We start from the raw sequence: 115,343 nt of genomic DNA, 5'->3' as shown, positions 1-115,343 counted from the left end.
ATATTGTCACTTGAATTATGTTATTCACTAATATATAATCAACTCAACAGAAAAGTTATGGTGCTTACTTATATATAAAATTTGAGGAGGAATTACCATGAATAACAAATTATCAGGAAAAGTTGCGTTAGTGACAGGAGCTTCGCGGGGTATAGGACGGAGTATAGCCGAAGATTTGGCTCGTCACGGGGCAAAGGTTATCGTGAACTATTCAAGTAATCCGGCCTCCGCCGAAGAGGTAGTAAATGGTATTAAGCAAAATGGAGGAGACGCGCTGGCGATTCAAGCAGATATAAGCAAAGTGGTAGAGATTGAGCACTTGTTCCAAAAGACATTAGAAGCCTACGGACAACTTGATATTCTTGTTAACAATGCCGGTATCATGATTACTAAGCCCATTGCAAATATGACGGAAGAGGATTTCGACAAACAGTTTGCAATTAATGTAAAAGGTACATTCTTTAGCTGTCAGCAAGCTGCGAAGCATATGAATGTGAATGGTCGCATCATAAATTTTTCAACTTCTGTTATCGGTCAAATGTTCCCTACCTACAGCGTCTATGCGGGGACAAAGGGAGCTGTGGAGCAAATTACCCGTCAACTGGCTAAAGAACTAGGGCCCAAAGGCATTACCATTAATGCAGTGGCTCCAGGGCCTGTTAATACCGAACTCTTCACCGTTGGAAAGACGGCCGAACAAATTACCAACATCGGGAATATGAATTCGTTTGGACGATTGGGTCAACCTGAAGACATATCCAGTGTGGTATTATTCTTAGCTAGCCAGGAATCGCAGTGGGTAACAGGTCAGACGTTGCGTGTTAATGGAGGATTTGTATAAGAACATAACTATACTATCTAGAAACTCATGTTAAAATAGTGCTGTTGATACAGAACATGAGGAGGAGTGTTTATGCAGAGGAATCAGGATTTGGATAAAGATAAATTCCAGCGTAGAGCGCTTCAGGTCAAAGAGGCACAGGCTAGAGTAACCAAATACGCTAAGTTACTCGATGCTGAGTTTGTGCCGCTGAGTCAAAGCTGTGGGCGTTACTTGGTAGAGACAGTTATAGCCCCGCATCCCTTTCCTGCGTTTAACCGCTCAGGAATGGATGGATATGCATTAATTGCAGCCGACATTGAAGGATGCAGCAGCGATAATATAATCTGGCTTCAGGTAGTAGACAATATTCCCTGCGGTGCTGTTCCGTCAGTAGAGATCCGCACTGGAACATCGGCAAGAATTATGACGGGAGCTCAAGTTCCCGGCGGAGCAGATACGGTTGTTATGCTGGAAGTAACAGAGACGCGGGAGACAGACGGGATCACTTATGTGGGCATTCGCAAGGCGCAGGCTGCAGGTCGTAACATTACACCGCTCGGTTTTGAACTCGGTCCGGACGAGCCTGTTCTGGCGGCGGGTACCTTAATTTCGGCTGGAGACATCGCAGTTCTGGCGGCCTTTGGAGTTCATACCGTGAAGGTACATCGCCGGCCTAAAATCGGTATCTTTGCTACCGGAACTGAATTGCTGGAGGTGCATGAGCCGTTGCAGCCTGGTAAGATCCGCAACAGCAATTCACCCATGCTGGAGGCACTGGTTAGAGAAGCAGGGGGAGAGCCTGTTATGTTAGGTGCGATCGTTGATGATCTGGAGCTCGCACGGAGCAAGGTGCAAATGGCTATGGAAACATATGATTTCGTCATTACCACTGGAGGGGTATCCGTAGGTGATTATGATGTAATGGGCGATTTAGTACGGGAGCAGAGTACAGAAATGCTGTTTAATAAAGTAACCATGAGACCGGGGAGCGTAACTACAGCTGCTGTTCGTGGGGGTAAGCTGCTGTTAGCTTTATCCGGTAATCCAGGAGCCTGTTTTGTCGGGTTTCATCTATTTGCCCGCCCGGTCATCGGCCTGATGCAAGGATCTTTATATCCATATTTGCCGGAATGGACCGCTACGCTTGGGGAGGATTATTCAAAAGTTAATAATTACACCCGGTTTGTACGAGCTCGTTTGGAAATTCGTGGGGGAGCCCTCTTTGCTTATCCGGCAAGTATTGACGAATCATCCGTGATGGTGACTATCAAAGACAGTAATTGCCTTATTATAGTCCCCCCAGAGCAGCGGGGATTAACTGCTGGAGCTAAAGTGACTGTGATTAAACTTCCAGGAGAAATCGAGGGTTAAAGGCGGGAGATAGGGTGAGAAAGAGGAATGCAACAAGAGGGCGAGGCATACGCCGAATACATCGGGTGCCTGAAATCCCTCATAAGACTTCCGTCTGGCAGATTGTAGGCTACAAAAACAGCGGTAAAACCACACTGGTATGCGCCCTAATCGAACGGCTGCGTCAGCAAGGTTATACGGTTGCCGTAATTAAACATGATCATCACGGGTTTGAAATAGATCACCCTCACACGGATACGTGGCGTCAAAGAGAATCGGGTGCATCAGCGGTAGCCATTACCAACAGCATGCGGACGGCGAGAATCGAAGAGCAGGGAAGCGGGCTGCGGGAACTGGTTGAATCTTTCCAAAGCTATGACTATATACTGGTCGAGGGTTTTAAGAATGAGCATTATCCCAAACTAGTGCTTATTCATGAAAAAAAAGGGCTGGAACTGCTATCGCTAACAGCTGTTTCTGCATTGGTGGTATGGGAATCCATGTGGAGTACAGTAAATTCACTAAGGCCAACGGAAATTCCGCAATATGACATCAACGACATTCCTGAAATTACCCTACATTTGAGCCAACAACGATATTAATTTCCAGATTTCATCATATGAAAAATTCACAATAGAAAACCCAAAAATCATCGTTCTACCCTATATGCAACGTCTTGTAACCCACTCGTAAAAAGAAGCAGCCCCAACTTAGTCCATGATGGACGAATTGGGGCTGTTGTATGTTCGGGATAGACAAGATTATTAATTATCCAATCGGCGTTCAATCGCATGGGACATCGTTTTATCCGTTAGATGGGCGTATACCTCAGTAGTTTCCGTTGAAGCGTGTCCTAACTGCTCCTTGGTTTTATAAATATCATTTTGCAGATAATAGTCAGTTGCGAAAGAGTGGCGCAGCTTGTGTACGGTAAGATAGGGTTTGCCAAAACGTTTGGCATATTTAATGATCATCTCTTGTATAGCTCGTTTGGTCATACGTTTACCTTCAGATTGTCCATTGGGCAAGGTTATGAATAATGCCTTTTCTTTCTTCGGTGTTTTGTATCGGGTTTGTCGGAGGCTCAGGTATATCGACAGTTCATCTTTGGCTTGCTCCCGGAAATAGACCGGGGTTTTGAATGTTTCATCGTTATGCCCTTTACGAAATACATATAATAGCTTGTTTCCAAAATCCAGATCATCCACATTCAGATTTACGACCTCGGAAACACGCAAGCCGGAGTTCAGTATAAGACTAACAATACAAGCGTCCCGCTCCCGATTTAACTGAAAGGAGTAGTAAGCTTGCTTGTTGTTCATCACGTCGACTCCATAACCCTCCAGAATATAACCCACAAACTCTAGCAGCTCGTCCTCCTCCAGAATCTTACCCTTGAGCTTGGCGGCGGTATCCTTGGGTTTATGTATACGTTTGATTTCAACCTTAGCCATCACATTTCGTTTAAGCATTGGATAAAAGTTCTCATCTTCAGCAATCTGACTTAGATAATGAAATAAAGAACGTAAAGCAGACAGTTTACGGGATACAGTAACTTTGGTGTTAGTTCCTTCCATTCGAGTCATAAGGTGCAGCCGATATCCGACTACGCTATCCATATGGAGGATCTCTAGATCGTGCAAAGTTATCTCAGTATCTTTGGTAGCTTGTGTAAGTCCCTCAGCACGCAGCCAGCCGAAAAAGGACTCATAATCCCGTAGATATTCTAGCAGTGTAGAGGGTGAAAGGTCAGGCAGTTTATAATCAATAAATTGCTGAACAAAATTAGGCATATGCGGCAGCTTTTGTTCCAGCTTAATGCGGTCGCTATTCTTTTGAATACTCATGAGGCTTCACCTTTTTCATTGTAGGAATAAAGATTCTTTCTTTATCTTATCATGTGATTATTAAGGAATCGATTTTTGTGATAAAATACTACCAGTTGCGTATCTCCACGCGAATCAGACAGAGGTGAACTATGGAGCTTAGTTTAGAGCTGGTTTCAAAAGAACGAAAGCAAATGATCAGCAAGCTGATGCAGTTTTACCTGTATGATTTTACCCGTTATCTGGATTTCGATTTGAATGAGGAGGGAGTTTTCCCGTCTTATCCCGGATTGGAATCTTATTGGCATAGCGGAAATAATAAATACCCGTTCTTGATTATTGCAGACGGTAATTTAGCCGGGTTTGCACTGGTAGATCGGTTGCTCCGCAATCCTGAAGGACAGTTCTATATGACCGAGTTCTTTGTAATGCAAAAATACCGCCGTTCGGGAGTGGGTACATGGGCTGCGCACAGCCTTTTCGATATGTTTCCGGGGGACTGGAAGGTATCGCAGATTCGTGCGAATTCAGCTGCCCGTGATTTTTGGCATCGGGTTATCGGCTGCTATGCGAAGAATTCTTTTCAAGAACGGTTCAATCCGCAGCAGGGGAATCCCAGTCAGTATTTCAGTACATTACCAGCCAATCGAATCAAACAATAAGGAGCGCGCGCACTATGGAGCATGATCAATTTTCTTATATCGGACATTCCCGCCATAAATTCAACAATCCAATGTCTGAGGGTAAGCTAGACCAAGTTCTTTCACTGTTACAGCTAGAAGCAGATTCACAAGTCCTTGAAATCGGTTCAGGCCAAGGAGAGCTGGCTAGACGCTTGGTTCATCGGTATAATACCGAGCTGCATGCCGTAGAGAATAATACATATGCAATTGAGGAGGCTAAAAAACGCACCTCGGAGAACCCACCGGAGTCACGTATAGAGTGGATCCAACAAGATGCTGCTACCTACCTTTCGAGCGTAGAGGACGGATTTTATGATGTGGCTATTTGTATTGCCGCTTGTCATGCCCTAGGAAGTATGGAAGGAACACTGCGCCAGCTTTCAAGAGTGGTTCGCCCCGGAGGAATCATTTTGATCGGTGAAGGATATTGGAAAAAGAAACCGGATCCTTCCTATTTAGGAGCCTTGGGTTCAGAAGAGAATGAACTGCTGCGTTATGATTCTACCGTTCTTTTGGGTGAGCGTTATGGACTAACTCCATTATGGGCATCTGTTGCCAGTGAAGATGATTGGGATCGATTTGAATGGAATTACAGTCTGGCGATTGAACAATACTGTCAGGACCATCCGGAGGATCCTAACGTCAAGGAAATGCGGAACAAAATATGTGATTGGCGCCGTACATACCTGACCTGGGGCCGGGATACTCTAGGCTTCGGATTGTTTCTATACCGTAATGTGTAACTTTAGAGCGTACTAATTATAGGGGCTGATGACTTGTACTTACCTTCATTTAAACTTACAGGAAAAACTGCGTTAGTAACCGGAGCTGGAAAAGGAATTGGACGGGCTTTGGCAATAGGTCTGGCAGAGGCTGGCTGTAATGTAGCCTTGGTGTCCAGAACCTTAAGTGATTTGCAAGAAACCTCCGCCTTAATCTCAGAGCATACTTCAGCACAGAGCTATTGTTATCCTGCTGATGTAAGTCAACGGGATCAGATGGAGGAAGTGTTCGCACGCCTTACTGCAGATGCAGGACGATTGGATATACTCGTAAATAATGCCGGGATGAATATTCGTACACCTGCACTTGAGGTTACAGACCTGGAGTGGGAGACCATTGTGGGTACCAATTTAAAGTCTGCGTTAATAGCTTCACAGCTCGCGGGGAGAATGATGAAGGAGCAGGGTGGAGGCAGCATCGTTAATATCTCCTCTGTAGCCGGTCATACTGCGCTGCGTACTGGGGTGGTATATGCATCTACTAAGGCAGCACTCATACAGATGACCAAAAACCTGGCATTAGAATGGGGAGACTATGGTATTCGTGTGAATGCAGTAGGTCCGTGGTATTTCCGTACACCTTTGACAGAAAAGCTACTCGCAGATGAGCAATACTTAAAGCGGATACTGGATCGCACGCCGTTGGGGCGTATCGGTAGCTTGGAGGAGATTGTAGGACCGGTAGTTTTCCTGGCTTCCGATGCTGCTAACTATGTAACAGGACAGACGCTGCTGGTGGATGGCGGCATGAGTATATTTGGTTTCTAAAAAGGATTGGCAAACGCATTTCCGATTATGATCGCTCCGGGCAAGATTACGCAGTGGATAGCAATGAGCACCGCTCGGAGTTTCTTAGTATTACTTGATAAATTACATTCTCCTATTCACAGGACGAGGCATTCATTTCATTCTGCTTTGTGTTATAAGTACTGCCCCAATCCTTCAGAAGTAATATAATCTGCACCAGAGTTTGCCCGAAGTCCGTCAACGAGTATTCGACCTTTGGTGGGACTTGATGGTAAACTTCGCGGTGAACAATACCATCCTCCTCCAGTTCTCTTAACTGTAAAGTCAACATTCGTTGTGAAGCCCTTCCACTTTCCCCCGATCACATCTAAGGTACATTCAACCGGACATCCATCCTTATTTGAAGAGTCTCAATACCGGCAATTTTCAAAGCCGATTCCAGAAGGTAAGGATCTGCTCGTAAAAGTAAAAGCAATTTCAGTCAATCCGGTGGATGTGAAAGTACGGGCGCCAAAAGATAAAACGGAAGACTCACCCAAAATTCTAGGCTGGGTTGTTGCAGGAATTGTGGAGCAAGTAGGATCGGAGTGCACCCATTTTCACCCAGGTGATGAGGTGTATTATGCAGGCAGCATCACGCGTGCGGGCGGGAACAGCGAATATCATCTCGTAGATGAGCGGATTGTCGGAAAAAAACCGGCATTACTGGATTCTGCTCAAGCAGCAGCACTGCCGCTAACAGCGATCACAGCTTGGGAAGCGTTGTTTGATAGGCTAGGGGTATCCCGTAACCCGGAAGTTAACAAAGGGAAGGCGATTTTGATCATAGGTGCTGCTGGCGGTGTAGGTTCCATTGCGATACAACTGGCAAAATACGCAGGATTAACAGTAATCGGTACAGCCTCTCAACCGAAATCTACTGCATGGGTAAAAGAAATGGGAGCGGATCATACGATCAATCATTATGATGCTTTCGTGCCTCAATTAAATAAGGCCGGTTTCCAAAATGTAGAGTATATATTCTGTTTAAATAGCACGGAGCAGCATTGGCAGAACATGGCTGAGGCCATTGCTCCGCAGGGTAAAATTTGCTCCATAGTGGAAACGGATCAACCATTGAATCTAACCTTACTTAAGAATAAAAGTATTACGTTTGTGTGGGAGCTTATGCTTCGTACGACCATAACTGAAAGATTGAAGCCCATTCATGCGGCTAATTTAAGGAAGGCTCACGCCATTATAGAAGAAGGCAGAACGATTGGAAAGATCGTTTTGGAGGAATTTTAAGAGGGTTATACAACAGGGAATAAGAGAAACAATTCAAAGAGTTTACATAACATTCATTATGTAAACTATGATGATTATGATCAAAATAACAAAAAGCGAAAAGGAACGAAAGCATTCCTGTTGGCGTTAAGAAATGCAGTTTGCCAAAAGAAAGAGCGCCTCTGTAAGATAGAATCATGTCACGGCCAGTGACTAACAAAATTCATCTTGGGAGGACACTCACTATGGAGTTTAAACAAAGAAATAAACAAAATCAACAGATCGAAAGGATTACACCTAAACACGTGGTCATCGGTGTAGATATTGCTAAAGAAATTCATGTGGCTCGAGCTGTCAATTATCGTGGAATCGAAATAGGGAAACCTTTGAAGTTTGCTGACTCCAAGGAAGGCTTTATCCGGTTCCAGCAGTGGCTGGAGCACCTTCAATCCACTCATCGTCTAAACAATGTCTTGGTTGGAATGGAGCCTACGGGACACTACTGGTTCCACCTGGCGGATTGGCTTCTTGCGGAGTCCATTGATGTCGTATTGGTCAACCCGGCAACGACCAAGCGTAATAAAGAAAATCGGGATAACTCTCCCTCCAAAAGTGATATGAAAGACGCTTTAGTGATCGCCGATGTGGTCTCCCGAGGGTACTATACCGATTTGCCGCGAACGCCCGAAGTCTTCCAACGTTTACGTGTATCCATGAATTATCGGGAAATTTGTATGAAAGACCTAGTCATCATCAAAAACCGTATTACACGCTGGCTGGATGTGAGTTTTCCGGAGTACACCACCGTGTTTAAAGATTGGACCGTACCCCGTTCGCTAGCTACCCTGCAAGCCTTCCCTCTGCCAAGGGATATCAAGAATCTGGACTCGGAGAAGATGATTGCAGGCTGGAAGCCTTTTATGAAGCGAGTGGGTGGTTCCCGCGCCCTGCAAAAGGCGGCGGAGCTGCTGGCAGCTGCACGTCGCTCTGTAGGGCGTACGACGTGTCAGGAAGAAGAACGGCGCCAACTTGCGAATCTAGTAGCCGATTATCTTCGGCTAGAACAGCGGATAGGAGAGATGCAAAAGGAACTGATCAAACTACTGGAGGAGATTCCTGAATTGACCCAACGGCTCCGTTCGATTCAAGGTCTAGGCACGATTTGTATTGCGGCCTTATTGGCGGGAACGGGAAATCTGAAAACCTATACCCATGGTAACCAAATTCTTTCTCAGGCCGGTCTAAATTTGGCAGAGAAGAGTTCTGGTAAATACCAGGGCCAAGTCAAGATCACTGGACGAGGAAGGCCCCAACTACGTAAACACCTCTACCTGGGTGTCATCTCTCTAGTCTCCCAAAACCCTGCCTTTCGGGCTTGGCATGAGCATAATGTGAAACAAAAGAAGATGAAGCCCATGGCTTCCATTTTCAAGTTAATCGGAAAGCTCTGCCGCATCATTGTAGGTCTAGTCCGACAGGAGCGTTCCTTTGATCCAAAGGTCGCTAACCCCGCCCCACTGGCAGCTTAAGATTTATCGACGTTAATTTTTTCGCAAGGATTGGCTCATTTGCAGGATCGCTAACTAAAAGGAGCGTACCGAAGGCCGGATTAAATTTCCATAAGGGCCCAGACCCGCTACCTAAAGCATAACCGGCCTCCACTCCCTGGACAGGTGTAACGAAGGAATGAAAGGGCATAGACCCGTTGAGTCATGGGAGGGAAAACCTCCAGGGATCGAGTGGATCCAGCTCCTACATATCGTGAAACCAGGGAAATAACCCCTCCCTTGTTCCCGTATGCCCTCTGACAAGGAGGAGAGAAGGCTTTAACCGGCCTCACGCTCTTCCTCATCTGATTAGCAGAAAGATATCCTGCGAATGAGCGAGCATTTGAAAGGAAAATGATTAATACAGAGGGAGGGAAATTTGGAACTGTAGGAGTGATAGCGACCGCCTTTGTATCCGGATTTCAACCGCTAAGAGCGGATTAAATCAAAGAAATCTGGATACAACAGCGGCCGGAAGTCCAAATCTTCACGGTAGTAACGCCTGAGCCTTAAGTTAATATCTTAAGTTCATCTTATTATATATTCATTTTTAATAGGCAAAATAAGGATTGACGCATCGCTTAATTAAAGTGTATATTTAACACTGTTCAATACATTGAACAGTGTTATTTTTTTATTAAATCAGCGATAAGGATGAGCATTATAATGACTAAGGAAGCGAAAAAAGAACGTGAACGGGAAGAGATGCGGAACCTGATTTTGGAGGCTGCCAGTAGTATCATTGCAGCAGAAGGAGCAGATAAGCTATCCATTCGGAAGATTGCCCAAAAAATAGAATATTCTGCCGGGATTATTTACCACTATTTTCAAAACAAAAATGACATCATAGAACATCTTCTTCAAAAAGGGTATCAAGATATGGTCTCAGGTATCCGTTCCGCTCAAAGCGAAGAAATGGGAGGGGAACCAAGTCTCATTCTGAAACAATCTTTACAGCAATTTATTACGATGGCACTCAAGGAAGGTTCGCAGTACCCGAATGTGATGTTAAATGATTCCCCTGCGGTATTGAGTCACACCTCCGTATTGTTTAGAGGAGCTGCACAGGAACGTAAAGCGATAGGCATGTTATGTCATTGTTTAGGCCAATTTCAGCATATGAAAGACAAGGATCAGGAATATATTGAATTAACTGCCCAAGTCATTTGGAGCGCAGCATTTGGGTTGATTATCCGGTTGACGGTGGAGAAGGAACTTCCAGAAGAACAGAGTGAAGCTTTGATCTCTCATCATCTAGATACGATGCTGGTTATTGCGAATCAATCTTAAGTAGTAAATATGCGGTGGGAGTGAGCATTTTGATTAAGCATATGAAGTCAGTAGTTGTTCTAAGTCTAATCATTATTGTTTTATCGGTTGCTGCAGCGAGCTTCGGTTTGTTTTCCAGTAGCGGGACGGGTGAGTATTCATTTACGTCCATTCGGGGTGAGACGGTGCAGATTTATGGGAAAGGACTCTATTCACATGAATCCGTATCTATGGCGGCCCAGGCCAGAGCACAAGATGGTGTCACATTGTTCCTGGGTATACCATTACTGATCCTCTCCTTAATAATGACGCTACAAGGATTGATTAAAGGCCGCTTGATGTTAACCGGGACGCTGGGATTTTTTTTATATACCTATGCATCTTACTCATTCCTGGCTATGTATAACTCCATGTTTCTCGTGTATGTCACTTTGTTCTCAGCAAGCCTCTTCGCCTTTATTTTATCGATAACTTCCTTTGATAAGTCAACTCTGCACAGTTATTTTAATGATAAATTACCTGCGAAATCCATTGGTGCTTTTCTATGGTTCATTGGTTTTGTTATAGCTATGATGTGGCTGGGTAAGATTGTGAATCCTTTAATAGAGGGTTCTACTCCAGATATACTACAACATTACACAACCTTAACTATTCAAGCACTGGATCTTGCAATTATAGTACCGCTAGCTGTTATAACCGGTTATATGGTCATCCGTAGACAATCCTTCGGTTATTTATTGGCATCGGTTGTAATCATTAAAGGGGTTACTTTGTTGACATCGATTAGTGCGATGCTGGGTGCCATGATTTATGCGGGCGTTGATGTGTCACCTGCGGAGGTTATCATTTTTCCGGTTTTTAATGCAGGGATCATAGTATGTTTTATTATTTTACTGAAGAACGTCAGGGAAACAGGTACCACAACAATATAATGGAGAATACGAGAGGAGAAGTTCAAATGAAGACGATTATCGTATACACCTCGAAGTACGGATGCACGGAAAAAGCAGCGGATGTATTGAAATCACGAATGGGAGGAGAGGTGGAGGTTATTAATTTGCGGCTTGCACAAGAGCCATCGCTTCGGGAATATGACACAGTTATTCTGGGTGGATCGATTTATTATGGGAAAATTCAAAAGGAAATGACTGCTTTTGTAAATAAGGTAAAGCCTGAGCTTGCCAGCAAAAGAGTGGGATTCTTTATTTGTGCCGGAAATAAGGAGCAAGCCGCACAGGTACTGCAATCGGCATTCCCGGATGATCTGCTGCAAACAGCGGTAGCTACTGAAGTGTTTGGAGACGAGATATATTACAATAAACTGTCTCTCATGGATAAATTTATTCTGCGGATGGTAAAAGGAAAAGATCATAAGTCCGGATCGGGACTTTCCCTAGAAAATATTGAGAAATTTGCTCAATCAATGGCTCTATATAATTAAATTTCATCATATGAAAAATTCACAATAGAAAATCAAAAAAAATTGTATTAAAAAGGGATTCTATACTACCACAAAACTGAATGCAAGAAAAAGAGTGAATAATACGGGTCATTTAAAGGGCATCTACCTAGTAGGTGCTCTTTATGTCAGAAAAAAATAATGTTTTAGACTAAAAAATAAAGTGTTAGACCTGAAAAATAAAGTTGTAAACTGTGAAAATAAAGTACTAGACTGTCTAGGGCATTAAACTAACGGGCAGTTTAGTTGAACAAGATAAGTGGAGGTTTTATGTCGCATTTGACGCAAACTGTGCATCAAAAGAGAAAAACAGCCTTTAGGCTTTTGATTTAATCAATGCCTATAATTAGCTGTTTCAAAATCAACTGTTATGTATGTTCATTTTGTTTGTAAGCCTTTTTCAATTGCTTTAGCTAATCCTTTTGGGTTCTCCCAAGCCATAGAGTGCCCAGCATTTTTTACAATTTCGATATTAATATTGTGTGTGCTAAGTACCTCCATATCTGAATCTGGTAATGAGTTTTCTCCAAAGATAAAGGTTTTAGGACAATCGAGAGAGTACAGTTTCTCTCTCCATGATGGTTCTTCTCCTTTTACCGCTGATTTAGATATGAGATAGGCTGCTTTTGATGACCAAGAAGATAAGGCTGCTGCCCACATTTGGTTTCCGCTTGTCCGGCTATCTTGTACCAATTTGCTAAATTCATTTTCTAGAAAATCGTGCATATCAAAATCTGCAATATACTTGCTGGTTGAGCCTATGCTGCTTCTGTCTAAATTTGCTTCACTCAAAATTATTCTATCGATATGTTCTCGGCATTTAGTTGCTAAAGACAGTGCTACGGCTCCTCCTAGACTGTGACCGAATAAGACAAAAGATTCCAGTCCTATGGATGTAACAAATTCCGCAAGATATTCTGCATGATCGCTGACTGTGTAATTGAAGTCAGAGTTATCTGGTTTATCACTATAACCAGCACCTAAAAGGTCAACTAAAATACAACGGTGATTTCTTAGTACTTCCTGAGTTGCTACTTGCGGATAATCAAACGAGCTAGCACATCCAAGACCGTGAATAAATAAAATGGGTGTTTGCTCACCAGGGAAATCATTATAACGAAGCATACAATTCGCTGTTTTAACAAAAAACTCTTTCATTAATAAACTTCCTTTCTATATTGAACTGCTTTCAAATTTTACCATGTAAAATAGAATCTTTAAATATTCAATTGGTTATTTATTACGCAGTACGACGATATTGTGTAATAAAAGAAAGCGTGCTTGTTCAACTAACGAGGAACGTTAGTGGAATGAGCATCTGGAATGAACGGTTTTATTACGTTAACGGGCAGTTTACGCTAATTGCTAATTGCGGGAAATGGGTTTCTATAAGACCTGGTAGAGGCAAACATCCAGACTCTGCAAATGGAAATAATTCCTGAAAAATTTAATTGACCGTTAATATGGACAGGTGTAGTATATTCTATATATTGGAAATTGCTATGAAGAGAAAGAGTAGTTAGATTATTTCTTTTACAGAGAACCCCGTTAACTGAAAAGGGGTAAAGAAATGTCTTTCGAACATGGTCTCTGAGCTGCACATCGAACCCTTTATAGGAAGTAGGTTGTGCTGGGTGCACCCATTATTGTGCTAGGGTATAACCATCAATGAATTGATGTCGTACCTGCAAAGTTCAATATCGTGAGGTATTGATAAATTTGGGTGGTAACACGTGAGGATACAACTCTCGTCCCTTTTGGGGCGGGAGTTTTTGTATTGCCTAATTAATCATAAGGAGGTTGATGTTATGCAGATTGAAGATGTATTTGGCAATTTAACGAGTCTTGAAACAGAGCGCTTGATTTTGCGAAAGATTAAAATCGAGGATTTGATTGATATGTATGAGTATACTTCAGACCATATAGTTACGAAACATACATCATGGGATCATCATAAAACCATTGATGAAACAAGAAAATGGATTGAGTATATTATGGATTGCTATGAGAAGAAGAAAGTAACAAATTGGGGATTGGTTCATAAAGATTCACAAAAATTTATTGGTAGTTGTGGCTTTGCTTGGTGGAGTATCGAGCATTCAAAAGCTGAGATTGGATATGTATTGAATCCAAGATATTGGGGTCTTGGACTTATGACAGAAGCAATTAACAAAGTGATTGAATTTGGGTTTACAAGGATGGAACTCAATCGAATTGAAGCAACATGTAAACCTGATAATATTGGTTCTTGGCAAGTAATGGAGAAATCAGGGATGAGATTAGAAGGTGTATTAAGACAGTACATCAAACTAAGAGATGAGTTTATTGATGTTAAATTGTATTCTATTTTGAAGTCGGACTTCACTATAAAGTAAATGACGATTAAGCTATCGGGCAGTTTAGTTGAAACATTTTGGAAGTTAATTCGTAAATTTAGCAATAGTTTTTAAGGAGATGAAAAGTATGAAAATAGAAATTGAGGTTAGAGCATTTGGAGAAGTTGAATTTCAAGGTACTGAAGATGCTTATAAAGGTGTCGAACTAATGCGTGTACATAAACTTTCTAAAGATACAACATTAGGTGAAGTTGAGACTCTATTATCTACGCTATTTGGAGAAGTTGAGAATGGTTATAATAATCCAAAGCAATGCCTCGGTAAAATCACAATTCGAGCAAAAAAAGAAAATGGTGAAATTGTATATTTAGGTTAGAAGGATTGTTGAGAACTAATGGGAAACGTTAGTTCAATAAAAACAGCGATAGCTAAGGACTTTATTTTCTTGTCCTTTGCTATCGCTGTTTCAAATCTTAGGGTCAGTCTAAACTTGTTCTATGGAGTCTAAGGTATGACATTTCGAAAAGCCATGTGGAATAAAGACATTCAGTCTAATACTTTATTTTCTGCTGACACTTTGAACGTGCCCCCATAAATGACCGATTGCATGAGACGAATAAAAAAACCCGGCAGACTTTGCCGGATTCTCGAGTTCAACTATGAAGATAGATTGCTTAAAAAGAAGCATTATGGTATTGTTAAATCAATATTGTTTTTTTGCATAAATGAACAAAGTTATAACATCTTATTTACACCTTAATCTTAACACACTGCATTACGGGTTGTCAAACTTTCTTTTTCTTCAAATTTAAATGAAGGGGTGTATGTAGGAAGATGATAAGCGCGGTGGATTGGCAGCAAGAACAGGAGCGGCTAGAATTGGTTATGGAAAAACTGCGTTCGAGGATTGCTGAATGGGAACCGGAGGTTACCGGGCTGCACGATCAGGTAGCGGACATTCGCAAGCGGTTCTGGGAGGAAGTGTCGGTCAACACGAGCACAGATGAAGATTTCGAAGAGACCTTTTATAGTATAAAGCAGCAAGAAGCGTTGTTATCTGAACGGGAGCGCAGTCACCGACTACGGATGCAACGCTTCAACAGCATGAAACGGCTGCTATCGTCTCCTTACTTCGGGCGCATCAATTTTCAAGAGGATGGCCTGATCTTAAGCGAGCAAATATACATCGGAGTATCGTCCTTTATCGAAACAGATGGTATGAGCTTTCTGGTCTATGACTGGCGAACACCAATTGCAAGTATGTACTACGACTATTCCCCGGGGGCGTCCGCCTATGAAACGCCGGGGGGGCTAATCACGGGTACAATGACGCTGAAGCGGCAATATCAGATCCGCGACGGTCAGCTTCAGAATGTGTTCGACACGAGCTTAACCATCGGCGATGAATTGCTTCAGCAGGTGCTTGGCAAGGGAGCGGATTCACAAATGAAGAGCATCGTGGTGACCATCCAAAAGGAGCAAAACGCTATTATCCGCAACGATAAGAGCCGTATGCTCATTGTGCAGGGTGCGGCAGGCAGCGGAAAGACGTCCGCGGCGCTGCAACGGGCAGCGTACTTATTGTATAAACACCGAGATAGGCTCAAGGCAGACCAGATCGTTCTTTTTTCGCCTAATCCAATGTTTAACAGTTATGTTTCCACGGTTCTTCCCGAGCTCGGTGAGGAGAACATGCAGCAGACGACTTTTCAGGAATATCTTGCGTATTGGCTCGGATCCACGATGCGACTAGAGGATCCGTTCGAGCAGATCGAATATATCCTCACATCCAAAGTATCGCAAGAGTATGAAGCACGGATGATAGGAATGAAATATAAGGCTTCTGAAGATTTCCTGCATGCTCTCCAAAACTATGCGCAGTGGCTAGAAAAGGAAGGCATGTGCTTCCACAGTATCCGTTTCCGGGAACGCGAGTTGATTACCGCGGAGCAAATGAACAGTCAATTTTACAGCTACGACAGTTCTATCCGGCTGGTGAATCGCATCGCTCTGCTGCAGGAATGGCTGCTGCGAGAACTGACATCCCTAGAGCGTAAGGAGCAGGAGGCGAATTGGGTTCAGGATGAACTCGATTACCTTGACAACGAGCAATATGCCGAAGCCTACAATGCGCTGCTCAAGAAGTATCAGCGAGAAGCGGTGGTCTTCGACTTTACCGAACAGTATGTGGAAATGTATGGCGAGCTACGTGGGAAGGAGCAGGGGGAAGAGAATGTCTTCGACTTAACCCTGCAGCAAGAAGAGCTGCTGCGCCGAATGATCGTGAAGGAACACTTCAAACCGCTGAGACGGGAGGTGAAGCGATTTATGTTCATAGATGCAATCGGGCTGTATGATCAGTTGTTCGGGGATGATGCCGCTTACCGTAAGATGACGAATGAGACCGAAGTACCCGATCAGTGGCCCGAAATCTGTAAACAAACGAGGGAAAAGCTTAAATCTTCCGAATTGTTTTATGAGGATGCGACCCCCTTCCTGTATCTAAAAGAACTCGTAGAGGGCAGACGGACGAATACGGAAGTGCGACATCTATTTGTCGACGAAGGACAGGATTATTCGCCGTTCCAATACGTGTTTCTCAAACGATTATTTCCTCGTGCCCGAATGACAGTGCTTGGCGACTTCAACCAAGCGATCTTTCCCCAAGCAACGAATCTGCAAGAGGCTGATTCGCCTTTGATTCGACTTTACGGTGAAGAGGAAACGAGCCTGATCCACCTTGTCCGAAGTTATCGTTCAACTCACGAGATTGTTGAGTTTACGAAGTTGCTTTTATCAAGCGAAGAGATCGTGCCTTTTGAAAGGAGTGGCAAAAAGCCGTACCTCCTGAAGGCTGATAGCAGTGAAAAGCGAGCGTCGCGAATAATGGAGGACCTCGCGGCTCTTAAAGTAGAAGGCTTCGATACCATCGCCGTCATTACGAAAACAGCAGCCGAAAGCCGTGAGGCCTATGAAGCATTGACAATACAGGGTTGTCAGGCTCTACGGCTTATTACGAAGGAGACGCTCACCTATGAGAAGGGAACATTGGTTATTCCCGCATATCTCGCAAAGGGAGTTGAATTCGACGCCGTGTTGATGTACGATGCGTCTTCGCGGACGTATCATCGGGAAAGCGAGCGTAAGCTCTTTTATACAGCGTGCACGCGCGCGATGCATCGGCTGCTGCTCTATTCGATAGGGGAATGGACACCCTATATCCAGGCATTGGATACGTCTTTCTATGAGCTCGGGCAATAAAACACCGTACTTTTCAACTGTCATAATAGAAGTGACTGCCGTCACAGGTGTCCTACGGATATTGGAAATATAATCTGTGATAATGTCTTCGAACAAAACTAGAATATACTTAGATATAAAGGAGAGACATTCCATGATTATTAAATTAAACGACCTGACCACTAAACGATTAGAAGAGAGCCTTGCAGATCAACCGGGTTCTTTAAGATCTTTTATGATACAGAGGGATGTGGCTGCAATGGAGTGATTGTCATCTTAATCGTGAGTGAGCCTCTTCATACGGACATTGAAATTCAACAAGAACCGTTCGTGTTCTTATGTGACCGTCAGCAGGAATCTTTGTTTGATGAGATCATGCGTCTGGAAGCGGACGAGAACTATCCTTCATACAAGTTAACTAGCGATTCCAGTCTATTCAGTAACAATATTAGAATTAAAGACACTCGTCTGTAGAGCTTACCAAAATCCTCTCTTTTTCTAGAGTTCTTTGCACCCGTAAACGATACATTCCAGCAATCAAGGACGTCAAACATCCTACAATTAAGAATACACCTCCGGCTCTAATCCACTCTGCTGCAAAAGCACCCAAAATAGGGGCAATTAACATAGAGCCGGTTTGCAGCGCATTGGAGAGAGCACTTACAGGAACAATCGTTTTATCTGTAGTTTCCTTCTGCAGCAGATATCCAAAGGGAACCAAGGAATAGGCTCCACAGGCGCCCAGAAGAATGCAAATGATCACCCAGAACCCTATTTCATTCGGAAACCAACCTAGGGCTCCGATTCCCACGACACCAACCAAAACCCCGGTAACCATTCCTGACCATGTCATTCTGGATAAAGGATGCTGCTGCCATCCGTTCCATTGTCCAGCTGCAAGTGCACCAAGCACACTGCCGATTCCAACGGACCCGATAATCAGACCGAATTGGCTTTTATCCATTCCAGCCTCCTTTGCAACCATAACGAATAGACCATCATACACAAAGACTAGGAAGAAGAGGAGCGTTGAATATATTATCCCTGCTTTCAATTCAGGGCGTTGGGTAACATGGCGCCAAGCCTCACGCATAACAGATTTAGAGTTGCCCTCCTCCTTCGTTTCACTAGGAACTGACCATTCTCGAAGCCCGAAAAGGACCAGTGCAGATACAGCATAACAGCAGGCTCCAATTAAAAAGGGTGAGCGGTCTCCCCAGAGTGCGAGCAGTCCACCACCGACCATTGGCCCAACAATTTTCATAAGATTAACGGACAGTTGGCTTAAAGAAGAGGATTGTGCCCATTGATCGGGTTCAGTTAGGTTTTTCACAGCAAGTTGTCTAATCGGATCAAAAACTGAACTGACGCTCATTTTGAGGAATACAAATAGAAGAAGGATGGCAAGCGATTCGGACCAAATCAGCCCAAGGAGAAGGAATGCTCTTAGGATGTCACAAAGAATAAGTATTCTGCGTCCCGAAAAGCGACTGCAGCGTGCGCTTAGAAGTGGACCCACTATAACCCAAGGAAGCCCCATGGAGACAGACAACGCTGCTAAGGCAAGAGAACCCTGGCCCCAGCCATATACGATTAAAGTACCTAACGCTACGAAGTCTAACCAATTGGCTAAATCCGATAACAGTTGACCTACAAATAATCTTCGAAATTGCGGGCGCTGCAACGGGGACCAAAAAGCTTGTTTCTTATTTTTTATTACAGATTCCATATAAACCTCCAACATGTTTTTCTTAAGAGTAAAGGTTCCATGTCAGAGGAATATCAGAGGGAATCATAAATGTACTGATAAATAGGAATGTAGAAACTGATCCATTTGATCCTTCGCTTCAGCAATCCCAAAGTGTATCAATAGGCGACCCCATTCTTTGTCGAAGGTTTCGTAAAGTTCCTGCCACTCGAAAGTTTTGGAGAAATACAGGATGGTTTGCAAACCCCTAAGTAAATGGGTGGTGAAATGAGTTTCTTTTATAATTGAAATTCCTTCATTCATTTGCCGGATGGCTTCCTTGTGATCTAATGGGTATAATGCTAAGCCTTTGTAAATAAGGAGTTGTCCTTTTTCTCGCAAATAGGGATACTTGTTCCATTGTTCTTCTGCCCACAGAATATCTTTCTCAAGAGCAGACCAATTCTGTGTATGGAGATCATACTCCAGCTTCATATTGTTCACGTAAGGGATTAATCCGTCCCACCCCTGGCGTTCGACTTCAACGGCGAGGGCATCCAGCTTTATCTTAGCTCCCTTAAAGTCCCCCCAGTCCATAAGTATGGAAGGGTAGATGATAACCTCAATTTCATGATGTAAAAGGGGTGAGAGAACTTTACCTCGAAGAGCCGCTTCCAGATATTTCCGATTTCCACTAGGGTCGATCATCTGGTACAGAACCAGCAAAGTGAAGAGACGTTCCTCTATAGGTAAAGGTCCTTCTTCCAAGAGAACTTCGACACCACCCTGCATTAGATCGACGATGACCTGAAGAGGACTTTCCAGTTCAAACCCAAAAATCTCTTTATTCTGAGCTAAAGCAAAGAGAGCATCCCCGCGGCCATACCTGAGATACATGTCTGATATATCCCGCATGTCTTCTTTATATGTAAGATTGTGAAGCAGTGGATTTTCTTGATGCTGTGATTTCAATAGTTGTAACCGGTACCCTAAGCCCCGCACCGTTTCAATACTGATCATAGGTTGCCAGGCCCGCAGTTTTTTGCGCAAACGATAGATATGATCATCCACGGTACGATCTGTAGGTTCCTCTAATGTCCATACCGCATTTAGCAGCTGTTCCCGAGATAAGGTTTGGCTTTTATTTAGATACAAGTACTCCAATAACGCGAACTCCATGGGCAAAAACAAGAGAGTGCTGTTATTCCATGTTACCGATAAAGTACTAGGGTCCATCTGAAATGGATTCATGCAGGTTTGTTCTCCTTACCGATTTTAGATGATTTTATGATTTGTGGAGAAAGTCTCTGCAAGCTTTCCACAGATATGTCCAAGAGCTTTCATTTTTAGCATTGGGGGCTTCCCTTTCTACTATCGATAAGTCTTTTTTAATACGCCCTGAAAGAATGAAATGAAAATATTATCCAACAAAAAAACATCACCTAAACTGTAATTTAAGTCATGCTTTTTGTTATCAATCAGTTCTCAAAGCTATAATCCCACGTTGAAATAATGGATAGTTTAATTTTAGTATATATAGATATCAATCCGCATGAAAAGATATACTTTTCCACATATAGATATATGAAATCATTTTATGATATAGGAATATAGTCTTTATTTATCGATATAGCATTGCTATAATGAGAACATAAGTTCCTGATATATATCCTTTTTTATATATCAACATCCAAAGTATAGAAAGAAAAAGGAAAATTGAAGAAAATGTCGAATCTCCATAGTACATTAGATTTATTTTTAAGGATGGAAGCCTATGGAGAGAAGTATTATTAGTCATGTGGTTGGCGAACAAAGTAAAGGTGAGCGTCTTCAACGACTAAGAGCGATAAGATTGATATTTGAAGAGCTGGAAAAATCTAATTCTATTTGTGTTCTTGTTGCTTGTGAGCATCTAGAAGATGTTTATATGCATGTTGAAGATACTGAGGGAACACAAAAAGAATACATTGAAAGTGACAAAAGTTATGAATCTAAGCCATTTTCTTTGAATTCTGATGAAGTTAAAAACAGCGTAGTCAGTTTTCTAGACTGTTGGTTAAGGCACGGTAAAGGTATAAGATTCGGTTTTTATACTAATACAACCATAACCAATGAAAGAAGTACTGACTTGTTAAAAAGAGAAAATCTTGAACTTCCTGACATGCCTCTGCTCGAATTATTAATCAGTAAAAGATATGATGAGGTACTTCCTTTTATTAAATGTATAGTTATGGACGATTACGAAAAGCAGTATGCCCGAAATAAACACAAAACTGGATATTTCGATGTGATACAAGTCTTTACAGATGAAATGTGGATTCAATTCTGTAATCAGATTGATTGGAGATTTGAGCAAGAAGATGAAAATGAGTTGGAACTATTTTTATTAGAAAAAGTTAAGACATGCAGCCTCTATACCTCAATAACAGTATCGGGAAGAGAACAATATATTATTGATGCACTAGATAAAGAATTAGAACGAAGACAGGGTAAAACTGACCCTATCCACCGTATGATTAATACCGACACAGTAAGAAATAAGTTCCTTGAAGTAGGGACAAATACAACAAGTAAATCATTAGATCCTTGTTATGAAGAGTGGGAATTAATGGATAAGCCTTTTGATGCCAGAGGTATCATTCAGAAGATATTAGAAGTTTCTCCTGAATATGATCCACAAATGTTTGAAATTTTTGCCCGAAAGATTGGAACTATAAAAAAACAATTATTACGTACTAATCATCAAGAACGTGGAGCATATCTTTACCGTGTATTTGAGGCTTGTGAAGAGAAGCTTATTCGCGTTATTCGTAAGCAAATTCAAAAACACGATGTTGAGCCACCGCAAATTGAAAAACGCATTGTTGAGCCTCTGCGAATCAAAAAGCACAATGCAGAACCACTGAGAATTCAAGAGTATGATACAGAGATAATGCAAATTCAAGAGCAAGATGTTGAATTAAATTATGATGCTAAATTTAAATTACTGAAATCCCAAATGCATGAAGTTGTATCTATGCCACTTGAAATGCAAAAGCATGATGTTGAACCACCACTTATTGATGAATTTATAGAAATATTGGTGCATTCGGCTAAAAGTCATTTAGATGATTGGGGGAAGGATTACGAGTATCCATTTAAAAGCGAAAGTGCATTAAGGGATACTATCTACGAATTATTTGATACTTGCTATTTGGCTTTTGATTAGGAGGACTCTTATGGAAACAAATGATAGTCACATGAATGTTAAAAAGAGAATGATGTTCAGTACAGAAGATGATTATTATTACTTTGTTTATAACTCCATTGTTTTCTTGCATACATTGGGATTTACAAGTGAAAAAAATCGATTGCAGGAATGGACAAAATTGAATTACTTAATTCCCTTTATATCTAATCATGCATTAATTAATATGATTCAAACATACAAATCACTAGGGAAATCAGCCTCTACCTTAGATAAAGAACTTTTAAAAGAAACCTATATCAAGAGCCGTCTTCGTTTAAATTGGACAGGTTCTCTCTTTTTTGCGCTTGAACAAAAAGGGATTTTTTCAATGAAAAAAAATGATAAGAGGAAATCATTTGATGTGTGGCTTTGTCCTGAAAATGTAAGTAATGAATTTAAAAATTGCGAAATGTTTCAGACGGAAAAACAACATAGCTTGCAGATAAAGCAAATGTTCTCTTACATAAAAACAATGAAGACGGATTCTCTTCTTGATGAATTATTTCGAAACAGGGGGGTTAAAATATGGGGCGATTAAAGGTAACACGTGTCCATTATATGGGTGATAAATACACCTATAGCTCCTTACCATTGGAAGATGGCATTAATATTATTGAAGCTGGTAACGGTGGAGGCAAAACCACATTTAGTGGCTTAATTTGTTTTGCTTTGGGAGACTATGTACAAAAGTTTGACTTTACGAAAACAGAAGTCCATTTTGAAGTTAAGAATGATAACAACAATTTTGTTTTATTAGAAATTGAAATTAATGATATCCCTTATAAAATAAAAAGATACTTTGGAAAAAATCAAAATGTTGTACTTATTCAAAATCAAAACGGGCGTGAAGACTCTTTTTTTCTCAATAGACAAGGATTGCCAAAAGGTCAAATCACATATTCAGATTGGCTTCTGGATAAAATCGGAATTGAGGTTGTTGATGTTTGGCAAGGTGCAACCAGTTTTAAGATTAACTTCACGGACTTATTCCGTCTAATCCATTATGATCAAGGGACTGAACCTAAAAAAATATATAAAGAACATCGAAACGAAAATAACTTCATCTCTGATTCGGGACAAATTCGCAAAGTTATTTTTGAATTGTTGGTTGGACATAGATTTTCGGACTTTTATGTAATGCTTGGAAAACTACGCGAATTAGAAAAACAAAGAGATGCTCAGAAGATTTTGGTGACCAATTTTGGGAGTTTAGCTGTTGAAATGGGTTATGATGTTGGTACTATTACTTCAAGTGAAATCCTTAGAAAAGTAACGGAAGATAAATTGGAACTTCAAAGAATTCAATTATTGAGAAATGAAGTTAAGAACCGAAAATTAGAACCTTCTTCTTTTGAATTTTTAGTTAGTCAAATTCGAACTGAGTTAGTTGAATCTGAAAGAGAGCTATCTAGTATTCAAATGAAAATGAATAATGTTAGTTTTGAAAAGAGAGATTTAATTGAACTAAAAGAGGAATTAATAAGAGAAGTGTCGCATATTAACAAAATTCTCTTTTCACACAATATGTTACATTTATTTTCTCCGGATGTTTGTCCTTGTTGTTTCAAAAAAGTCGAACGTGTTTCTGGACATTGTATATGTGGAGCGGAAATAGATGAAGGGCAGTATGAGCGCTATTTCTATAACTCACAAGAATACTTAGAAATTTTAAGGGCAAAACAAAAATCTATCGAAACAATAGAATTAGGGATTCAGTCATGTGGGAAAGAAGTTCTCTTTCTTTCTAGAAGTTTAGAATCATTAGTAGAACATCAGAATGGACTTAGAGAGCAATTGTCGGAAGCAGAAGGGCATACAAATGCGAATGACCAAGAACTTCTCCAACTAAACGAAAGGGTCTATCAGTTGAAGTCAGCTATTCAAGAAAATGAAAATAAAGCGAAGATGATAGAGAAATATGAGGAAGTAGATAAAAAATACAATAAGGCTAAAAGTGATTATTCTACTCAATTAAACAATGTGAGAATTACCCAATTGGAAATTGACAAGTTAATTCAAAGTCAAATCAACACCTTTAATGCGACATATAATCACTTAATGACTACTACTGTTGATGGAGTTACAAAATCTGAGATTAATGAATACTATATGCCTGTATTAAACGAAGGGTATTACAAAGAAGCAAGTTCCAATGTGCCAAAACGCTTCCTCTACTTCTTAACTTTACTGTCAATGTCACTTTCGAAGAACAGTATTCCCTTTCCTAAATTTCTGCTTGTAGATACGCCAGAGAATTTAGGTATTGATAAAGAAAATTTAGATAGCTGTCTTCAAAGAATATTAGAACTTCCGTCTGAAAGTTATCAAATAATCCTAACGACAGGTATTGGAAAGTATCCAGAGGAGTTCTCTGGTTATGTAAAAGAAACTATCCATGAGGGCGAGAAGTTGCTTAAACGAAGATAGGCATATAGTTAAATTAACTGTGCAGAATGAAAGAGCCAACGACTATGGTCGTTGGCTCTTTCATTTGTTCAAAACCCGTGCATCAATATACCCTTCGCCTTTCTCTCTGTCTAAATTTTCGGTCTCCCCATCAATCTGTAGTCTTAATTCAGACAAAGCTAATGCATCTTTATCGATTGCAGATCTGACCGTATACGTTAACCCATTCACAATAAAATCTTGTTTGTTTATTCTCATAATATTTTCCTTTCATGCTCCCCTTAATCGAAGTTAACATAATATTAATTATGTAAACCATCTAAGTTTCTATTTTATCTTATCGAGTTATCACGCACTGTAATCAGCATCCTTTAGGGTCATCTTCTCTCTAGAGGTTAGCCTCCTATGAGCTGTGATCAGGAAAGGCAGGCCCAAAGCTGCTGATAAAGCCAGGGGTAGGAAAAGAGCTGGACCGTTGCGAGCACCAAATTGATCCAATAACAGGCCGCCCAATATAGGTGCCACAACATTCCCGAAATTGTTGAATCCAATCGTTCCGTAATAAGTACCTTTCCATTCCGGCTTGGCAATTCGGTCGATCAGCATATCCATCATGGTAAAGAGCAGCACTTCACCTACAGTAAATAAAACTACACTGAACATTAGGAGAGCAATCCCCCCGGCAAAACCGAATAGTAAAAGACTCACAGCTACGCAGATATTTCCTAGAATTAAAGGAATAAGCGGCGGAAATTTGCTTGCGGAGCGAACAATTGGATATTGCACTACTAACACGGTTACAGCATTAAGAGAAAGCATATAAGAGAATAACTGTTTACCGTTCGAAAAGTGAGGATTCATGGCTAAGTATTGTGCCAAGGTTGAACTGAAGTGACCATAGCCTAGAACACAAAAGGTTGTACCGATCAGTACAGGTAAAAACACACGATCCCGCCCAGCGGTGGAGAGGGCTTCACTTAATTTAGGAGCTTGGGCTGTGGAACGGGCGGGAAGACTGGAACCATGAACCTTAAACTGCAAGAACAGGACAAGACCATAGGCGATATAGACGATTCCAGCAATGAGAAACGGGAAGGTCGACTTCGCTGAACCAAGCTGCAAACCAATGATAGGACCAAAGACAACGCCCAGGTTAACCGCAGCGTATCTTAGATTAAATACCAGCAGTTTTTGATCCTTAGGCGTAATATCTGATAATAATGCTCTTGAAGTGGGTTCAAATACGGCACGGCATAATCCATTCAGTGTATTAACTAAGAAGAAAACCCACAAATGCTGGGCTGCAGAGAAACCGAAAAATACACATGCCCAGCCAAAAACAGAAACCAGCATTACGATTCTGCGGCCAAACACATCGGAGATATAACCTCCATAGAAACTGACCATCACCCCGGCCAGCGAACTTACCGCTACGGTAAATCCGGTTTGAGTAGGTGAGACTCCAAGGACCTGGGTTAAATAGATGGCTAGAAAAGGGATACTCATGGAGGTTACGAGGCGGCCGAACATTGTACCGATAATAATTGTCCATGCTAGGGGATGAATATGTCTAAAATGTTGATTCATTTTTCAGAGTACCTCCTAATCATATAAAGTCCATAACAAATAATATACAGCGTTCAATCCTATGCTGTATAGCATAAAATGTAAATCAGGCAGAGTAATATGGAATATGATGGTAATTACATTTTCCCAGGAGGCTTACTAAGGATGCGGATTCCAGTTAGATACAAAATGTTCATCATCATTAGTGAACAGCAAAGTTTCCTTTTTTTCCTGAGGGGTATAATGTATAAGACACTTCTAAGTGCTAAAGGAGGCAGCTGCTATGGAAAAGCGCAAATACGGTAATACGGACATGGATGTCAGCATCCTCGGATTTGGTGGTGCTGAAATCGGCAGTTCGGATGAACAGACGGTGGATCGTCTCCTAGGAGGGGCTCTGGACGCTGGACTTAATCTAATTGACACGGCTGAATGTTATGGTAACAGCGAGGAACTGATTGGGAAGGCTCTGGCAGGACGCCGCAATGATTATTATCTCTTTACTAAATGCGGGCATTCTGCCGGTTTGGAATATCCTGATTGGGATCTTTTGTTGCTGGAAAAAAGCATTGATCGCAGCCTTAAACGCCTGAATACGGATTACGTTGATATGATTCATTTGCATAGCTGCAGAGAAGAAGTATTGCGTGAGGGTGGAGTTATTGAAGTGCTCCAGCGAGCAAAGCAAGCGGGCAAAACCCGGTATATCGGCTACAGTGGCGATAGAAACGATGCTCTATATGCGGTACAAACTGGCCTTTTTGATAGCTTAGAGATTTCCATAAATATTGCCGATCAGGAAGCAATTGAATTAACGCTGGACGAGGCGATAAAAAGGAACATGGGTGTGACGGCGAAGCGTCCGATAGCTAACGCTGCTTGGACCCATGAGACTATGAATGAAACCGACTATCCCTTCATCTATTGGAATCGCTTGCGTGACTTGAGGTACGGTTTCCTTGCAGATCATCAAAAAGGGGTAGAGACCGCACTGCGGTTCACACTTAGTACTCCCGGGGTACACACAGCGATTGTAGGGACCAATAACCCGGATCGATGGCAGCAGAATGCAGCTCTGCTTGATAAGGGGCTGCTTGATCGTGAACAGTATGAAGAGATTCGTAGAATCTGGCGAGATACAGCCGGTCAGGACTGGGTAGGTCAGACCTAAACAACACTCTAATGTTGAAAGGGATACATCGCTGAAAAGCGAGTGTATCCCTTTTTTGTGCTACGTTCGTTTTTTTAAATAATGGGTGGCCGAGATTAACGTTCAACAATTGGATTGGATCTTTAATCATAGGGTGGTTATGCGGACTCAGATGACTCTAAACAGATCATTTAGCCACAATAAGGGCTGTGGAGTCCGTATGAGGAAAATAATGATTTCATAAAAAAGCGGAGTCTTGGATGAAAAATAAAGTCCAAGACTGCCGCTTTTTTATGTGGCAGGTTATTATTATTTATCCGGTTAATACCGCTTGCTTGCCATGGCATTTCTTGCATACATCAATTTTCTCCCCCGAAATTCCTTTCCCGGTAAACAAGAGCTTGATACGAGTGCTGCCACAAATCGGACAAGTACCTCTGCTGCGAGATGGCATACGCCAGAGCGCTTTGCCACGTTTATTTTTAGACATGAATGGTCCCACCTTTTCTTAGCTTGTTTCTATATATCTATGCAGTTGTTCAGAGATAATTTCATGTAATGTGTACAAAATTTAAAAGTACCATTGTAGGCGAAAAGGTAGAGGAATTCACGAAAATAAACAGCGTATAACATAAATTATACGCTGTTTTTGATACAATCGATTTTATATGGATACAAGCTACACTTTCCTTACTCATTTGAAGGGTGTTTATGGGAAATCCCATGCTATAATGATGAAAAAACAAGTAGGTGGGATTTCATTGACTTACAATAGTTCCAAGCGGAAATGGAGATCGGAGAAGCTGTCACATTTGGGCTCTTCTATTTTCTCTGAAGTTGCAGCATGGAAGGGGGAGGCTCTTAAATCTGGATTGGACGTGATTGATTTAGGAATTGGCAGTCCTGACCAGCCTCCCGCACTTGAGATTCGTCAAACACTAAGCGAGGCAGTTTTGCAAGAGGGGAGCTATTCCTACCCAACTTCCAAGGGCAGTGTTGCATTCCGAGAAAAGGCATCAGCTTGGATGAAGCAACGTTTTGGAGTCTCCGTGGATTCTGAGGATGAATTGGTAGCGCTAATGGGATCGCAGGATGGTCTTGCCCATCTTGCTTTAGCTATTTGTAACCCAGGGGATCTCGCCATCGTGCCGGATCCGGGTTATCCCATCTATTCAGGTTCACTTGCTATAGCAGGTGTAGTGCCTTGGCATCTTCCCTTATTGGAAAAGAACAGCTTTTTGCCGGATCTTGACAGTATTCCGGAGCAGGTATGGCGAGAAGCCGTTTTTATTCTTCTGAATTTTCCCGGGAATCCGGTCTCTGCGGAGGCTGATATTTCTTTTTTTGAGAAATTGATTAAGCTTGCCCGCAAGTGGGATGTACTGGTGGTACACGACCTTGCCTATTCGGAAATGGGCTTTGATGGATATCGTCCGATTAGTATTTTACAAGTGCCTGGTGCGATAGATATTGCGGTCGAATTCCATTCCTTCTCCAAAAGCTTTAATATGGCAGGTTGCCGGATAGGGTTTATGACTGGAAATAGTGAAGCCATAGCCGCTTTGCGGGAATTAAAGGGGAATATAGATTATGGCGTCTTCCAGCCTATCCAGGAAGCAGCGATTATTGCACTGGAACTGGCGATGGCATCTGATAATTATCAAGGAGTAGCCGATCTTTACGAACGACGTCGTGATGTATTTGTGGAAGCATTAGCTGATGAGGGCTGGGTTGTACCCAAGCCGAAAGCAACCATGTTCATTTGGGCGCCGCTACCTTATTCTATTATCGATTCCAGAGTTGCAGGAGCTCGGGAATTTGCCAAAGAACTGCTGCTAAAGACAGGCGTAGCGATAATTCCTGGGGATGCCTTTGGCACACAGGGAGCTGGCTTCGTTAGAATTGCATTGGTTGAGGATGAACAGCGACTGGTAGAAGCTGCAAAGCGAATTGGTAGATACCTCCGCGAGGAACTATAAAAGGTTTTATGATGATTCATATATAAAAGGACAGCCTATGGCTGCCCTTTTTGCTTTAGACATATATTTCAATGTTATTTTCGAAGCCATGCTGTTGCTAACAGAATAGCTCCTTTTTTGGCATTCGTGTCTGCCATCACATTCAGCATTACAAAATCATGAATGATCCCCTCAAAACGGACCGCAGTTACCTCTACACCTGCTTCACGTAATTTGGCGGCATAGGCTTCACCTTCATCACGCAATACATCGGCTTCAGCAGTAATGACCAAGGCTTCTGGTAAATTACGCAGCTCATCGATACTGGCGCGAAGGGGAGAGGCAGTAATCTGAGCCCGTTCTTCCGGGTCAGTCGTATATTGATCCCAAAACCACTTCATACCTTCACGTCCCAAGAAATAACCTTCGGCGAACTGTTTATAGGACCCGGTATCGAAGGAAGCATCCGTAACCGGATAGAACAGAAGCTGTTTGGAAATTTTGGGCCCACTACGTTCTTTAGCCATCAGTGTAATCGCTGCAGCCATATTTCCGCCTACACTGTCGCCTGCTATGGTTAATTGGCTGGAATCAAGCCCATGTTCGGTCCCTTTTTCGGCCGCCCATTGTACTACGGTATATATTTCCTCGATGGCTGTTGGATATTTTGCCTCTGGGGAAAGGCTATACTCAGGAAAAACAATGGCAGCTTCAGCGCCGACAGCCAATTCACGGATCAATCGGTCATGCGTATGTGCATTGCCGAACACCCATCCTGCGCCATGAATATAGACGATTATAGGTAGGTTTGCTGCTGAAGAGTTTATAGGGCGGACGATTCTCACGGAAATATCACCGTTTGGTCCATTGGGCACTTTAAGATCTTGAATTTCTACATCCGGTTTGTATACATCGCTTGATTGTACTTGATCTACTGTTTCTCGCCCTTTTTCAGGACCAAGATCGGGTAAAAAGGGAGGTTTGGAGTTATCATCGGCGAATTTCTGAGCGGCGGGTTCAAGGACAATCTTGTTCACTTCTGTCATTGGAATCGACTCCTTTGGACTATCATAGTCAAATTCTCTCACTTCAATTCATAACCACCAGCCGCCGTCCTGAAACTATTTTCAGGTTATTCTCTGTCCCCTGGCGATGTTGCGATGATATATAAACCCTGCAAATATCAGTGTTATAACAATTGGATATCCAATTGCCCAGCCTGTAAAAGGGAACACGGCTGCTGTTGCCAAAAAGGAAATCCAACTGATCGTCACCCCTAGCGGGTTTCCTTTTAAGAGACGGATACCGGCAGCACATCCTCCTATATAAGTTAGAATAAAGGTGGCATTAGGAAATTGAATTAATGTAGTGATGGATAGAAGTCGGCTTCCATATAGGAAAAGTACAAAGGTGTAACATAACAACAGAAACCCAATCGCTCCCGTAGGTGTATGAAATCGTTTGGATAGCTTACCCATCCACTTTGGTGCGTATTCCTGTCGTGATAAAGCAAAGGCGACGCGGGAGGCAGCACCGGAGTATGCGATGATGGTAGCCGTACAAATGAAAATTCCTGTAAGTCCTGCTATAAATCCGCCCCAAGTCCCCAAAGGCTGGCTAATAATCCAAACGAGCGAGGCCTCTGATCCACCTTTAAGGTAGCTTTGTGTCCCAACAGTGGCTAAAGCAGATAGGAAGTATAATATTCCTACTATAATAGCGGCGATGGTCACACCCTTAACCGCTGCACGTTGCGGATCTTTGAACTCTTCTGAAAGATGGGAGACGGCCTCCCAGCCAATAAAACACCAGAATAGAATGGCTGCGGATTGTCCCACACTCATCCATCCGTGCGGTACGAAAGGGGTGAAGTGAATACTCTCCATCCTAGGAAGGGCTGCGGCAAAGGAGAAGACGAGTACGGCTACAATCGCAATAACAACGGCGATCTGTATTTTGCCGGCCAGCTGCATACCCACCCAATTCGTAACCAGTCCTATAGCCAGCATACCGGCTGCCAAAGCTATTCTGGCATGATCGCCCCATCCCATAGCAGCTGTCATATATCCTGCACCTGTGAGAGCGGCAACAGGTCCGCCAATCGGCACTGACATTAGGAAAAACCAGCCGACTAAGGCGCCAGCCCGCGGCCCGTAAGCGAGCCTGACGAAGTGGGAAACGCCTCCCGCGTTAGGGAATTTAGCAGATAACAGCCCCATCGTTAATGCCATAGGCAATATAAGCAAGGTCATAAACCCCCAAGCAAGCAATGAGGCCGGACCGGCCATTTCGGCTGCCAAACCGGGTACAATCAATACCCCTGAACCGAGTACAGCACCTATGTATAGGGCAATCGCCTGCGGCATGCCGATGTTTCTTTGTAGAGATGTGGATTCCTTCATGAATAGCATCCTGCTTTCCTAAGCTTTTATGATTGTCTTTTAGTATAGAGTATCAGATAATAGATCCATTGGAAAAACGGAATAATTGAATACTATCCATTCGAAAAACCGATGGAAGAGCCGTCAGGAGGAACCTAATGGAGTCACGTCATCTCTTTACCTTTCTAGTAGTGGTCGAGGTAGGAAGTTTTACGCGTGCCGCTCAGAAGTTGGATTATGCCCAATCCAGCATTACAGCCCAAATCCAAGCGTTGGAGGCAGAGTTAGGTCAGCCTTTGTTTGATCGTATTAGTAAAAAAATTATTCTTACGGACGCTGGACGCCGTCTACTGCCCTATGCGCAGGAAATATCCAAAATGCATACCATGGCTCAGGATGCTCTTCGTTCGGAGACGGAACTGACTGGAACTTTGCGGATTGGTGCGCCGGAGTCTCTAGCTGCTTTTCGCCTTCCGGGGATTATTAAAGAATTCCGTGAACAGTACCCGCAGGTGCAAATCATTCTAAAGCCGGGTGCCTGCTGGGAACTCGTTGATTGCATCCGCTCTGGGGAGCTGGATCTAGCTTTTCTGCTTCAACCGGAGACGGAGTACAAGGATATACATATAGAGACTCTCATTCACGAAGAGATGGCCTTAGTAGCACCTCTAGATCATCCCCTTATTCACTTTAGTGAGGTAACTCCTCTTGACCTAAGAACGGAAACCATTCTACATACAGAAACGGGCTGCTCCTATCGCATCTTATTTGAGAGGCATTTGAATAGCCATGGGGTATTTTCGGACCCGAAGCTTGAATTCTGGAGTATTGAAGCGATCAAGCAATGTGTGATGGCAGGGCTGGGGATCTCTTTTTTGCCGTATGTCACAGTTAAGACTGAGCTCTCTGAGGGGAAATTAATGAAGTTAAATTGGAATGATGAGTCACAACGGGTTGCCACTCAGCTGGTGTATCACAACAAAAAGTGGAAATCGCCGGCCTTGTCTCAATTTCTACTTACGGTGCATAAGCATGCAGGGCTGTGGAACGGAGAAACGGTTGAAAACTAAGTATGCAAATGCTCAAAGGAATCGTTTATCCTCATCTATTCTATGGTACAATAAATACTTTCTGAGATTTAAAATAGGGGAGGGCACTTGTCGTGATTAGCTTTACCGAGGACTATGACGATGAACTGGATGCTTTTCTGATCTGGATGAAAGATGCCGGATATACCCCACATACACAAAAATCCTATTTGGCAGATGTACGTGAATTTCTTATGAGTCTTAACGGAAAAAAGTTGGAAAGTGTTAAAAAACTGCATGTTGTTTCCTACCTGACCTCTGTCCGAGAGCGCGGGGTTAGTGATGCTACCCGTAACCGTAAGCATGCCTCGGTAAACTGCTTTTATAAGGCTCTGATGGAGCTCGAGATATACAATTCTAACCCGGCAGCGGGCATTAAGAAGTCTAAAACCGAAAAAAACCGCGAGCCCGTCTATCTAGATGAGAGTGATCTGGAGCGTTTTTTGTCTGCCATAGAAGGTAAATACAAGGGGCGGAATTTAGCTGTGTTTTTACTCATGTCCTATATGGGACTGCGGGTGGGCGAGGTTCATATCCTAAATATCAGTGATTATAATAAGGAACGCCGGTCGCTTCGAGTATTTGGTAAAGGACGGAAATGGCGTAATATACCTGTACCCGAAGGAATCGTTCCTTACCTTAACATAGCCTTGGAAGAACGTTTAGAGCCTTGGCGCCTTAAGGAAGAAGCCTTGTTCATTTCCCAAAAAGGGCGGAGGCTCTCCATACGGGGAATTCAACAAATCGCTGCGGATACCTTTGAACGGTTTCAAAGCGGAGTCCCTGCTGCTCAAAGACGTCCTTATTCCAGCCACAAGCTGCGGCACTCGTTCGCCACAATGCTTCTCCGAAAAGGAGCTGATCTGCGCACCGTTCAGGAGCTGCTCGGCCACTCATCGATTCAGACTACTACTGTATACACACACATTACGAGCCGGGAGAAAGAGGAGGCCATGTCCAGGCTCCGACTCCAACTACCGCAGCTGCGCAATGAGCTAAGTTAACATAATAAATATTATGTTAACTTAACGCACAATTTACGCACAATGTGCTTTTTGAGGATGACAAGAACATTATGTATTGCTAACATGGATAGGGGTCAACGCCATGAAATTCAAAGTACATGATCTGTCCTTCTATTAGTCGATTCCTCGTAGAGCCCGGTTATGAGCTTGACAGCGACTCTAACTTTAACCGGTTAACGCGTTTGCGCGCAATGGATGATAAGGAATCTTTCCAGGAAGTGCGCTCATTATTACCCAAGCATCTGTGCCTTCTCACGGGTATGATCCCTTAGTCTATAATGAAAGCATCCAGTATCCTTATATGCTGAAGAAGGAATGGTGGATGAGTGGGAGAGTGAAGATTCATCAGTCTTCGCATGCGCGGTATTTTGATCAGGTAATCTTTGAATTTAAGCGGGAGATCTCCCGAGGAGGAATAAAGGGAAAACCGCCAGAGTGGATTTTTACATTCACTTCTGGCGGCTGATTTTAGGTAAACAGTTCAAGCTTGGAAATTTCACCCTTGAGTTTTGCTGCTGATTTCTGGAAAAGGGCCTGCTCCTCCTCGCTTAGCGGCAGGTCCAGCACTTCCCGAACCCCTGAACGGTCTACAACGCAAGGTGCTCCTAGGAACACATCGGTTACTCCATTATAGTTGTTCAGCAGAGTGGAGACATTAAGTACGGCTCCTTCATTGTTCAGAATGGAGACGACGATTCGATCTAAGGCCAGAGCGATAGCGTATGAAGTAGAGCCTTTGGCATCGATAATTTCGTAGGCTGCATTCTTGGTGTCCTCAAAGATTTCCTTGCGTTCAGCTTCATCGAACCCGAGCTCGATTCCGGCGACATTGGCCAGACTCCACACTGGAAGTTCCGAATCTCCATGTTCGCCAATGATCTGACCGTGAATACTCCGTGGATCGATTTCTTTGTGCAGACCAATTAGATAGCGGAATCGAGCACTATCGAGAACTGTACCTGAACCTATAACACGTCTACGATCGAATCCGCTGATTTTCAGGGTAGCATAGGCTAAGATATCCACTGGATTCGTAGCGATCAGTAGGATAGCATGCTGGTTGTATTTTGTAATTTTTTGAATGATATCTTTAAAGATCGCAATGTTCTTGCGAAGGAGATCAATTCTTGTTTCTCCAGGCTTCTGGGAGGCGCCGGCGGTTACGATTATGATGTCTGCTTCTCTGCAATCTTCATAGGTACCTGCCCATAACTTCACTCCGCCAACAAAAGGCATACCATGATTCATGTCAAGCGCTTCACCGAGTGCTTTCTGGTGGTTAACGTCAATGAGTACAAGCTCGGGCATGCGGCGGCGTAAAAGTAATGTATATGCCGTTGTCGTACCGACCGCACCTGTGCCAATAACTACAACACGGTTGGGCTTGAATGGGGGGGCCATTGTTCCATCTCCTCCAAATTTGTATTTTTTGTGTCCAATCGTATCCATCATAATCTCTACACATAGTGTTTTCAAGCGAAGTGCTTTTAATTCATTACCCGATTTCAGGCAAAGTAAATAAGGAGTTTCTGAAAGTAGAAGCTATGTTTAGCATTTCCACACTCTTTTTGTTTATGGGGGCGGCTGTTTTGCCCTTTTTGCCCCAATTCGTTAATTATGGTGCGAACATAGGCGCCGGTGTGATCTTTTTATGTCTTGGTATAAAGCTTCTGACTACCTCACCTTAAACATAACTCATGATATTTCAAACATATGACAGGAGAGAATTTAAGCTATGGATTTATTTCGTAAAAAACCGTTAGTCGCACCACAAGGGGCGAATACGGACAACTTGAGTAAAACACTTGGAGCATTAGATTTAACAACACTTGGAGTAGGTGCCATTATCGGTACTGGGATTTTTGTAATGACGGGTGTAGCCGCGGCTGAACATGCTGGTCCTGCACTAGTGCTTTCTTTTATTATCGCCGGATTTGCTTGTGTGTTGTCAGCGCTTTGTTACTCTGAATTTGCCTCATCGATCCCAGTGTCCGGCAGTGCTTATGCCTATAGCTATGTAGCCTTTGGTGAGCTTCTTGCATGGATACTCGGATGGGATCTTGTTCTTGAATACGGAGTTGCGGCGGCGGCTGTCAGCAGTGGGTGGTCCGGGTATTTCCAGGGTCTTCTTGAAGGATTTGGTCTTCATTTGCCGACGGTTCTAACCGGGGCGTACAATGCGGACAAAGGAACTATAGTTAATTTACCGGCGATCGTCATTATTTTGCTGATTTCCTACTTGTTAACCCGCGGGGTTAAAGAGACGGCCCGGTTTAATGCGATCATGGTCGTCATAAAGCTTTCAGTGGTGCTTTTATTTATCTTCACCGGTATTTTTTATGTAAAACCTGAGAATTGGACACCTTTTATGCCCTTTGGTTTTCATGGCGTAGTAAACGGGGCAGCCACTGTGTTTTTCGCCTATATAGGTTTTGATGCCATCTCTACAGCAGCGGAGGAGGTTAAGCGCCCTCAGCGCGATCTCCCTATCGGAATTATCTCTTCGCTTGCGATTTGTACGGTTCTGTATATAGCAGTTTCGCTTATATTAACAGGGATCGTCCCTTACCAAAACCTGAATGTAAGTGACCCGGTTTCCTTTGCACTTCGTTTTGTGGATCAGAATATGATTGCAGGACTTATCTCGGTAGGTGCCATCGCCGGGATGACCACTGTGCTGCTTGTAATGCTTTTTGGTCAAACACGTCTATTGTTCGCGATCTCACGGGATGGACTTTTACCGCGAAGCTTGTCCAAGGTTAATGCAAAGACACATACACCGGTTCGCAGTACATGGATGGTCGGAGGTATTGTAGCCGTTCTAACTGGTTTTGTTCCCCTAGATCGTTTGGTTAATCTTACGAGTATTGGTACGTTATTCGCCTTTTTAATCGTTTCTTTGGGTATAATTTCTTTGCGGGCATCGAATCCGGAATTGAAGCGAGGTTTTAAGGTTCCTTGGGTTCCGTTTATTCCTTTACTAAGTGCGGCAGCTTGTGGGTATTTAATGTATAATTTGGGGAGCGAGACTTGGATTGGTTTTATGATATGGCTTGCAGTGGGTCTGGTAATTTACGCGCTGTATGGATATCGCAATAGTAAACTTAACAACAACAGTAAATAATTAGAATTTAATATACATCCGTTTGTTTCATTCATCCGAGGGGAGAGAGCTATGTCATTTAAAACTGTAGGTTTGAGACCCATAAAACTGCTTATTCTTCTGTTGCTAACTGCCCTTACAGTAGCTGCTTGCTCATCTCCTCCACCGGAGCCAATTCCGTCTCCACAACCAACGGAAGCACCGGAAGAAGGACAGACCATTACAATAATAACCCCTGACGCTGAGAATATAGATACTGCAAATGCACCGAAATACCAGATTCAAACCCGACTTACGGATTTCGAATTGCTTAGCGTTTCAGAAGGAATAGCTTGGGGAGTAACTAAAAATTCACTCCGGATGTACATGACTCTTAATAATGGGGAGACCTGGGCAAATATCTCACCATCTTCTAACATTCAGTTTTCAGCGAACCCGATTTATGGAAAAGATATCTTCTTCACAGACCCGAACAACGGATGGATTATCCGAAGCTCTTATGGAAATACGGAGACGATTGTCCTGCGTACCCATGATGGAGGCCTGAACTGGAAAGTATCCTCATTAGGTGATGACAACCCTATTTCTTCTATTTATTTCATCACACCACAGCGCGGCTGGCTTTTAACTTCATGGGACGCCACATCTTATAAAGAAAGTAAAGCATTATACTCCACTATAAATGGAGGCGCCTCCTGGAACATCGTAATGCAGAATGAGCAGTATAGCCCGATTTCACCAAATCCTTTTATACCTATACCTGGTGTAACAACGGGCATGATATTCATGAATAGAAATGTTGGAATTGCGACTTTACAGACTGCTGCCCTCCCTAAAATCTTCATGACTAGTGACGGGGGGATCCATTGGCGACCGGGACAATCGTTCTTAGTGAATGATCAGTTGGCACAATGCGACAGGGTTATTACCGGGAAGCCCGACTTTTTCGATGAAGGCAACACTAAGGGCTGGATGTCTGTGGGATGCCAGACTGATAAGGACAAAGGTATCACTTACCATGGTTATTTTACAGCAAATGCCGGAAAGAACTGGAAGTTTGCTCCATTTACACTTAACAAATTAAGCGGAATAAATCGGAATGTACCCCCGATATTTATCAGTTCATATATGGGATGGGCGCTGAAAGGCAATCTCCTATACCAAACCAAAGACCAGGGAGCAACTTGGAAGCAACTTCCTGCCAGCAGTGTCCTACAATCTAAGTTGTCAGAGTATCCCGAGGTAGTCAAGCTTCAGTTCTTCACAGAAAATTACGGCTGGCTGTTGATTGAGAAGAAAGAGGATAAAAAGTCAGTTCTTCTTCAATCCGTAAACGGCGGATTCAGCTGGAGGGTCATGTAAATATCAGGTAGAAAGACTGTCCGAGGGCAGTCTTTTTTCATTAATAATTATTGGTGAAAAAGATCTATTAATCTACGAAATAGGCGGAAAGAGAAGAACAAATATAAGGTAAAAACTTAATTAAAATTTTCTTTATCTTTGTGACAAAAATCACATTAACAGAAAAACACGTGTGATATATTTAACACATAGAACAAGTTCATTATTTCACAAACTTTCATTCCGAATAGGAGAGATTATAATGACAACATTTAAAACGGATTATGTAACTAGAAACCTTCTGCAATTATGCTATAACTGTGAAGACGCTCACTTGTGTGAGACTGAAGAAAAATGCAGAGCTTGCTGGGCAGACAACGGAATGATGCCGGAACAAAATGATGAAACCAAACAGCTATTAGATCTTGTACATGCTTAAATTAAATATCCAAACGTATAGATAAGACTACACATTTTCTTTCTTGAACCTAAGAGAATGTGTGGTCTTTTTTGTGCGCTTAACCACTTTATTAATGCTGTATGGACTAGGTCTAGCATATATATGAAGAAACGTCCACGCAACGAAGGGCAGAATAAGGAGTTAAGGGGGAATTAGCTATGGGAATAGGGCCGGAGTCTTCATGGATGTTTGATTTTACCGGAACGGTTATACCCATCTTCTTAGTAGTGATGGTAGGTATTATTGCGGTATCCGCTGGCAGGGGCATACTTCAGTGGAGTCGGAATAACAGCTCACCCCTGTTGACCGTCCCTGCTCGCATTGTCAGTAAACGTAGCGAAATCCGACAGCAACAACAAGATGAGGGGACTTCGAGCCGTACAACAACAACCTACTACTTGACGTTCGAGCTGTCTGGCGGGAATAGAATGGAATTTAGAGTAGACGGCCATGAATTTGGAATGAGTGTTGAAGGTGATACGGGCTCCTTAACATATCAAGGAACGAGGTACCATGGTTTTCAGCGTCAGCATTTGTATTCTACAGTTGAGAGGGGTTAAATGAAGGTTGTTCTACTATATAAGATGAACTTAAGATTTTGCTACATTGGGTTTGGGTCGTAACTACGGTGAATGTTGGACTTCCAGCCGCTGTTGTCTCCGGATTTCTGGATTTTTACCGCTAGTAGCGGATGAAATCCGGAAACAAAGGCGGACGCTACCGCTCTTCCAGTTCCAAAATTCCCCTCCGTTACTTCAATCCTTTTTGTCAGTTTATCAAGTTCAATCTATATAGCCCTTTTATAAAAGAGACTCAAATATCCCCTTGTTTCGTTTACATCGAACAAGGGGATATTTAGGATGTTACTCTAAACACTATAAAATGGAGCGTGAATTTAACGTGATTTTTAAACATAAATCAGTTGTTGTTACAGGTGCCGGACGATGGAGGAGAAATCATTAATATTTCATCCACCCGTTCCTTGATGTCTGAACCCAATAGTGAAGCCTATGCTGCTTCTAAAGGAGCCATATCTGCACTTACACACACCATGGCTGTAACTTTGGGAAACGACGGAATTACCGTAAATAGTATCAGTCCCGGATGGATTGAAACGAATGATTATAGTAAGCTTCGTTCGGTTGATCATAGTCAGCACCCGTCAGGACGAGTGGGTAAACCTGAGGATATCGCCAGAGCATGTCTATATCTAACAGCTCCGGATAATAACTTCGTAACGGGCGCTCAATTGATTAATGATGGAGGAATGACCCGAAAGATGATTTATGCAGATTAATACTCCGCCCAAGTAAAGCAACTGAAAAAACTTAAGAACAGTCACCTCTTAGGCAAACGCACATACAATACATCGTGCAGTCAAGGAACATGATGTTGACTACAAGGAGTTCTTAAGGAGGAGAGAGAGTGGCCGTCATTAAGACGAATTCGGAGGATGTAAAAGTGCTTGCACGGCTAATGAGGGCAGAGGCTGAGGAAGACGGAGAACAAGGAATGCTGATGGTCGGTAACGTCGGAGTGAATCGGATTCTTGGTAATTGTCTGGACTTTGACAATATCCGCAATGTGGATCAGATGGTCTTTCAGAGTCCAGGCGGCTTCGAGGCACCCAGCAAAGGATATTTCTATCAACGTGCCCGTGAGAAAGATATACGTCTAGCTAAACGTGCAATTGCTGGAGAACGAGTACGGCCAGCCTCCAATGCTCTGTGGTTTTTCCGCCCTACTGGAGCCTGTCCAGCCACCTGGTATAATCAGCAAAATACGGGCCGCTATAAAGCCCACTGTTTTTTTACTCCATCGAGTTCAGAGTGTCCGGCAGTATTTTGAGAACCGTGTAATAGAATAGGAGTCCATGCTCCACATAACTTTTAGGAGGTTCAGAAAATGATCGTTCAACCTTACCGTCCAGTGACTTATACGATTGGCAGTGCTTCATCAGGGATGCCCGGAATGGGCAACACAACGCAAACGATGCCCGGAATGGGCAACACAATGCAAGGGATGCCTGGAATGGGCAACACAATGCAAGGGATGCCTGGAATGGGCAACACAATGCAAGGGATGCCGGGAATGGGCAGCACAACGCAAATGATGCCGGGAATGGGCGGGGGAGCAGCTATGGGCGGAGGTGGTGGAGGCGGCATGACCAGCCAACCGCCACAGGTCACCAGTGGTAGTCCGATGACGCCCACGGGAACTGTAGTGTCGACCCCACAGCCTGTATTCGAGCAATCCTATATTGAGAATATTTTACGCCTTAATTTGGGTAAAACAGGTACGTTTTACATGACATTCGAGAATAATTCAGAGTGGAATGCAAAGATATTTAAGGGCGTTATAGAGGCTGCCGGTCGTGACCATATCATTATTAGTGACCGGGCAACGGGTCAGCGGTTTTTATTACTTATGATTAATTTGGATTATGTAACTTTCGACGAGCCTCTTACTTATCAATACCCAGGTGCCGCTGGCAATGGCAGCAGAGCAACTTCGCGTAACTGCTGGTAAATTTAAGCCCTCCTCAACAGGAGGGCTTTTTCATTGTGTTAAAGTTAAAGAATAGGGACAAGTATGATTCCTCTCAGAGCCTCCTAGAGCCCGAATGCTTCTGAATAGTCAAAAAAATGCTTGTATAGCCCAATCTGTCGGCATACGTTGACGTTTGACTGTGTAGATTATAAATATATATAATAAAGTATATATTTATTATTCGTGGTGCAGTCAGGAGCTGAGACACTTGGGAAGTTGATGGAGAAAGGAACGAATGGCGATTTACAGGCTAACACTTTAAAAAAACGAAGGAGGTGTGCCTATCCGTCCTGCGAGGAGAATGGCGGATAGGAGTATAATTTGAGCGACCCTTTGCCCGGTATGTTAAATGTAAGTTTAATTGTTCTGTTGGTGCTGTTGAACGGTTTTTTTGTTTCGGTTGAGTACGCGATGGTAAAAGTCCGTAGCGGCCGTATTGATACTCTCATTGAGGAGGGCAGCAAAAGAGCCTTAGCAGCACGGAATATCGTACACAATCTCAATGCCTATCTATCAGCTTGCCAGCTTGGCATCACGTTAGCTTCGCTAGCCCTCGGTTGGCTTGGAGGACCGGCGATAGCTAAGTTAGGAAGGCCGTTGATAGTCGGCTTAGGATTTGGAGAAACGTCCGTACACGTCATCTCACTCCTAATTGCCTTTTTTCTGATCACAGTTCTGCATATTGTGCTTGGAGAATTAGCCCCCAAAACCATTGCGGTTAACAATGCAGAATCTGTGCTGTTATTGATGGCTGGTCCGATGAATGTCTTTTACAATCTGATGTACCCGTTTATCTGGATCGTCAAAGGTCTGGCTAGCGGGCTGCTGAGTGTATTCCGGCTGGCACCTGCCTCAGAGCTTGGAACAGCTCATACAGAGGAAGAAATTCGTATTTTAATGCAAGAGAGCAATAAAAGCGGACTCATCGATAAGACTGAAATGGATCTCGTAGATAATATTTTTGAATTTGTGGATACAACGGCCAGAGAAATTATGATTCCTAGAACGGAAATGATCTGTTTGAGCAATCATCTTTCTGTGGAAGAAAATCTTGAAATTGCTTATGACGGCATGCGAACGCGTTACCCGGTCTGCGACGGAGATAAGGATCATATTCTGGGCTTTATCCATATCAAGGATTTGATAAGGGAAAGTGCACCTAATTATCTGAGTTTAATTCGTCCAATTCTAACTGTTCCAGAGTCCATACAGATCAGTGCTCTGCTTAAGGTAATGCAGCGTGCCAAGACGCAAATTGCTATTTTGATCGACGAATATGGCGGTACTTCCGGTCTGGTTACTTTGGAGGATATCATGGAAGAGATTGTGGGAGAGATACAGGATGAGTTCGATGAGGAACGTCCTGGTGTCGAGAAGCTGGGTGAAGGTGAACACTCGGTCGATGGATTAATGCTTATTGAAGAAATTAATGATCGATTGGGGCTTCATATGGAAACGGACGATTATGACACGATAGGCGGCTGGCTCTATTCCAAGCTGGAGATCAATCCTCCCCAAAAAGGACAGTCCGTAGAATTCGATAATCACCTGTTTATTGTAGATGAGATGGATAGTAAACGTATTTCCCGTATTAAGGTGACAAAAATCCAGTTAATGATTGAAGAAGCTGGAGCATAACAACAGCAATTATATAGATCTTATGGGCATGGTGCTGAAAAAGCGCTGTGTCTTTTTTTATTGGAAAAAGATTCTAGTTATATATTGCCGGGTAAATGATTAATAAAATAATTGTGTAGTGAGAAGAGAGGAGAGAACGGCAATGTCTCATCCGATGAGTCCTTTTAACGAGATGCATGTCATCCTCTCCGTGCTTATTGCATTTCTGGCTTGCTTTATGTCTATTGATCTTACGGACCGACTCTTTCGTGGAACTAGAAAACACAGTTTAATACTTCTAATCTCATTCCTAATGGGATTGGGGATATGGGCGATGCACTTTATTGGTCTGCTCTCTATAGATTTCAATAATGCTTTAACCTTTCAAATACCGCTGTTAGCTTTCTCTCTGCTAATTCCTGTCGCATCCTCCGGTATATCCTTATGGCTGCTCTGCTCCAATAATCGCAGTACTTTTAAGGGGATTTTGTCCGGTGTTGCATTTAGTGCGGGTCTTCTTCTTATGCATTATAGCGGGATTAGAGCGATGAGGCTGACAGCTTCATTCGAACAAGATACCTTTTCTATAATCCTTTCTTTTGTATCCGCATTTGTATCCACTGTAGTGATTGCTTCATTTAAGTTGAGGTGGTTGAGGAAAGAATACAATTTATTTTCCTTCAGAAAAATAATAATAATACTGCTGTTAACCGCCTCGGTGACTACAATGCACTATACAGCACTGAGAGGCACTGCTTTTTCTGAGCCTTCACTTCATGCCCTCCAATGGCCGCTTTTAGACGATTCTTTGCTCGTTTATATGGTTTGCGGTGCGTTCTTGTTCATTTTATCGTTATTTGTAAGAGTGTTGTACAGGGATCGGAAAAGCGTGCTTACTAAGGCTCGTTATTATGAACAACACTATATGACACTTTTTCAATTTAGCCCAGACATGGTTATTTGTATTGATCCTGTTCAAAAGGCGATCATTAGCGTGAATCCTGCCGTATTTGATACCACCGGTTATTCCAAAGAAGATCTCCTGGTTAATCACGGCGAGGTATTCAGCGAAACTGATAAGTTGATATTGGAAAAGGCTGTAATGAAGGCAGCCGATGGGAATTCCAGCAAGCTTCAGGTCACCATTCGCACGAAAAGTGGTATGAATTTAGTTTGCAGTACCACGGTATTTCCTCTTAAGGCAAATTATCCATATTTTGTGTATATAATGGCCAAGGATATTACTGAGCATGTTCGTTTTCAGCAGGAGCTTATCGTTGCCAAAGAAGCGGCAGAAGGTGCCGCCCGAATGAAGAGTGAATTTTTGGCTACAATGAGCCATGAGATTCGTACCCCGTTGAATGGCATAATAGGCATTAATGGACTTCTTGCAGATGAGTTAAGTAATCTAGATCATTTAGAACTGCTGAAGCTGCAGGCCAAGAGCAGTCAGGCGTTGCTTAAGGTAATAGATGATGTATTGGAGTTGTCCAGTATGGATGCGAATGCGGTTCAATTGCATACAGCACCCTTCCGATTATCTTTGCTGATTCAGGAATGTATGGATCTATTCTTGGTAAATATAAGTGAAAAGAAATTATGTTTGGAATTTCATGTCGCTGAAGGTGTTCCTGATGTGTTAATTGGTGATGAAGTGAGAATTCGGCAAATCTTGGTGAATTTAGTCGGCAATGCAGTGAAGTTCACTTCCTTTGGAACCGTGAGTCTGAGGATTGAACCGTATAGCACCAGAGAACCTTATTATGGCCTACAATTTAAAGTGAGAGATACCGGGATAGGATTGGATCCTACGAAGCTTGAATTCCTATTCGAGCCCTTTACTCAGCTAGACGCTGCTAATAATCGTAAATTTGAAGGGATAGGATTAGGCCTTGCAATCTGCAAAAAGTTTGTTCATCTGATGAAAGGAAAGATCTGGGCGGCATCACCCAAGGAGGGTGGAGCGGAATTCATCTTCCGAATTCCTTTAGAGATTCCGGATTCAGTTATAATATCTCCTAATAATAGGATGGAGGATAGGGAACCCCCTATTAAAGACGAGGAATCTAGTTTGCCAAGGGGAGTCTATTAATTATATAATTTTTATTAATAGCTTAAACATACTACTCCCCGTCCAAATCGGACAGAAAGGAATTCCCCCTTGAGCCCAACTAAAAAAAATACTACCCAGGCCCCAAATCTCAGTAAACAAGAGAAGCGGATAGCAGCACAGGCACGACAGAAACAGAAAAACCGTATCTTTATGATAAGCACTATAGCTCTAGTGGTTATTCTTTTTGCAGGCTTGTTTTATCTGGCTTCCAGAGAGAGTGGTTCCAGTAAAACCGCTGAGTTTGATTACAGCAGCATGCCAAGATTGGGTAAAGAAGATGCTCCAATCAAACTTGTTGAGTTTGGAGATTTTAAATGCCCGGCTTGTGCAGATTTCACACGTTTAATCAAACCTCAAATCGTTGAGGACTATGTAGATCAAGGGAAAGCAGCACTCTATTTCGTGAATATGTCTTTCATAGGCCCTGATTCCACAACGGCTTCACTTGCGGCGTTATCCGTTTATCATCAGAATAATGAGGAATTTTGGAAGTTCTACGATGCAATTTATGCTAATCAAGGTGTTGAAGCTGAAGAATGGGCAACCAAGGATTTTCTGGTGAACCTGGCTAAGCAGGAGAAACTATCTATTGATTATGACCTCCTCAGCAAAGATATAGAAAATAAGACCTATGCTGATGAATTGGAGCAGGACAATGACCTGGCCAATGAAAACAAAGTTTCTAAAACCCCTTCATTATTTGTAAATGGAGAGAAGGTTCTTGACCCTTTCAACTATGAAGCAATTAAACAAGTAATAGAGTCGGCTGACAAAGCAGTTGCTAACCCATGAGCCGATTCAAGTTGTTTTGCCGCCGTCATTGCTTGTATTTGGCCTGGATTGTATCGATTGTCGCCGTTGCTGGAAGCTTATACTTAAGTGAGGTTCTAAAATATGAACCTTGTAAGCTATGCTGGTTCCAGCGTATCTTCATGTATCCGCAGTTATTTCTACTGGGAATCGCCACCTATCGTAATGATAAACGCATTATCCCTTATGTGTTGCCCCTAAGCCTAATCGGCGGATCGATTTCTATATATCATTATGCCGAGCAGAAAATTCCGGCCTTAAGTAAGATTATACCGTGCACGATCGGTGTTCCTTGCAACAAGGATTATCTTAATTTTTTGGGCTTCATTACAATTCCACTGCTTGCACTTATCGCTTTCACATTGATATCCATTTTGTTATGGAATGGACGTAATTATAGTGAAGTTGAGAGCGATGTTGAGGATGAACATGAAAGCATTGAAAATTTGAATTAAAACCCGTTACAAAATGATGACAAAACCCTATAAACACACGGGGTGAAGTGATAATAGAAGAGAATGAAAGAGATCAACCTCTAGGACTGCAAATTTGCGGAAATTGGTTACTTTTTCATTCTTTTTTCTTTTTTTTCAATGCTTTACTGTTACCCCTATGTAGACTAATATTAGACCTTGTGAGAAGTTGAATATGCGCTGAATTTTCCGTAGGAAAAACGGGGGAACCAAACTTGACCTACAGGTCAAAAGGGGTGAATCGGCACCGGGTGAAAGCCCTGGTCCGTAGGGCTACCACAGTCCGAATCCGCCAGCTAACCTCGTAAGCAAAAGTGGGATAATGACTATGCCTAAGCATACGGATCATTTCCGAATGCTTATTTTTGTGCCTGCATTTATGAAATCCACTATTGAAAACGGCGCACGGAATCCGATTCAACCCACCAAAGAGAGGAACTGTTTCTAAAATGGTAAGCAAAGTAAAACGACTTTTAATTGGTCGCCCAATGAAATCGAACGAACTCGATCATGAAAAGTTAACCAAGGTGAAAGCACTCGCAGTTCTGTCATCGGATGCCCTATCATCAGTGGCCTATGGAACGGAACAAATCCTAATTGTGCTGGTAGCTGCAGGATTTACGGCTATCTGGTACTCATTGCCGATTGCAATAGCTGTATTGGGTCTACTGGCAATTCTCATATTATCTTACCGGCAGACAATCTTTGCTTATCCCCAAGGCGGCGGTGCTTATATTGTTGCCAAGAAGAATCTGGGTATTCCAACAGGTTTATTAGCAGGCGGTTCCTTGCTGGTGGATTACATTCTGACTGTTGCTGTAAGTGCCTCGGCGGGTACAGATGCGATAACATCGGCGTTCCCGAGCCTTCATAATCATACGGTTCTAATTGCAGTGGTTGTAATTCTGATCTTGACCATACTTAATTTGCGTGGAGTCACGGAGTCTGCATCTTTCATTGCAATACCCGTATATCTGTTTGTTGTTGCTATCTTCGTGTTAATTATCTCTGGAGTAGTTAAGTATGCTGCGGGCGGTATCCATGCGAATGTTCCGGAAATGGGAGCAGTAGTATCCAATGTAAGTCTGTTTCTATTACTTAAAGCGTTCAGTTCTGGTTGTTCGGCCCTAACCGGTGTGGAAGCTGTATCCAATGCGATTCCTAACTTTAAGGCTCCCGCTGAAAAAAATGCGGCGAAGACCCTAGTTCTTATGGGGGTTATCCTTGGAAGCATGTTCACAGGCATAACACTTTTAGCATATTGGTATGGAATTATGCCAAATGAAAAGATGACCGTCATTTCACAAATCGCAGAGTCAACCTTTGGACGTGGGGGTCTTTACTTCTTTATTCAGGGCATTACAGCAGTCATTTTGTTCTTAGCTGCAAATACAGCATACTCTGCGTTCCCGCTGCTCGCATGTATGTTGGCTAAAGACAAATATATGCCTCATGCCTTCATGGTCCGCGGCGACCGTCTAGGGTTCTCAAATGGTATTATATTTCTTGGTGTAATGTCGGCATTGCTTGTTGCTGCGTTTCACGGAAATACAGAAGGTCTAATTCCACTGTATGCCGTGGGTGTATTCATTCCCTTTACCCTTTCACAGCTAGGAATGATGGTTCGTTGGTATAGACTCAAGCCTAAAGGGTGGAAGAGTAAATTTGCTGTAAATACGGTGGGGATGCTTACCACATTAACGATTACCTTAATATTTATTATTACCAAGTTCTCCAGTGTGTGGATGGCATTCATTTTCCTGCCGCTTGTTATGTTCGTTTTCTTCCGTATTTATACTCACTATATGAATACTGCAGATCAGCTTCGTATCCAAATGGATACAGAGAAACCGATAATCAAGGGAAGTACAGTGATTGTCCCGGTTTCTGGTGTGACTCGTGCCGTTCTTCATTCGATTAGCTATGCCAAATCACTGACCGAAAATGTGGTTGCCGTTTATATTGGTTTTGATGAAGAAGAAATTTGCAAGATGGAGCAGAAATGGGCAGAGTGGAATCCGGGAGTGCGTTTGATCGTGCTTCGTTCACGTTATCGCAGTATCTTAAGACCGCTGGTTAAGTTCATTGAAACTGTAGAATGGAAGACTTCATCCACGGATCATATTACGATTCTGATTCCACAGTTCATTACGAAGCATTGGTGGCAGGCGATTCTCCATAATCAGACCAGCATTTTCATCCGAACTTATCTTATGAATCAGAAGGATATTGTTGTCGCAACAGTCCCTTACCACTTGCACAAATAACACTTTCTATTAACAGCAGCCAGTCCTGAAGTTTGGGAATAGGCTGCTGTTTTATTTATATGTTGACACGGATAATGATAATCAATATCATTTAAAGATAAGTACATTACCGAATCTCATGACTGAAATCACAGCGGATCATATATTCCTTATGAATAGTGACAAAGAAGATTATGCAGGTCGGTGTCTACAGATACTAAGACCTGCCTATTTTTGCCTATGCAGAATGTACATAATAGAACTATTTGCGATAAAGAGAATGATTGTTGTTATCATTTGAGTAGGAGAAATACTAATCTTTGGACTTGCAGCTATTATGGTGGGTTTAGCTTACTCTGTCACTGTGGGGGCAGCATCAAGTCATACAGGAGCTTCGCATCCCTCGTACATTGGCAGGAGCTATGGTCAGTGCCTGCTTCGCGGTGGCAGGTGCAATGATGCAAAGGATGAGCACGTAACCCGCTTGCTGACTTCGGTCTTCTAGGGTTGAATGCGGGGGCGGGAGTGGCACCACTCTGGTTAACTTTTGTGTGAGGTTTTGGGATTTGAATCAGATATTATGACTGACCTATACAACATCCGGGGTGTAAAGGTGGATCAGATCTGAACTGAGAACAGGAGGAGAAGAAATGAAGGATGATCTATTGATTCATGAACTGGCAACCCAATTCGACCTACAGCTTTCGGTTCCGGAGGGTACACTATTTTCGTTTGCAGCGGCCGATCTGGTAAAGGAAGAGAAGATGCAGGAGTTCATTGAATGCTATAAACCCTTGATGAAAGCGCTCGATGATACTGCCGTGGCTGCCTATTTCGCCAGCTGGTTTTCAAGTGCAGCTATGGCGCTGCAGTATTCATTATCTGTTTTTAATACGGTTCCGAACATGAGTCTGTCTAATCTTACAATTCACCTTGTACCCGCGAGTGGTTATTGCCGAGTAGTGTATGTTATGAATCAATGGGACACGATTAAAGGGCCAGAAGATAAGGTCGAACGGGATCATTGGCGTCATTTGGTGCTTGCGGACTTTTATAAAAATACAGCATTCCCCCTTATTCGTTGCATATCTGCTCTTAGCGGTCTAGCCGCAAGTCAAATTTGGGGCCAATTTCCTACTAAATTCAATTATTATCTGGAGATTTTGATTAAAGGTCAAGACAATGCCGACACTATTCATCAACTTCAAATGGACTACGAAAGTCTAAAAAATGATTTGTCTCCTGAAATCTTCGGTTTAGCCAAAAATCCGTTTCAGGTACAAGTTCGAAGAATTGAAGATCTAGCTGATCCGGAAAAAACAGTGCAGATGCGGAACCGCTGTTGCCTGTATTACCTTACTGAAGGTGGGAGTTATTGTTATACATGCCCTCGTCTGAATGAGAACGAAAGAGTCGATCGAAGAGAGAAATTCAGAGACAGGAAGAGTCGAGCTGATTCAAATAAATAATGGCTTTGATGACATAATAGTGCTCCCATCATTGACAAAGAAGCCTGTTCGTTGTTAAAGTTGGGGTTGCAATAATCCCGCTTAAGGAGCATGAAATATGAACATAAGCAAAATACTTGAGGATTTACAAAAGCTCGTTAAGGCTGGAATTCTAAAAAGCCACGAGTCCTTAAAAGATCATGTGTTTACAAAAATGGGCGGTCAGGCTGATATTCTCGCTATTCCCACCACTTATGAGGAAATTCAAAATATTGTTACATATGCGCACCAGAACGGAGTCCCGTTGACTGTTCTTGGGAATGGGTCGAATGTGATCATCAGGGATGGTGGCGTACGTGGAATAGTTCTGCAGACCTCCAGCTTGTCAGGCATGGGGATAAAAGAAGATAACGTTTTATTCGCTCAATGCGGCGCCAAAATTATTGATGTCTCCCGGTTTGCCCTCGAAAAGGAGCTCACTGGGCTCGAATTTGCCTGTGGAATACCCGGGACAGTAGGAGGAGCGCTGTATATGAACGCTGGTGCCTATGGAGGGGAAGTCTCCCATGTGCTTCAGAGTGCATTAGTTCTGCGGAAAGATGGCCAAATCGATACGATGCACGGAGATATGCTCCAGTGGGGATATAGAAAAAGTATATTTGCCAGTGGAGAGTATATTGTATTGGAGGCACTTTTTTCCATGAGGGCTGGAACATTTACTGAAATTAAGTCCGCTATGGATGATTTGACTGAACAACGGGAATCTAAGCAGCCGCTTGAATACCCTTCCTGTGGAAGTGTCTTCAAGCGCCCACCTGGGCGGTATGCGGGACAGTTGATCCAAGAAAGCGGATTACAGGGTACCCGGATCGGCGGGGCGGAAGTTTCAAGAAAACATGCTGGTTTTATTGTAAATGCAGATCACGCTACAGCTACAGATTATATTGGATTAATTCATCATGTACGCAATACGGTAAAAGACAAGTTTGATGTTGAATTGGAGACGGAAGTCGAAATTATCGGTGAAGAGTAGTCAAAAAAAGAGGCTGAGGGAGGTTCCCTTCAGCCTCTTTTTTTGCTTTTATTCCTCTATAGAGAGAATATATTTAGCCCGCTTGGTATTGACTTGAAGTTTCTTCTCGTCAGAGGGGCCCATATTGAGCCCGCTGACAGCAATCTCATAACTATGTTGCGGCAACGGGACTCGCTCACCGTCAGCGTTCGTGGTGTTACCAGTCCCTTTTAGCACCAGTGCATTATCTAAATAATCGTCGACGGTATCCTCACCATTTCGAAACTCAACACTTTCCAGCTTAAAGTGGACGATATCCATGTCCTCAAGCTCGTGTTTTTCAATGACAAGGGTCTGCTCAACATGGGTATTTAACCAGTCAGACAACATACTTACGTTTTGTTCCATGAGGTGATCCCATCCTTTAGGAGATTATAAAAGTTAAGTTACCCATATCCTTGAAAATGAATCCAATATTTTAACTATAGGGTATGCAAATAGTGATTATGGCATTAAATATTAATAATATTAATAATATTAATAAATCAATCTATATAAGCTGAACAAAAGAAAATAACAAAAAGCGAAAAGGAACGGAAGAGAAATCTGGATACAACAGCGGCCGAAAGTCCAAATCTTCACGGTAGCCTGGTTTGCACACAAAGTATAATGCGTGTAATCCGATTCTAGAATATCCATACCTATTGACCGACAAGAAATTGTTGAATGCTGCCATGTGGGGCGCAATATCAGGTTCAGCGGTGATGATTGGGGCGTTGCTCGCTCTGTATTTAAATATCCCGAAGAAGCTCATCGGTTGGATTATGGCCTTTGGTACTGGAGTGTTGATTGGTACATCTCCCGTAAAGGGGGAGCAGGTCGTAAACGTCCGGTTAGAACGGCTGGAAAGGATAGTCAATCGGGAGTCGGAGGAATGGCGATTTTTGCCGGGACGGTGCATGATGCCATACCTGAATCCATGATGCTCGGTTCAAGTCTGATTGGTGGGAAGAGTGTAAGTCTGCTGCTGGTCATCGCCATATTTATCAGCAATATTCCAGAAGGACTCTCAAGTACCGCAGGATTAAAGTCAGATGGTTATACAAAAAAACGTATAGTTCTTTTATGGTCATCTGTGTTATTGATTTCAATAATAGCCACAATCGGGGGCTATGTTTATATGGAACATGTGTCTGACTACACCACTGCTATCATTGCTTCCTTCGCGGGAGGTGGTAATTTCGCCATGATTTGTTCGAGCATGATGCCGGAGGCGTATGAGGAAGGCGGTTCGATAACTGGATTTGTGGCCGCGCTAGGATTGCTGTGTTCGCTGATTTTGGACCACATGTAACACTTGTCTTGTTACTGCTAATCATGGTATAGTACTAGACGCACATTAAGTATAAAGAAGAAATCTGCGGCTATTATAATGCGCAGGAGAGGTTCGAAAACTCCCTCTATAAAAAACTAAGACCGCTATCGAATATAAGGCAGCATCTTCATCAATCATAGGCTGGATGAGTTCAGGTTTACTGAATCTCTAATTTCTTATATGCAGCGTAATAACGGCCACTTTATGGACTTAGGGTGGAATCCGTTTCTTAGTAGAGCCTGTTTACGAAATCTCGTTCTTCTTTCCCATAGGGTGAAAATTACCGAAGGAAAAGAGAGGGGTTTTTTGTCATGTCAGAAGGAAGAATTAAAGAGGATATGCTGGAAGTCACATTGCTTGGAAATCAAGGTACTGCTTATAAGTTCGGGTATGATCCCGACATTCTTGAAGTGTTTGATAACAAGCATCCAGGCCGCGATTATTTTGTTAAATTCAACTGTCCGGAATTCACTAGTTTGTGTCCAGTAACCGGTCAGCCTGATTTTGGCACTATGTATATTTCGTATATCCCGGAGCAAAAAATGGTGGAGTCCAAATCCTTGAAATTATATCTATTCAGCTTCCGCAATCATGGGGATTTCCACGAGGACTGTGTCAACATCATTATGAATGATCTTATCGCTCTTATGGAGCCGCGTTATATTGAAGTATGGGGTAAGTTCACACCGCGCGGAGGAATATCCATAGATCCTTACTGCAACTGGGGTCGTCCGGGAACTAAATATGAGGCAATGGCCGAACATCGCTTGATGAATCATGACTTGTATCCCGAAAAGATTGGCAACCGTTAATAGGTTAGGCTCAAACGAAGGAGATTATTATAATGAACAAAAAAGCACTTGTCGTATTTAGCGGCGGGCAGGACAGTACAACTTGTCTGATCTGGGCTATGCAGCAGTTTGAGGAAGTACAGGTGGTAACCTTTAACTATAATCAACGCCATGCAGCTGAAATTGAGGTTGCAACAGCGATTGCCAACAAATTCAATGTTAAGCAGCATATTTTAGATCTGGGCTTACTGAACCAGCTAGCTCCTAATGCTCTGACACGTAATGATATTGAGATTGCTGCGGGAGAGGGCGAGGAACTTCCAAGTACATTCGTAGATGGTCGAAACCTGCTGTTCTTATCTTTTGCCGCAATTATGGCTAAGCAGTTTGACTATAATCACATCGTAACAGGTGTATGTCAGACAGATTTCAGCGGTTATCCCGATTGCCGGGATGTATTCGTGAAGTCTTTGAATGTGACGTTGAATCTTTCAATGGACTATGAGTTTGTAATTCACACCCCACTGATGTGGCTCGATAAAAAAGAAACTTGGCAAATGGCAGATCAATTAGGTTATTTCGATTATGTCCGTGAGCATACACTAACTTGTTATAACGGCATCATAGGCAGCGGCTGCGGAACCTGTCCGGCTTGCGAGCTGCGCAGCAGAGGGCTTCAGCAATATGAGGCGGAGAGAAAGAAGGTCGACTCTTAATGCTTAACGAGGTTTCAGTATGTAAAATCTTTACCTTTGATTCAGCCCATCAACTGGTTGGGCATAAGGGTAAGTGCAGTAACCTGCATGGACATACCTATAAGCTTGAGGTTGTTCTAAAGGGGCGCCCCCTTACGACTGAAGGGCATTCGGATGAAGGGTTCGTTATAGATTTCAGTGATATGAAAACCCTTGTAAAAGAAGCCGTGGTTGATCGCCTGGATCACTCATTTCTAGCCATGGGCAACGAACCTGTTCTGGAAACGCTTGTGAGTACGGGCTCCAAGGTATCTCATTTATCTTTTCGTACAACCGTTGAGAATATGTCTTGTTATATCGCATATCAGCTGAAGCTGGCTGGCCTTCCACTATATTCGGTTAAGCTGTGGGAGACACCTACTGCATGGGCTGAGGTACTCGCGGAGGATATTCCTGATGAGGGTCCGGCTTACCGCCTGTATGGGGGCTGTGATTGTGAGTAAAATACCCGTTATTGAAATGTTTGGTCCGACCATTCAGGGTGAAGGTGCGGTTATTGGTGTCAAAACCATGTTCGTACGTACTTACGGCTGTGACTATCGTTGCAGCTGGTGTGATTCCGCCTTTACTTGGGACGGCTCTGCTAAAGATAAAGTGCGTATGCTTAGTGCCGATGATATCATTGTGGAACTGACGGAGCTTGCCGGCAATAACTTCAATTGTGTAACCATCTCGGGCGGTAATCCTGCTCTAATCGGTGAGGGCATGATGGATCTTATCGTTAAGCTTCAGGAACGCGGGATAAAGGTAGCTATCGAAACACAGGGGAGCAAATGGCAGGATTGGCTCAGCAGAGTGGATATGCTGACGATCAGCCCTAAACCGCCAAGCTCCGGTATGACTACAGATTGGTCTGTGTTGGATACACTTATGAGCAGAATAAAGACAGGCAATGTGTCTTCCTATAGCTTGAAAGTAGTTGTGTTTGGAGATGAAGATTACGAGTATGCCCGGACTGTTCATGAAAGATATCCTGATGTTCCTTTTTACCTTCAGACGGGGAATGAGGATGTGACTGAAGAAGGGGACATTTCCTGTCGGCTGCTGGGACGTCTGGAATGGCTGTTCAACAAGGTGATTGTGGATCCACGGATGAACAATGCTAGAGTGCTTCCACAGCTGCATGCCCTTATTTGGCATAATAAAAGAGGGAAATAATCCTTCAAATAGAAATAGTATAGACAGTTCCTATCGGTAGGAGCTGTCTTTTTTTCGGCTATACTGATACAAAAAAGCTTCGAACGTCGTCTTACTTATAGCTGCAGCAGATAAGGAGGCTTTACCAAATGGAAATTCCGGAGTCCGAAGGGTTTCGAACGATATTTTATGAACACTATCCGATTGTAAGAAGAAAGCTGGTTGCCTTGGTACGTGATGAGGTTGCTGCCGATGACCTGGCCCAGGATGTATTCTTAAGGTTATACCGTAACCCGCCAAATGATCCGGCCGCGTTAGGTGCTTGGCTACATAGAGTTCTAACTCGGATTGGATACGATTATATGGATAAAAAAGCAAGAGAGCGGAGATTGCAGAGCAAACAGGAGATGTATTTCGATACGGAGGCTTCCCTACCCTCAGGTGAAGACGCTATGCTGCGTAAACTAGATCAGGAGGATATTCGTGAATGGCTGGATGGACTTCCTGACAGAGACCGACAGGCGCTTCTGCTCCGCTATTCCGGGTATAGTTATACGGAGATTGCAGGGGAGCTTGGTGTTAAGCCGCCGGTTGTAGGGACTCTATTGCACCGCGCTACCCAAAGATTAAGGCAAAATGCAGCAAAGTCACTCCCACAGCTCGATTAGACAGTAAGAGAACGATTAGGAGGTAAATATTAATGACTAACAAACCTATAAATGATGATAGTGATAAGCAAAAAATCGAGGAGGCCTGGAGCCTCATGCAAAGTAAGCTTGCAAATGAGCCGGTAAACCCTATTTGGACGGAGTGGGGACAGCACGCAGAACAATCAACGCCAAATGGCAATGAAGAAGTCACTAGTGTTCATACTACGGATGCAAGTACGCCAATGGTGCAATCCGTATCTCCATTAGAGTTGCAAGGCAAACTTGGAGTAAATACACAAGCATCACCACGAACAAAGCAAAGAGGGATGAACCGCCGTCGCAAATGGGCCACCGTTGCTGCAGGTGTAGCTGTCTTTGCCGCAATCCTCGCTACACCGGTTGGCAATACCGCAATGGCGTCCATCTTGAATCAATTTCGTATGCAGGATGTAACGGTTGTTAATGAAAGTGATCTTCGAAATATATTCACTCAGATTACAGAGAATGGTGACATTCAAGAGTCGGCTAATAAGTTCGGTATTTTCTCCAGCTCATCAGGTTCAATTACCGGCGACATGCCTTTGGATAAAATTTCAGATACCCTGGGTTATGCGCCTCTAAGCACTGTCGTAACCGATAGCCAGAAGACCGTTAGTGTTAACCCTTCACAAGCGATTACACTCAATCTTCATGTAGATGAGGTGAATAAAGCAATGAAACGGTTGGGAGCAGAGCAGTTATTGCCCCAATCGATTGATGGGAAGCCAATTACGCTCTCCATCCCAGAAATGGTGAATTACAACCTATCACCTGATAAGGAGCATTGGGCTAGTCTATCGCAAATGAACACTCCAACCATAACTGTTGATCCCTCTATTAAGGTGGAAGAGGCGGTTGAGGCTATAATTAACTTCCCGCTGATGCCGGATTATTTGAAATCTAGCTTGAAGCAAAGCCGGATTCTATCTGGTGAAATTCCAATGCCGTTAATTGCTGTAGAGGGTACTGAGCAATTGACTATTGGCAGCACAATCGTCATTTTGAACCATTATGACAGCAATAAAGAAACTATATATGACGCAACATGGGTTTCAAATGGACAATTGTTTCAGTTCCACGGAGGCGACATTTACGAAGGCAAAGAAAAATTCATAGCTAAGCTTCAGGAGTTGATTCAATTATGAGTGTTGCAGCGATAGAAGCCACAGGATTAACCAAAGAATACACAAATGGGCGTGGCTGCCGTGACGTAACGATTTCGGTAGGGAAAGGGGAAGCCTTTGGCTTCCTCGGCCCTAATGGTGCCGGCAAAAGTACCTTTGTCAAAATGCTGGTAGGCCTCATTAATCCTTCATATGGGAGTGCAACTATATTAGGCCACAAGATCGGATCACTGGAAGCTAAATCATTAATAGGTTATTTGCCGGAATTGTACCGCTATCAGGAGTGGCTAACTGGAGAAGAAGTGATAAGGCTTCATGCACGGTTATGCAAGATGGAACGTTCCACAGCAGATCAACGAATTCCTGAGCTACTTGAGAAAGTTGGAATTGGAAGGCGTGGAAGAGACCGAGTTAAGCATTATTCCAAAGGAATGCAGCAGCGCCTGGGTCTTGCTTGTGCACTGGTTAATGATCCTGCTGTCTTGTTTCTAGATGAACCGTCTTCCGCACTGGATCCGATAGGTAGAATGGAAGTTAGATCAATTCTGGAAAACTTGAAGAAGAAGGGGACAACGATATTCCTTAACTCCCACCTTCTAGAAGATGTTGAACTGTTATGCGACCGGATGGCACTGTTAAATGATGGTGTGATCCTGCGTCACGGTAAAGTATCTGAGGTGCTGAATAAGCGAACAAGCTGGCATTTTAAAGTCGGCGGGTTTTCGCCTTTTTTGCTGTCTTGGTTGAATGAACGCAGCGGTTTGCAAATTAGTCTTTCTACCTCAAATGGTGACTCCACAACTTTGGATTTCCCTACGTCACTGGACAACAGTATAGTTTGGTTAGAAGCTGAACTGGAGAATGAGGAGCAAGCTGGGTGGTTGAATGCTCTGATTGTAGAGCAAGGAATGACTCTATATGAGGTTTCTCATAAGAAAGAACGTCTGGAAGAATGGTTTATGAGTGCCGTATCGGGCCTCAACCATAGAGGAGAACGGGCATGAACATAATTATGAGTATGACATGGAAGGAATTACTGCGGAAAAGGGTTATGCTGCTTACATTGATTATGACTGTTGTATTTCTGATCGGGTTCTGGTTTGTGGCTGGAGCCATAGGGGGAAATGATTCATTCGTGGGCACTGATATAAGTAGTGCTGAGCAGTTGATACAACGTTTTGCGAATGGAGCATTCATTTTAACGTTCGGTTTTTTCTTTGGAGCGTTTGTAATTGCGTTTCTGTCCATCTTTAGCTCTTTCTCAGCTTTATCTGGAGAAGCAGAGCAGGGAGTGCTGCAGGCTTTACTGCCTCGCCCGCTTCCACGTTGGAAATGGTATCTTGGACGTTGGCTGGGATACGTAATATTCGGAGCGGCTTATGCTTTGCTGCTGTTTATAGCTATTTTACTAATAACTCAAGCCCATGCTGCTATTCCTAGAGATTTGTTTGTTTTATTAAAATCTTTTCTACTGTTCGCTTCCGTTGTCCCGGTGATCATTTCAATTTCCATGCTTGGCTCGGGATTTTTATCGGCGATCGGTAATGGCGTCTTTATGACCATGCTCTACGGAGCGGGATGGCTTGGAGGTATGATTGATAAAGTGAGCGGATCGCTTCCTTTGAAGCCTGATGCCCTTCAGTCTCTTCAAAATATGACGGGAATAATGTCACTGCTCATACCTGCAGATGGTTTACAACGTAAAATGATTGCTGAGCTCTTCAGCTTTAGTGAGCTGAGCGGCATGATACCGATTAATGAGAGCTTCTTCGGAGTTGCTGATGCGATACCGTCTAATTCTTTTGTGATCTATGCTGTTTTGTATACGGTAGTTGTACTTTTAATGGGTATGTATCGGTTTGAACGAAAAGATTTATAATAAAAACCCTCTTGAATCGTCAGCCGGCTTCCAGTTCGGTTGTACATCAAGAGGGTTTTTTCATGGGATAGAGGGTACGGATAATATTTCGATATCCTGCTTTGGTGTCGGCTCATTCTTGCCCGTGCGCTGACAGTAGTTGTATAGAATATCTATAAAGCCCTTTTGTTTTCCTGTTAAGGAAGCCAAAAGGGCTTTTAGATAAACCGCAGCATTAATTGTTTACGCCGATCTTAACCCACTCTGTTGACCAATTACCGATTTCTCCAAGAATGGGGGCCAGCGCTGTACCTTTACTTGTAAGCGAATATTCAATCCTCACAGGCATCTCCGGATAAACGGTACGCTCAATGATTCCTTCATTCTCCAATTCCTTAAGTCGATCTGATAAAACTTTGCCGCTGAGATTAGACAGACAATGCTCAATTTCACCAAACCGGCGTGGGCCGGGCATAAGAACGAATACGATGAGCGCTACCCAACGCTTACTCAGCAAATCAACTGCTTTTTCAAAGCGTGGACACATTTCAAATTCATTCATCAGGTTCACCCCTGCATTCATTATATCACAAACTTACAAAAAGTAATTATTAATATTTAAATATATGTTATTACTTGACGAACTTATATTACAATGTTAAACTAACTTACAAATAGTTACTAAGCGAAAATGTTTATTTAAATCACGTATTTCTATATACTTATAATATGACCTACAAGGATGGTGTGTTTCATGATTAAACCAGATATCGTGTCGATCTTGAAGAATAAAATACAAAAAATTACTGTAAATGACTCCGCGAACATACTCGTAGGTCCCATTAATTTGCCTGTGAACCTTGAAGGAGAGACCGTCAATTTCAAATGGTACAGCTGGCTTAATATAACCGATAAAGAGTTGCTTAAGGGGGATAGCGAAGACATGACGGAGGCATTAATCTCCCGGTTGTCCTCTTTTAATCTAGCCGAAGGGCAACAGTCAAGTGTACTGGTATACGGTGATTTTGAGGGGTCGGAGGAAGCGTTAATACGGATGCACAGCATATGCCACACCGGCGATATTTTTGGCAGCAAGCGCTGTGATTGCGGTTTTCAGCTTCACCAATCCATGAAAATGATCGTCGACAATGGATCGGGTGCCCTGTTCTACTTAGCTAACCATGAGGGAAGAGGTATCGGGTTGTTCAGCAAGGCAATGGCTTATATTTTACAGGAAGAAGGATATGATACTGTAGAAGCGAACCTCGAATTAGGTTTTTCGGATGATGTTAGAAGCTACTCCGATGCCATTAGTGTGCTCCAGCATTTGCGCCAAAAACCGGTAACTCTAATTACTAATAACCCTAAGAAGCTTGAAGCCTTGAAAGCAGCAGGGATGAACGCCGTCAAACGGGCTCCGCTCTGGGGTGATGTATCCATTTTTAATGAGAAATATTTGCGCACTAAGGTTGCCCGTTCAGGTCATTTGGAGGTCGTAAAAGATACGAATCTAGTTGAGGGAAGACTGGCTTAAGTAAGAAAAAAAGCGGAATCACTACCATGAAAATCAAAATGGGTGGTGATTTTTTTATATGTACATTATAATGGATAGTTGAACCCTATACTTAGATTAGAGAGGTACACTATGACTGCGATACAAGTGCAGGACTTAAGAAAAACATTCAAAGTCCAGAAAAACCGCGAGGGTCTAAAAGGGGCCTTCGCTGATTTGTTTAAACGGGAATTTCAGGAAGTGACAGCGGTTAAAGACATATCCTTCAATATTCCTGAGGGAGAAATCTGTGGTTACATCGGGGAGAACGGGGCCGGTAAGTCTACGACGATCAAAATGCTTACAGGCATTCTGGTACCTACCTCCGGCAGTCTAACCGTTGGCGGTTATGTACCCTATTTGGAGCGGGAGAAATTTGTCCGTAATATCGGAGTGGTCTTCGGGCAGCGCAGCCAGTTATGGTGGGATATCGGTGTTATTGAGTCTTTCCAGCTGTTACGTAAGGTCTACCGGGTGTCTGAACAGGATTTTAAGAAACGTTTGGATGAACTCGTAGAACGATTGGAACTGCAGGAATTGCTCAATCGTCCCGTCCGTAAGCTAAGCTTGGGACAGCGGATGCGTTGTGAGTTAGTCGCTGCTTTACTGCATAATCCTTCCATTCTGTTTCTTGATGAGCCGACCATTGGTCTCGACATTGTGGTGAAGTCTGAAATCCGCGAGTTTCTCAAGGATATGAACCGCCAGCATGGTACGACAATTTTGCTGACAACGCATGATTTACAGGATATTGAAGCTCTTTGTTCACGGGTTATTATGTTGGATGACGGACGTATTATTTATGACGGGGGTCTGGATGAGCTTAAGCAGCGCTGGGGAACCGGACGTGAAGTCATTTTTCAATTCGGAAAAGCAACGAAGCTCCAGCAGCTTGAACATTGGACAGAGGGTATGCCTGTTTCCTGGTCCGCTGAGAATGATCTTGGCGCGAAGGTCTGGATTCCGCTTGATCTGAATGTATCGGATGTGCTGGGACGTGTTGTAGGACAGGCAGATATAACGGATATCAAAATCATCGAGACCAATACGGATGACATCGTGCGCAGTATTTACAAATCAGGTTCCGCGGAAAAGCCGGAAGACTCTGCAGATGGGAAGGACGAGGAAGAGGTTATCCATGTCTAGTCTCGAAACCAAGAAAAGTGGACGCAAACTTCTCTTAGGAGCTTATATTGATTTTATACGCATCCGATTCCTCACCATGCTGGCTTATAGAGTGAACTATTATACCGGTATTCTAATTTACTCTCTTAATATCGGTGTTAACTATTTTACTTGGAAGGCTATTTATGGGGAGGGCGGTTCGGCAGGTGTTACTCTAGGCGGCTTCACTTTAACACAAATGACATCATACCTAGCCGTATCATGGATGGCCCGTGCATTTTATTTTAATAACTTGGATCGAGAAATATCTACGGATATTCGGGATGGAAGCATCGCTATACAATTCATTCGGCCTTATAACTATGTTCTGGTCAAAATGATGCAGGGGCTCGGAGAAGGGATGTTCCGGTTCATGCTGTTCATGATACCCGGTATGACCATTGCTATGCTGTTATTTCCGGTGCAACTACCGACAGATCCTGCGGCTTGGACGGGTTTTCTGGTCATGTTGTTCTTCAGCTTTCTGATCAATACACAGATTAATGTGATCACAGGACTCTCCGCATTCTTTGTTGAGAATAATGAAGGCATGATGCGTATGAAGCGTGTAATCGTCGACTTGTTCTCCGGATTAATCGTTCCGATCACTTTATTCCCAGGCTGGCTGTCCTCCATTCTGAAGCTGCTTCCTTTCCAAGCTATTACTTATCTCCCAGGGTCTGTTTTTACGGGACAAGTGAAGGGTGTAGGGATTTGGAATGTGCTTGGAATTCAGATCTTTTGGTTTTTGGCACTGCTGATTCCAATGGTCTGGTTATATCATGCAGCGCGGCAGCGGCTGTTCGTGCAGGGAGGATGAGCTAAACTTGTATTACTTGGGGCTAATTATCGAGTATATGAAAAATTATATGAAAACCCGGCTGACCTACCGTGCAGACTTCTGGGTAGAGGTCGTATCTGATTTGTTATTTCAAGCTACCAATTTCATCTTTATTCTGGTGATCTTCATGCATACCAACAGTCTTGCAGGTTGGAGTCAAGGGGAAGTCATTTTTGTATACGGCTTCTTCATGGTTCCCTTCGGACTGTTTGGCTGCTTCGTTAATATGTGGAATTTCAGTGAGCGCTACATCACCAAAGGTGAAATGGACCGAGTACTAACACGGCCCGCACATAACTTATTTCAAATATTTCTCGAGAATATAAATCCGCCTTCTTTATCTGGTTCCATCATCGGACTGATTATTATGGCGATCAGCGGTACACAGTTGGGACTGCCGTTCGAATGGTGGACTATACCAGCACTGATTATTCTGTCACTAAGCGCCGTGGCGATCTATACGGGCATCTATACAGCCTTAACATCGTTGTCATTTTACTCGGATGCGCCGACAGGTATTATACCGCTGATGTATAACATCCAGAACTATGGCCGTTATCCGGTAACGATCTACAATCGGGCAATTCAGGTGCTGTTAACTTGGATTTTGCCGTTTGCTTTTGTAGGCGTGTATCCCGCAGCTATATTTCTACAACGAACAGAGATGATGAAGATTGCACTCTTAACCCCTGTTATGGGAGCCATCTTTGCGGGAATCGGTTTGGTAGCGTGGAACTATGGAGTTAAAAAGTATAAAGGTGCAGGTTCATAAGCTTTGGTTTTCTTTAAAATAATAAGAAACGGTTCGGAACATATTTGTTCTCGGACTGTTTTTTTGTTTGTAAGCTTTTCCTCAAAGTCTGATTTTTGGTTAAAATGAACGAACGCTCAAAAAACGTCTACAAACATCACGGGTCGGGCAATCGGGGCGTATGAGTACCGTGTCGAGCTGGTAAATGAAAACGGTGTAACTGAGAGCAGCAATATGAGGGTTAAGGTATCATATTTACTGTGAGTTCTCCATAATGGAAGATAATGTGTTGAAAGTGAAGGGAGAATAGTATGAAACCTTACTTAGTAGGTGTTGATCTCGGAGGAACCAATATAAAAGCAGGGATATACCATTCAGACCTAAGGGCAGTAAATGAGATCTCGATTCCAACCGAAGCGGCTCTAGGGTCGTCACATGTATTGGGTCGCATACGTGAGGCCGTTCGTGTACTCATAACAGAAACGAGTATACCGTTGGATCAGATCAAAGGCATGGGAATAGGCATACCTGGTCTTTTAGATCCTGTGGAGGGATTGTCTATATTTTCTCCAAACTTTTCGGACTGGGACCATGTACATATAATTAATGAGATGAAGGAATATTATGATTTTCCTGTTTATATAGATAATGATGTGAGGGTTAATTTGTATGGTGAATGGCTGCATGGTGCTGGTAGGGGTTATAACAACCTCATTTTGCTCACGCTTGGGACAGGCCTAGGCTCCGGGATTGTTAATGATGGAAAGGTAGTATACGGTACATCCTACAGTGCTGGAGAAATCGGACATATGAACATGTATAGAAATGGGCGACCTTGTAAATGTGGTAGTTCTGGTTGTTTGGGCAGGTATGTGTCAGCGGTTGGAATGGTAAATACTTTTAAAGAAAAGCTGCGGGATGGGGGAACAAGCCTTATTCAAGAGTGGGTTAATTATGATCCTGAAGCTATTCAAGCGGTGATGATCTCCAAAGCTTACGATCTTGAAGATCCCTTGGCTATTGAGGTGATGCACGAGACAGGTAGCCTACTTGGTTTCGGATTGTCCAATGTTATTAATATGTTTAACCCAGAGCTCATTATTGTGGGTGGTGGTATGGCCGCAGCGGGGGATAGATTGTTGAATACTGTTCGCGAGACCGTAAGCAATCATGCCCTCAAGCTTTCCGGAAGTAATTGCAGGATTGTTCAAGCGGAGTTAGGTAACCGTGCTGGAACCATTGGAGCGGCTTCATATGCTCATAGTAAGATGCTTGGATATTAAATACCCTCATCCGTCTATTTAAGCAAAATAAAATTACAACCTATGTTTCTCTCACAGGGCTCTGAAGTCCTGTTTTTTTTGGAGGATATTTGAATTTAAAGGGAACATGTAGCTTGGTATAATAAAATGGATTATTTCACCATATATTCACATATATATATTATTTCGACAGTGTTCAACATTATCTATCAGTGAATCTCTTTAGGCCAAGTTGTATACTAAAGGCAGTTAAAAATAGGTGATATTCCTTTAATAGTGAAATATTTACTTATTCCCCGCTCTGCAATAAACGAGGGATATTTAATGTTTTGCGGTTTTGTGTTGCCCATTTTTAACAGTCCAACGGTCCAAGTGGGCCCCAAAGGAGAGTTTGTGTGAGCAGCATTATTCATGAACTGAAAACCGTAGTGGATTTGTTAAATGAGAGGAGTCAATCAACCCCCGACCGAATTGCCTTTACTTTTAAGGATGGGGACAACGTGTCCCAATTGACTTACAGAGAGCTTGCAGTTCGTTCAAAGATGATAGCCGCTTCTATTATGATGATAACTAAACCCGGCGATCGGGTGGCCTTGCTTCACGCTTCTGGGCTGGAGTTCATCGTTTCTTTCTTTGCATGCCTCTACAGCCGTACTGTAGTTGTTCCTTTAGAAATACCCAAACCGTCCGAAAGTCTCGCCAGGCCTCAGCATGCGGTCAGAGTTACAGGAGCTCAGGTTATCCTAACCTCCCGAAAAGTACTGGATTATATTACTACTCTATTAGATGAAGAAGATGATCTGTCTTTACTGCACTGGGTCACTGTAGATGAATTGAACGAGATTCCTTATATCAGCCAGGAAGCGGATAAGCATGCAGCAGCCTTTATCCAGTTTACTTCAGGTACAACTTCACAGTCTAAGGGCGTCATTTTAACTCATGATAACCTGCTTCATAATGTGGAGAATGTCAGCCGTAAATTTGCCTTATCGGCACAGGATGAAGCAGTCATTTGGCTTCCCCTCTATCATAATTTAGGACTTATAGGCGGTGTTCTTGCCCCTCTGTATGCGGGTTTCCCTGTTCATCTGGTTAGTCCGCAGGAAATCCTGCGCAGACCAGCCTTATGGCTTGAAATGATTACTGAGAAAAAGGCCACAGTCAGCGGAGCGCCTAACTTTGCCTTTGATCTGTGTCTGGCACATGTTAAACCTGAAGATTGTGCAAAAATAGACTTAAGCAGCTGGGAGATTGCATTTTGCGGTGGAGAGTCTGTACGCAGTCGAACGGTAGAAGGATTTGTGCGTAAGTATGCTCCCTATGGGTTTCAGCGGAGTACTTTCTATCCTTGCTACGGATTGGCAGAATCCACTTTAATCGTATCCGGTGGAGTGCGGGGATGTGATCCTGTTATTCTGCATTGTGATCCAGCCCATCTGGAACAAAATCTAGTAACTGAGGTCATGGAGTCACCGGAATCGCGTACATTAGTCAGCTGCGGAAGTCCTGTCTCCGATCAGGATATCGTGGTAGTCGATACGGGTACACTGACCGAACTCCCGGAGAATGCTATAGGTGAAATTTGGCTGCGCAGCCGATCCATAGCCAAAGGTTATTTAAATGATAAGCTCCGTACGGACGAAACTTTTGAACATACTTTGGCTAATGGAGACGGCGGCTACATGCGTACAGGAGATACCGGATTTTTACGTGACGGGTATTTATATCTTGTAGGTAGAATTAAGAACTTATTGATTATACGCGGTAAAAACTTCTATGCAAACGACCTGGAAGCTTATATTCAAAGTTTTCATTCCGGTTTTCTGGCGGGTGCAGTATTTTCGATGGAGTCCGAGGATGAGGAGCGTGTGATAGTTCTTCAGGAGATGGATGGAGAGCTTACAAGCAGTGAGCGTGAGTCTATGATTCGGAATATTCGCCAAGGCTTGGCCGGTAATTACGGCTTTTCTCCATTTGATGTAGTTTTGGTTGCTTCTAATTCACTGGCCAAGACCGTCAGCGGTAAAGTTAAGCACTATGATTGCAAGTTAGCGTATCTCGCAGGGGAATTGTCCGCCTTGGAGGTTACTGATTCACAAGGAGAAGAGATCGTATGAACTTAGTAGAAATAAGGAATTGGTTGGTCGAGCAAATTGCGGAGGCTACTGATGTATCTAAGGATATCGTCCAAATAGATGAACCTTTCCTACACCTAGGTCTCGATTCAGTGAAAGCAGTAATGGTTACAGGCCAAATCGAGGAGAAGCTGCATGTTGTCTGCTCCCCTACGATGTTTTACGATTATCCGACGATTGAGCAGTTGGCACGTTATTTACATGATGGAGCATCATCATCTGAACGCATACTTCCAGTACAGATTAGCCATTCGGAGGAAGCGGAGGATATTGCTATAGTAGGACTCTCCTGCCGCTTTCCCGGTGCAGAGTCACCGGAGGAATTCTGGAACAATCTACTAGAAGGTAAGCAGTCAATCTCCGAGATTCCATCATCCCGTTGGGATCTTGCAGAATATTACAGTGATAATCTTGAGGACAAAGGGAAGATGTATACCCGTTGGGGCGGTTTTTTGGAGCGGATTCGTCAGTTTGATGCGGGGTGCTTCGGGATTTCACCGCTGGAAGCCGAGGTTATGGACCCGCAGCAGCGAATGCTGATGGAGCAAAGCTGGCTGGCTTTTGAAGATGCGGGAATAAGACCTTCCGAGCTTGAAAATAGTGATGTCGGTGTATTCGTGGGCATCAGCACTAACGATTACTCTAAGCTGCAGCATCAGCCTACGCGGATTACCGCTTATCATGGGACCGGCAATGCTTCGAGCATAGCAGCCAACAGGCTATCTTACTTTTATAACTTTACGGGTCCAAGTATTGCACTGGATACGGCATGTTCCTCATCCCTAGTAGCACTACACCAGGCTTGCCGCAGCTTGAAAGAGGGGGAGAGCAGCATGGCTTTGGTTGGGGGAGTGAATCTTATCCTGCACCCGGGCTTATATGTTAATTTCTCAAAGGCACGGATGATGTCGGAGAGCGGACGATGTCATACCTTTGATAAGCGTGCTGACGGTTATGTGCGGGGAGAAGGCTGTGGCATGGTTGTACTGCGTAAACTCAGTGAGGCCGTGGCGAAGGGTGACCGAATATACGCGCTGATCAAAGGCTCCGCAGTGAACCAAGACGGCCGCAGCAATGGATTAACCGCACCTCGGGGCACCTCCCAGCAGAAGGTTGTTGAACGGGCTATTTCTCAAGCGGGTCTTGGTGTTAACGAGATTGGGTATATCGAGACGCATGGGACAGGAACGAAACTGGGCGACCCTATTGAAGTAAATGCATTAAAGGAAGTATTTGCACACAAAAATATAGGGAACTGCCATCTAGGTGCTGTAAAAACCAACATTGGACATCTTGAGGCTGCAGCCGGAATCGCAGGATTGATTAAGGTCTGCCTGATGTTCCGTCACCAAATCATTGCTCCACATCCGGATTTACAGACGATAAATGAACACATCTCATTAGAAGGAACAGCACTAACAATTCCAACAAAGCCAATCGAATGGAAAGACAAGACGAAGAATGCAGGAATCAGCTCTTTCGGTTTCGGGGGAACAAATGCTCATGTAATCCTACAGTCTTATCGTATGCCCAAAAGGTTAGGGGCGCGGCCTTACAGGTACAATGGACATTTATTAACCATTTCAGCCAAAAGCGAGGCATCGCTTCGTGAAATGCAGGAGTCCTATGCCCAGTTTCTAGAGTCAAATTCCACCAATCTTAATCTTATTAATCTCTGCTATTCCGCACACTGCAAGAGGGACTTGTTCCCCTATAGAGTAACTGTTGCCGGACGGACAAGCGAAGAGCTCCTTACTCAACTAAGAGCAGCAGAAGGTAAGGCCATCAGTAGAATCCCAGGTAAAATAGCTTTTGTCTATGGGGGGCAAGGTTCCCAGTATCCACAAATGGCCCGAGAATTGTTTCAAAGTTCTCCTGTATTCCAGCAAGCTTTATCCAGCGGATTAAGTGCTCTTGATCAAGAAACTTCAGATGAGGTTCTTCAAATTCTATTTGGCGGAGATACAACCCTGAATGAGAAAATCCATCAGACGGAGTATACGCAAATCTCACTGTTTCTAATTCAATACGCACTTACTCGGTTGTGGAACAGCTTTGGGATTTTCCCCGATTATGTAATGGGTCATAGTATCGGTGAATACGCGGCCGCCTGTCAGGCTGGAATGATAGAGCTTGAGGATGCTGTAAAGCTTGTGCGCATTCGCGGTAAGTTAATGGGTTCTACTCCTGTATTGGGGGAGATGGCAACCGTTCAAAGTTCGGAACAAAACATTCGATCATTAATTTCGGAAAAAGGATTTTCGTTATCCGTAGCAGCAGTTAATGCGCCGAATCAGACGGTTATTTCAGGAACAACCGAGGAGATAGATTCATTTGGAGAACTGCTGAAGGCTCAGAGTGTTCCTTTTAAAAAGCTGACCGTATCCAATGCATTTCACTCCAGCCTAATGGACCCTATTCTGGAGGAATTCCAACAAACGGCCAAAGAGGTACAATATCGTTCGGGACATATACCCTTAATTTCTAATCTGAACGGTCAGCCATGTCATGAGATATCCCCTGAATACTTAAGGGATCACCTGCGAGGAACGGTTCGGTTTCATGATTGTATATGCTTCTTCAGAGAAGAGAAGGTCGCAGTTATTGAAATCGGCCCGGGCGGTCTGATTAAGATGGCCCGGCGTCATGTAAAGGGCGACCTTGTTTGGGGATCGAGCTTGGATAGAGAAGGGGACGATTGGGGAGTCATCCATCAGAGCCTTACAATGTTGGCAGATCGGGGATTAGCAATAGATTGGAACGGTTATTATACACCGCTTCAACCTGAATTAGCTAAGCTGCCTTCATATGTCTTCAATCGCCGTGAATATTGGATGGAAGAAGATTCAAATGTTGTTCAATCGGGTGAACCTGTCATACACCCTGATGTATTGGAGATCATGAATCATCATCTTGAAACCATTCATAACCAAAGCACATATAAGTTGAAAAGGGGATAACTTGCCATGGAACAACGTTTGTTGGATCAGCTTTTAGAAATAGTGAGGAAACAATCGAACGCTCTGGAGCTGCAAAGCCAGGTGATGCTTGCTAACGGTCCTCCAGGAACAATAAACATACAGAAATTGACGTCTCAGCATGAATATGAAATAAAGAACGGTTCTCCTTCGATCTCAGCTGTAAAGAATGTTAAGAATGAAGTCATGCAGCTGGTAAGCCGAATTACTGCTTATCCCCTTAGCGAATTGAGGGTTACCGATTCACTTAAGGGTGAGCTCGGATTTGATTCGTTGATGATGATGGAGCTTCAAAGTGAGCTCAGAAAGCGGTATCCCGACCAAGAGGTCATCCTTCCTCTGGAAGTAACTGATCTATCGATTAATGAGCTTATAGATCTGATTGACAGTACTAAAGAGCTAACGCCGATTAAAAAGCTTGAACCTACTGTAAGGCAACCTGAAGAGGAGATTATTTCTCTGTCACTGGTTCAACCACAATTTGATGTACAGCAATTCCCCGAATATGTCGATCTGAAAAAACGAATCGATTCGGCGGGTGCAGTCAATCCTTATTTCAGACTACGGCAAGGAATTAATACGGATACAGTTCTAATGGATGGTAAACCCTATATTAATTACTCGTCCTATAATTATCTTGGTTATGCAGGCGACGTTCAAATGATTACCGCAGTTCAAGAGGCAGTGGCTGAATATGGAACATCTGTATCTGCCAGCCGATTGTTATCCGGTGAGATTCCGCTTCATGGGGAGCTCGAGGCTACTGTATCCCGGTTTGTTGGAACAGAGGATGCTCTGGTCTACACAGCCGGGCATGCGACCAATGTGTCGACGATAGCGAAGCTTGTAGGTAAAGATGATATCGTACTTCATGATGAGCTGTCTCACAACAGCTTGATTCAAGGCTGCCTATTGTCGGGAGCTCAAAGGGTATCTTTTCCTCACAATGATTGGGAGGCACTAGATCGAATTTTAACTCGTACAAGAAGCCATCGCCGCCGTGCCTTAATTGTTATAGAAGGGATCTACAGTATGGATGGGGACATCCCGGATTTGCCTAAATTTATTGAGGTGAAGAAGAAACATCAAGCCATGCTCTATATTGATGAAGCTCATTCGATTGGAACAATAGGGGCTACAGGCAGAGGGATTTGCGAATACCATGGGGTGTCTCCTTCAGAAATAGATATATTGATGGGCACACTCAGTAAATCCTTCTCCAGCTGTGGAGGATATGCCGCCGGTTCAGCTGCCATGATTCAGTTTTTGAAATACTTGTCGGATGGATTTATTTTTAGTGCGGGGATTACACCGGCGAATGCGGCGGCAGCACTTGCAGTGATTCAATCTTTAGAAAAAGATCCTGCTCCGGTACAGAGGCTTCAGCAAAACGCTAAGTTATTTCTGGAGCAATGCAAGCTGCTTGGATTACAAACGGGATTAAGCTGCGACACACCGATTATCCCGATTATTGTTGGCGGCTCTGACCGCACTCTCCAACTTACTGAGTATTTGTATCAGGAAGGAATTAACGTATATCCGATACTTTACCCTGCCGTTCCTGAAGAAGCAGCCTGTGTCCGCTTTTTCATTACTGCCAATCATTCACGGGAGCAGATCGAGTGGACGGTCAAGCTGGTAGCTAAAGGAATACAATCTCTGGAAAAGGAGCCTGTAATGATATGAACCTTGTTATTGGGGGGAATGGTGGACTAGGATTGGCGATTACGGAAGAGCTTTTGTCCAAAGGAAAGGCCGTGACAGCTACCTATCATCATTCAAAAGAGGCTTTAACCAGCCTTAAGGCATCTCACCTTACGATGAGACCCTTTGATATTAAGGTGGATCAAACGCTGGAACCACTATTAAGTGGTGTTAAGACGGTGTACTTTTGTTTAAACGTGCCTTATCAGGATTGGTATTCGGTTATGCCGCAGGCACTCAAGCGTATTACCCAAAGCCTTAAGCCCAATCAACACCTTGTATTTCCGGGGAACGTCTACGGTTACGGTAAATTTCAATATGTACCTGCTGATGAGGATCATCCCAAAGCGGCACTAACTCGTAAGGGTAAACTCCGCAATCAGCTGGAGGAATTATTGAAAGAGCAAGCAGGCAGTCAAGGTTTCCGTTATGTGATCCCTCGCTACCCCGATTATTACGGTCCAAACGTGACCAATAGAGTATTTGGTCCCATATTTACGGGCGCGTTAAAGGCCAAAACCATCTCCTGGCCGGGAAATCTGCATGTACCGCATGATCTAATCTATATCCGGGATGCCGCTAAGGCGGCTGTGCTGCTAGCTGATAGCGGCGAAAGCGGAGAATGGCATGTGTCGGGTGGAGGGGCAATGGAGGGACAGCAATTTCTCAATATTGTTCAAGATGCGGCGGGCAGTTCTAGGAAAAGCAGAACCTTGCCTAGCTGGGCTGTTGGATTGGCCGGAATCTTCGACAAGGAAGCCAAAGAATTTCATGAGCTTCTGTATGAATTTCAGTATCCCTTAATGTTAAATGAGGCTAAATTCACGAAGCGATTTCCGTCGTATGCAGCTACACCACACCCAGAAGCTGTCAAAGAAACATTAAGTTGGTTTCGGTCCATCCCGAAGTGAAGCAGAATAAGAAGGAGGCGTTAGAGTCCATGCAGGTCATAGCAGTGTCACTTGGATCAGGATCTGCCTTTTCAATATCGGAGCTTCTGCCTTACCTATCATCAGAGCACAGGCTCGTGAGCAGACGGCTGAAACGTGAGGATGATTTGCGGAGATCTATAATCGGAGATATTATGGTTCGATTGATCGCCATGGATATCGAGGGACTGCGTAACGATGAAATTCGTATTGAAAAAGGAGTGTTTGGAAAGCCGCGGCTTCAACATATGCGTGAACCATGGGAATTTAACCTCTCACACTCCGGGAACTGGGTTGTTGGGATTGTGGGTCGAAAAGGCCATCGTGTCGGTATTGATATTCAGAAGATGGGTGTTGTAAATCCTTCCCTTCCTAGATATACAATGTCACCTTCAGAAATGCAGAAGTACCTTTCCTTGAATCCCAATGAACAGAAGCAGTATTTCTATGAGTTGTGGACGCGGAAAGAGAGCTATCTAAAGATGGAGGGAATTGGTATAACGGTTCCGTTGGGATCTGTTTTTTCAAATGAGAGTTCAATGAATTCTGAATTAGCTTCTCCTAAGAACGGAAACCCGGTTTACTTCAAGCAGTATTCACTTGACTCCAGTTATAAGCTTACTGCTTGCTCAACAGATTCCCGTTTTCCTGGTGAATGTTTGGTTGTAAGATCCTCGGACTTGGCTGAGGTATTCCTCCGCCGCTGCCGAGAACAATCGGCACAGACCTGCTCGGGAGTGAATGATAAGCTTACGGAGTTCGTCCCTATAGAGGCTGAAGTTGAAGAGAGAGGATTACAGCTTCAGTAATATCAATATGAAAAGCAATGACGATTGGATTTGGCTTTCGTTATTGCTTTTTTTACGAAGAATTGTACGCACCCATATGTCGCATGATATGCTGTATATATATTACAATCAGGAGGATTACGATGAAACGAGACACTCAGCAAGTCCCTTTTGGTTACGAGTCGCTGGTAGAACAACGTAAAGGAACACTAGTATTTTACGACTCATTTGAACATATAACTGACCAAGAGCTGCAAGTCGCGGCAAAGGCAGCCGTAGATCTCCAGTTTACCAAGCTTGTCCTATATCCACTGCATGAGGAAACTGTAAGACGGATGTCAAAAGAGCCTGTGCTCTCTTTTCATAAGAGAGAGGACCGTCTGCATGAGTGGAAACGGGAGCAGGGGCGTTCCTACATTACAGTGGAGGGATTGGAAGGAAAGCGCAAGAAATATACACCTATTGATTCTGCGCTCCGTCATATCTCCGACGTCTATCCGTCTCCTTATTTTCTCTATCTAACCCCCGAGATGGCTAATCAGTTCGCCTCCTTTTCTTCTTTCGAAGAGTGGATCGTGAAGCTGCGCCTGCTGCTCTCTGCTGCACCTACCCGTGTTCATCCCCGTTTGGAGAAATACCGGCATCGCTGGAATGTAGTTGGAGATGTAGATTCAGGTTCATGAGTTGAAGGTATAAAAAATAGTTGATAAGGTGGTGTTGGGATGTCTGTTATACATAGCTTCAATCTTAGTCTCTCTCCGGTAGAAGCCCTGTCTTTAGTCAAGGCTGGGCTGGGGGAGAATACAGAGTTAATTCATGAGGAACTAAATAATATGGGGCCAGATCTATCTATAGGCACATTGATTTATGAACGTTATTTTCACAGATCTGGTAATCAGGCAGGACTTGTGATCATTATTGATAATTTGCAGGGAGTCACTAATGTTCGGTTAATTTCGGTAGGGAGCTCAGGCAGTAAGTATTTTAAAATAGATTGGGGTGCTGGCAAGAGCTTTGCCTCGTCCGTGGAGAAGATATTATTCATGTATATAATCGATTGAGGCGAGCCTAACGGCTCGTTTTTTAGTTAGGGTATTGGAAAAGAGTTATCATACGTTTCAAGCCCTCGTATTTTAAAATTTAATTAAAATTTGATTGACGAATTGTAACAAGGTATGGTTTTATATTATGTAGACCAATCGTTATAACTGTAAAGGAAGTGTCAGGCATGTCCAACAAGCCTAACTCACGTGAGGCGATTCTCGATACGGCTTCAAGATTGTTCTTCACACAAGGCTATCACGCAACAGGTCTGAATCAGATTATTAAGGATAGTGATTCCCCTAAGGGTTCCTTATATCATTATTTCCCAAAAGGGAAGGAGGAACTGGCTTTAACCTGTATTAACCGTACTAGTGAAGTTGTTGCTCAGAAGCTAAGGAACCATATCGAAATCAGTGGGAGCACAACAGAAGCGATGGTGGAATTTATTCAAGGAATGGCGATGGATGCGGTGCAAACGTCGTTTAAGGGAATAGTTCCCTTCAGTTTCTGGTTAGCGGTGGAGACATCCTGTATTAGTGAGGAACTGAGATCCGCATGTCAATCCGTTTTTAAAGACTGGCAGGATGTCGTTATGCTTCGACTCATGGAAGAAGGTGTTGAGGAACGGTCTGCTGCGGATAAGGCCTCCGTTGTCATCTCTTTATTTGAGGGAGCGCTGCTTCAGACACTTACTTACCGGGATGAAGGCCCGTTGCTTGCAGCGGCTAAGATGATTCCTGTATTGCTTGGCTAAAGAGAAAAAACACATATCAGGAGGATACAAGAGTGGAAGCTGGATTAAAAGGAACACAACCTATTGAAGAAAGAAAGTTTCGTACCATTCCCATCTTAATTTCACTGCTGCTCAGTGGATTTATTGGAATGTTTAGTGAAACGGCATTAAATGTCGCACTCAGCGACTTGATGAAGGTCCTGGATATTACACCTTCTACAGCCCAATGGCTAACAACAGCATATCTGCTTACCTTAGGAATACTAGTCCCTATTTCCGGGCTGCTGTTACAGTGGTTTACTACGAGACAGCTGTTTGTTGCCGCATTATGTTTGTCCATTCTGGGAACTTTTTTGGCGGCCATATCTCCAACCTTTGGTTTCTTACTTACCGCTAGAGTAGTTCAGGCGATGGGGACAGCACTCCTTCTGCCGCTCATGTTCAATACTATACTTGTCATTATAGCTCCTGAAAAAAGGGGCGCGGCCATGGGGATGATCGGTCTTGTCATTATGGTTGCTCCGGCTATCGGCCCTACGATTGCAGGGTTGCTGATTGAAAACCTAAGCTGGCATTGGATATTCTGGTTGTCCTTGCCGTTCCTTATTATTGCTCTGTTCTTCGGTATTATCTATATGCAGAATGTAACGAAGGTGACGAAGCCAAGTATTGATATAATGTCTATTGTACTGTCCTCCATAGGTTTCGGTGGGATTGTGTATGGTTTTAGCAGTGCCGGTGAAGCAGAAGGATGGTCAAATCCTAAAGTTATAATTTCATTGGTAGCAGGCGTTATCGCTCTTGGTTTGTTTGTTTTCCGTCAGCTATCCATGAAGCAGCCGATGATCAACCTGCGCGCTTTTAAATATCCAATGTTTGTAGTCGGTTTGTTGATGGTCTTAATCTGTATGATGGTTATTCTGTCCGCTATGCTGATTCTACCGATGTATTTACAGCAAGGACAGAACTACTCGGCCTTCAAGGCTGGATTACTACTGCTCCCCGGCGGGCTAATTAACGGATTGATGTCACCGCTCATGGGCCGCTTATTTGATAAATACGGTCCTAAATGGCTGGTCATTCCGGGATTGGTGATAATAGCGGTATCCTTGTGGTTCTTCTCCAGTATCACTGCCACTTCAACGGTAATATTCGTAATCGTACTGCATAGTGCGCTGATGATCGGCGTATCCATGGTATTCATGCCGGCACAAACGAATGGTATTAATCAATTACCGATGGAACTGTATCCGGACGGTACGGCTATTATGAATACTCTGCAACAGGTAGCCGGTGCCATTGGTACTGCGCTCGCGGTTAGTATTATGACAGCCGGTTCTAAAAGCTACTTATCCGGAGTAGAAGATCCCCAAAATCCAGTTCACTTATTAGCAGCCTTCACACAGGGTGTACAAAACGCCTTTATATTTGGCATGATCATTGCGTTTGCGGGTCTGATCCTCTCATTCTTTATCAAGCGAGTTATCATTCAGCACAAGAGTCAGACGTCGATGCATTAAGTGAAATCGAAGCAACTAAAAAGTTCTCTTTCTAATTCTAGGCTCAATGAATAGGAGACCCTTCCTCGAAAAGATCGAGGAAGGGTTTCCTATTTTGCTGAGTTGAACCCAAAATTATATAGATTGAACATAATACAGATTTCTATCAATTATACCGATCTTCGCGGTAGAAGCGTGGATATCTAATCAAAATATGAATGCGTGAGCTTAACAGACCTAGCGGACGCTATTTGCTTTATTTAACTGAATTCCTTATCTATGCGGACTGTGACCGTATAACTTACTTGAAAAGCAATTTATAGATAATAAGGGATCTGTAGTCCGCATAGAATTCTTGTCCCGATCTACCTTAAGATAAATTTACTTTAGCTGCTGCTATTTGGCTCAAGCTTAATTGTAGTGTGTAGATTCGGTTTATTTCTAATAGGGTTATAAAAATCAGAAACATTTAACAAGGGTAAAGCGTCAATAGGTTATGGAGAGATGCAGCCGTGAACGTAGGAAAACTCCGAAATACTAATCATAAGGAGGTAATTTCATGAAATCAAAGGATTCAACCTCAACGAAATGGAGAACCAGAGCACTGTTGGGATTGACCATAGTACTTGGGACGGGAACAGGAGCTTATACATTTAGTCCGTTGCCTGCACAGGCGGCGTCTGTGAGTGCACAGCAATCAGCAACCGTATACAATCAGTTTGAGAAATATCTGAAGAATCCAGCGAGCTTGGCTCATGCACGGAACTATCTAATCAATCATATCGATGAAGCAGGAATTTGGCGGGGTACCGTTATGACGCTGCATCTGGAGAATGCGCAAAGGGCTCAATTGAATTCGATATCTGAAAAGATTTACCCGGATAAGATACAAAAGGCGATTGACAGTGCTTTTAAATTAAAGAATTATAACAGAAGCGAACTTACTTATACCTATCTTTTAAGCGTCGTTAAAGAGTCCAATATTCGTTCTGTCCTAATAGAATTAAGGGATAAAGGATATAAAATAGAGACAAGTGAAGGAATGTATTATCCGGTGATGCATTATGAAGGCTTTAAAGTCTTCAAACCGTATATTCAAAAGGATATTGCCGCTTACATTGACATCATGGCTAAGGAGTCCAATAAACCGAGCCTTTTTGATGCTGCCATTGTGATTAGTTGGGAGGAGTTGATCGCACGTTCGCTTGAGAAAGAGGTTTTTATTAAAAAGTATCCAAAATCCAACCGTATGGCGAGTATCCAGATTAATCTGTCTGTCAGCTATTTGTTCTATGGCTCCAGCAACACACCAGCTTACGGTTATGATAAACCGACCCGCATCGATCCTGATCTGAGAAAAGCTTATGATTCTGCCTTGAGCAAGGGAACCAAAGACAGCGACATTTTAAAGATGATTGACGGTCTTGTGAAGCTGCTAGACAAAACAAACAATGTACTTACAGCGGACGTTGAGCAATATATTCAAGATCAGTTGAAGCCTTACAATAACTGAAAGATGCCTGTAGAAATAGGAATGGGTATAATGACATAATCCCATCGGCTCATTATGATATTCGTTATTATGGGGAGAACAATTTTGTAGGAGCACGGATCGACGGATATAAGGCTCCATTAGCAATTCTGACCCGCATAGCCGCTGTAGCATTAAAGGCTGTAAGTGACGATCTCGAATCTAAAGGATATAGCTTGAAGATTCAGGATGCGTACCGTCCTCAACAAGCAGTAAATCATTTTGTTAGGTGGTCGCAGGATACAAAGGATGTGAAGATGAAGACGCAATACTATCCGAAGCTGGATAAACGCAACTTGTTCAAGCTTGGATTTATTGCGAAGAAATCAGGACACTCCAGAGGCAGCACTATTGATCTAACGCTTGTGAACCTAAAAACAGGTGCCGAGGTGGATATGGGCAGTCCGTATGATTTCTTCGGTGACATTTCTTTTTACGATACGAATCTAATTACCAAGCAACAGAAGGCGAACCGCAAGCTGCTTAAGGACGCTATGGTGAAACAAGGGTTTAAACCGTACACCAAGGAATGGTGGCATTTTACACTGATTAATGAGCCCTATCCCAATCGATATTATAACTTTAATGTAGAGTGAAAAACGTTACTGAGGCTGTCTTTGAAGGTCTAATCAGACCATTATGGGCAGTCTTTTTGCTGTTTTATATTTACAAATAAATTGGAATTTGTTACTATATCATCAATGGATATATATCTATTATGGATATATCCGAGATGGATATATTATCGGAACCTATTTTCGGAGGAAGGAGGGCTGAGATTGTCTAGAAATAATTCAATGGTCACTGAGCAATTGACGGACTCAGCTTATTACATCTTACTATCGCTGCTAGTTCCACGTCATGGATACGCGATTATGAAATACGTTGAAGAGCTAACAGAAGGTGAAGTAACCATAGGGCCAGCAACTTTATACACCTTAATTAAGAAAATGGTTGCTGCAGATTATATTACGGCTGGAGATATAGAGGATGATCGGCGTAAGCCTTATTGTGTAACCGAGAAAGGGAAGCAGATTATTGACAATGATATGGAGCGGCGTTCAAGGATGGCTAGACATGGTATAAATGCTATTCAACAAGCCAAGGAGGTTAGTGATCATGAGAAGAAATAAAGAAACTCGTTATATCGGATCTTGGGGGTTAGCGTTTGCCGAAGAAAAGGAAATGAAAAAGTTGAGCAATTGGGCAAGTAAGGGGTGGTTGTTTGAATCCTTTGGATTCTTGGGTTTTAAGCTCCGTAAAGGAGAGGCACAGAATCTCGTATACTCAATTGATTATAATACTCTTCAGGCAAACGAGCTCCAAGATTATTATGATACTTTTCGGGCTGCCGGCTGGGAAGCGGTATGTTCATTATCCAATATTCATGTTTTCTCCGCTAAACCCGGAACAGTACCGATTTATACAGACCGTGCAACCTCTTATGATAAATATAACCGTGCCATTGTCAATTTTAAATGGAGTAGTCTCCTATTTGGATTACTAACGCTGATTGGATTTGCAGCTTACTATTATTCAGATAACTACGGTTTAGGCATAGCTCTAACACAAGTGCTTTTAATTTTCGCTACGCTCTGCCTTATGATAGCACTCCCTTCAGCTATGGTTTATTGTGCTTATAGATTCAGGAAAATGCGTCTGAAATAGAATGTATCTATATGAACAAAAATAGTACTACAATGATGATTTATAGGAATAAAATGGAGTCTTTGCGGACTCCTTTTATTCCTTATTTAATGCCTTTAGAATCTTTTCTTTTGTTAGGCTTAATCGTTGTTCAGCACCATCCGGGTGCGAGGGTTCACCCCAGGTAAATCCATCACCTTCGTATCTGGGAATGAGGTGCATATGGTAATGGGTCAGGTCATTAAATTTCCCGCCATCTTGACAAATTCTTATACCGTCAGGTTTAAACAAGCCCTTTAGGACTGCTGAAAGTCTTTTCGAAGCATCCATAATAGCATAAGCAGTCTCGGAATCCATTTCTTCGACATCCCAATAATGCTTCTTAGGAAGGATTAGGGAATGCCCTTCATTAAACGGGGCAATATCGAGCACACAAGTTATAAGTTCGTTCTCATAAATAATGTTTAAGTTTGGTTCAATTCCGTTAGCGATTCTACATCCCAAGCAATCCATTTACAAAATCACTCCATCCTAATAGTAGAGAGCAAGTCTCTAAGTTCATATTCGTTGCTGCCGAGATAACGAAACCGGCCGCTACAGTGAGGACTAATACTTGTGTACTTTAACATAGCTTATAATTAAATAACACTTTATTTCACTTGACACTTTGCGGCTATCGGAGTAAATTTAAAAAATAATTAAACGTTGTTTAAATCACTTCAATTTTTATCTATCAGGGAAGGAGATAAGGAAGGTCATGTCCACAGGTAACAACATTGATGCCTCTTCGAATAAGGATACGAAGCAGTGTATATTAAATGCCACCGTTGAGTTAATTCGGGAACAAGGATTCTCATGTACATCTCTTCGGAAAATAGCTGCTAAAGCCGACATTAACCTTGCATTGGTTAATTATCATTACGGTTCCAAGGAGAATTTACTTGCCGATGCCGTTCGTGAACTGATCTCCACCTTCGATGAAGCCTTTAGTGCTCTCGATGAAGATTCCTTACCTCCTAAGGTACGGTTGAAGACTTTTTTTATGCGTTACATCGGGAAGCTTAAAGAGCACCCCGGATTGGCGCGGCAGATGTTAGATCAAGTCCCCAATATCATGGCTTCTCAGGATGAGTATATGCGTTATTGCAAAATGATGAAAATGCAGAAAATCACCAGTGCTTTGCAGGAAATTACAAATGAGCAGGACGAGGATATGCTTATGACCATGCTGATGCAATTATATGGCGCTATCGCATTTCCGGTTCTTGTGGCTTCCTCAATTCATGAGGGGCAGAAATACTGTGTACCTATGCTTAATCTTCCATCTATTGATGTGCAGATCGATGGATTGTTTGAGCATTATTTTCATAAATACAGTTAAATTAGAGAAAAGAGTGGAGAACAAAATGTCAAACACAATTACCGGGAAAAGCGCGGCTAATGAGCAGCCGTTCTCTTTGAAAGCCATCATCCCCCCTCTTATGGCAATCATCGTAGGAATGATCATGGTCATTCTGGATAGTACGGTTGTAAATGTAGCTGTACCAGAGTTGGTTAACTACTTTTCATCTGATTTAAAAACCATTCAATGGGCAATCACAGGTTATACCTTGGCATTATCGGCGGTTATTCCATTAGCGGGTTGGATGACTGACAAGTTTGGTTCTAAGCAGGTTTTTCTGACAACCATTATTATGTTTGTCCTTGGTTCCATGCTTTGTTCCCTATCCCAGACTTCATCACAGCTTATTATTTTCCGTGTGATTCAAGGCTTAGGCGGAGGGATGGTAGCTCCAATCGGGATGGCCATGGTATTCCGCTTAGCACCACCGGAACGTAGAGGCACTATCATGGGTATGCTCGGAATTCCGATGTTATTAGCACCTGCATTAGGACCTGTATTATCAGGTTGGCTGGTGGAGTATGTCAGCTGGCACTGGATCTTCTTGATCAACCTGCCGATTGGTATTGTCGGTGTTATTCTTGGAGTTAAATATTTGCCGAAGACAGACAAGAATAAGGCTCCTCATCTAGATCTCATTGGGATGATCTTGGCACCCATTGCTTTTGCCAGTTTAGCCTATGGTGTGAATCAGGGCGGTGGCACAAGCTGGTCCTCTGCGGGAGCAATTTGGGGTCTAACTATTGGAGGAACTGCGCTTGTTCTGTTTATTATTGTTGAACTGCGTCACAAGCATCCATTGCTGGAGCTTCGTGTATTCCGTTCTTCAGACTTCACACGCGGGATCATTCTATCCTGGGTAACTCAAGCAGCGCTCTTTGGTTCCATGTTATTTGTACCCTTGTACCTTCAACAAATTCGGGGGTATACGCCGCTTGAGACTGGATTGATTCTTTTACCACAGGCACTATCAACCGGTATAGGTATGCCGCTAGGTGGACGTTTGTTTGATAAAATTGGAGCTCGGCCTCTAGCCTTTGTAGGTTTGAGCATCATCTCAACGGCACTTTATCTGTTGTCTGGAATTACAGTGGACACTGGCCTACCTGTCATTATGATGTGTCTGGCTCTGATGGGATTAGGCATGGGCTTGACTATGATGCCAGTGAACACACATGTGTTGAACTCTGCACCTCGTGAATGGGTAGGTCGTGTCACTCCTCTGACAACGGCTGCGCAGCAAGTGGTTGTATCCTTCGCAGTAGCGGGAATGACTGGCTATTTAACCAGCCAAATTGACTTTCATAAGAGTGGATTAAAAGAAGGTAGCAACCCGATTATCGCCGCCGTTCAGGGCTTCAATGATGTATTCTTATTAGCTTCGTTCATTGCGATGACGGGTGTTGTGCTCAGTCTGATTCTTCGCAAACCGAAGATGCAAAGCATGAATATTTCACAGGAAACGAAAAAGGCTGATCCAGCTATGATGATCGGTCACTAAAAATTAATTCAGCCTTACTCCAAAAACATTATCTTCTCCTCACAACGTATGTAAGCCGTGAGGAGAAGGAGTGTTTTTTTTGTGTCAAGGAACTCAGTATTCAGCTTGAACCTCCGTAAAATCCATACTTGCTGAAGCGACAACATTCTTCGAATACCAGTGAGTGCAAGTGTATTCGTCTTTAATATAGCCTTTATTTTAAGAGAGAATCTTTATTAAGGGTATTGACTACAACCATGCTCCGTGAGAAAATGTACGCGTGTACATTAATAGGAGGATGATTGCTATCGCCAGCCGTAAAGAGGTTGCTGAGCTAGCCGGAGTATCGGAAGCTACAGTCTCCCGTGTGTTAAATAACGTTGGCCCTCTTAAGGAGGAGACGAAACAAAAGGTTCTTGCGGCAGCCAAAGAGTTGGGATATGTTCCAAGCTCCCTAGCACGCAGCTTTGCACGTAAACGAAGTGGAAACCTCGGCGTAGTCATGCCGTATTTGCCCAAAGCAAGGCTTTTCTCAGCGTATTATTTCTCAGAGATCTTAAGTGGAATCGGCAGTAAGGCAAGAGAAGAAGGCTATGATTTGCTCATGCTTTTCCGTGACCCCGATGGAACATTGGATTATTCGGGAATGTTCGGGATGCGAAAGATAGACGGCTGTATTATCTTAGGAGCTAAGGATGAACCTGAGGAATTGCATGCTCTTCGTCATATAAGAGATGAGGGCCAACCCTTTTGTGTAATCAATCAGCATTTTGAGGGTGAGGGCTTCTTCGAGGTAGATGCAGACCACGAAGTGGGCAGTTGGCAGGCAGTCAAGCATTTGATCCAGCAGGGTCATCGTAAGATTGCATTCCTTAATGGGCCGCCGGAATACTCTAATAGCCGTGACCGTCACAACGGTTATGTTCGGGCTCTGAAGGAAGAAGGGCTGGAATGGGACTCAACCTTACAATTCAAGGGTAACTTTAGTAGACGAAGCGGAATTCAGGCAGCAGCAGGAATGGTTGCGGTACTGGACAGAATTGATGCGATCTTTGCAGCCAATGACCGAATGGCTATTGGTTTGCAGCAGGGCTTCAGAGAACAGGGGATTCCCGACCAACGTATCCCGGCCATCGTCGGATATGATGATTCGGACGCAGCAGAGCTTACCAACCCTGCTTTAAGCAGTGTGCGTGTTCCTTTCTATCAGTTGGGTGAAATTGCAGCATCCCGCGTCCTTCAGATGATGGAGGATGGAACTTCTAGTGAACTCTTGCGGGAACCTAAACAAATCAAACTGCCCACCGAACTTGTCGTTCGTGCATCATCTAGTCCATAGGTATATGAGTGAGGAGGAATAACGATGAAGAAGCAACGTATCGGAATGATCGGTTATAAATTTATGGGTAAGGCACATAGCAATGCTTATCGAAGCTTGCCTATGTTTTTTCCAAAGGCACCCAAACTGGACATGGCGGTGATCTGTGGGCGCAATGAGGAAGCTGTAGGACAAGCAGCAGAGCAGCTGGGCTGGGCTGAAAGTATGACCGATTGGAGAGAATTACTCGCCAGAGAGGATATCGATGTAATTGATATTAATGCCCCTAGTGATGCGCATAAGGAAATTACGCTGGCAGCCGTTAAGGCTGGGAAACATATTTTTTGTGAAAAGCCGTTAGCGCTTACATTGGCAGATTCTCGTGAGATGCTGCAGGCTGCAGAAGAAGCGGGTATCGCGCACATGGTGGGCTTCAACTATCGTTTCTCTCCAGCGGTGAGACTGGCGAAGAAGCTGGTGGAGAGTGGCCGACTCGGCAAAATCTATCACTTTAGAGCTTGTTTTCTGCAGGACTGGATTATCGACCCGGACTTTCCGCTTGTCTGGAGATTGCAAAAGGAGATTGCAGGTTCAGGCTCACACGGTGATCTTGGAGCTCATCTAATTGATCTTGCGCATTTTCTCGTGGGTGATGTGAAAGAGGTTATCGGGATGAGTGAGACCTTCATTAAGGAACGTCCGATAGCGGCTGAGATGACCGGCTTAAGTGCTAAAGGAAGCAAAGATGGTCCGCGAGGGGAAGTCACAGTAGACGATGCTACACTTTTTCTCGCCCGTTTTGATAATGGAGCTATGGGTAACTTTGAAGCTACCCGGTTTGCCGCAGGGCATAGATCAACCAATGCCTTTGAAATTAACGGCAGCCTGGGCAGTGTGAAATTTGATTTCGAACGTATGAATGAGCTTGAGGTATACTTCACTTCGGATGAAGAAGATGTACAAGGCTTCCGCCGTGTGCTTGTAACGGATCCGGCACATGCCTACGCCGAGGCTTGGTGGCCGCCAGGACATACCATTGGCTTCGAGCACACGTTTATTCACGAAATGCTGGAGTTCTCCACGGCTATTGAAGAAGGTCGTTTGCCTGAGCCGAATTTTCGAGATGGGGTAAAATGTCAGGCTGTTCTTGAAGCCGTAGAGCGTTCAATTGATGAAAGACGTTGGGTGCAGCTGTCTGAAATGTAATTAATCATATTTATAATTAACTATATTAAGGAGTTATCGAGATGAAAAAATCGTTGATTGTATGGGGTGGCTGGGATGGGCATGATCCAGAACAGGTAGCGGATATCTTTGCCGGCATTCTGCGTCAAGATGGCTTTGAAGTTGAGGTTTCGAATACCTTAGAGGCTTTCGATGATGCGGAAAAGCTGCTTGGACTTGACCTTATTGTTCCAGTCTGGACGATGGGTGAGATTGATCAAGTGCGGGTAGATAACGTATCGGCAGCAGTTCAAAACGGAACAGGACTTGCGGGTTGTCACGGCGGGATGTGTGACTCCTTCCGTACGAATGTAGACTGGCAGTTTATGACCGGAGGTCAGTGGGTAGCCCACCCTGGGAATGATGGAGTGAAATATACCGTAGAGATTAAAGGAAGCTCTAGCTCGCTGGTTGAGGGAATCGAAGACTTTTCTCTCGCAACCGAGCAATACTATCTTCATGTAGACCCTGCTGTGGAAGTTCTAGCAACCACTCGTTTTCCCGTGGCAGAAGGTCCGCATGCACTGAACAAAGCTGTGGATATGCCGGTGATTTGGACGAAACGTTGGGGCGTAGGCCGTGTATATTACAACTCTCTTGGACACCAAGCTGATATAGTTGAAATCCCTCAGGTTAAGGAGTTGATGCGCAGAGGTTTGCTTTGGGCTGCTGAGGGCAAAGAAAATGCTCTGCGAGGCGAGAAGGACGGCGCGGCTTTAGGTCATGTATACACGGGTATGGCTGACAATCAATAGAATCTTAATGGAGGGTCTACTTACATGGAAAAGGTGAAAGTCGGTATCATTGGGTGCGGTAAAATTAGCAGTATATATATGGAGAACTGTCAGAAGTTCGAAATACTCGATCTTGTAGCGTGTGCCGACATGGATCTTGCCAGAGCACAGGAGCAAGCGAATCAATACAATATCCCCAAAGTTCTTACAACTGAAGAGTTGCTGAGCGACCCGGAAATCAAGATTGTGATCAATTTGACGATACCTGCAGCCCATGCAGAGGTTACCTTAAAAGCTCTCCATGCCGGGAAACATGTTTATGTGGAAAAGCCGCTTGCTGTTACTAAGGAGGAAGGTCAAAGCGTATTGGAATTGGCCAAGGAGAAGGGTTTATTAGTAGGGAGTGCGCCGGAAACCTTCTTAGGAGCTGGAATTCAGACTGCACTAAAGCTTATTAATGAGGGGGGAATCGGGCTTCCTATAGCAGCCACTGCATTCATGATGGGGCGAGGACATGAGCATTGGCACCCGGATCCGGAGTTTTATTATGCGACAGGCGGGGGACCGATGTTCGATATGGGACCTTATTACTTAACCGCTCTAGTCCAACTGCTCGGTCCGATTCAGACCATTGCCGGGATGACCGGTAAGGCTCTTACGGAACGAACGATTACTAGCGAGAAGAAATTCGGCCAAAAGATACCCGTAAATATTCCTACTCACATTGCAGGAACCCTGCAATTCGAGAATGGAGCGATCGGCACACTAATTACAAGCTTTGATGTCTTCGGTGGCAGCGACTTACCCTTTATCGAAATCTATGGTACGGAAGGCTCGATACAGGTGCCAGATCCGAATACCTTCGGTGGACCTGTGAAGGTTCGCCGTATGGGTGATGCTGAATGGTCCGAACAACCTTTACTTCCGGGGTATGACCAGAATACCCGTGGAATTGGTCCAGCGGATATGGCCTATGCTATTCAGAAGGGACGTCCGCATCGTGCAAGTGCCGAGCTTGCTTACCATGTACTTGAGGCCATGTGGGCTTTTCATGAATCATCTGATTCCCGTACTTATTATGAGATGAAGAGCACATGTACCCGGCCAGCAGCGTTGCCAATAGAACTTGCACCGTATACTTTGGACTAATATTTAACCTATCGCAACATATTACACCTCAGGGTCAGATCAGAACTTTTTTATCCAATAAAGGGTTCTCAAATGGTGATATATATTTACAGGATGAAAAGGTTCATGTGAATATCGTTGGCCTGAATGAAGATATCCAAGATGTCTTCGCAGAGCGTTATATTGCCGACACTTATGTATTGCATAATGTAGAGTACACGATTCATGAACTTGAAACGGCTCAGAAGCTTTTGGAGGAGCATAATCTTTACCTTAAGCAAAATGTATACGGTTCTTCAATCGATGTCATCGGAAACAGATTGGCTATTACAATGCCTGATAGTAGTGAAACTACGGCCAAACCGGAAATCGAGAAGCTGATAGATCCAAATATGGTGAGCTATACTATCGAAAAGTTAGGTCAGCCGCATGTAGTTGGGGAGATTGTAGAAGTCGAAAGTATAGATAACCACCTGCGAATACTCATCCTAGAACCGGGCAAAGAAATGCCTACTTACTGGTTTTCTTTCAATGACCGATCAGAATTGTACAATGAAGCAGAAAAAGAGATTCATTTCTCCGATTTAGAAAAGGGTCAGCAGGTTAAGCTGTGGAGTACAGGGACCATTCTAGAATCATTGCCAGCTCAGGCGACGGTCAGAAGGCTGGAAGTAGATTTGTCAGACCTATAAGAAACAAGGACCGCCTTAAGTAGAATTTTCTACGAAAGGTGGTCCTTTTGTTAAATGAGTAATGTTAATTCTTATTTTCTGGCTTGCGAGGGAGTCAGCCCTTTGTATTGCTTATATAGTTTGGTAAAATAATTCGGATTGTCACAGCCCACCGTGCCGGCGATTTCGGTTACACTAAGGTGTGTTTCCAGCAGCAGCCGTTCAGCCTCATCCATACGGCATACATTTACATAATCCACAAACGTACGTCCAGTCAGCTTTTTGAAAGTTTTGCAGAAATGATAGGGATTCAGATTTACTGATTTGGCGGCTTCCTCTATTGATATTTTATCGGTAAAATGCACTTCAAGATGCTCCAAAAGCGGTTTAAAGCGTTCTCTGTTAATAGAGAGACGTTCTTTGGGCTTCCCAATCTGCTGATGGGGGAGGAAGGCTCGAGATAACAAGGTGAACAGCAGATGCAGCTGATTCTTGATGATGAGCTGGTAGGCTGGACCCTTTTCTTGATATTCAGCGATGATTCCGGATAAGAGTGAGTAATAAACGGACGAGGTTTGATTCTGCTCATCTGGTTTAACCGGGAACTGGAGGCGATTATCCAAATAAGGCGCAACAAATTTCTCGTGCAGCGGGTCAGGGACCCAATCATTAAATAAAGTGCTGTGAATTACGATGGATACATATCGAATATCCCCGCCTTGCAAGCTGTAACCGACATGAAGTCCCCCGGAAGGGACAATCAAAACATCTCCCTGCTGTGCTTCATAAGGCTGGCTGTCGATATGGAAAACAGCGCTGCCCTGTTCCATAACAATAATCTCGAAATGCTCATGCCAGTGTAAAAAAAGGATGTTCTGATTTACTTTAGTATCAAGCGTTGTATTAAAAAATAAGCGAAAAGGATACGTTTTTTCCTGTAATTGAGGATATTCCTTAAGCTCTCTTGGATTGGTCACTGGCTGCTCAACTCCCACAAGATTGTACTATTATTACACAAGATAATGAGAGAAATGTCTCTTTATCACCTATATACTAAGGTTGTTGAAGTAACTATAAACCAATATTGGAGTGGTATCAAGATGATGGATTCATTAAGAATAGGTACATTGGTGGGCGGCGATTCTGCGGTTAAGGTCATTCCCCAAATCGTTTCCCACGGCTTCGAATCTTTTAGCCTAACCTTCTGGCAAACCACCGGAGATACAGATCTAACGGAAACAGCGAAACGTGTAAGTGAATTAGCGGATAAACATAACTTTGTTATTTCTACAGTGGGTATTTTCGGAAATCCTCTAACCAATACAGGTGACAATGCGGATACGGTGGCAAGCTGGGAACGGCTTATTGACCATGCCCATTTATTCGGGACGGATATAGTTTCAGGCTTTACGGGGCGTTTGCCAGGCTGTTCCATCGACCAATCCATTCCAAAGTATGCAGAAGTATTTGGAGAGCTTTCGAAAAGAGCGGCTGATCGCGGTCTGCGTATTGCTTTTGAGAACTGTGCTATGGATGGTGATTGGTCCTCCGGGGATTGGAATATTGCGCATAACCCAACAGCATGGGAAATGATGTTCAATGCTTTTCCTTCCGACAATATGGGTCTTCAATGGGAACCTTGTCATCAGATGGTGGCTTTGATAGATCCGATCCCGCAGCTGCGTAAATGGATGGATAAAGTGTTCCATGTACATGGCAAAGACGCTACGATTGCTTGGGATATTGTAAAAGAATACGGGATTCACGGTCCGAAACCTTATGTGTGGCACCGTACACCGGGCTTTGGGGATACCAACTGGACGGATATCATCTCCATTCTTCGCCAAGCCGGCTACAAAGGAACGATTGACATTGAAGGTTGGCATGATCCGGTATATAGAGATGAGTTAGAGATGACAGGTCAGGTTCACGCTTTGAATTATTTGAAAAACTGTCGGGGCGGCAGCTTTGTGCCTAATCCGGTCTGAACCGAAAGCGGGGAGTGAATAGGGATATGGCTGTCAAATACAGAGTCATTATTGCGGGCTGCGGAGGGATGTCTAATGCCTGGATTGATTACGCTTTAAATCGTTCGGATGTAGAAATGGTTGCTCTCGTTGATATTAAGCTTGAATTCGCTAAGGTGATGGCGGATAAGAAAGGACTATCCTGCCGACTCTTTGACAATATAGAAGAAGCGATCAAGGAAACGGGAGCCAATCTGGTATTTGACGTTACAGTACCTGCAAGTCACTACAATATTGCAACTGCTTCCATGGAGCTTGGTTGTGATGTTTTTGGAGAAAAACCGCTTGCCGAAACAATGGAGCAATGTAATGGAATTGTAGCCTTATCCGATCTTACGGGGAGATCACATGCAGTCATGCAAAATCGGCGCTTTGACCCCCGAATTCGTTCTTTGCAAGAATTGATTAGATCAGGAACTATCGGCAGGCCCGGTTATATGGGTGCTGAGTTTTTTCTAGGCCCTCATTTTGGCGGTTTTCGGGATATGATGGACAGTCCTTTACTGTTGGATATGGCAATTCATACATTCGATGCAGCTAGGATGATCATCGGGGCAGACCCTGTTTCGGTCTATTGTCAGGAATTCAATCCTCCAGGCTCCTGGTATAAAGGAAATGCATCCGCCATTTGTATCTTTGAAATGTCAGACGGCTCCATATTCTGCTATCAAGGCTCTTGGTGCGCAGAAGGTGTTCCTACATCATGGGAAGCCTCTTGGCGTATTTCCGGTGAGAAAGGAACAGCGATTTGGGATGGAATTGGAGCTCCTTATGCCGAGGTTATATCGGAGGGGGATCAAACCGGTAAATTCACTCGGGAGCACACACGGGTTGAAGGGGGGGTTATCGATCTCCAGCGCACGTTCCATCAAGGTTGTTTGGATGAGCTGTTCCTTTCACTTGAAGAGAACCGTCCCGCAGAAACGGATTGCCGGGATAATCGGTTCAGTATGGCTATGGTTCTAGGTGCACTCGAAAGCACCAAGACGGGTAGAAAGATTAACATTGAAAAGTTCATAAAGACTCCGAATAGTCAGTTTCAGCATAGCAGTTCATTCTCAAACTGAAGTAAATATGTTGCAGTAAATCGTACAGTCATGCTCTCGGTATATGAGGGCATGGCTGTTTGCTTTTAAACGTGCCAATAGGAAATGGATGGTTTTCTTCTTATAGGCGAATAATTAGGATTACAAGAAATCGTATATATAAGTAAAGGGAGACTACCAGATGATGGAATCGTTGGAAGTTATTTTTCGGACGCTATTTTCAATCGGTGTACTTTTCTTCCTAACTAAATTGCTGGGGAAAAGGCAAGTTTCACAGCTTTCAGTCTTTGAGTACATTACAGGTATCACCATTGGGGGATTGGCCGCCTATATATCTCTTGATACGGATAAGAAATGGTATTTAGGGCTTTTAGCGCTTGCTGTGTGGATCGGCGTTTCATTTGGTATTGAGATTTTACAAATGAAAAGCAAAAAGGCAAGAGATTTCATTGACAGTAAGTCAACTGTGTTAATCAAAGATGGAAAGATATTAGAAGATAATCTAAAAAAAGAGCGCTTAACGACTGATGACTTACTGGCAGCCCTGCGAAAAAAAGATGTGTTCAGGGTTGCAGATGTCGAGTTTGCTGTTATGGAGACGGACGGTGGGATCAATGTGATGCTAACCAGGGAAAATCAACCGTTGACACCGAAACTCCTTGGGATCCAAATAGCAACGGAAGAGGCGCCGCAAACTGTAATCATGGATGGAAATATGATGGATGATTCTTTAGATTCCTTCGGATTGACACGAACTTGGCTGCAAAGGGAATTGGTGAAGCGTGCTATTACTGTTGAGGATGTTTTCATGGGGCAAGTGGATGCTTACGGTGAACTGACGGTAGACTTATACGCGGATAAAATCCAAAAGCCAAAATCTCAGGATAAGCCGCAATTATATGCTTTACTTGAAAAATGTGAAGAAGATCTGGCGAGGATCAGTTTGTTTACACATAATAATCAGGCCAAAATAATTTATGAAGAATCCTCTGAGCAGCTCCGAAATCTTTTGCAGAAACTGAAACCTTTCATTTGAATTAGTTAGGTATGGATTTCCATCTATGGTATCTCATGCGCTATACTATACATGATCTTCTCTTTATAACCTTGGAAAGAAGGAATATGTAGATGGAATATGCAAAGTTAGGTTCTAGCGGACTCGATGTTTCACGTATATGTCTGGGTTGTATGAGCTATGGAATTCCTGATCGTGGCTCTCACTCTTGGTCTTTAAATGAGGAAGAAAGCCGACCCTTTATCAAGAAAGCATTAGAGCTTGGAATTAACTTTTTTGATACGGCCAATATTTATTCCGATGGAACCAGTGAGGAGATCGTAGGACGGGCTTTAAAAGATTTCGCATACCGGGATGAGGTTGTACTCGCTACAAAAGTCCATGGTAGAATGCGGCCGGGTCCTAACGGCGGCGGTCTTTCTCGTAAAGTAATCATGACAGAAATTGACCACAGCCTTAAACGGCTCGGTACCGATTATGTAGATTTGTACCAAATCCACCGCTGGGATAGTGAAACGCCAATCGAAGAGACGATGGAGGCCCTTCATGATGTAGTTAAAGCCGGAAAGGCTCGCTATATCGGAGCTTCCTCCATGTATGCTTGGCAATTTCTGAAAGCGCTGAATACTTCCGAGCGCCATGGCTGGACTCGATTTATTTCTATGCAGAATTATCTAAATCTTCTCTATCGGGAGGAGGAACGCGAAATGCTGCCACTGTGTAAAGAAGAAGGTATCGGTGTGATTCCTTGGAGTCCGCTTGCTCGAGGTCGTTTAACCCGTGATTGGGAGGAAAGCAGTTTACGTTCGGAGACAGACCAATTTGCAAAGCAACTCTATTCACAAACGGAGGAGGCAGACCGTATTGTCGCCCTGCGTGTTAAACAAATTGCCGAAGAGCGAGGCATTCCACGTGCACAGGTGGCACTTGCTTGGGTCCTTCAGAAGCAGCCGGTTTCGGCCCCTATAATCGGAGCGACTAAGATGTATCATTTAGAAGATGCTGCCTCCGCTGTTTCTGTTCGACTAAGTCCAGAAGAACTCCACCGGTTAGAAGAACCTTATGTTCCGCATCCGGTATTGGGCGGGCTTGATTTTAGAAATTAAGTAGATGAATCGTAAACATAAACTAGCCAGTCTCTGATAATTCGGAGGCTGGCTTGTTGCACATACGGACTGTACAGACGCTATTTCTACAAATACGGCCTTTTGGGAGAGTATGGGGACACCAGAGCCACTATTACACTGTAAAAGCATTATAAACCACGGTATTGGAACCATTAACGTCCACACAGTCCGCATACATTTTGGTAATCGTTGATTTCAGTAAATAGAGGCTTCACTGTCCACCAAAATACGCTCGCCCCCAATAGAATACGCTCTCCACCAATATCCCTCTAAGTACCTCTTCCAGAATGCGTTGAATGCTGTCTAGCGTGACAGTGTGTGGCTATTTTTTAACCTGTTTACATAATTCAGACAATAAATGGCAAAATAAGATCACTTCACAGTTTTCTTATTGGAGGTGAGCAGCATGACTGACAGGATATTGGATCGTATCAAGGAGCAACTCACGGACTGTACGGATGCAGTAAATCAGTCCATTCGTGTTCATGGTCATACTTGTATGCTAATGTACATTCCTTCCATTGTAGAAAATCAGAGCGTACAGAACTTCATTAGCTTACCGCTTCAAGCAGAAGCAAATTCTAATAATTCTAATTGGCCGGTTTTTTTGGAGCGTCTAGATAGAGAGTCAGTATTTCCACTCCCTTCCATTAAAGCTTTTGATCTGGCAGAAGCAATCGATCTTGTTGTAGCTGGTAATGTGGTTCTATATATTGAAGGACTTCCTTTTCTATATTATTTTAAACTAACGCAGTATCAAAAAAGAGCCATTTCTGAATCCAAGAATGAATTAGTAGTCATTGGCCCCCAGGAGGCTTTTATTGAGGATATTCAAAGTAATCTATCCCTGCTTCGTCATAAGATCAAGCACCCGGATTTAAAGATTAAGCTTTATACCATTGGCAAATACACAAAAACAGATGTATATGTTGTCTATATTGAAGGTTTACATAAACCGGAGGTTTTGGCTGATATTGATGAAAAGCTGAAGAACATCTCGATTGACGGGATTCTGGGAAGCAGTTATCTGGCGGAGCATTTGAAAACAAACAAACCCACTCCTTTTCCCATATTTCAATATACGGAGCGACCTGATTCTGTTGCCGCTTCTTTAATGGAAGGGCGGATTGGCATATTGACGGATGGTACGCCTTCAGCACTGCTTGCACCTGCGACCTTTTTTTCACTGCTGCAGTCCTCAGAGGATTACTACCAGAGCCCCTATGCTGGAAGCTGGATTCGTATCCTACGTCTGTTTTTCTCCATTCTCTCTACAACTCTACCATCCCTCTATATAGCGATTACCACATTTCATTCTGAAATTATTCCGTACAACCTATTAGTAACCATCGCAGCCGCACGTGAAAATATTCCTTTCTCAGCGTTGACTGAGGCCTTATTGATGGAGCTCACCTTTGAAGCCATTAGGGAGGCTGGAACGCGGATCCCCAAGCCTGTCGGACAGACCATCTCAATCATTGGCGGTATCGTTATTGGCCAAGCCGCAGTGCAGGCAGGTATTGTATCTGCTCCCATGGTAATTGTGGTATCCATTACTGGAATTGCCTCCTATATTATTCCGCACATGGAACTCGGTTTGACCTCAAGATTATTAAGATTTGGTCTATTGATCTTGGGTGGAACCATGGGGTTAATCGGTGTGTTCGCCGCCGTCTTTATTATTTATGGACATCTAGCGAATCTGAAGTCATTCGGAACTCCGTATTTACAGCCGATCGCTCCACTCGTCCTCCAGGATTGGAAGGATACCTTACTGCGTGTCCCATCTCCCTGGATGAAGAAACGAAGCACTGCCTATTCCAAAGGGAAGCAAAGGAGACAAGCTAAGAAATGAAATATATAAAACTGGGAGTTGTTGCGCTCTTAATTCTTAGTTTGACAGGGTGCTGGTCTAAGGAAGAGTTGGATGACTTGACGTTTGTATTTGGCTTATATGTAGATAATGGAAAGAAACCCGGTACGGTGGAGGTCACGATCAGCACACCTTTGCCTAATCGTCTAATGTCAGCCCAGCAAGCGTCAAGCGGGGGTGGAGACGGTAAACCCTATTCTATTGTGTCAAAGACTGCACCGACTATAACCGAAGCGATGATTTCCATCCAACGGGATCTAACTCGCCGGATTACTCTTTCCCACCTTAAAGTGGTCGTTATCGGAGAAGACTATGCCAAAAAAGGAATTAGCGAGCTCTTGGAATGGCTAAAGAGAGAACCTGGTTTTCCACTCGGAACCTATGTTCTTGGCTGTTCAGGGAGGGCAAAGGAAATAACGAAGTTAACACCGGTTTATGAACAACAGCCTTCTCAAGTACTGTTGAATTTCGCTTCGGATAACTTCATGTTTAAAACCACTATCAAAGACTGTTTAATCGCTGAAGCATCCTACTCCGGATTTGCCTTAACGTATTTAAACATTGGCACCAAACCGGAGTCCGTCGAAATAGGAAAGCCGGAATATTGGGCAGGGATCCAGGGTGCAGCATTGTATCAAAAAGACAAGATGAAGGGCTCTCTCAATGTTAGAGAGGGGATAGCCTTGGCCTGGGCACAAGGAAATATCCACTTTCCGTTGTACTCCATCACATGGGACGAAGGTAAAGGGACTGCCAGTGCTCTTATCACCTTTTCTAAATCTTCTAAAGCCGTCTCATTATCTAAAAAGGGTCCAATCTTTAAAATCTCATTACAAGGAACAGCGAGCATGGTATCCATTAAGAACTCTGAACTACATGATATTAAGGCGATTTCTGCCACAATAACGGAAAAACTTGAACAAAAAATTTCCGGGGAGGTTTCAGATGCCATTCGAAAAACGCAGAAAGCAGGCACGGATGTCTTGCATTTAGGTCTTCTTATGGAATGGAATTACCCGCAGCGATGGAAGAAGCTCCAAACCAATTGGGAAGATTATTATACTCATGATGCCGAAATTAAGGTTTCCACACACATTCATATTAGCAATTTTGGAGCTGCGAAATAATCTTTTGAAAGGAGGAGCTATGGAATGCAAACCACGAGATGGCAGCTTTTTCGTTTTACACTCATCTATTTGTGCTCACAAGTCACTGTGTTTTTAATCCCTATTCTCATTACAACCTCATCTTATCAGGGGTGGATTGCATTATTAGCTGGCTTTGCATTATCGGTGATTATTTTGATGTTTACGATTCATGTGGGAATGCTGAGACCGAATCAGGCTTGGGTAGACTTTGGTAGGGATATTGTAGGTAAATGGGGACATCGATTTGTGCTGGTTATTCTTTTATGCTGGTGTATTTATTTTGTTGCCTTTGATATCCAGAATTTCGTTCTATTTTTTGGTTCCAATTATTTAAGAGGTACTCCGCCTTTATTCCTCCAATGTGTGCTTGGACTTGTAATTATGTACACAGCCAGCTTGGGCTTTACCGCGCTTGTTTATATGGCTGATGGAATATTTTTAATCTTTTGTGCAGCGATTGTGTTTTCTTTGTTTATATTTTTGCCTAATGCGGAATTCAGTATGCTCCCGGCCTTAATCCATTATCATGAACCGGGGATTGCGGTTAAAGATTCTTTTGTAGTGATGTCATGGTTTGCCGAATGGGTTGTATTTCTTTTTGTAGTACCGGATTTGAAAATGGAGGCTAGGATGTTTAAGAAGATTTTTCTCGCGGGTTTAGCTGTACTTATCATTGTGTTACTCGATTGGTTAATGACATTACTACATTTCGGTCCGCATTTGGGGAAAGATCTTAATTATCCGCTAGTGGATATGGTGCGAAGCTCGTCACAAGATGATATCCTCAGCAATATAGATCCCCTTTTGATTGGAGTATGGTCTTCCTCCATGTTTATTCACAGTTCCTTTCTGATCTATGTAGCTTTCAGATGTGTATCGAATCTTACAAAAGGACGGGGAAGTAAGTACATTATCCCAGCACTTATTACGGTTTCTGTAGCGATTGCCTATATTTATTCACGAAATATCGCCAGCTATTTCATACATTATAAATCCTTTACGACGGCACTCATTTGGCTATTTGTTGAATGCATACCTGTTTATTACTCCATAGGGGCTTTCATTCGATTCAGAAAAGGGATGCCGAGGTAAGGCTCTATTATTATAAAATGTAGGCGCTTTCTGTTATGATTAATTCCAGTACATACCTTTTTCTAATAGGATGGTGTTAATTATATGAATCTTCAAGAGGTAACCGAACTAATCCAATCGATAAGAGATAATTTGGCCAAGGTCATTGTTGGAAAAGAAGATGGGGTAGACTTGCTGTTGACTGCTATGTTAGCTAACGGTCACGTTCTATTGGAGGATGTACCAGGAACGGGTAAAACCTTATTGGCAAAAGTACTCGCCCGATCTTTGGACTGCACATTTAAAAGAATTCAATTTACTCCGGATTTATTGCCTTCAGATTTGAGTGGAATAAACTACTATAATCAAAAATTAGGAGATTTCCAATTCAGACCCGGTCCTGTATTCGCCAACGTGTTGCTGGCTGATGAAATCAATCGTGCAACCCCTCGAACGCAATCCAGTTTGCTTGAATGTATGGAGGAACGTCAAATTACAATTGACGGTGTTACCCATGAACTAGAGGCGCCTTTTCTGGTTATAGCCACTCAGAATCCGATAGATAACCATGGTACCTTCCCGCTGCCCGAGGCTCAACTGGACCGCTTTCTAATGCGGATAACGACTGGATATCCTTCATCAGAGGAAGGGATTCATATTCTTCAGCGTTTTCGGCAGAATAACCCCCTGGATACAACACTTGCTGTCGTAACCGCTCAACAAGTTGTAGCTGCACAACGTTTTGCTGCTTCGGTCATGATCAGCGATGATTTGCTTTCTTACATTATTCATATTACTGAAGCAACACGTAAGTCCCCCTCAGTGAAGCTGGGGGCAAGTCCTCGAGCCAGCGGTGCTTTACTGAGATCTGCACAAGGTTATGCTCTGGTTCGTGGACGAGATTATGTTACACCGGATGATATTAAAGCCGTCGCCGTGCCGGTACTTGCCCATCGGCTGCTATTCAACCATGGTCTGAAATCCCGGGAGGGTCAAGCTGCAGAACTCGTCAATCAAGTGCTGCAACAAGTGGAGGTACCCGTAGAAAAGTTAGTTCTCACCCGATCTGGAAGGGTGGATTAAGCGATGGCTCTACCCGGTTTCATCCTCTTTACGGGTATACTGCTGCTTATTGTCTCCATAGTTTATCAGCGGAATGCTTTAACAGCCGTTAGTTACTCTAGATATTTCTCGACAAAGGCTGCTTATGAAGGAGATCGCATTGAGATGGTCGAGGAGATTATTAACGACAAGCTGCTTCCCCTCCCGTGGCTGCGTTTAGAATCGAGCATAGCCCGCGGAATAGAATTCGGCAGACAAGAGAACCTGGGTATTCATACCGGGGAGATTTATCAAAACCATATCAGCTTATTCTATCTGCGATCCTATCGTCACATCAAGCGGCGTCATTTAGTGACTTGTGAGCGGCGGGGATTCTATCGACTGGAATCTGTCACCATGACGACTGGAGATCTTTTCGGTATGTCTTCCAAAGTCAAAACCTTTCCGCTTCAACTTGAACTGTTGGTATACCCTATGATCTTAGATATGTCAGAACTTCCTCTTCCTATTCATAGCTGGCTTGGAGAACTGCCCGTGAAAAGATGGATCGTAGAGGATCCTTTTTTAACGGCTGGAATTCGGGAGTACAGTTCAGGGGATTCTATGGGACTAGTAAATTGGAAAGCAACGGCACGAACCGGTATGATGCAGGTCCATAAGAAAGACTACACAGCGGATTCCCGGCTTGTTATCGGGCTGAATGTGGAGATAAGCGACTCTATGTGGAGAACAGTAACAGACATAGAGCGGATCGAGCTTGGCGTACGGTATGCCGCAACCATCGGAGAATATGCTCTTCAACATGGTATCGAGATAAGATTTATATGTAATGGTAAGCTCGAGGACAGCGAATTCAGAGAGCCCGTTATATCCGCAGCGATATCCGGGTTGGAAGAGCTACTGGAGCTGCTATCTAAGCTGACTCTGGAGCGAACACTGCCTATGAGTAGATTGTTAGAGCTTCAAGCTGAGAATGGAGAAAGTGACTCCGATTTTCTAATTATTACCTGTCATAGAGGTCACGAACTGCAGATAGCTGCTGAGCAGTTATTGCAGCAAGGGAATGGAGTGGAATGGTTGGACATTCCGGAACAGGAGGGTGATTTCGTATGAAACCCTCTTCAGTCTTTTATCTCAGGGAAAGCGTTAAGCTCTGGATATCTTGTCTTATCGAACTTATGATGGTCCTACCGATCTGGGTTCTGTTTCAGGTATATATCCTTCCCGCCGGGATCAATCCGATATGGATGTCGGTCTTACCTTTACTGACACTCACAGGGATTCTTATTCGATCATACTTCCATATCCATTGGAAGCAGCTTATGGGTTCTCTGCTGCTGGGTGTGGGGATAGGACTATTGATGGGCGGGCTAACCATGTCTGCCATCTCCATGACTGTTGCTGGCTGCACATGTTCATATCTGGGTATGACCGCTGTCTCGCGTATATATTCATTCCGTATTTACTGGGTAGGCATTGCTCTATATTTTATGGCTGCTATATTTTTTCAAAGAATTCCGCAGCTTCAGGAGAGTACTACGCTAATAACCAGGGCTGGAATTCTATGTGTTGTTCTTGCTTTACTAATGACTAACCGCAATCATTTGCGATACAGCTCACTATCCGGGGGATCCTCACCTTTGCCTCAAGGGCTTCGAAGACACAATCAAGTATTTGTCTTCTTTTTTGTTAGTATCACAGCACTCTTAGCGGCTGGTACGGGTAAAATCATAGGTTTATGGGTTTGGAATGCGGTACGAAATTTCTTGGGATGGATCATTCGTTTATTCTCAAATACAAGTCCGCCCCCTGTTAAGGAAGAAGCGCCTCCAGCCATTATGCCTGGGATGCCGATGGGGGAGAATAACGAACCCGGTCTGCTGGCGCACATTCTGAATATCTCTTTTTACATATTGGGAGCCGCGGCAGTGGGAGCCTTAATCTATCTCACTCTTCGATGGTTGTATAGAAATACGGGAGGGATATGGCATAGAGCGATTGATGCACTATTGACCTTACTTAGAAGGGAGCAATCACCGCGAAATAACAATGTGTATGTTGATGAAGAGAAGAGTGTATTTAGTTGGGAGAAAACAGTTCATGGCATTAAGGATTTCTGGAGATTCAAGTTAGCTGTGGGTACCCGCCGTGACCTTTGGGAGAATATGAACGGAAGCAAAGAGCGCGTTAGGTGGTTATACCGGCAATGGCTCCGTTCCAAGCGGGAGAAAGGCTATGAAGCTAAGAGCTATCTTACTCCCAGGGAGACGGGAGAAGATGTATTAAAGTGGGCTAGCAGTCAGATCGCACCGGATAAGCTTCTTGAGATGTATGAAAAGGCTAGATACGGAGAAGTAGAGCCTTCCGACGCTGACGTGGCTGCACTGAAAGAGCAATTGAAGGTATAACCATATGCTTCATAAGAAAAAGCGTAACACCATTAAGGAAATCATCCCGACAACGACCGTACCCAATAAGCTACGGGTCTTCACAGCAACCCAAAAAGTTGGTAACGCTGCTATTAGTTCAAGATTATTGCTAGATAGCGAGAAATGCTCATCTTGTATGAATAGCGCCTGTGCAACCAAAGCTGCCATAACTGCAATGGGCACATAATTTAACCAACGCATTCCCCATTCAGGAAGATTAACACGGCTAAGGAGCATGAGCGGTAGGACTCGAGGAATAAAGGTAACTAAGGCTGCGCCTATAATAATCAAGAAAATGTCCATTCTCATTTCGACTTTTCAACCACCATTCCAATTGTTGAGGCTGCGATCGTTGCAGCAATAACACCCATACTGGCTGACCATACCAAAGAAACAACAATCGCTATCAGCATAGCTATCAGACCCACAATGATATCCATGGCGTATTTACTTCTGCTAAGGATGGTTAGTACCAACAGCCCGATGAACATGGCAGGCAGTGCGAAATCCAAACCTAATTTTTCCGGATTAGAAATCCACTGTCCAAGAAAAGCCCCGGCTAAGTTGGCAAGAATCCAATTCAGGTAGGCTGTGATGTTCAAACCGTGCATCCATTTTTCGCTAATTTTATTCTTTTTGGCGCTCTCCGTAATAGCTACTCCGAAGGTCTCATCGGTGAGCAGGGACCCAATCAGCAAATTACGCAACGGAGTCAGATGACGGAAATAAGGTGACAGTGCCGCACTAAGCAGCAAATGCCGAAGGTTAACGAATAGGATCGTAATGACAATACTCGACGCGGTACTTCCGGCTGCAATCATTCCGGCAGCTATAAACTGAGCAGAACCTGCGTATAAAATGATGGACATCATGGCGATTTCCGGTATCGTAAGTCCCGCGGTTTTCTCGACCACACCAGCCGCAAAGCCTATGCTTAAATATCCCAGTAGAGTAGGGAGACAATCCTTAACCCCCTTAATAAAACTGTCCTCATGTTCTGGGGCCGCATGTGAATCGATCCGGGCGGTCTCCAGGTTCATTACATCCCCTCCTTATTTGGCCAAATTATAATCACTATAAAAGCAAAATTATTTTCTGTCAATTCATAGTCAAAGCCCGTTGTTTTTGGAGTTGGATAGACGGTTGTGCTAGTGGGGACGCTCCGCGAACGGACCGTTGCTACAATCGCTGTTGTGTCCAGATTTTATTTATTCCCCTTAACGGTGAAAATCCGGACACAAAGGCGAACGCTACCGCTTTTACGCAATCGTTCCATTCTCTCCGCTGTTTAAGCGGAAAAAGCTTCTATAATTCTTCCAAAAATCACAAAAAGAAACCTCCCTTTGGTAAAATGGAGTTACCACACAACCATTTCAAAGGGGAGGTTTCTTTTGTAAATCCAAAATACCATGGACTTATGGGACAGCCTCTTGATTGCAATGTAACTGAAAATCAATATAACACTAATACACCAAACCCTTCGAGACTATGTGCCCCCGAGATTATTTTACCTGTCAACAGATCCCGTTTCTCCTCTTTAAGAACGAGAGCAGCAGGTTCTTCATTGTAGTTCAGCAGGAAAGTGTAATGAGAGGAATCCCCTTCACGAATTTGAAGCTCTACACTATCCGGAAGTTCAAGCCAAGATTCAGCCGGAGATTGGAATCCCAGGTAATCCAGGATTCGAGTGGATGCCTGCTCATTAAATACAGCTCCGTAATACCAAACTTCCCCTTTACCGCGAATATTTCTTGTAACTGCCGGTTTCCCAGCGTAGTAATCAGAGGCGTAGGTACCCATGACTTGAACAGAGTCGGCTTCAACGTGAAGAATATCATTAAAGGAATCTGCCCCGGTAATATCTTCCGGTTTATCTCCCCAGCGGATAGTGGTTGGAAGGCGCGTGCCATTTATCATCGTAAATTCCTCCACCGTAATTCCGCATAGATCTTTGGCTGCTCCGGGGAAAGGTTTCATGTAACATTGGCCGCGCTCATCTTTATAACCGGTTCTGCAACCAAAGATAAGCTTTCCGCCCTGCTGAACATATTGATCCAGTAAGGAAGCTGTCTCATCTCTCATTATCGCTGGATGGGGGTACACCAGAACCTCATAGCGAGTAAGTTCCTCTAAGGTCGTGGTTTTTCGCAAATAGAGTACATCGTTAGGGATATGCTTCCGTTGAAGGGCCTTGAACCATTCTTTGTTGCTTTGCCACATAAAAGGGCCGTGCCAAACATCATATTCCCCGTCCCATTCATTATCGTAATCACGCACGATCGCTATATTCGCTTGTATTCGTGTACCTATAATTGACTTGCCTATCGCTGCCAACTCTTGACCGATCTGAGTGGCTTCCCGTACTCTTCGGTTAGGTTGGTTATGGTAGTCATTGATTCCATGCCAGTAGATTTCATTGCCCATGGTGGCTGTGCGCCAACGGAAGAAGAGAACCATATCTGCCCCATGAGCGATAGATTGGTAGGTCCATAACCGCATTTGTCCAGGTTTCGGTGAAGGCATGTTCATTCGGTTCACCCAACCTCCCGGGCCGGATTGCTGTTCCATGATGCAGAAGTTAGGGGAGATGGAGCGGACAGCTGAGAGTGAAAGGCCCCAGTTCCTATCTCTTAGCGGATTGTCCTCTGCCGCATCATGGAAAATGCTCGAGAACTGTGGATACGAATCATAACTGAAGAAATCCAGCAACTGATCGGTCATTTCATGGCTGTCCAGATGCCCAAACAAACCATTGGTTGTGACCCACTGTTGTGGAGCTTTCGCGTGGAGAATGTCAGCCTGAATTTTAGCAAAAGAAATGGTGTTATCGGATATGAAACGTTTCTCATCTAGAGCCTGATGCGGATTGGGCTGGTTAGGAGAAGGTGTTGGTCGCGGCAAATACACCTGAGACCAATCACTGTAACTTTGACTCCAGAATACCGTACCCCAGGCGTTGTTCAATTCTTCCAAAGTGACGTATTTTCGCTGCAACCATTCTCTGAAAGCGTTATGGTCACTGTCTGAGTAGAAGACATTGATCTCACAATTGAGCTCATTATCAATCTGCCAGCCAACCACACCGGGGTGAGTGCCGTATTGGCTTGCCAACTGATCAGTTATACGAGCACACAGTTCACGGTATTTAGGACTGCTGTAGTTATAATGACGGCGCATACCATGTTGCAGGGTTACACCTTCATAGGTCACATTAAGAACTTCAGGATATTTAGAAGTCAGCCAGGCGGGAGGGGTAGCGGTAGGGGTTCCCAACACGACCTTCAGTCCATAACGGTGTGCTAAATCAATGGCACGGTCAAACCGATCAAATTGAAAAACACCCTCCTCAGGTTCAAATATGGACCAAGCAAATTCACCCATACGAATAATCGTGAAGCCCATCTCACTCATCCGGCGGTAATCATCTTCCCACATGCTTTCCGGCCAGTGCTCCGGATAGTAGCAGACGCCAAGTTCGAATTGTTCTTTAGCAACAGGTTTTTTCATTTTCGCCCTCCAAAGTATGAAAAATATGCTTTTTAATCTTTACCATTCTATTGTATTATCTATGGTAGATGATGATATATAACATAATATTGCTAATGTATAACTATATTGCGTGCTTGTTAGACTACTGAATGGAGACTTGTGAAACCGTTGAAAAAGCAATGGGTCTTGCCAACACCATCTTTTAATAAATATGTATGTTATCCTGAGTTCCTTGGGCATTATACTGATTTTCCGCAGCATACGGAACGAAGAGGCGAGGGATTCCTGAACAGCTACAATTTGCATTTAATATTTGGCGGAGAAGGTTATGTTTTTCATGACGGTGAAAGGATTCAAATGGGAAAAGGGAGAGGATTTATATACCCGCGGGGTGCCTATCAGCAATACGGTTCCGACCCTAGCGAGCCTTGGGATGTCCGATGGATACATTTTAAGACCGAAATATCATTACCTTTGTTGGAAGAGGTCGATCAATCAAGGGGAAGTTTTTTTACCTTTGATCTGGGTACAGGACTGGAGTCGATATTCGATGAGATGTACCGATTGAGTGCTAATTATGAGACCCACAGCGAACCAAGGTTATCAGCGCTGTTATATGAGGTCCTGGGAACCCTTTTGCAGAACTCTGAGCCGCTTCACGGCTCTGTTCCTATGGAAGTAAGAAGATCCATACGTAGTGCTGCGGACGTCATTCATGGAGCATGTGAAAGACCTTGGACACTGGATTCCATGGCCCGACTGTCGGGATATAGCAACTACCACTTTCTGAGGTTGTTCCGAGTGATCATGGGAAAGACGCCGAACCGATTTCTGACCGATTGCAGGCTCGCTAGAGCCAAACTTCTGCTGGTCTCCAGCGAGTTATCGGTGGCACAAATCGCGCAGGGCGCTGGCTTTAGCCAATCCAGTTATTTCATCAAAGTCTTCAAAGAGGTTGAAGGGATGCCGCCGAATCAATATCGTAGAGCCTTCGGATCATAATCCATAGGCAAGTTTACTTCTCCACCTGCTGACGCCAAGCCCGAATATCCTGATTAAGTGCCGTCAGATCTGGAGCAGGAACGGTCTCTTTGTCGCTTAAATGATAATTGCTCTTTAAAGTTAGAATACGTTGAACACTTTCATTAATCCTTGCCTCCGAGATCGTTCCATTCTTTACGCTTTGTTTGATTTTATTAAATACAAGCTTCTCGTTATCATACCCGTGGGCGATCAGTAGAATATCACTGCCAGCTTTTATAGTATCAACTGCAGCGGTACCCAAATTAAAATGCTTAACAATCGCACCCATAGTCAAATCATCCGTAATTACTACGCCTTCATACCCCATATCTCCACGCAGCTGTTCTCCTATAATTACTTTGGAGAGGGATGCTGGTTTGTCAGGATCAAGCTTCGGAAACAGAATATGGGCGACCATTACTGCTTCCACCTTATCCTTAATCGCTGCCTGAAATGGAATCCATTCCAATTCGGCCAGCTGCCGGGCTGTTTTATTCACGACAGGGAGTTCAAGATGTGAGTCTACCGAGGTATCTCCATGTCCTGGATAATGCTTGACCACTGGGATCATCTTTTCGCTGCGCAAACCCTTAATTTCGGCCAGACCCATCTTAGTAACTCTAGAAGCGGAGCTTCCGAAAGACCGATCACCGATAATGGGATTCTGTGAATTACTGTTAATATCAAGCACCGGGGCAAAATCCATATTAAACCCTGTAAGGGTCAGCTCTCTTCCCAGTAGTTCACCCATCGTATAGGCCAATTTGGCGTTATTGGTGTCGCCTACCTTTTTATTAGAAGGGATAGAGACGAACTCTTTTGGCATACGACTAACTTTTCCACCCTCCTGATCGACACTAACAAACAGGGGAATCGAATTCTCTACATTTATTTTTTTAAGATTATTAATTAGCTTTACCATTCCTTGGAGGTTAGAGATATTATCCGCATATAGTATGATGCCGCCGACCTTGTCTTCGGAGATCATCCTTCTAGCAGACTCATCCAGCGTGGTTCCTTCAATACCAACCAACAACATTTGTCCTATTTTCTCATCCAGCGTCATATTGGCAATCTGTGCTGCGATAGAGTTTTCCTCCGTTGGACGCGGGGATTCAGTGCTGTCAGGGGCATTAGTGGGCACAGATGGTTTCGGTGAGGGAGGCTGCTGAGTGGGAGAACTCGTATTGGCTTGTGCATTGCCGTTATCCCCACACCCGCTTAAGGTTAAAGTGCCACACAAAAGTAGAGCAAGCAGGTGAGCTTTTCTTATCTTCATTCTATTTCCATCCATACCAGTCATATATATAATCATCCCTTCAGTTCTGTTATTTTGCCCTACACTACTCATTTTAGCACGGCTTGCTGTGAAATCGACCCGGTGATAAGATACAAGAGTATTCAGGAAATACATAATATCAAAAAGGGGTGATTGTGTACAATGAAAGACGGATTAGTGAACGCTCTTAATGAACAGATGAACTTTGAGTTTTATTCAGCACATGTGTACCTGGCGATGGCAGCTTATTGTTCCAGTGAGAGTCTGGACGGATTCGCGAATTTCTACCTAGTACAGGCAGAAGAGGAACGTTTTCACGCTATGAAAATATATAAATTCCTCAATGATCGCAGCTTCCGTGCCACATTGGCTGCATTGCCGGAACCCAAAAATGAGTATGATTCCATGCTGGATGCCTTTGAACACGCATTTGCACATGAACAGCAGAATACGAAGAAGTTCTATCATTTGGCTGACTTGGCCTTGGACGAACGCGAGCATGCAACGATTCATTTCCTGAAGTGGTTTATCGAAGAGCAAGTGGAAGAAGAAGCCCTTTTCAGTAATATCATTCAGAAGCTAAAACGAATTGATAAAGATAGCAACGCCTTTTATATGTTGGATGCAGAGTTTGCATCTCGTTCATTTACTGTCCCAACGGAATAAGTAAGTAAAGTGAAAATCCGGACACCAAAACTCCTTTTACAGCTATAGCTGTGGAGGAGTTTTTTGATGCGCAATTTTTTATTTTATCGAGAAATATGGAGCAGGAGAGGCAGTGTTGCAGAACGGCAAAATATTTTTAACAAACCAACTCTATTTGGCAGGGGTAACTATTGCGTCTTATGGCAAAACTGTTTCTCTAGACCCACCCATGCACCGGCGTGTAGTATGGAACGATACTATTCTTTGGAGGTCTTCTTTTGGAAACATACAATAACATCAAACAAGGCGAAAGAGGAGCTTGGCTTAGCATAATAGCATATATTTTTTTATCAGCCATTAAGCTGTTCGTCGGAACGATCTCCGGATCTCAGGCCCTGCTTGCTGACGGTCTTAATAATAGTACGGATATTGTGGCCTCCATAGCGGTTCTGGCAGGTCTCAAAATTTCGAGAAGACCCCCCGATTCCAATCATGGTTATGGACACTTTAGGGCGGAGACCATCGCTTCTTTGGTGGCTTCATTCATTATGATTATTGTAGGCTTAGAGGTACTCTATCAAGGAGTGAACAAGTTCGCTCAGCCTGTACATACAACGCCGGATTTAATCTCAGCTTGGACTGCCGCTGCGTGTGCGGTGGTGATGTTGGCAGTATACAGATATAACCTGAAGCTTGCCCGCAGAATTAACAGCAACGCCATGATGGCTGTTGCTCAAGACAACCGTTCGGATGCAATGGTAAGTATCGGTGCATTTGTAGGGATCGTAGGTTCACAATTTGGAATTCCCTGGCTTGATCCGGTTACGGCTACGATTGTCGGGTTAATGATTTGCAAAACAGCCTGGGAGATATTCCGTAAGGCTACACACGATCTAACGGATGGCTTTGATGCGGATAAGCTTGAGCTTATGAAGCAAACCGTTGCAGAAGTTGAGGGTGTTCAATCCATTAAAGAAATTAAAGCCCGTATTCATGGCAACAATGTATTAGTTGATACAACGGTGCTAGTGGAACATACTCTAAATGTTATTGAAAGCCATGACATTACTGAAGAAATTGAAGACCAATTGAAGCAGATGCATCAGGTTGCCAATGTTCATGTGCATATTGAACCGATGTGAAACTACGTATAAAGGATTATTTTAGATAAGAGGGCAGTTTAATAGCTAAAAGCTTACCACCTGTCTGAATAACCAGCGTTCCTCCTGTTTTCAGAGTAGGGGCAAAATCCCGGGAGCCGGTATTCACGGTGAATATCGGTTTCATGGTCATGAGGTCGTAAGCATGAAATAAACCATCGGACTGTCCGGTGTACACTGTATTTCCGTAAATATCCGTTCGTACTACTGGATTCTCCCCCTGGTTAAAGTGTAGTATCTGCCCATTCATTAACTTAAGAGCTGATAAGGTACCTGTTCTATTTTCCGTGTAAAACATACGCTGCTGATAGACTTGATTAAGCGGATATATGCCATCATATAAGCCCTGATTCCACTGTTGGATAGGTTTCGCATCTACCTTATAGTTCCAGAAATCATATTTCGCTAACTTGCTTCCCTGAAATACATACAAATCATCACCATCTAGAAAAGCAGATCCATAAGCACCACCTGATCTAAAGACCCCATCTGTATTCTCCGAATCCGTCCAGCGGTATAAGCGTTCACCCTTAATTTCACCACTCTTCAGATTGAACACGGACACTTTGATTTTGCGGTTAATTGGATCATCATCAAGCATCTCCAAGCTTGTAATCGAATATAGTAGACCCTCCTTAATGGCAAGGGGGGAATTCTGTCGGGAATATGCCCACAACTTCTTACCTGTCCGAGCATCATAAGCCACCATTAATCCTACGGTTATGGCTCCTTGTTGGATATATTGTCTAATAAGGACGTCATCGGTCTCCATGATATGGGTTGAGCCAATAGTATTATTTTTATCTTCAGCTATCTTCCATTTAAGCTTCCCTGTGGCAGCATCAACAGCGGCTAATTGTTCCGATTGTGTAACATAGAGGGTTGTCCCAATTTTTTGAACACTATCTGCACTTGAAAAGGATATAGGGGTTGTCCAGCTTTTCTTTCCTGCTTCTGTAATTGCATACAATGCTCCGGTCTTAGTCATTCCATAGATCATCCCGTTATTATAGGTAAAAAGAGGGGCCAGTTCACTTCCGAATTCCCATAACTTTGTGCCGGTTGAAGCATTTAGCGCAACGATTTTATGGCTTGGCTGCAGAGCAAAAACTTTGCCGTTCTCAGCTATTGCGGTAACCGCCAAATCTTCAGAACCCTTATCTAATATAGCAACTGAAGTTGACCAAATTGGCTTTAGCAATGGAGCCTCTACTTTGTTGTAATCAGAACCACCTTTACTTAGGACAGCCTTTTCTGCAGAAACGCCTGATACTGGAACCCCACCTTCTAATGTAACTATAACAACGGCTGCAGCGAGTAATAACTTCATTTTGAATTGTAAAGAGTTAATCATCATTGAGTTCTCCTTCAGTATTTGATTTGAGTGCTGTTAAATTATACTAATAAAATAGAAAAAAGTTACAATTGGATCGTAGTAGCTCTTTCGCTAGGGGCTTCAGTGCGGATTTTACTGCTGGAATTATGCGGGAGTGGTTGGGCAGTTTATATAGTGATAATGGTTTGTGATATGATTTAAATTAGGAAGTAAAGTTAGTTCAGTGGAAATGGGGAGTAACGATGAAAAGACTGCGAATAATGGGTACTGCATCTACGGTTCTGATTGTTCTTATTCTGGTTAATTTCTATATCGGTTATCATCTTTTGGTTCTCGTTCAGGAAGGGTTACCGAATATTTCTATAGGTTGGTTCTGGTCCATATTTATGTTAGTTGCCTTTGCTTATGTCGTGGGTAGAATTCCATTACCCCGCTCGCTAAAGCCCGTAGGCAGATTGTTCAAAGTTATTGGCTCCTATTATTTAGCCTGCATGGAGTTCGCCGTAATCATGCTGCCCTTAGCAGATATTTTCTATGGAGTCCTGCGTCTTACGGGTGTTCAGCATGATAAGTATGTATTAGAAACGGGCAGTACATTGGTAGTATTATTAATTGTTTTCCTCGTGTGGGGATCTATAAATGCATGGAGCAGTGTGGTGCGGACCCATTCTTTACAGATAGATAAATCTACCGGACACAGTCTGCCGCTTACGATTGCGGTTGCATCTGATCTGCACTTGGGTAACATTGTAGGGAATCGGCATTTGAAAAGATTAGTGAAGCGTATAAACGAAATGCAGCCCGATCTGATTCTGCTGCCCGGGGATGTATTGGATGACAGTATTGAACCTTTTATCCGCAATCGGATGGACGAGACGCTTGGACAGTTAAAAGCGAGGTATGGCATTTATGCCGTCCTTGGGAATCATGAGTATTACGGCGGCTCTATTGAGCAGTATACAAAAGTGATGGATAACATAGGCATTCGTGTTCTACAGGATGAGATTGTAGAGGTTGCCGGTACTTATATTGTAGGGAGAAAAGACAAAACTGCAGACGCCATGGAAACAGCAGGTCGACTAAGCGTACCTGAGCTTCTTAAGGGAATTGACCTTGCACGGCCCGTAATCATGATGGATCATCAACCTACGGGTTTTGATGTCGCAGCGAAGGCTGGAGTGGATGTATTGCTATCCGGTCATACTCATCGAGGGCAAATTGCACCCAACCACTGGATTACAAAACGTCTGTTCGAGTTGGATTGGGGTTATCTTCGCAAAGAAAAGCTGCATGTAGTTGTTTCTTCCGGCTTCGGGACCTGGGGCCCGCCGATCCGGCTGGCTAGCCGTTCGGAAATCCTCAAATTGGAGATTATGCTAGAGGGAAGTAAAAAATATAGCGATGACGCAGCGGTATCCGGGAACACCATATTGATCTAATTCGGACGGATTCAGATAACATTCAGTCAAGACTCAGCTAATTTTCAGCTAGCCTGGTTATTCTTAACAAGTAAGTATCAACAATAACCAGGAGGCATGAAAATGAATAGGAAACGTAATGTTTTAGTAGCAGGCGTCTTAGCTCTTGCAGTAACTGCTGGTAGCGGAGTTTTCATTGTGGGTAATGTTAGTGCCGCAGAAGTTGTGCAGAAGACATATAACCATTTTGGAGGCAAGGGAGCTCTGTTTCATAAGGTAGCGAGTTCCGAGATTGCGACTTTGCTGGGTTTAACAGTAGATGAACTGAAAACGGCTCAACAATTAGGGAAGTCTCTTGCGGCCATTGCTGCTGAAAAGGGTGTCGCTGTACAGAAGGTGATTGATCTTCAGGTCAAAGCCATTACAGAGGCCTTGGATAAGCGGTTGGCAGACGGCAAGATCACTCAGGCTGAATATGACAAGTTGAAAGCTGAGGTTCTCACTCCAGCGACCAGTGCTGTAAATGCTGTTTTCGATGGTAGTAAATTTAAAGGCAAGGACGGTATAGGCGGTTTCGGTCGTGGAGGTTTCGGACATGGAGCCCTCTTGGCTAATGCAGAGGTTGCAAAGCTGTTGGGCCTTACCGCTGAGGAGTTAAAAACAGCCCTAACCTCCGGTAAATCGCTCGCCACTCTCGCCGGTGAGAAAAATGTATCCGTACAAGCCATTACAGACTTGATCAAGACTCAATTGGTGACCGAGCTGGACAAGCAACTGGCCGCCAAAACGATCACACAGGCTCAATATGATGAGCTTAAAGCAAAACTAACCACCAGAGTCTCCGAATTCGTGAACAATACATTTACGGGAAGATCAGGAGATAAGGGAGCAGGAAAGCTCGACCGTTCAGGAAAAAGAGGTGCTAACGAAACGACCAAGACAGCCCCGAAAGCTACAGATGGAACCACAGGAACATCGGCTTAAACGTAGTGTTCAAGATTGACCAAAGCAGTAATTACGGATATATTAAAAGTAGTTGATAAGGCGATGGAGTTCGCCAAAACCGCCGGTAACGGCTAATGACTCCTACCAGCGATCATTCTGCTGGTAGGAGTCTGTTTTTGTGAAATCAATGATGAATCGGTTAAGGAGATAGGAAACCTGATGCAAAAGTGGAGCTGGGCTTTAGTCAAAACTTTATTGAAGTGGATTCTACTGGGGAGCGGTGTAGGTATATTGTCTGGAACAGCCTCCGCCTTTTTCCTGATCAGTCTGGAGCATGTTACCGACCTGCGAATGGAGCAACCATGGCTGTTGTACCTCTTGCCAGTCGGGGGAGCGTTAGTCAGTTACCTTTACTTGAAGTTCGGAAAGAACAGTGCCAAGGGAAATAACTTAATTCTGGAACAAATCAATAACGGAAATGAGACCATTCCGCTGCGCATGGCCCCTCTAGTTCTATTCGGTACCCTGATCACACATCTGTTCGGTGGTTCTGCCGGGCGGGAAGGGACTGCTGTCCAGATGGGAGGGAGTCTGGCGGAAGCGTTCGGGAAGATGTTGCGAGTGAGTCCGATGGATCGGAGGATTCTTCTGATCTGCGGGATAAGCGGCGGTTTCGGTTCGATCTTCGGTACGCCTCTAGCCGGTACGGTATTTGGTCTAGAGGTTTTGGCTATCGGATTAATCAGTCATGAGGCCTTGTTACCTGCATTTGTGGCAAGCTTTGTAGGCCATTTAGTGACCACATCCTTCTGGGGCGTATCCCATATTCAATATCAAGTCGATTGGGTACCCGACATTTCAGCTGTAGTCCTGCTAAAGGTTATCTTTGCCTCGGTGTTATTTGGACTTACCAGTATTCTTTTCAGTGAATTGACTCATGCGCTTAAGAAAGGCTACACCTATTTATTTCATAATCCGATGATTAAAAGCGCCGTAGGCGGCTTTGTTATTATCGGCTTGGTGTACCTGATGGGTACAAGAGATTATTTAGGCCTCGGGATTCCGCTAATTCAAAATTCGTTCGAAGAGGGTGTCTCCCCTTTTGCTTTTCTATGGAAATTGATCTACACTTCGCTTACACTGGGCGCCGGGTTCCAAGGTGGAGAGGTTACGCCATTGTTTGCTATCGGTGCTACACTCGGACATTCTTTATCCGGCTTTTTGCATTTATACGCTCCATTCTTGGCCTCATTAGGTTTCATTGCCGTATTTTGCGGCGCAACGAACACACCTATCGCCTGTTTTCTGATGGGCATTGAGTTGTTTGGTTCGAGCGGTTCCATCTATATGTTCATTGCCTGCCTAATTAGCTATTTGGTCTCTGGTCACACAGGTATCTATACCTCGCAGAAGATTGGAATATCGAAGTCCCATTGGATTCAAGTGCCGGAAGGGGCGACCCTGGGCAGTATTAAACCCGTTAAGAAAAAGAAGCAAAACCCATAACTATTAAAGGATCCGGTACAGCCAAGGGAGCGTGACCACTTGAAAAAGATATTGATAACCGATGATGATGTTCATATCCGCACCTTATTAAAGCATGTATTAACCAGAGAAGGTTATCTTGTCATCGAAGCCAGCGATGGACAGGAAGCTATACATAAGCTGAAGGAGAGTATTGTGGATTTGGCTGTTGTAGATGTGATGATGCCGCATGTGAATGGTTTAGAGTTATGCGAACATATACGCTCTACCTATGATATTCCGATTATTTTACTTACAGCCTTACAACAATTAAGTGATAAAGAGCAAGGATACTTGCATGGAACGGATGACTATGTCACCAAACCTTTTGAACCGGCAGAGCTCTTGTATCGGATAAAAGCCTTGTTTCGCCGATATTCCGTTGCATCTACTGATAAAATTCGCCTAAACCGGCTGATTATTGACCGTAAGAACTATGAGATTACCGATGGAGATGATATTTTGCTGCTGCCGGTAAAAGAGTTTGAATTATTGGCACAGCTGGCACAGTATCCGGGCAGACTTTTTACCCGCAGTGAATTAATTGAACTGGTGTGGGGAGCCGATTACGAGGGCGATGAACGGACCGTAGATGTACATATCAAACGATTACGTCAGCGATTCATAGCCTATCAGGATGATTTTGTGATTCGTACGGTTCGCGGGATCGGATATAAGGTGGAGATGATCAGCTCATGAAGTCACTCTATGTACGGATGTGTATTGTTTTTTGCTCAGTCATACTGTTCAGCAGCTTATTCGCCTTTTTGGGCTCTAATTTCTATTATCAGCGGGAAGTGAAGCCTTTAAATGATGCCAAGCTCACTGGAATGGCTCTAAAAATTCAAGAATTCAGTAGGTCCCACCCTGATTCTGTAGATGATTACCTAAGTAGTGTGGCTTCTCTGGGTTATAAAATCTATGTCACGAATGATTCTGGGGACGAGCAATTCTATGGCAAACCCTTTCGAGAGTTGGATTTGGATGAAGGACAGATTGGGAAGGTTCTAGAAGGCCAGGTCTATCATGGCGTTGCTGAATTTCCAAGCAAGTTGTTTATCACCGGTTTTTTTGATAATGAGCTTCGAAATTCGATTGGTGTGCCGATTACGATGAACAATGAGAGCTACGCGTTATTTCTGCGCCCGGATGCCGACATCCAGTTTGGGGAGCTGCGGATCTTTTTTGCGATGATTATCGGGCTCACTCTGCTATTCAGTCTTTGGTTCGTAATGATTAGTGTTCTTCATGTGGTTAAGCCGATCACACGCCTTACGGCAGCTACCAAAAGTATCTCCAAGGGCAGATATGACATTAAGCTGAATACGCGCAGAAGTGATGAAATCGGCCAGCTGGCCTCACACTTTATGATCATGAGTAGGGAATTGGAACGTACCAACAGGGCCAGACAAGAATTTGTCGCTAATGTGTCTCATGAAATTGAATCACCGCTTACTTCTATTCAGGGCTTTGCTCATTCACTAAAAGATTCAACTCTGCCTGATGAGGAAAGATTACAGTACTTATCCATCATTGAAGAGGAAAGCCGCCGAATGTCGATGCTAAGCAAGCAATTACTTACGTTGTCTTCGTTGGACTATGATCCTAATCTACTGCAGATCAGTACCTTCGACTTACGTACACAGCTGCGTCAGGTGGCTCAAATTATGGAATGGAAGCTGGCTGAGAAACAACTCTCTCTGCGGTTGAACCTATCTGAGATTAGCCTTACAGGTGACGTGAACCTCCTATATCAAGTGTGGATGAACCTGTTATCGAATGCGATCAAATATACACCGGATGGCGGCGAGGTTGCGATCTCAGCGAGTATTACAGATGGCAGCTGTCAGGTTCGTGTCTCGGATACCGGTGAGGGCATTAACCCGGAGGAGTTGCCGATGATCTTTGACCGCTTCTATAAAGCGGACCGGGCTCGCACAAGGGAGAACCATAGTACAGGTCTGGGTCTTTCCATTGCTCAAAAAATTGTCCTTTCTCATTCAGGAACGATCGAAGTGAAAAGTGTGAAGGGGAAAGGGACTACATTTACAGTTAGCCTGCCTGCTTTGTAATTCATTATTCATACTCCGTTCATTTTCGCCTTCTAAACTGTGAATATACAGAGTAGAAGGAGTGGTAAGTATGTTTTTAGCTTTAAGGGAAATGCGGCATTCCAAGGCCAGGTATTTGCTGATTATGGTGATTATGCTCTTGGTCTCTTTTTTGGTGCTGTTTGTCACTGGGCTTGCAAGAGGTCTGGCTTATGCCAACATTTCAGCGGTACAAAATATGTCTGCAAATTATTATGTTGTACAAGGTGATGCGGATCAGACGTTCCGACGTTCTCAGCTTAATGAAGTGGAGCTTCAGGACGTACGTTCTGTAGTAGGAGAACAAAATGCGACTCCACTAGGCATTCAAATGAGTACAATAACCGCTAAAGGAACGGATGTAAAGACAGATGTTACTTTTTTTGCGGTAGATATGAAGG

The 115,343-nt window shown here is 43.5% G+C and carries 108 protein-coding genes, 4 pseudogenes, 3 riboswitches and 1 other annotated feature (1 of these 116 only partly in view); of the genes and pseudogenes, 92 read left to right on the top strand and 20 right to left on the bottom strand.

Annotated features, from left to right (window positions below; genetic code table 11):
* The first annotated feature begins 97 nt into the window (after positions 1 to 97).
* From PWYN_RS20920 to mobB, 3 genes are all read left to right on the top strand, one after another.
* On the top strand, positions 98 to 841 hold the full coding sequence (locus PWYN_RS20920; RefSeq protein WP_036655865.1) for an SDR family oxidoreductase: 744 nt from the start codon (positions 98 to 100) through the stop codon (positions 839 to 841).
* Between the two features lie 72 nt (positions 842 to 913).
* Entirely contained in the window at positions 914 to 2,194 is a 1,281-nt protein-coding gene (locus tag PWYN_RS20915; protein WP_036655863.1) for a molybdopterin molybdotransferase MoeA, read from the top strand.
* A 14-nt stretch (positions 2,195 to 2,208) separates the two neighbouring features.
* Positions 2,209 to 2,775 carry a molybdopterin-guanine dinucleotide biosynthesis protein B gene (gene mobB / locus PWYN_RS20910; protein ID WP_240479803.1) on the top strand — a complete coding sequence of 189 codons (567 nt, stop codon included), beginning with the start codon at positions 2,209 to 2,211 and terminating at the stop codon, positions 2,773 to 2,775.
* A gap of 162 nt (positions 2,776 to 2,937) precedes the next feature.
* On the opposite strand, the gene xerS is transcribed toward mobB, so the two are convergent.
* Complete coding sequence (gene xerS / locus PWYN_RS20905; protein WP_036655860.1) at positions 2,938 to 4,020, bottom strand: tyrosine recombinase XerS; 1,083 nt, start codon at positions 4,018 to 4,020, stop codon at positions 2,938 to 2,940.
* A 131-nt stretch (positions 4,021 to 4,151) separates the two neighbouring features.
* Between xerS and PWYN_RS20900 the strand changes: the two genes are divergently transcribed.
* Genes PWYN_RS20900 through PWYN_RS20890 form a run of 3 tightly spaced genes read left to right on the top strand, consistent with a single transcriptional unit; the run spans position 4,152 to position 6,232 of the window.
* A complete protein-coding gene (locus PWYN_RS20900; RefSeq protein WP_036655857.1) occupies positions 4,152 to 4,661 on the top strand; it encodes a GNAT family N-acetyltransferase in 510 nt (169 codons plus the stop codon).
* Between the two features lie 14 nt (positions 4,662 to 4,675).
* Entirely contained in the window at positions 4,676 to 5,425 is a 750-nt protein-coding gene (locus PWYN_RS20895; RefSeq protein ID WP_036655856.1) for a class I SAM-dependent methyltransferase, read from the top strand.
* A gap of 33 nt (positions 5,426 to 5,458) precedes the next feature.
* Positions 5,459 to 6,232: an SDR family NAD(P)-dependent oxidoreductase gene (locus PWYN_RS20890; RefSeq protein WP_036655853.1), complete on the top strand. Its 774-nt coding sequence runs from the start codon at positions 5,459 to 5,461 to the stop codon at positions 6,230 to 6,232.
* Positions 6,233 to 6,344: 112 nt separating this feature from the next.
* Here PWYN_RS20890 and PWYN_RS28820 read toward each other — a convergent pair.
* Positions 6,345 to 6,576, bottom strand: a pseudogene (locus PWYN_RS28820) (winged helix-turn-helix transcriptional regulator).
* On the opposite strand from PWYN_RS28820, the gene PWYN_RS20885 reads away from it, so the two are divergent.
* The 5 genes from PWYN_RS20885 (at position 6,572) to PWYN_RS20865 (ending at position 11,734) form a co-directional block, all read left to right on the top strand.
* Entirely contained in the window at positions 6,572 to 7,498 is a 927-nt protein-coding gene (locus PWYN_RS20885) for a zinc-binding alcohol dehydrogenase family protein (RefSeq protein ID WP_036659032.1), read from the top strand. The pseudogene PWYN_RS28820 and the gene PWYN_RS20885 sit on opposite strands and share 5 nt — an antisense overlap.
* Positions 7,499 to 7,722: 224 nt before the next feature.
* Entirely contained in the window at positions 7,723 to 9,006 is a 1,284-nt protein-coding gene (locus tag PWYN_RS20880; protein ID WP_036647612.1) for an IS110 family RNA-guided transposase, read from the top strand.
* Between the two features lie 684 nt (positions 9,007 to 9,690).
* Complete coding sequence (locus PWYN_RS20875) at positions 9,691 to 10,314, top strand: TetR/AcrR family transcriptional regulator (protein ID WP_036655850.1); 624 nt, start codon at positions 9,691 to 9,693, stop codon at positions 10,312 to 10,314.
* Positions 10,315 to 10,343: 29 nt separating this feature from the next.
* Positions 10,344 to 11,225 carry a hypothetical protein gene (locus tag PWYN_RS20870; RefSeq protein WP_240479802.1) on the top strand — a complete coding sequence of 294 codons (882 nt, stop codon included), beginning with the start codon at positions 10,344 to 10,346 and terminating at the stop codon, positions 11,223 to 11,225.
* Positions 11,226 to 11,251: 26 nt separating this feature from the next.
* Positions 11,252 to 11,734 carry a flavodoxin domain-containing protein gene (locus tag PWYN_RS20865; protein ID WP_036655848.1) on the top strand — a complete coding sequence of 161 codons (483 nt, stop codon included), beginning with the start codon at positions 11,252 to 11,254 and terminating at the stop codon, positions 11,732 to 11,734.
* 396 nt (positions 11,735 to 12,130) lie between these two features.
* On the opposite strand, the gene PWYN_RS20860 is transcribed toward PWYN_RS20865, so the two are convergent.
* On the bottom strand, positions 12,131 to 12,910 hold the full coding sequence (locus PWYN_RS20860) for an alpha/beta fold hydrolase (RefSeq protein WP_036655845.1): 780 nt from the start codon (positions 12,908 to 12,910) through the stop codon (positions 12,131 to 12,133).
* A 335-nt stretch (positions 12,911 to 13,245) separates the two neighbouring features.
* Positions 13,246 to 13,511 (top strand) — a binding site (T-box leader).
* A 49-nt stretch (positions 13,512 to 13,560) separates the two neighbouring features.
* On the opposite strand from PWYN_RS20860, the gene PWYN_RS20855 reads away from it, so the two are divergent.
* The 4 genes from PWYN_RS20855 (at position 13,561) to PWYN_RS20840 (ending at position 17,802) form a co-directional block, all read left to right on the top strand.
* Positions 13,561 to 14,127 (top strand): GNAT family N-acetyltransferase, encoded by a 567-nt coding sequence (locus tag PWYN_RS20855; protein WP_036655843.1) that lies wholly within the window; start codon positions 13,561 to 13,563, stop codon positions 14,125 to 14,127.
* An 88-nt stretch (positions 14,128 to 14,215) separates the two neighbouring features.
* Positions 14,216 to 14,464 (top strand): hypothetical protein, encoded by a 249-nt coding sequence (locus PWYN_RS20850; RefSeq protein ID WP_036655841.1) that lies wholly within the window; start codon positions 14,216 to 14,218, stop codon positions 14,462 to 14,464.
* A gap of 458 nt (positions 14,465 to 14,922) precedes the next feature.
* Positions 14,923 to 17,349, top strand: a complete 2,427-nt coding sequence (gene helD, locus PWYN_RS20845) for an RNA polymerase recycling motor HelD (RefSeq protein ID WP_036655839.1) — start codon at positions 14,923 to 14,925, stop codon at positions 17,347 to 17,349.
* A gap of 243 nt (positions 17,350 to 17,592) precedes the next feature.
* A complete protein-coding gene (locus tag PWYN_RS20840; protein ID WP_338049218.1) occupies positions 17,593 to 17,802 on the top strand; it encodes an iron-sulfur cluster biosynthesis family protein in 210 nt (69 codons plus the stop codon).
* Here PWYN_RS20840 and PWYN_RS20835 read toward each other — a convergent pair.
* Together PWYN_RS20835 and PWYN_RS20830 are read right to left on the bottom strand one after the other, a co-directional pair.
* Positions 17,783 to 19,057, bottom strand: coding sequence for an MFS transporter (locus PWYN_RS20835; RefSeq protein ID WP_084146845.1), 1,275 nt, complete (start codon positions 19,055 to 19,057; stop codon positions 17,783 to 17,785). The two genes, PWYN_RS20840 and PWYN_RS20835, sit on opposite strands and share 20 nt — an antisense overlap.
* A gap of 63 nt (positions 19,058 to 19,120) precedes the next feature.
* Positions 19,121 to 20,266, bottom strand: coding sequence for a winged helix-turn-helix domain-containing protein (locus PWYN_RS20830; protein ID WP_036655836.1), 1,146 nt, complete (start codon positions 20,264 to 20,266; stop codon positions 19,121 to 19,123).
* 523 nt (positions 20,267 to 20,789) lie between these two features.
* Between PWYN_RS20830 and PWYN_RS20825 the strand changes: the two genes are divergently transcribed.
* Genes PWYN_RS20825 through PWYN_RS20815 form a run of 3 tightly spaced genes read left to right on the top strand, consistent with a single transcriptional unit; the run spans position 20,790 to position 24,671 of the window.
* Complete coding sequence (locus PWYN_RS20825; RefSeq protein ID WP_036655833.1) at positions 20,790 to 22,223, top strand: hypothetical protein; 1,434 nt, start codon at positions 20,790 to 20,792, stop codon at positions 22,221 to 22,223.
* A gap of 10 nt (positions 22,224 to 22,233) precedes the next feature.
* Entirely contained in the window at positions 22,234 to 22,782 is a 549-nt protein-coding gene (locus PWYN_RS20820; RefSeq protein WP_036655832.1) for a hypothetical protein, read from the top strand.
* Positions 22,770 to 24,671 (top strand): coiled-coil domain-containing protein, encoded by a 1,902-nt coding sequence (locus PWYN_RS20815; RefSeq protein WP_036655830.1) that lies wholly within the window; start codon positions 22,770 to 22,772, stop codon positions 24,669 to 24,671. The genes PWYN_RS20820 and PWYN_RS20815 overlap by 13 nt, the downstream gene beginning before the upstream one ends.
* 81 nt (positions 24,672 to 24,752) lie before the next feature.
* On the opposite strand, the pseudogene PWYN_RS30105 reads toward PWYN_RS20815, so the two are convergent.
* Together PWYN_RS30105 and PWYN_RS20810 are read right to left on the bottom strand one after the other, a co-directional pair.
* Positions 24,753 to 24,908 (bottom strand): annotated as a pseudogene (locus tag PWYN_RS30105) (GNAT family N-acetyltransferase); the annotation flags it as partial.
* A gap of 90 nt (positions 24,909 to 24,998) precedes the next feature.
* Entirely contained in the window at positions 24,999 to 26,237 is a 1,239-nt protein-coding gene (locus PWYN_RS20810) for an MDR family MFS transporter (protein WP_036655828.1), read from the bottom strand.
* A gap of 262 nt (positions 26,238 to 26,499) precedes the next feature.
* Here PWYN_RS20810 and PWYN_RS20805 point away from each other — a divergent pair, with 262 nt between their 5' ends.
* Complete coding sequence (locus PWYN_RS20805; RefSeq protein ID WP_036655825.1) at positions 26,500 to 27,387, top strand: aldo/keto reductase; 888 nt, start codon at positions 26,500 to 26,502, stop codon at positions 27,385 to 27,387.
* A gap of 292 nt (positions 27,388 to 27,679) precedes the next feature.
* Here PWYN_RS20805 and PWYN_RS29665 read toward each other — a convergent pair whose 3' ends face one another.
* Entirely contained in the window at positions 27,680 to 27,856 is a 177-nt protein-coding gene (locus PWYN_RS29665; RefSeq protein ID WP_169744138.1) for a hypothetical protein, read from the bottom strand.
* 244 nt (positions 27,857 to 28,100) lie between these two features.
* Here PWYN_RS29665 and PWYN_RS20800 point away from each other — a divergent pair, with 244 nt between their 5' ends.
* Complete coding sequence (locus tag PWYN_RS20800) at positions 28,101 to 29,345, top strand: aminotransferase class I/II-fold pyridoxal phosphate-dependent enzyme (protein WP_052088522.1); 1,245 nt, start codon at positions 28,101 to 28,103, stop codon at positions 29,343 to 29,345.
* A 74-nt stretch (positions 29,346 to 29,419) separates the two neighbouring features.
* Here PWYN_RS20800 and PWYN_RS20795 read toward each other — a convergent pair whose 3' ends face one another.
* Together PWYN_RS20795 and PWYN_RS20790 are read right to left on the bottom strand one after the other, a co-directional pair.
* Positions 29,420 to 30,370 carry an alpha/beta hydrolase gene (locus PWYN_RS20795; protein ID WP_036655821.1) on the bottom strand — a complete coding sequence of 317 codons (951 nt, stop codon included), beginning with the start codon at positions 30,368 to 30,370 and terminating at the stop codon, positions 29,420 to 29,422.
* Between the two features lie 81 nt (positions 30,371 to 30,451).
* A complete protein-coding gene (locus PWYN_RS20790) occupies positions 30,452 to 31,726 on the bottom strand; it encodes an APC family permease (protein ID WP_036655819.1) in 1,275 nt (424 codons plus the stop codon).
* A 137-nt stretch (positions 31,727 to 31,863) separates the two neighbouring features.
* Between PWYN_RS20790 and PWYN_RS20785 the strand changes: the two genes are divergently transcribed.
* From PWYN_RS20785 to PWYN_RS30725, 4 genes are all read left to right on the top strand, one after another.
* A complete protein-coding gene (locus PWYN_RS20785) occupies positions 31,864 to 32,775 on the top strand; it encodes a LysR family transcriptional regulator (protein ID WP_036655817.1) in 912 nt (303 codons plus the stop codon).
* Positions 32,776 to 32,867: 92 nt separating this feature from the next.
* A complete protein-coding gene (locus PWYN_RS20780) occupies positions 32,868 to 33,797 on the top strand; it encodes a tyrosine-type recombinase/integrase (RefSeq protein ID WP_036655816.1) in 930 nt (309 codons plus the stop codon).
* Positions 33,798 to 33,916: 119 nt separating this feature from the next.
* Positions 33,917 to 34,090: a DUF3900 domain-containing protein gene (locus PWYN_RS28810; RefSeq protein WP_084146843.1), complete on the top strand. Its 174-nt coding sequence runs from the start codon at positions 33,917 to 33,919 to the stop codon at positions 34,088 to 34,090.
* Positions 34,091 to 34,119: 29 nt separating this feature from the next.
* Entirely contained in the window at positions 34,120 to 34,284 is a 165-nt protein-coding gene (locus PWYN_RS30725; protein WP_157261231.1) for a hypothetical protein, read from the top strand.
* A gap of 2 nt (positions 34,285 to 34,286) precedes the next feature.
* Here the strand turns inward: PWYN_RS30725 and PWYN_RS20775 are convergent, their stop codons facing one another.
* Positions 34,287 to 35,219 (bottom strand): L-lactate dehydrogenase, encoded by a 933-nt coding sequence (locus tag PWYN_RS20775; protein WP_036655814.1) that lies wholly within the window; start codon positions 35,217 to 35,219, stop codon positions 34,287 to 34,289.
* Positions 35,220 to 35,553: 334 nt separating this feature from the next.
* Here PWYN_RS20775 and PWYN_RS20770 point away from each other — a divergent pair, with 334 nt between their 5' ends.
* The 15 genes and pseudogenes from PWYN_RS20770 to murB all read left to right on the top strand — a co-directional run bounded on the left by PWYN_RS20770 (position 35,554) and on the right by murB (position 51,012).
* Complete coding sequence (locus PWYN_RS20770) at positions 35,554 to 36,942, top strand: branched-chain amino acid transporter BcaP (RefSeq protein ID WP_036655812.1); 1,389 nt, start codon at positions 35,554 to 35,556, stop codon at positions 36,940 to 36,942.
* A 51-nt stretch (positions 36,943 to 36,993) separates the two neighbouring features.
* A complete protein-coding gene (locus PWYN_RS20765) occupies positions 36,994 to 38,283 on the top strand; it encodes a WD40/YVTN/BNR-like repeat-containing protein (RefSeq protein ID WP_052088236.1) in 1,290 nt (429 codons plus the stop codon).
* 241 nt (positions 38,284 to 38,524) lie between these two features.
* The gene (locus tag PWYN_RS29660; RefSeq protein WP_169744137.1) at positions 38,525 to 38,701 is read left to right on the top strand and encodes a hypothetical protein; all 177 of its coding nucleotides are present in this window, start codon (positions 38,525 to 38,527) and stop codon (positions 38,699 to 38,701) included.
* A 185-nt stretch (positions 38,702 to 38,886) separates the two neighbouring features.
* Positions 38,887 to 39,282, top strand: a complete 396-nt coding sequence (locus PWYN_RS20760) for a DUF2500 domain-containing protein (RefSeq protein ID WP_036659027.1) — start codon at positions 38,887 to 38,889, stop codon at positions 39,280 to 39,282.
* Between the two features lie 353 nt (positions 39,283 to 39,635).
* Complete coding sequence (locus PWYN_RS20755; protein WP_084146840.1) at positions 39,636 to 40,019, top strand: SDR family oxidoreductase; 384 nt, start codon at positions 39,636 to 39,638, stop codon at positions 40,017 to 40,019.
* A gap of 128 nt (positions 40,020 to 40,147) precedes the next feature.
* Complete coding sequence (locus PWYN_RS20750; protein WP_036655809.1) at positions 40,148 to 40,570, top strand: cell wall hydrolase; 423 nt, start codon at positions 40,148 to 40,150, stop codon at positions 40,568 to 40,570.
* A 273-nt stretch (positions 40,571 to 40,843) separates the two neighbouring features.
* Positions 40,844 to 41,251: a spore coat protein GerQ gene (gene gerQ, locus PWYN_RS20745; RefSeq protein WP_420805820.1), complete on the top strand. Its 408-nt coding sequence runs from the start codon at positions 40,844 to 40,846 to the stop codon at positions 41,249 to 41,251.
* 342 nt (positions 41,252 to 41,593) lie between these two features.
* Positions 41,594 to 42,910 (top strand): hemolysin family protein, encoded by a 1,317-nt coding sequence (locus PWYN_RS20740; protein ID WP_036655805.1) that lies wholly within the window; start codon positions 41,594 to 41,596, stop codon positions 42,908 to 42,910.
* A gap of 142 nt (positions 42,911 to 43,052) precedes the next feature.
* Positions 43,053 to 44,981: an ATP-binding protein gene (locus PWYN_RS20735; RefSeq protein ID WP_052088234.1), complete on the top strand. Its 1,929-nt coding sequence runs from the start codon at positions 43,053 to 43,055 to the stop codon at positions 44,979 to 44,981.
* Positions 44,982 to 45,050: 69 nt separating this feature from the next.
* On the top strand, positions 45,051 to 45,794 hold the full coding sequence (locus PWYN_RS20730) for a DsbA family protein (protein ID WP_036655802.1): 744 nt from the start codon (positions 45,051 to 45,053) through the stop codon (positions 45,792 to 45,794).
* Positions 45,791 to 46,267, top strand: coding sequence for a disulfide oxidoreductase (locus tag PWYN_RS20725; RefSeq protein WP_036655799.1), 477 nt, complete (start codon positions 45,791 to 45,793; stop codon positions 46,265 to 46,267). Before PWYN_RS20730 ends, PWYN_RS20725 begins: the two co-directional genes overlap by 4 nt.
* A 186-nt stretch (positions 46,268 to 46,453) precedes the next feature.
* A riboswitch (cyclic di-AMP (ydaO/yuaA leader) is annotated at positions 46,454 to 46,611 on the top strand.
* Positions 46,612 to 46,734: 123 nt separating this feature from the next.
* Positions 46,735 to 48,552 (top strand): APC family permease, encoded by a 1,818-nt coding sequence (locus tag PWYN_RS20720; protein WP_036655798.1) that lies wholly within the window; start codon positions 46,735 to 46,737, stop codon positions 48,550 to 48,552.
* Between the two features lie 350 nt (positions 48,553 to 48,902).
* Positions 48,903 to 49,056 (top strand): annotated as a pseudogene (locus tag PWYN_RS29380) (iron chelate uptake ABC transporter family permease subunit); the annotation flags it as partial.
* 125 nt (positions 49,057 to 49,181) lie between these two features.
* Positions 49,182 to 50,000: a (2Fe-2S)-binding protein gene (locus tag PWYN_RS20715; protein ID WP_036655796.1), complete on the top strand. Its 819-nt coding sequence runs from the start codon at positions 49,182 to 49,184 to the stop codon at positions 49,998 to 50,000.
* A 97-nt stretch (positions 50,001 to 50,097) separates the two neighbouring features.
* Entirely contained in the window at positions 50,098 to 51,012 is a 915-nt protein-coding gene (gene murB / locus PWYN_RS20710) for a UDP-N-acetylmuramate dehydrogenase (RefSeq protein ID WP_036655795.1), read from the top strand.
* A 48-nt stretch (positions 51,013 to 51,060) separates the two neighbouring features.
* Here murB and ymzB read toward each other — a convergent pair whose 3' ends face one another.
* Positions 51,061 to 51,399, bottom strand: coding sequence for a protein YmzB (gene ymzB / locus PWYN_RS20705; RefSeq protein ID WP_036655794.1), 339 nt, complete (start codon positions 51,397 to 51,399; stop codon positions 51,061 to 51,063).
* A 311-nt stretch (positions 51,400 to 51,710) separates the two neighbouring features.
* Between ymzB and PWYN_RS20700 the strand changes: the two are divergent.
* The 9 genes and pseudogenes from PWYN_RS20700 to PWYN_RS20660 all read left to right on the top strand — a co-directional run bounded on the left by PWYN_RS20700 (position 51,711) and on the right by PWYN_RS20660 (position 58,741).
* A pseudogene (locus tag PWYN_RS20700) lies at positions 51,711 to 52,345 on the top strand (ZIP family metal transporter).
* Positions 52,346 to 52,427: 82 nt separating this feature from the next.
* A riboswitch (PreQ1 riboswitch) is annotated at positions 52,428 to 52,471 on the top strand.
* 206 nt (positions 52,472 to 52,677) lie between these two features.
* Positions 52,678 to 53,178, top strand: coding sequence for a preQ(1) synthase (queF, locus tag PWYN_RS20695; protein WP_036655793.1), 501 nt, complete (start codon positions 52,678 to 52,680; stop codon positions 53,176 to 53,178).
* Between the two features lie 32 nt (positions 53,179 to 53,210).
* Positions 53,211 to 53,873, top strand: a complete 663-nt coding sequence (queC, locus tag PWYN_RS20690; RefSeq protein ID WP_036655790.1) for a 7-cyano-7-deazaguanine synthase QueC — start codon at positions 53,211 to 53,213, stop codon at positions 53,871 to 53,873.
* Positions 53,873 to 54,355: a 6-pyruvoyl trahydropterin synthase family protein gene (locus PWYN_RS20685; protein WP_036655787.1), complete on the top strand. Its 483-nt coding sequence runs from the start codon at positions 53,873 to 53,875 to the stop codon at positions 54,353 to 54,355. The genes queC and PWYN_RS20685 overlap by 1 nt, the downstream gene beginning before the upstream one ends.
* The gene (gene queE, locus PWYN_RS20680; RefSeq protein ID WP_036655782.1) at positions 54,348 to 55,070 is read left to right on the top strand and encodes a 7-carboxy-7-deazaguanine synthase QueE; all 723 of its coding nucleotides are present in this window, start codon (positions 54,348 to 54,350) and stop codon (positions 55,068 to 55,070) included. The genes PWYN_RS20685 and queE overlap by 8 nt, the downstream gene beginning before the upstream one ends.
* A gap of 128 nt (positions 55,071 to 55,198) precedes the next feature.
* Positions 55,199 to 55,717 (top strand): sigma-70 family RNA polymerase sigma factor, encoded by a 519-nt coding sequence (locus tag PWYN_RS20675; RefSeq protein WP_036655780.1) that lies wholly within the window; start codon positions 55,199 to 55,201, stop codon positions 55,715 to 55,717.
* A 32-nt stretch (positions 55,718 to 55,749) separates the two neighbouring features.
* Complete coding sequence (locus tag PWYN_RS20670) at positions 55,750 to 56,883, top strand: hypothetical protein (RefSeq protein WP_036655779.1); 1,134 nt, start codon at positions 55,750 to 55,752, stop codon at positions 56,881 to 56,883.
* A complete protein-coding gene (locus PWYN_RS20665; protein WP_036655778.1) occupies positions 56,880 to 57,866 on the top strand; it encodes an ABC transporter ATP-binding protein in 987 nt (328 codons plus the stop codon). The genes PWYN_RS20670 and PWYN_RS20665 overlap by 4 nt, the downstream gene beginning before the upstream one ends.
* Positions 57,863 to 58,741 (top strand): ABC transporter permease, encoded by an 879-nt coding sequence (locus PWYN_RS20660; protein WP_036655776.1) that lies wholly within the window; start codon positions 57,863 to 57,865, stop codon positions 58,739 to 58,741. The genes PWYN_RS20665 and PWYN_RS20660 overlap by 4 nt, the downstream gene beginning before the upstream one ends.
* 214 nt (positions 58,742 to 58,955) lie before the next feature.
* On the opposite strand, the gene PWYN_RS20655 is transcribed toward PWYN_RS20660, so the two are convergent.
* Positions 58,956 to 59,282 carry a winged helix-turn-helix transcriptional regulator gene (locus PWYN_RS20655; RefSeq protein ID WP_036655774.1) on the bottom strand — a complete coding sequence of 109 codons (327 nt, stop codon included), beginning with the start codon at positions 59,280 to 59,282 and terminating at the stop codon, positions 58,956 to 58,958.
* A gap of 192 nt (positions 59,283 to 59,474) precedes the next feature.
* Here PWYN_RS20655 and PWYN_RS20650 point away from each other — a divergent pair, with 192 nt between their 5' ends.
* The 18 genes from PWYN_RS20650 to PWYN_RS20565 all read left to right on the top strand — a co-directional run bounded on the left by PWYN_RS20650 (position 59,475) and on the right by PWYN_RS20565 (position 79,299).
* The gene (locus tag PWYN_RS20650) at positions 59,475 to 60,254 is read left to right on the top strand and encodes a GTP cyclohydrolase II (RefSeq protein ID WP_036655773.1); all 780 of its coding nucleotides are present in this window, start codon (positions 59,475 to 59,477) and stop codon (positions 60,252 to 60,254) included.
* Between the two features lie 111 nt (positions 60,255 to 60,365).
* Complete coding sequence (locus PWYN_RS20645; RefSeq protein ID WP_036655767.1) at positions 60,366 to 61,418, top strand: ABC transporter ATP-binding protein; 1,053 nt, start codon at positions 60,366 to 60,368, stop codon at positions 61,416 to 61,418.
* Complete coding sequence (locus PWYN_RS20640; protein ID WP_052088232.1) at positions 61,411 to 62,256, top strand: ABC transporter permease; 846 nt, start codon at positions 61,411 to 61,413, stop codon at positions 62,254 to 62,256. The genes PWYN_RS20645 and PWYN_RS20640 overlap by 8 nt, the downstream gene beginning before the upstream one ends.
* Positions 62,257 to 62,293: 37 nt before the next feature.
* Positions 62,294 to 63,049: an ABC transporter permease gene (locus PWYN_RS20635; protein WP_240479855.1), complete on the top strand. Its 756-nt coding sequence runs from the start codon at positions 62,294 to 62,296 to the stop codon at positions 63,047 to 63,049.
* Positions 63,050 to 63,339: 290 nt separating this feature from the next.
* Complete coding sequence (locus PWYN_RS20630) at positions 63,340 to 64,311, top strand: ROK family protein (RefSeq protein ID WP_036655765.1); 972 nt, start codon at positions 63,340 to 63,342, stop codon at positions 64,309 to 64,311.
* A 374-nt stretch (positions 64,312 to 64,685) separates the two neighbouring features.
* On the top strand, positions 64,686 to 66,407 hold the full coding sequence (locus tag PWYN_RS20625) for a fatty acyl-AMP ligase (protein WP_036655764.1): 1,722 nt from the start codon (positions 64,686 to 64,688) through the stop codon (positions 66,405 to 66,407).
* A complete protein-coding gene (locus tag PWYN_RS20620; RefSeq protein ID WP_036655762.1) occupies positions 66,404 to 69,385 on the top strand; it encodes a type I polyketide synthase in 2,982 nt (993 codons plus the stop codon). Before PWYN_RS20625 ends, PWYN_RS20620 begins: the two co-directional genes overlap by 4 nt.
* Positions 69,386 to 69,391: 6 nt before the next feature.
* Positions 69,392 to 71,089: an aminotransferase class I/II-fold pyridoxal phosphate-dependent enzyme gene (locus PWYN_RS20615; protein WP_052088230.1), complete on the top strand. Its 1,698-nt coding sequence runs from the start codon at positions 69,392 to 69,394 to the stop codon at positions 71,087 to 71,089.
* A complete protein-coding gene (locus PWYN_RS20610; RefSeq protein ID WP_036655761.1) occupies positions 71,086 to 72,018 on the top strand; it encodes an NAD-dependent epimerase/dehydratase family protein in 933 nt (310 codons plus the stop codon). Before PWYN_RS20615 ends, PWYN_RS20610 begins: the two co-directional genes overlap by 4 nt.
* Before the next feature lie 29 nt (positions 72,019 to 72,047).
* Positions 72,048 to 72,845 (top strand): 4'-phosphopantetheinyl transferase family protein, encoded by a 798-nt coding sequence (locus PWYN_RS20605; protein ID WP_036655760.1) that lies wholly within the window; start codon positions 72,048 to 72,050, stop codon positions 72,843 to 72,845.
* A 122-nt stretch (positions 72,846 to 72,967) separates the two neighbouring features.
* Positions 72,968 to 73,507 carry a hypothetical protein gene (locus tag PWYN_RS20600; RefSeq protein WP_036655757.1) on the top strand — a complete coding sequence of 180 codons (540 nt, stop codon included), beginning with the start codon at positions 72,968 to 72,970 and terminating at the stop codon, positions 73,505 to 73,507.
* A 39-nt stretch (positions 73,508 to 73,546) separates the two neighbouring features.
* Positions 73,547 to 73,885 carry a DUF6054 family protein gene (locus PWYN_RS20595; RefSeq protein WP_036655754.1) on the top strand — a complete coding sequence of 113 codons (339 nt, stop codon included), beginning with the start codon at positions 73,547 to 73,549 and terminating at the stop codon, positions 73,883 to 73,885.
* Positions 73,886 to 74,052: 167 nt separating this feature from the next.
* The gene (locus tag PWYN_RS20590) at positions 74,053 to 74,622 is read left to right on the top strand and encodes a TetR/AcrR family transcriptional regulator (RefSeq protein ID WP_036655750.1); all 570 of its coding nucleotides are present in this window, start codon (positions 74,053 to 74,055) and stop codon (positions 74,620 to 74,622) included.
* A 62-nt stretch (positions 74,623 to 74,684) separates the two neighbouring features.
* The gene (locus PWYN_RS20585) at positions 74,685 to 76,121 is read left to right on the top strand and encodes a DHA2 family efflux MFS transporter permease subunit (RefSeq protein WP_036659021.1); all 1,437 of its coding nucleotides are present in this window, start codon (positions 74,685 to 74,687) and stop codon (positions 76,119 to 76,121) included.
* A 538-nt stretch (positions 76,122 to 76,659) separates the two neighbouring features.
* The gene (locus PWYN_RS20580) at positions 76,660 to 77,613 is read left to right on the top strand and encodes a hypothetical protein (RefSeq protein WP_036655749.1); all 954 of its coding nucleotides are present in this window, start codon (positions 76,660 to 76,662) and stop codon (positions 77,611 to 77,613) included.
* Positions 77,610 to 78,227, top strand: a complete 618-nt coding sequence (locus PWYN_RS20575; RefSeq protein ID WP_036655746.1) for a M15 family metallopeptidase — start codon at positions 77,610 to 77,612, stop codon at positions 78,225 to 78,227. Before PWYN_RS20580 ends, PWYN_RS20575 begins: the two co-directional genes overlap by 4 nt.
* 183 nt (positions 78,228 to 78,410) lie before the next feature.
* On the top strand, positions 78,411 to 78,764 hold the full coding sequence (locus PWYN_RS20570) for a PadR family transcriptional regulator (RefSeq protein ID WP_240479801.1): 354 nt from the start codon (positions 78,411 to 78,413) through the stop codon (positions 78,762 to 78,764).
* Positions 78,751 to 79,299, top strand: coding sequence for a DUF2812 domain-containing protein (locus PWYN_RS20565; RefSeq protein ID WP_036655743.1), 549 nt, complete (start codon positions 78,751 to 78,753; stop codon positions 79,297 to 79,299). The genes PWYN_RS20570 and PWYN_RS20565 overlap by 14 nt, the downstream gene beginning before the upstream one ends.
* A 75-nt stretch (positions 79,300 to 79,374) precedes the next feature.
* Here the strand turns inward: PWYN_RS20565 and PWYN_RS20560 are convergent, their stop codons facing one another.
* Complete coding sequence (locus PWYN_RS20560; RefSeq protein ID WP_036655741.1) at positions 79,375 to 79,791, bottom strand: HIT family protein; 417 nt, start codon at positions 79,789 to 79,791, stop codon at positions 79,375 to 79,377.
* Between the two features lie 244 nt (positions 79,792 to 80,035).
* On the opposite strand from PWYN_RS20560, the gene PWYN_RS20555 reads away from it, so the two are divergent.
* The 7 genes from PWYN_RS20555 (at position 80,036) to PWYN_RS20525 (ending at position 87,256) form a co-directional block, all read left to right on the top strand.
* A complete protein-coding gene (locus PWYN_RS20555) occupies positions 80,036 to 80,659 on the top strand; it encodes a TetR/AcrR family transcriptional regulator (protein ID WP_036655734.1) in 624 nt (207 codons plus the stop codon).
* Positions 80,562 to 82,181 (top strand): MDR family MFS transporter, encoded by a 1,620-nt coding sequence (locus PWYN_RS20550; RefSeq protein ID WP_157261230.1) that lies wholly within the window; start codon positions 80,562 to 80,564, stop codon positions 82,179 to 82,181. Before PWYN_RS20555 ends, PWYN_RS20550 begins: the two co-directional genes overlap by 98 nt.
* Before the next feature lie 277 nt (positions 82,182 to 82,458).
* Positions 82,459 to 83,499, top strand: a complete 1,041-nt coding sequence (locus PWYN_RS20545) for a LacI family DNA-binding transcriptional regulator (RefSeq protein ID WP_036655728.1) — start codon at positions 82,459 to 82,461, stop codon at positions 83,497 to 83,499.
* Between the two features lie 24 nt (positions 83,500 to 83,523).
* Positions 83,524 to 84,684, top strand: coding sequence for a Gfo/Idh/MocA family protein (locus PWYN_RS20540; RefSeq protein ID WP_036655723.1), 1,161 nt, complete (start codon positions 83,524 to 83,526; stop codon positions 84,682 to 84,684).
* Between the two features lie 41 nt (positions 84,685 to 84,725).
* Positions 84,726 to 85,457, top strand: a complete 732-nt coding sequence (locus PWYN_RS20535; RefSeq protein ID WP_036655720.1) for a ThuA domain-containing protein — start codon at positions 84,726 to 84,728, stop codon at positions 85,455 to 85,457.
* A gap of 24 nt (positions 85,458 to 85,481) precedes the next feature.
* Positions 85,482 to 86,585, top strand: a complete 1,104-nt coding sequence (locus PWYN_RS20530; protein WP_036655717.1) for a Gfo/Idh/MocA family protein — start codon at positions 85,482 to 85,484, stop codon at positions 86,583 to 86,585.
* A 107-nt stretch (positions 86,586 to 86,692) separates the two neighbouring features.
* Positions 86,693 to 87,256: a DUF3221 domain-containing protein gene (locus PWYN_RS20525; RefSeq protein ID WP_036655709.1), complete on the top strand. Its 564-nt coding sequence runs from the start codon at positions 86,693 to 86,695 to the stop codon at positions 87,254 to 87,256.
* A gap of 71 nt (positions 87,257 to 87,327) precedes the next feature.
* Here the strand turns inward: PWYN_RS20525 and PWYN_RS20520 are convergent, their stop codons facing one another.
* The gene (locus tag PWYN_RS20520; RefSeq protein ID WP_036655705.1) at positions 87,328 to 88,212 is read right to left on the bottom strand and encodes a helix-turn-helix transcriptional regulator; all 885 of its coding nucleotides are present in this window, start codon (positions 88,210 to 88,212) and stop codon (positions 87,328 to 87,330) included.
* 123 nt (positions 88,213 to 88,335) lie between these two features.
* Between PWYN_RS20520 and PWYN_RS20515 the strand changes: the two genes are divergently transcribed.
* The 10 genes from PWYN_RS20515 to PWYN_RS20470 all read left to right on the top strand — a co-directional run bounded on the left by PWYN_RS20515 (position 88,336) and on the right by PWYN_RS20470 (position 100,012).
* Positions 88,336 to 89,223, top strand: a complete 888-nt coding sequence (locus tag PWYN_RS20515; protein ID WP_036655702.1) for a sugar phosphate isomerase/epimerase family protein — start codon at positions 88,336 to 88,338, stop codon at positions 89,221 to 89,223.
* 26 nt (positions 89,224 to 89,249) lie between these two features.
* Positions 89,250 to 90,329 carry a Gfo/Idh/MocA family protein gene (locus tag PWYN_RS20510; protein WP_052088227.1) on the top strand — a complete coding sequence of 360 codons (1,080 nt, stop codon included), beginning with the start codon at positions 89,250 to 89,252 and terminating at the stop codon, positions 90,327 to 90,329.
* A gap of 160 nt (positions 90,330 to 90,489) precedes the next feature.
* Positions 90,490 to 91,344 carry a DUF421 domain-containing protein gene (locus PWYN_RS20505; protein ID WP_036655698.1) on the top strand — a complete coding sequence of 285 codons (855 nt, stop codon included), beginning with the start codon at positions 90,490 to 90,492 and terminating at the stop codon, positions 91,342 to 91,344.
* A 92-nt stretch (positions 91,345 to 91,436) separates the two neighbouring features.
* Positions 91,437 to 92,429: an aldo/keto reductase gene (locus tag PWYN_RS20500; protein ID WP_036655696.1), complete on the top strand. Its 993-nt coding sequence runs from the start codon at positions 91,437 to 91,439 to the stop codon at positions 92,427 to 92,429.
* A 427-nt stretch (positions 92,430 to 92,856) separates the two neighbouring features.
* A complete protein-coding gene (locus PWYN_RS20495) occupies positions 92,857 to 94,305 on the top strand; it encodes a spore germination protein (RefSeq protein ID WP_036655693.1) in 1,449 nt (482 codons plus the stop codon).
* Positions 94,302 to 95,450 (top strand): Ger(x)C family spore germination protein, encoded by a 1,149-nt coding sequence (locus tag PWYN_RS20490; protein WP_036655690.1) that lies wholly within the window; start codon positions 94,302 to 94,304, stop codon positions 95,448 to 95,450. Before PWYN_RS20495 ends, PWYN_RS20490 begins: the two co-directional genes overlap by 4 nt.
* A gap of 24 nt (positions 95,451 to 95,474) precedes the next feature.
* Positions 95,475 to 96,563 carry a GerAB/ArcD/ProY family transporter gene (locus tag PWYN_RS20485; protein WP_036655687.1) on the top strand — a complete coding sequence of 363 codons (1,089 nt, stop codon included), beginning with the start codon at positions 95,475 to 95,477 and terminating at the stop codon, positions 96,561 to 96,563.
* Positions 96,564 to 96,647: 84 nt separating this feature from the next.
* A complete protein-coding gene (locus PWYN_RS20480) occupies positions 96,648 to 97,625 on the top strand; it encodes an AAA family ATPase (protein WP_036655686.1) in 978 nt (325 codons plus the stop codon).
* A 3-nt stretch (positions 97,626 to 97,628) separates the two neighbouring features.
* Positions 97,629 to 98,717: a DUF58 domain-containing protein gene (locus PWYN_RS20475; RefSeq protein WP_036655685.1), complete on the top strand. Its 1,089-nt coding sequence runs from the start codon at positions 97,629 to 97,631 to the stop codon at positions 98,715 to 98,717.
* Positions 98,714 to 100,012, top strand: a complete 1,299-nt coding sequence (locus PWYN_RS20470; RefSeq protein ID WP_036655682.1) for a DUF4129 domain-containing protein — start codon at positions 98,714 to 98,716, stop codon at positions 100,010 to 100,012. Before PWYN_RS20475 ends, PWYN_RS20470 begins: the two co-directional genes overlap by 4 nt.
* Before the next feature lie 9 nt (positions 100,013 to 100,021).
* Here PWYN_RS20470 and PWYN_RS20465 read toward each other — a convergent pair whose 3' ends face one another.
* From PWYN_RS20465 to PWYN_RS20455, 3 genes are all read right to left on the bottom strand, one after another.
* Positions 100,022 to 100,342, bottom strand: coding sequence for an AzlD domain-containing protein (locus PWYN_RS20465; RefSeq protein WP_036655680.1), 321 nt, complete (start codon positions 100,340 to 100,342; stop codon positions 100,022 to 100,024).
* Positions 100,339 to 101,073, bottom strand: coding sequence for an AzlC family ABC transporter permease (locus PWYN_RS20460; protein WP_036655678.1), 735 nt, complete (start codon positions 101,071 to 101,073; stop codon positions 100,339 to 100,341). Before PWYN_RS20460 ends, PWYN_RS20465 begins: the two co-directional genes overlap by 4 nt.
* A gap of 412 nt (positions 101,074 to 101,485) precedes the next feature.
* Positions 101,486 to 103,540 carry a beta-galactosidase gene (locus tag PWYN_RS20455; RefSeq protein WP_036655673.1) on the bottom strand — a complete coding sequence of 685 codons (2,055 nt, stop codon included), beginning with the start codon at positions 103,538 to 103,540 and terminating at the stop codon, positions 101,486 to 101,488.
* A gap of 150 nt (positions 103,541 to 103,690) precedes the next feature.
* Between PWYN_RS20455 and PWYN_RS20450 the strand changes: the two genes are divergently transcribed.
* The gene (locus PWYN_RS20450) at positions 103,691 to 104,524 is read left to right on the top strand and encodes a helix-turn-helix transcriptional regulator (protein ID WP_036655671.1); all 834 of its coding nucleotides are present in this window, start codon (positions 103,691 to 103,693) and stop codon (positions 104,522 to 104,524) included.
* Positions 104,525 to 104,537: 13 nt separating this feature from the next.
* Here PWYN_RS20450 and nagZ read toward each other — a convergent pair whose 3' ends face one another.
* Complete coding sequence (nagZ, locus tag PWYN_RS20445) at positions 104,538 to 105,824, bottom strand: beta-N-acetylhexosaminidase (protein WP_036659017.1); 1,287 nt, start codon at positions 105,822 to 105,824, stop codon at positions 104,538 to 104,540.
* Between the two features lie 162 nt (positions 105,825 to 105,986).
* Here nagZ and PWYN_RS20440 point away from each other — a divergent pair, with 162 nt between their 5' ends.
* Positions 105,987 to 106,490, top strand: coding sequence for a ferritin (locus PWYN_RS20440; RefSeq protein ID WP_036655669.1), 504 nt, complete (start codon positions 105,987 to 105,989; stop codon positions 106,488 to 106,490).
* Between the two features lie 257 nt (positions 106,491 to 106,747).
* Positions 106,748 to 107,611 (top strand): cation diffusion facilitator family transporter, encoded by an 864-nt coding sequence (locus tag PWYN_RS20435; RefSeq protein WP_036655666.1) that lies wholly within the window; start codon positions 106,748 to 106,750, stop codon positions 107,609 to 107,611.
* Positions 107,612 to 107,627: 16 nt separating this feature from the next.
* On the opposite strand, the gene PWYN_RS20430 is transcribed toward PWYN_RS20435, so the two are convergent.
* A complete protein-coding gene (locus tag PWYN_RS20430) occupies positions 107,628 to 108,986 on the bottom strand; it encodes a PQQ-binding-like beta-propeller repeat protein (RefSeq protein WP_084146832.1) in 1,359 nt (452 codons plus the stop codon).
* A gap of 221 nt (positions 108,987 to 109,207) precedes the next feature.
* Here PWYN_RS20430 and PWYN_RS20425 point away from each other — a divergent pair, with 221 nt between their 5' ends.
* The 6 genes from PWYN_RS20425 to PWYN_RS20400 form a co-directional block, all read left to right on the top strand.
* The gene (locus PWYN_RS20425) at positions 109,208 to 110,404 is read left to right on the top strand and encodes a metallophosphoesterase (RefSeq protein ID WP_036655663.1); all 1,197 of its coding nucleotides are present in this window, start codon (positions 109,208 to 109,210) and stop codon (positions 110,402 to 110,404) included.
* 102 nt (positions 110,405 to 110,506) lie between these two features.
* Complete coding sequence (locus PWYN_RS28295; RefSeq protein WP_052088223.1) at positions 110,507 to 111,367, top strand: SHOCT domain-containing protein; 861 nt, start codon at positions 110,507 to 110,509, stop codon at positions 111,365 to 111,367.
* A gap of 50 nt (positions 111,368 to 111,417) precedes the next feature.
* Positions 111,418 to 111,479: riboswitch (Fluoride riboswitch) on the top strand.
* Positions 111,480 to 111,547: 68 nt separating this feature from the next.
* Entirely contained in the window at positions 111,548 to 112,834 is a 1,287-nt protein-coding gene (locus PWYN_RS20415) for a voltage-gated chloride channel family protein (protein WP_036655660.1), read from the top strand.
* 39 nt (positions 112,835 to 112,873) lie between these two features.
* Positions 112,874 to 113,551 (top strand): response regulator transcription factor, encoded by a 678-nt coding sequence (locus PWYN_RS20410; protein WP_036655657.1) that lies wholly within the window; start codon positions 112,874 to 112,876, stop codon positions 113,549 to 113,551.
* Positions 113,548 to 114,924, top strand: coding sequence for a sensor histidine kinase (locus tag PWYN_RS20405; RefSeq protein ID WP_036655654.1), 1,377 nt, complete (start codon positions 113,548 to 113,550; stop codon positions 114,922 to 114,924). Before PWYN_RS20410 ends, PWYN_RS20405 begins: the two co-directional genes overlap by 4 nt.
* Before the next feature lie 70 nt (positions 114,925 to 114,994).
* Positions 114,995 to 115,343: the start of an ABC transporter permease gene (locus tag PWYN_RS20400; RefSeq protein WP_036655650.1), read on the top strand. The gene runs 770 nt beyond the window's last position; the window shows 349 of its 1,119 coding nt (coding positions 1-349); it begins with the start codon at positions 114,995 to 114,997; its stop codon lies beyond the right edge, outside the window.

This window comes from Paenibacillus wynnii (genome assembly GCF_000757885.1).
In the GTDB taxonomy this organism is placed as follows: domain Bacteria; phylum Bacillota; class Bacilli; order Paenibacillales; family Paenibacillaceae; genus Paenibacillus_AQ; species Paenibacillus_AQ wynnii.
This window is presented reverse-complemented; position numbering and strand designations above follow the sequence as displayed.

What these genes read in the sequence shown, in the direction of transcription:
- PWYN_RS20920 (WP_036655865.1), top strand. Translation starts at nt 98, where the DNA reads ATGAATAACAAATTATCAGGAAAAGTTGCGTTAGTGACAGGAGCTTCG.
- PWYN_RS20915 (WP_036655863.1), top strand. Translation starts at nt 914, where the DNA reads ATGCAGAGGAATCAGGATTTGGATAAAGATAAATTCCAGCGTAGAGCG.
- xerS (WP_036655860.1), bottom strand. Translation starts at nt 4,020, where the DNA reads ATGAGTATTCAAAAGAATAGCGACCGCATTAAGCTGGAACAAAAGCTG.
- PWYN_RS20900 (WP_036655857.1), top strand. Translation starts at nt 4,152, where the DNA reads ATGGAGCTTAGTTTAGAGCTGGTTTCAAAAGAACGAAAGCAAATGATC.
- PWYN_RS20895 (WP_036655856.1), top strand. Translation starts at nt 4,676, where the DNA reads ATGGAGCATGATCAATTTTCTTATATCGGACATTCCCGCCATAAATTC.
- PWYN_RS20880 (WP_036647612.1), top strand. Translation starts at nt 7,723, where the DNA reads ATGGAGTTTAAACAAAGAAATAAACAAAATCAACAGATCGAAAGGATT.
- PWYN_RS20875 (WP_036655850.1), top strand. Translation starts at nt 9,691, where the DNA reads ATGACTAAGGAAGCGAAAAAAGAACGTGAACGGGAAGAGATGCGGAAC.
- PWYN_RS20865 (WP_036655848.1), top strand. Translation starts at nt 11,252, where the DNA reads ATGAAGACGATTATCGTATACACCTCGAAGTACGGATGCACGGAAAAA.
- PWYN_RS20860 (WP_036655845.1), bottom strand. Translation starts at nt 12,910, where the DNA reads ATGAAAGAGTTTTTTGTTAAAACAGCGAATTGTATGCTTCGTTATAAT.
- PWYN_RS20855 (WP_036655843.1), top strand. Translation starts at nt 13,561, where the DNA reads ATGCAGATTGAAGATGTATTTGGCAATTTAACGAGTCTTGAAACAGAG.
- PWYN_RS20850 (WP_036655841.1), top strand. Translation starts at nt 14,216, where the DNA reads ATGAAAATAGAAATTGAGGTTAGAGCATTTGGAGAAGTTGAATTTCAA.
- helD (WP_036655839.1), top strand. Translation starts at nt 14,923, where the DNA reads ATGATAAGCGCGGTGGATTGGCAGCAAGAACAGGAGCGGCTAGAATTG.
- PWYN_RS20835 (WP_084146845.1), bottom strand. Translation starts at nt 19,057, where the DNA reads ATGGAATCTGTAATAAAAAATAAGAAACAAGCTTTTTGGTCCCCGTTG.
- PWYN_RS20830 (WP_036655836.1), bottom strand. Translation starts at nt 20,266, where the DNA reads ATGAATCCATTTCAGATGGACCCTAGTACTTTATCGGTAACATGGAAT.
- PWYN_RS20825 (WP_036655833.1), top strand. Translation starts at nt 20,790, where the DNA reads ATGGAGAGAAGTATTATTAGTCATGTGGTTGGCGAACAAAGTAAAGGT.
- PWYN_RS20820 (WP_036655832.1), top strand. Translation starts at nt 22,234, where the DNA reads ATGGAAACAAATGATAGTCACATGAATGTTAAAAAGAGAATGATGTTC.
- PWYN_RS20815 (WP_036655830.1), top strand. Translation starts at nt 22,770, where the DNA reads ATGGGGCGATTAAAGGTAACACGTGTCCATTATATGGGTGATAAATAC.
- PWYN_RS20810 (WP_036655828.1), bottom strand. Translation starts at nt 26,237, where the DNA reads ATGAATCAACATTTTAGACATATTCATCCCCTAGCATGGACAATTATT.
- PWYN_RS20805 (WP_036655825.1), top strand. Translation starts at nt 26,500, where the DNA reads ATGGAAAAGCGCAAATACGGTAATACGGACATGGATGTCAGCATCCTC.
- PWYN_RS29665 (WP_169744138.1), bottom strand. Translation starts at nt 27,856, where the DNA reads ATGTCTAAAAATAAACGTGGCAAAGCGCTCTGGCGTATGCCATCTCGC.
- PWYN_RS20800 (WP_052088522.1), top strand. Translation starts at nt 28,101, where the DNA reads ATGAAAAAACAAGTAGGTGGGATTTCATTGACTTACAATAGTTCCAAG.
- PWYN_RS20795 (WP_036655821.1), bottom strand. Translation starts at nt 30,370, where the DNA reads ATGACAGAAGTGAACAAGATTGTCCTTGAACCCGCCGCTCAGAAATTC.
- PWYN_RS20790 (WP_036655819.1), bottom strand. Translation starts at nt 31,726, where the DNA reads ATGAAGGAATCCACATCTCTACAAAGAAACATCGGCATGCCGCAGGCG.
- PWYN_RS20785 (WP_036655817.1), top strand. Translation starts at nt 31,864, where the DNA reads ATGGAGTCACGTCATCTCTTTACCTTTCTAGTAGTGGTCGAGGTAGGA.
- PWYN_RS28810 (WP_084146843.1), top strand. Translation starts at nt 33,917, where the DNA reads ATGATCTGTCCTTCTATTAGTCGATTCCTCGTAGAGCCCGGTTATGAG.
- PWYN_RS30725 (WP_157261231.1), top strand. Translation starts at nt 34,120, where the DNA reads ATGCTGAAGAAGGAATGGTGGATGAGTGGGAGAGTGAAGATTCATCAG.
- PWYN_RS20775 (WP_036655814.1), bottom strand. Translation starts at nt 35,219, where the DNA reads ATGGCCCCCCCATTCAAGCCCAACCGTGTTGTAGTTATTGGCACAGGT.
- PWYN_RS20770 (WP_036655812.1), top strand. Translation starts at nt 35,554, where the DNA reads ATGGATTTATTTCGTAAAAAACCGTTAGTCGCACCACAAGGGGCGAAT.
- PWYN_RS20765 (WP_052088236.1), top strand. Translation starts at nt 36,994, where the DNA reads ATGTCATTTAAAACTGTAGGTTTGAGACCCATAAAACTGCTTATTCTT.
- PWYN_RS29660 (WP_169744137.1), top strand. Translation starts at nt 38,525, where the DNA reads ATGACAACATTTAAAACGGATTATGTAACTAGAAACCTTCTGCAATTA.
- gerQ (WP_420805820.1), top strand. Translation starts at nt 40,844, where the DNA reads ATGGGCGGGGGAGCAGCTATGGGCGGAGGTGGTGGAGGCGGCATGACC.
- PWYN_RS20735 (WP_052088234.1), top strand. Translation starts at nt 43,053, where the DNA reads ATGTCTCATCCGATGAGTCCTTTTAACGAGATGCATGTCATCCTCTCC.
- PWYN_RS20725 (WP_036655799.1), top strand. Translation starts at nt 45,791, where the DNA reads ATGAGCCGATTCAAGTTGTTTTGCCGCCGTCATTGCTTGTATTTGGCC.
- PWYN_RS20720 (WP_036655798.1), top strand. Translation starts at nt 46,735, where the DNA reads ATGGTAAGCAAAGTAAAACGACTTTTAATTGGTCGCCCAATGAAATCG.
- PWYN_RS20715 (WP_036655796.1), top strand. Translation starts at nt 49,182, where the DNA reads ATGAAGGATGATCTATTGATTCATGAACTGGCAACCCAATTCGACCTA.
- murB (WP_036655795.1), top strand. Translation starts at nt 50,098, where the DNA reads ATGAACATAAGCAAAATACTTGAGGATTTACAAAAGCTCGTTAAGGCT.
- ymzB (WP_036655794.1), bottom strand. Translation starts at nt 51,399, where the DNA reads ATGGAACAAAACGTAAGTATGTTGTCTGACTGGTTAAATACCCATGTT.
- queF (WP_036655793.1), top strand. Translation starts at nt 52,678, where the DNA reads ATGTCAGAAGGAAGAATTAAAGAGGATATGCTGGAAGTCACATTGCTT.
- queC (WP_036655790.1), top strand. Translation starts at nt 53,211, where the DNA reads ATGAACAAAAAAGCACTTGTCGTATTTAGCGGCGGGCAGGACAGTACA.
- PWYN_RS20685 (WP_036655787.1), top strand. Translation starts at nt 53,873, where the DNA reads ATGCTTAACGAGGTTTCAGTATGTAAAATCTTTACCTTTGATTCAGCC.
- PWYN_RS20675 (WP_036655780.1), top strand. Translation starts at nt 55,199, where the DNA reads ATGGAAATTCCGGAGTCCGAAGGGTTTCGAACGATATTTTATGAACAC.
- PWYN_RS20670 (WP_036655779.1), top strand. Translation starts at nt 55,750, where the DNA reads ATGACTAACAAACCTATAAATGATGATAGTGATAAGCAAAAAATCGAG.
- PWYN_RS20665 (WP_036655778.1), top strand. Translation starts at nt 56,880, where the DNA reads ATGAGTGTTGCAGCGATAGAAGCCACAGGATTAACCAAAGAATACACA.
- PWYN_RS20660 (WP_036655776.1), top strand. Translation starts at nt 57,863, where the DNA reads ATGAACATAATTATGAGTATGACATGGAAGGAATTACTGCGGAAAAGG.
- PWYN_RS20655 (WP_036655774.1), bottom strand. Translation starts at nt 59,282, where the DNA reads ATGAATGAATTTGAAATGTGTCCACGCTTTGAAAAAGCAGTTGATTTG.
- PWYN_RS20650 (WP_036655773.1), top strand. Translation starts at nt 59,475, where the DNA reads ATGATTAAACCAGATATCGTGTCGATCTTGAAGAATAAAATACAAAAA.
- PWYN_RS20645 (WP_036655767.1), top strand. Translation starts at nt 60,366, where the DNA reads ATGACTGCGATACAAGTGCAGGACTTAAGAAAAACATTCAAAGTCCAG.
- PWYN_RS20640 (WP_052088232.1), top strand. Translation starts at nt 61,411, where the DNA reads ATGTCTAGTCTCGAAACCAAGAAAAGTGGACGCAAACTTCTCTTAGGA.
- PWYN_RS20635 (WP_240479855.1), top strand. Translation starts at nt 62,294, where the DNA reads ATGAAAAATTATATGAAAACCCGGCTGACCTACCGTGCAGACTTCTGG.
- PWYN_RS20630 (WP_036655765.1), top strand. Translation starts at nt 63,340, where the DNA reads ATGAAACCTTACTTAGTAGGTGTTGATCTCGGAGGAACCAATATAAAA.
- PWYN_RS20620 (WP_036655762.1), top strand. Translation starts at nt 66,404, where the DNA reads ATGAACTTAGTAGAAATAAGGAATTGGTTGGTCGAGCAAATTGCGGAG.
- PWYN_RS20615 (WP_052088230.1), top strand. Translation starts at nt 69,392, where the DNA reads ATGGAACAACGTTTGTTGGATCAGCTTTTAGAAATAGTGAGGAAACAA.
- PWYN_RS20610 (WP_036655761.1), top strand. Translation starts at nt 71,086, where the DNA reads ATGAACCTTGTTATTGGGGGGAATGGTGGACTAGGATTGGCGATTACG.
- PWYN_RS20605 (WP_036655760.1), top strand. Translation starts at nt 72,048, where the DNA reads ATGCAGGTCATAGCAGTGTCACTTGGATCAGGATCTGCCTTTTCAATA.
- PWYN_RS20600 (WP_036655757.1), top strand. Translation starts at nt 72,968, where the DNA reads ATGAAACGAGACACTCAGCAAGTCCCTTTTGGTTACGAGTCGCTGGTA.
- PWYN_RS20595 (WP_036655754.1), top strand. Translation starts at nt 73,547, where the DNA reads ATGTCTGTTATACATAGCTTCAATCTTAGTCTCTCTCCGGTAGAAGCC.
- PWYN_RS20590 (WP_036655750.1), top strand. Translation starts at nt 74,053, where the DNA reads ATGTCCAACAAGCCTAACTCACGTGAGGCGATTCTCGATACGGCTTCA.
- PWYN_RS20580 (WP_036655749.1), top strand. Translation starts at nt 76,660, where the DNA reads ATGAAATCAAAGGATTCAACCTCAACGAAATGGAGAACCAGAGCACTG.
- PWYN_RS20565 (WP_036655743.1), top strand. Translation starts at nt 78,751, where the DNA reads ATGAGAAGAAATAAAGAAACTCGTTATATCGGATCTTGGGGGTTAGCG.
- PWYN_RS20560 (WP_036655741.1), bottom strand. Translation starts at nt 79,791, where the DNA reads ATGGATTGCTTGGGATGTAGAATCGCTAACGGAATTGAACCAAACTTA.
- PWYN_RS20555 (WP_036655734.1), top strand. Translation starts at nt 80,036, where the DNA reads ATGTCCACAGGTAACAACATTGATGCCTCTTCGAATAAGGATACGAAG.
- PWYN_RS20550 (WP_157261230.1), top strand. Translation starts at nt 80,562, where the DNA reads ATGAGGGGCAGAAATACTGTGTACCTATGCTTAATCTTCCATCTATTG.
- PWYN_RS20545 (WP_036655728.1), top strand. Translation starts at nt 82,459, where the DNA reads ATGATTGCTATCGCCAGCCGTAAAGAGGTTGCTGAGCTAGCCGGAGTA.
- PWYN_RS20540 (WP_036655723.1), top strand. Translation starts at nt 83,524, where the DNA reads ATGAAGAAGCAACGTATCGGAATGATCGGTTATAAATTTATGGGTAAG.
- PWYN_RS20535 (WP_036655720.1), top strand. Translation starts at nt 84,726, where the DNA reads ATGAAAAAATCGTTGATTGTATGGGGTGGCTGGGATGGGCATGATCCA.
- PWYN_RS20530 (WP_036655717.1), top strand. Translation starts at nt 85,482, where the DNA reads ATGGAAAAGGTGAAAGTCGGTATCATTGGGTGCGGTAAAATTAGCAGT.
- PWYN_RS20515 (WP_036655702.1), top strand. Translation starts at nt 88,336, where the DNA reads ATGATGGATTCATTAAGAATAGGTACATTGGTGGGCGGCGATTCTGCG.
- PWYN_RS20510 (WP_052088227.1), top strand. Translation starts at nt 89,250, where the DNA reads ATGGCTGTCAAATACAGAGTCATTATTGCGGGCTGCGGAGGGATGTCT.
- PWYN_RS20505 (WP_036655698.1), top strand. Translation starts at nt 90,490, where the DNA reads ATGATGGAATCGTTGGAAGTTATTTTTCGGACGCTATTTTCAATCGGT.
- PWYN_RS20500 (WP_036655696.1), top strand. Translation starts at nt 91,437, where the DNA reads ATGGAATATGCAAAGTTAGGTTCTAGCGGACTCGATGTTTCACGTATA.
- PWYN_RS20495 (WP_036655693.1), top strand. Translation starts at nt 92,857, where the DNA reads ATGACTGACAGGATATTGGATCGTATCAAGGAGCAACTCACGGACTGT.
- PWYN_RS20490 (WP_036655690.1), top strand. Translation starts at nt 94,302, where the DNA reads ATGAAATATATAAAACTGGGAGTTGTTGCGCTCTTAATTCTTAGTTTG.
- PWYN_RS20485 (WP_036655687.1), top strand. Translation starts at nt 95,475, where the DNA reads ATGCAAACCACGAGATGGCAGCTTTTTCGTTTTACACTCATCTATTTG.
- PWYN_RS20480 (WP_036655686.1), top strand. Translation starts at nt 96,648, where the DNA reads ATGAATCTTCAAGAGGTAACCGAACTAATCCAATCGATAAGAGATAAT.
- PWYN_RS20475 (WP_036655685.1), top strand. Translation starts at nt 97,629, where the DNA reads ATGGCTCTACCCGGTTTCATCCTCTTTACGGGTATACTGCTGCTTATT.
- PWYN_RS20470 (WP_036655682.1), top strand. Translation starts at nt 98,714, where the DNA reads ATGAAACCCTCTTCAGTCTTTTATCTCAGGGAAAGCGTTAAGCTCTGG.
- PWYN_RS20465 (WP_036655680.1), bottom strand. Translation starts at nt 100,342, where the DNA reads ATGAGAATGGACATTTTCTTGATTATTATAGGCGCAGCCTTAGTTACC.
- PWYN_RS20460 (WP_036655678.1), bottom strand. Translation starts at nt 101,073, where the DNA reads ATGAACCTGGAGACCGCCCGGATCGATTCACATGCGGCCCCAGAACAT.
- PWYN_RS20455 (WP_036655673.1), bottom strand. Translation starts at nt 103,540, where the DNA reads ATGAAAAAACCTGTTGCTAAAGAACAATTCGAACTTGGCGTCTGCTAC.
- nagZ (WP_036659017.1), bottom strand. Translation starts at nt 105,824, where the DNA reads ATGAAGATAAGAAAAGCTCACCTGCTTGCTCTACTTTTGTGTGGCACT.
- PWYN_RS20440 (WP_036655669.1), top strand. Translation starts at nt 105,987, where the DNA reads ATGAAAGACGGATTAGTGAACGCTCTTAATGAACAGATGAACTTTGAG.
- PWYN_RS20430 (WP_084146832.1), bottom strand. Translation starts at nt 108,986, where the DNA reads ATGATGATTAACTCTTTACAATTCAAAATGAAGTTATTACTCGCTGCA.
- PWYN_RS20425 (WP_036655663.1), top strand. Translation starts at nt 109,208, where the DNA reads ATGAAAAGACTGCGAATAATGGGTACTGCATCTACGGTTCTGATTGTT.
- PWYN_RS28295 (WP_052088223.1), top strand. Translation starts at nt 110,507, where the DNA reads ATGAATAGGAAACGTAATGTTTTAGTAGCAGGCGTCTTAGCTCTTGCA.
- PWYN_RS20415 (WP_036655660.1), top strand. Translation starts at nt 111,548, where the DNA reads ATGCAAAAGTGGAGCTGGGCTTTAGTCAAAACTTTATTGAAGTGGATT.
- PWYN_RS20405 (WP_036655654.1), top strand. Translation starts at nt 113,548, where the DNA reads ATGAAGTCACTCTATGTACGGATGTGTATTGTTTTTTGCTCAGTCATA.